At 40.9% G+C, this 115,343-nt stretch carries 96 protein-coding genes, 1 tRNA gene and 2 pseudogenes; 59 read left to right on the top strand and 40 right to left on the bottom strand.

Features of this window, described 5'->3' with window-relative positions:
• Positions 1-39 precede the first annotated feature (39 nt).
• The 9 genes from IEY48_RS00490 to IEY48_RS00450 all read left to right on the top strand — a co-directional run bounded on the left by IEY48_RS00490 (position 40) and on the right by IEY48_RS00450 (position 7,625).
• Entirely contained in the window at positions 40-672 is a 633-nt protein-coding gene (locus IEY48_RS00490) for a YchE family NAAT transporter (RefSeq protein ID WP_188916380.1), read from the top strand.
• 239 nt (positions 673-911) lie between these two features.
• A tRNA-Ser gene (locus IEY48_RS00485) sits at positions 912-1,001 on the top strand.
• Between the two features lie 133 nt (positions 1,002-1,134).
• Complete coding sequence (locus IEY48_RS00480) at positions 1,135-2,451, top strand: DEAD/DEAH box helicase (protein WP_188916379.1); 1,317 nt, start codon at positions 1,135-1,137, stop codon at positions 2,449-2,451.
• A gap of 12 nt (positions 2,452-2,463) precedes the next feature.
• Positions 2,464-2,637: a hypothetical protein gene (locus tag IEY48_RS00475; RefSeq protein WP_188916378.1), complete on the top strand. Its 174-nt coding sequence runs from the start codon at positions 2,464-2,466 to the stop codon at positions 2,635-2,637.
• 326 nt (positions 2,638-2,963) lie between these two features.
• Positions 2,964-4,763: a DUF885 domain-containing protein gene (locus tag IEY48_RS00470; RefSeq protein WP_188916377.1), complete on the top strand. Its 1,800-nt coding sequence runs from the start codon at positions 2,964-2,966 to the stop codon at positions 4,761-4,763.
• Positions 4,764-4,917: 154 nt separating this feature from the next.
• The gene (locus tag IEY48_RS00465) at positions 4,918-5,577 is read left to right on the top strand and encodes a response regulator transcription factor (protein ID WP_188916376.1); all 660 of its coding nucleotides are present in this window, start codon (positions 4,918-4,920) and stop codon (positions 5,575-5,577) included.
• A gap of 297 nt (positions 5,578-5,874) precedes the next feature.
• Positions 5,875-6,999, top strand: coding sequence for a M14 family metallopeptidase (locus IEY48_RS00460; RefSeq protein WP_188916375.1), 1,125 nt, complete (start codon positions 5,875-5,877; stop codon positions 6,997-6,999).
• Positions 7,000-7,029: 30 nt separating this feature from the next.
• On the top strand, positions 7,030-7,347 hold the full coding sequence (locus tag IEY48_RS00455) for a zinc ribbon domain-containing protein (protein WP_188916374.1): 318 nt from the start codon (positions 7,030-7,032) through the stop codon (positions 7,345-7,347).
• Positions 7,344-7,625 (top strand): YeaC family protein, encoded by a 282-nt coding sequence (locus IEY48_RS00450; RefSeq protein WP_188916373.1) that lies wholly within the window; start codon positions 7,344-7,346, stop codon positions 7,623-7,625. The genes IEY48_RS00455 and IEY48_RS00450 overlap by 4 nt, the downstream gene beginning before the upstream one ends.
• Before the next feature lie 90 nt (positions 7,626-7,715).
• On the opposite strand, the gene ansA is transcribed toward IEY48_RS00450, so the two are convergent.
• Together ansA and sppA are read right to left on the bottom strand one after the other, a co-directional pair.
• Positions 7,716-8,729 carry an asparaginase gene (gene ansA, locus IEY48_RS00445; protein ID WP_188916372.1) on the bottom strand — a complete coding sequence of 338 codons (1,014 nt, stop codon included), beginning with the start codon at positions 8,727-8,729 and terminating at the stop codon, positions 7,716-7,718.
• A gap of 167 nt (positions 8,730-8,896) precedes the next feature.
• Entirely contained in the window at positions 8,897-10,741 is a 1,845-nt protein-coding gene (sppA, locus tag IEY48_RS00440) for a signal peptide peptidase SppA (protein WP_188916371.1), read from the bottom strand.
• Between the two features lie 163 nt (positions 10,742-10,904).
• On the opposite strand from sppA, the gene IEY48_RS00435 reads away from it, so the two are divergent.
• The gene (locus tag IEY48_RS00435) at positions 10,905-12,920 is read left to right on the top strand and encodes an NADPH-dependent 2,4-dienoyl-CoA reductase (RefSeq protein WP_188916370.1); all 2,016 of its coding nucleotides are present in this window, start codon (positions 10,905-10,907) and stop codon (positions 12,918-12,920) included.
• A gap of 67 nt (positions 12,921-12,987) precedes the next feature.
• On the opposite strand, the gene yghU is transcribed toward IEY48_RS00435, so the two are convergent.
• Entirely contained in the window at positions 12,988-13,839 is an 852-nt protein-coding gene (gene yghU / locus IEY48_RS00430) for a glutathione-dependent disulfide-bond oxidoreductase (RefSeq protein ID WP_188916369.1), read from the bottom strand.
• Positions 13,840-13,978: 139 nt separating this feature from the next.
• Positions 13,979-14,650, bottom strand: coding sequence for a haloacid dehalogenase type II (locus IEY48_RS00425; RefSeq protein WP_188916368.1), 672 nt, complete (start codon positions 14,648-14,650; stop codon positions 13,979-13,981).
• Positions 14,651-14,890: 240 nt separating this feature from the next.
• Here IEY48_RS00425 and IEY48_RS00420 point away from each other — a divergent pair, with 240 nt between their 5' ends.
• Together IEY48_RS00420 and IEY48_RS00415 are read left to right on the top strand one after the other, a co-directional pair.
• Entirely contained in the window at positions 14,891-15,205 is a 315-nt protein-coding gene (locus IEY48_RS00420; protein ID WP_188916367.1) for a hypothetical protein, read from the top strand.
• The gene (locus IEY48_RS00415; protein ID WP_188916366.1) at positions 15,202-15,870 is read left to right on the top strand and encodes an SDR family oxidoreductase; all 669 of its coding nucleotides are present in this window, start codon (positions 15,202-15,204) and stop codon (positions 15,868-15,870) included. The genes IEY48_RS00420 and IEY48_RS00415 overlap by 4 nt, the downstream gene beginning before the upstream one ends.
• Before the next feature lie 86 nt (positions 15,871-15,956).
• Here the strand turns inward: IEY48_RS00415 and IEY48_RS00410 are convergent, their stop codons facing one another.
• The 6 genes from IEY48_RS00410 to betI form a co-directional block, all read right to left on the bottom strand.
• Positions 15,957-16,439: a MarR family winged helix-turn-helix transcriptional regulator gene (locus IEY48_RS00410; protein WP_188916601.1), complete on the bottom strand. Its 483-nt coding sequence runs from the start codon at positions 16,437-16,439 to the stop codon at positions 15,957-15,959.
• Positions 16,440-16,580: 141 nt separating this feature from the next.
• Positions 16,581-17,288 (bottom strand): TorF family putative porin, encoded by a 708-nt coding sequence (locus IEY48_RS00405; RefSeq protein WP_188916365.1) that lies wholly within the window; start codon positions 17,286-17,288, stop codon positions 16,581-16,583.
• 26 nt (positions 17,289-17,314) lie between these two features.
• Positions 17,315-18,532 carry a BCCT family transporter gene (locus tag IEY48_RS00400; protein ID WP_188916364.1) on the bottom strand — a complete coding sequence of 406 codons (1,218 nt, stop codon included), beginning with the start codon at positions 18,530-18,532 and terminating at the stop codon, positions 17,315-17,317.
• 213 nt (positions 18,533-18,745) lie between these two features.
• On the bottom strand, positions 18,746-20,428 hold the full coding sequence (gene betA, locus IEY48_RS00395) for a choline dehydrogenase (RefSeq protein ID WP_428847953.1): 1,683 nt from the start codon (positions 20,426-20,428) through the stop codon (positions 18,746-18,748).
• 26 nt (positions 20,429-20,454) lie between these two features.
• Positions 20,455-21,921 (bottom strand): betaine-aldehyde dehydrogenase, encoded by a 1,467-nt coding sequence (gene betB / locus IEY48_RS00390; protein ID WP_188916362.1) that lies wholly within the window; start codon positions 21,919-21,921, stop codon positions 20,455-20,457.
• Complete coding sequence (betI, locus tag IEY48_RS00385) at positions 21,909-22,517, bottom strand: transcriptional regulator BetI (RefSeq protein WP_188916361.1); 609 nt, start codon at positions 22,515-22,517, stop codon at positions 21,909-21,911. Before betI ends, betB begins: the two co-directional genes overlap by 13 nt.
• Positions 22,518-23,073: 556 nt before the next feature.
• Between betI and IEY48_RS00380 the strand changes: the two genes are divergently transcribed.
• Positions 23,074-23,598, top strand: coding sequence for a NifB/NifX family molybdenum-iron cluster-binding protein (locus IEY48_RS00380; protein WP_188916360.1), 525 nt, complete (start codon positions 23,074-23,076; stop codon positions 23,596-23,598).
• On the opposite strand, the gene IEY48_RS00375 is transcribed toward IEY48_RS00380, so the two are convergent.
• Positions 23,595-24,914: a sigma-54 interaction domain-containing protein gene (locus IEY48_RS00375; RefSeq protein WP_229786275.1), complete on the bottom strand. Its 1,320-nt coding sequence runs from the start codon at positions 24,912-24,914 to the stop codon at positions 23,595-23,597. The genes IEY48_RS00380 and IEY48_RS00375 overlap by 4 nt on opposite strands.
• Before the next feature lie 240 nt (positions 24,915-25,154).
• Here IEY48_RS00375 and IEY48_RS00370 point away from each other — a divergent pair, with 240 nt between their 5' ends.
• The 3 genes from IEY48_RS00370 (at position 25,155) to IEY48_RS00360 (ending at position 28,159) form a co-directional block, all read left to right on the top strand.
• Positions 25,155-26,441, top strand: coding sequence for an NAD(P)/FAD-dependent oxidoreductase (locus IEY48_RS00370; protein WP_188916359.1), 1,287 nt, complete (start codon positions 25,155-25,157; stop codon positions 26,439-26,441).
• Positions 26,438-27,070 (top strand): Tll0287-like domain-containing protein, encoded by a 633-nt coding sequence (locus tag IEY48_RS00365; RefSeq protein WP_229786274.1) that lies wholly within the window; start codon positions 26,438-26,440, stop codon positions 27,068-27,070. The genes IEY48_RS00370 and IEY48_RS00365 overlap by 4 nt, the downstream gene beginning before the upstream one ends.
• A 222-nt stretch (positions 27,071-27,292) precedes the next feature.
• Positions 27,293-28,159: an MBL fold metallo-hydrolase gene (locus IEY48_RS00360; protein WP_188916358.1), complete on the top strand. Its 867-nt coding sequence runs from the start codon at positions 27,293-27,295 to the stop codon at positions 28,157-28,159.
• A gap of 39 nt (positions 28,160-28,198) precedes the next feature.
• Here the strand turns inward: IEY48_RS00360 and IEY48_RS00355 are convergent, their stop codons facing one another.
• Genes IEY48_RS00355 through IEY48_RS00340 form a run of 4 tightly spaced genes read right to left on the bottom strand, consistent with a single transcriptional unit; the run spans position 28,199 to position 30,953 of the window.
• Complete coding sequence (locus IEY48_RS00355) at positions 28,199-28,603, bottom strand: rhodanese-like domain-containing protein (protein ID WP_188916357.1); 405 nt, start codon at positions 28,601-28,603, stop codon at positions 28,199-28,201.
• A gap of 15 nt (positions 28,604-28,618) precedes the next feature.
• On the bottom strand, positions 28,619-29,368 hold the full coding sequence (locus tag IEY48_RS00350) for a sulfite exporter TauE/SafE family protein (protein WP_188916356.1): 750 nt from the start codon (positions 29,366-29,368) through the stop codon (positions 28,619-28,621).
• Positions 29,369-29,384: 16 nt separating this feature from the next.
• A complete protein-coding gene (locus IEY48_RS00345; protein ID WP_188916355.1) occupies positions 29,385-30,254 on the bottom strand; it encodes an MBL fold metallo-hydrolase in 870 nt (289 codons plus the stop codon).
• Positions 30,255-30,311: 57 nt separating this feature from the next.
• The gene (locus IEY48_RS00340) at positions 30,312-30,953 is read right to left on the bottom strand and encodes a peroxiredoxin (RefSeq protein WP_188916354.1); all 642 of its coding nucleotides are present in this window, start codon (positions 30,951-30,953) and stop codon (positions 30,312-30,314) included.
• A 555-nt stretch (positions 30,954-31,508) separates the two neighbouring features.
• On the opposite strand from IEY48_RS00340, the gene IEY48_RS00335 reads away from it, so the two are divergent.
• Positions 31,509-31,802 (top strand): hypothetical protein, encoded by a 294-nt coding sequence (locus tag IEY48_RS00335; protein ID WP_188916353.1) that lies wholly within the window; start codon positions 31,509-31,511, stop codon positions 31,800-31,802.
• Between the two features lie 399 nt (positions 31,803-32,201).
• Positions 32,202-32,603: a hypothetical protein gene (locus IEY48_RS00330; protein ID WP_188916352.1), complete on the top strand. Its 402-nt coding sequence runs from the start codon at positions 32,202-32,204 to the stop codon at positions 32,601-32,603.
• Between the two features lie 109 nt (positions 32,604-32,712).
• Here the strand turns inward: IEY48_RS00330 and IEY48_RS00325 are convergent, their stop codons facing one another.
• The 3 genes from IEY48_RS00325 to IEY48_RS00315 form a co-directional block, all read right to left on the bottom strand.
• Positions 32,713-33,609, bottom strand: a complete 897-nt coding sequence (locus tag IEY48_RS00325) for a homocysteine S-methyltransferase family protein (protein WP_188916351.1) — start codon at positions 33,607-33,609, stop codon at positions 32,713-32,715.
• A 301-nt stretch (positions 33,610-33,910) separates the two neighbouring features.
• Entirely contained in the window at positions 33,911-35,986 is a 2,076-nt protein-coding gene (locus IEY48_RS00320; RefSeq protein WP_188916350.1) for a M13 family metallopeptidase, read from the bottom strand.
• Positions 35,987-36,221: 235 nt separating this feature from the next.
• Positions 36,222-36,818: a response regulator transcription factor gene (locus IEY48_RS00315; RefSeq protein WP_188916349.1), complete on the bottom strand. Its 597-nt coding sequence runs from the start codon at positions 36,816-36,818 to the stop codon at positions 36,222-36,224.
• A gap of 158 nt (positions 36,819-36,976) precedes the next feature.
• Between IEY48_RS00315 and IEY48_RS00310 the strand changes: the two genes are divergently transcribed.
• From IEY48_RS00310 to nrfD, 4 genes are all read left to right on the top strand, one after another.
• The gene (locus tag IEY48_RS00310; RefSeq protein WP_188916348.1) at positions 36,977-38,845 is read left to right on the top strand and encodes a sensor histidine kinase; all 1,869 of its coding nucleotides are present in this window, start codon (positions 36,977-36,979) and stop codon (positions 38,843-38,845) included.
• Positions 38,846-39,043: 198 nt separating this feature from the next.
• A complete protein-coding gene (phsA, locus tag IEY48_RS00305) occupies positions 39,044-41,326 on the top strand; it encodes a thiosulfate reductase PhsA (RefSeq protein ID WP_188916347.1) in 2,283 nt (760 codons plus the stop codon).
• A 28-nt stretch (positions 41,327-41,354) separates the two neighbouring features.
• Positions 41,355-41,927, top strand: coding sequence for a 4Fe-4S dicluster domain-containing protein (locus tag IEY48_RS00300; protein WP_188916346.1), 573 nt, complete (start codon positions 41,355-41,357; stop codon positions 41,925-41,927).
• Positions 41,924-42,865, top strand: coding sequence for an NrfD/PsrC family molybdoenzyme membrane anchor subunit (gene nrfD, locus IEY48_RS00295; RefSeq protein ID WP_188916345.1), 942 nt, complete (start codon positions 41,924-41,926; stop codon positions 42,863-42,865). Before IEY48_RS00300 ends, nrfD begins: the two co-directional genes overlap by 4 nt.
• A gap of 80 nt (positions 42,866-42,945) precedes the next feature.
• On the opposite strand, the gene IEY48_RS00290 is transcribed toward nrfD, so the two are convergent.
• From IEY48_RS00290 to IEY48_RS00275, 4 genes are all read right to left on the bottom strand, one after another.
• Entirely contained in the window at positions 42,946-44,718 is a 1,773-nt protein-coding gene (locus IEY48_RS00290; protein ID WP_188916344.1) for a sodium:solute symporter family protein, read from the bottom strand.
• Between the two features lie 86 nt (positions 44,719-44,804).
• A complete protein-coding gene (locus IEY48_RS00285) occupies positions 44,805-45,431 on the bottom strand; it encodes a bifunctional 4-hydroxy-2-oxoglutarate aldolase/2-dehydro-3-deoxy-phosphogluconate aldolase (protein ID WP_188916343.1) in 627 nt (208 codons plus the stop codon).
• Positions 45,432-45,447: 16 nt separating this feature from the next.
• A complete protein-coding gene (gene kdgK, locus IEY48_RS00280) occupies positions 45,448-46,380 on the bottom strand; it encodes a 2-dehydro-3-deoxygluconokinase (RefSeq protein ID WP_188916342.1) in 933 nt (310 codons plus the stop codon).
• A 26-nt stretch (positions 46,381-46,406) separates the two neighbouring features.
• On the bottom strand, positions 46,407-46,742 hold the full coding sequence (locus IEY48_RS00275) for a cupin domain-containing protein (protein WP_188916341.1): 336 nt from the start codon (positions 46,740-46,742) through the stop codon (positions 46,407-46,409).
• A gap of 306 nt (positions 46,743-47,048) precedes the next feature.
• Between IEY48_RS00275 and IEY48_RS00270 the strand changes: the two genes are divergently transcribed.
• From IEY48_RS00270 to IEY48_RS00255, 4 genes are all read left to right on the top strand, one after another.
• Positions 47,049-49,202 carry a heparinase II/III domain-containing protein gene (locus IEY48_RS00270; RefSeq protein ID WP_188916340.1) on the top strand — a complete coding sequence of 718 codons (2,154 nt, stop codon included), beginning with the start codon at positions 47,049-47,051 and terminating at the stop codon, positions 49,200-49,202.
• A 2-nt stretch (positions 49,203-49,204) separates the two neighbouring features.
• Positions 49,205-51,355, top strand: coding sequence for a heparinase II/III domain-containing protein (locus IEY48_RS00265; RefSeq protein ID WP_188916339.1), 2,151 nt, complete (start codon positions 49,205-49,207; stop codon positions 51,353-51,355).
• A 230-nt stretch (positions 51,356-51,585) separates the two neighbouring features.
• Positions 51,586-51,984, top strand: coding sequence for a DUF1801 domain-containing protein (locus tag IEY48_RS00260; protein WP_188916338.1), 399 nt, complete (start codon positions 51,586-51,588; stop codon positions 51,982-51,984).
• 40 nt (positions 51,985-52,024) lie between these two features.
• Complete coding sequence (locus IEY48_RS00255) at positions 52,025-52,414, top strand: hypothetical protein (RefSeq protein ID WP_188916337.1); 390 nt, start codon at positions 52,025-52,027, stop codon at positions 52,412-52,414.
• A gap of 91 nt (positions 52,415-52,505) precedes the next feature.
• Here IEY48_RS00255 and IEY48_RS00250 read toward each other — a convergent pair whose 3' ends face one another.
• From IEY48_RS00250 to IEY48_RS00240, 3 genes are all read right to left on the bottom strand, one after another.
• Positions 52,506-53,219 (bottom strand): 3'-5' exonuclease, encoded by a 714-nt coding sequence (locus IEY48_RS00250; protein ID WP_188916336.1) that lies wholly within the window; start codon positions 53,217-53,219, stop codon positions 52,506-52,508.
• On the bottom strand, positions 53,219-55,084 hold the full coding sequence (locus tag IEY48_RS00245; RefSeq protein WP_188916335.1) for a putative nucleotidyltransferase substrate binding domain-containing protein: 1,866 nt from the start codon (positions 55,082-55,084) through the stop codon (positions 53,219-53,221). Before IEY48_RS00245 ends, IEY48_RS00250 begins: the two co-directional genes overlap by 1 nt.
• Positions 55,085-55,269: 185 nt before the next feature.
• The gene (locus IEY48_RS00240) at positions 55,270-55,983 is read right to left on the bottom strand and encodes a FadR/GntR family transcriptional regulator (RefSeq protein WP_188916334.1); all 714 of its coding nucleotides are present in this window, start codon (positions 55,981-55,983) and stop codon (positions 55,270-55,272) included.
• A 594-nt stretch (positions 55,984-56,577) separates the two neighbouring features.
• Between IEY48_RS00240 and IEY48_RS00235 the strand changes: the two genes are divergently transcribed.
• The 27 genes from IEY48_RS00235 to IEY48_RS00105 all read left to right on the top strand — a co-directional run bounded on the left by IEY48_RS00235 (position 56,578) and on the right by IEY48_RS00105 (position 93,012).
• Positions 56,578-57,942 carry an MATE family efflux transporter gene (locus tag IEY48_RS00235; protein WP_229786273.1) on the top strand — a complete coding sequence of 455 codons (1,365 nt, stop codon included), beginning with the start codon at positions 56,578-56,580 and terminating at the stop codon, positions 57,940-57,942.
• A 140-nt stretch (positions 57,943-58,082) separates the two neighbouring features.
• Positions 58,083-59,492: a LysM peptidoglycan-binding domain-containing protein gene (locus IEY48_RS00230; protein WP_188916333.1), complete on the top strand. Its 1,410-nt coding sequence runs from the start codon at positions 58,083-58,085 to the stop codon at positions 59,490-59,492.
• A 199-nt stretch (positions 59,493-59,691) separates the two neighbouring features.
• The gene (locus IEY48_RS00225; protein WP_188916332.1) at positions 59,692-61,728 is read left to right on the top strand and encodes a TonB-dependent receptor plug domain-containing protein; all 2,037 of its coding nucleotides are present in this window, start codon (positions 59,692-59,694) and stop codon (positions 61,726-61,728) included.
• Between the two features lie 83 nt (positions 61,729-61,811).
• Positions 61,812-62,270, top strand: coding sequence for a YfiR family protein (locus tag IEY48_RS00220; RefSeq protein ID WP_229786272.1), 459 nt, complete (start codon positions 61,812-61,814; stop codon positions 62,268-62,270).
• Entirely contained in the window at positions 62,267-64,609 is a 2,343-nt protein-coding gene (locus IEY48_RS00215; RefSeq protein ID WP_188916330.1) for an ATP-binding protein, read from the top strand. Before IEY48_RS00220 ends, IEY48_RS00215 begins: the two co-directional genes overlap by 4 nt.
• Positions 64,609-66,708, top strand: coding sequence for an EAL domain-containing protein (locus IEY48_RS00210; RefSeq protein WP_188916329.1), 2,100 nt, complete (start codon positions 64,609-64,611; stop codon positions 66,706-66,708). Before IEY48_RS00215 ends, IEY48_RS00210 begins: the two co-directional genes overlap by 1 nt.
• A gap of 326 nt (positions 66,709-67,034) precedes the next feature.
• Positions 67,035-68,024 (top strand): response regulator, encoded by a 990-nt coding sequence (locus IEY48_RS00205; protein WP_229786271.1) that lies wholly within the window; start codon positions 67,035-67,037, stop codon positions 68,022-68,024.
• Positions 68,025-68,066: 42 nt separating this feature from the next.
• The gene (locus IEY48_RS00200; protein WP_188916328.1) at positions 68,067-68,657 is read left to right on the top strand and encodes a cysteine hydrolase family protein; all 591 of its coding nucleotides are present in this window, start codon (positions 68,067-68,069) and stop codon (positions 68,655-68,657) included.
• Positions 68,658-68,676: 19 nt separating this feature from the next.
• A complete protein-coding gene (locus tag IEY48_RS00195; RefSeq protein ID WP_188916327.1) occupies positions 68,677-71,118 on the top strand; it encodes a PAS domain-containing hybrid sensor histidine kinase/response regulator in 2,442 nt (813 codons plus the stop codon).
• Between the two features lie 37 nt (positions 71,119-71,155).
• Positions 71,156-73,486, top strand: coding sequence for a GAF domain-containing hybrid sensor histidine kinase/response regulator (locus tag IEY48_RS00190; protein WP_188916326.1), 2,331 nt, complete (start codon positions 71,156-71,158; stop codon positions 73,484-73,486).
• 208 nt (positions 73,487-73,694) lie between these two features.
• Complete coding sequence (locus tag IEY48_RS00185; RefSeq protein WP_229786270.1) at positions 73,695-74,504, top strand: putative bifunctional diguanylate cyclase/phosphodiesterase; 810 nt, start codon at positions 73,695-73,697, stop codon at positions 74,502-74,504.
• Between the two features lie 262 nt (positions 74,505-74,766).
• Positions 74,767-75,135 carry an Hpt domain-containing protein gene (locus tag IEY48_RS00180; RefSeq protein ID WP_188916325.1) on the top strand — a complete coding sequence of 123 codons (369 nt, stop codon included), beginning with the start codon at positions 74,767-74,769 and terminating at the stop codon, positions 75,133-75,135.
• 10 nt (positions 75,136-75,145) lie between these two features.
• A complete protein-coding gene (locus IEY48_RS00175) occupies positions 75,146-76,594 on the top strand; it encodes a sigma-54-dependent transcriptional regulator (RefSeq protein WP_188916324.1) in 1,449 nt (482 codons plus the stop codon).
• Positions 76,595-76,910: 316 nt separating this feature from the next.
• A complete protein-coding gene (locus IEY48_RS00170) occupies positions 76,911-78,842 on the top strand; it encodes a secretin GspD/PilQ domain-containing protein (RefSeq protein WP_188916323.1) in 1,932 nt (643 codons plus the stop codon).
• A gap of 20 nt (positions 78,843-78,862) precedes the next feature.
• Positions 78,863-79,588, top strand: coding sequence for a tetratricopeptide repeat protein (locus IEY48_RS00165; RefSeq protein WP_188916322.1), 726 nt, complete (start codon positions 78,863-78,865; stop codon positions 79,586-79,588).
• Between the two features lie 372 nt (positions 79,589-79,960).
• Positions 79,961-80,353, top strand: a complete 393-nt coding sequence (locus IEY48_RS00160; RefSeq protein ID WP_188916321.1) for a hypothetical protein — start codon at positions 79,961-79,963, stop codon at positions 80,351-80,353.
• Between the two features lie 80 nt (positions 80,354-80,433).
• Positions 80,434-81,198, top strand: a complete 765-nt coding sequence (locus IEY48_RS00155) for a hypothetical protein (RefSeq protein ID WP_188916320.1) — start codon at positions 80,434-80,436, stop codon at positions 81,196-81,198.
• Positions 81,199-81,230: 32 nt separating this feature from the next.
• Positions 81,231-82,574 (top strand): TadA family conjugal transfer-associated ATPase, encoded by a 1,344-nt coding sequence (locus IEY48_RS00150; protein ID WP_188916319.1) that lies wholly within the window; start codon positions 81,231-81,233, stop codon positions 82,572-82,574.
• A complete protein-coding gene (locus IEY48_RS00145) occupies positions 82,561-83,424 on the top strand; it encodes a type II secretion system F family protein (protein WP_188916318.1) in 864 nt (287 codons plus the stop codon). The genes IEY48_RS00150 and IEY48_RS00145 overlap by 14 nt, the downstream gene beginning before the upstream one ends.
• On the top strand, positions 83,421-84,245 hold the full coding sequence (locus tag IEY48_RS00140; RefSeq protein ID WP_188916317.1) for a type II secretion system F family protein: 825 nt from the start codon (positions 83,421-83,423) through the stop codon (positions 84,243-84,245). The genes IEY48_RS00145 and IEY48_RS00140 overlap by 4 nt, the downstream gene beginning before the upstream one ends.
• Positions 84,246-84,256: 11 nt before the next feature.
• Positions 84,257-85,465, top strand: a complete 1,209-nt coding sequence (locus tag IEY48_RS00135) for a hypothetical protein (RefSeq protein WP_188916316.1) — start codon at positions 84,257-84,259, stop codon at positions 85,463-85,465.
• 12 nt (positions 85,466-85,477) lie between these two features.
• Positions 85,478-85,816: a hypothetical protein gene (locus IEY48_RS00130; RefSeq protein WP_188916315.1), complete on the top strand. Its 339-nt coding sequence runs from the start codon at positions 85,478-85,480 to the stop codon at positions 85,814-85,816.
• A gap of 575 nt (positions 85,817-86,391) precedes the next feature.
• Positions 86,392-86,928 carry a Csu type fimbrial protein gene (locus IEY48_RS00125; RefSeq protein WP_188916314.1) on the top strand — a complete coding sequence of 179 codons (537 nt, stop codon included), beginning with the start codon at positions 86,392-86,394 and terminating at the stop codon, positions 86,926-86,928.
• Between the two features lie 68 nt (positions 86,929-86,996).
• Positions 86,997-87,506, top strand: a complete 510-nt coding sequence (locus IEY48_RS00120) for a Csu type fimbrial protein (protein WP_188916313.1) — start codon at positions 86,997-86,999, stop codon at positions 87,504-87,506.
• A gap of 12 nt (positions 87,507-87,518) precedes the next feature.
• The gene (locus tag IEY48_RS00115) at positions 87,519-88,256 is read left to right on the top strand and encodes a fimbrial biogenesis chaperone (RefSeq protein WP_188916312.1); all 738 of its coding nucleotides are present in this window, start codon (positions 87,519-87,521) and stop codon (positions 88,254-88,256) included.
• Positions 88,257-88,258: 2 nt separating this feature from the next.
• Positions 88,259-92,092, top strand: coding sequence for a FimD/PapC C-terminal domain-containing protein (locus IEY48_RS00110; protein ID WP_188916311.1), 3,834 nt, complete (start codon positions 88,259-88,261; stop codon positions 92,090-92,092).
• Complete coding sequence (locus tag IEY48_RS00105; protein ID WP_188916310.1) at positions 92,089-93,012, top strand: spore coat protein U domain-containing protein; 924 nt, start codon at positions 92,089-92,091, stop codon at positions 93,010-93,012. Before IEY48_RS00110 ends, IEY48_RS00105 begins: the two co-directional genes overlap by 4 nt.
• 180 nt (positions 93,013-93,192) lie before the next feature.
• Here IEY48_RS00105 and IEY48_RS00100 read toward each other — a convergent pair whose 3' ends face one another.
• The 15 genes and pseudogenes from IEY48_RS00100 to IEY48_RS00030 form a co-directional block, all read right to left on the bottom strand.
• Positions 93,193-95,427: an ATP-binding protein gene (locus IEY48_RS00100; RefSeq protein WP_188916309.1), complete on the bottom strand. Its 2,235-nt coding sequence runs from the start codon at positions 95,425-95,427 to the stop codon at positions 93,193-93,195.
• Positions 95,414-96,223 carry a phosphate/phosphite/phosphonate ABC transporter substrate-binding protein gene (locus tag IEY48_RS00095; RefSeq protein ID WP_188916308.1) on the bottom strand — a complete coding sequence of 270 codons (810 nt, stop codon included), beginning with the start codon at positions 96,221-96,223 and terminating at the stop codon, positions 95,414-95,416. Before IEY48_RS00095 ends, IEY48_RS00100 begins: the two co-directional genes overlap by 14 nt.
• A 429-nt stretch (positions 96,224-96,652) precedes the next feature.
• Positions 96,653-97,007 (bottom strand): annotated as a pseudogene (locus IEY48_RS00090) (IS3 family transposase); the annotation flags it as partial.
• 119 nt (positions 97,008-97,126) lie between these two features.
• Positions 97,127-98,326 (bottom strand): tetratricopeptide repeat protein, encoded by a 1,200-nt coding sequence (locus IEY48_RS00085; RefSeq protein WP_188916307.1) that lies wholly within the window; start codon positions 98,324-98,326, stop codon positions 97,127-97,129.
• Between the two features lie 6 nt (positions 98,327-98,332).
• Positions 98,333-98,821, bottom strand: coding sequence for an energy transducer TonB (locus IEY48_RS00080; protein ID WP_229786285.1), 489 nt, complete (start codon positions 98,819-98,821; stop codon positions 98,333-98,335).
• A 152-nt stretch (positions 98,822-98,973) separates the two neighbouring features.
• Positions 98,974-99,375, bottom strand: a complete 402-nt coding sequence (locus IEY48_RS00075) for an ExbD/TolR family protein (RefSeq protein WP_188916305.1) — start codon at positions 99,373-99,375, stop codon at positions 98,974-98,976.
• Positions 99,365-99,886, bottom strand: coding sequence for a MotA/TolQ/ExbB proton channel family protein (locus tag IEY48_RS00070; RefSeq protein ID WP_188916304.1), 522 nt, complete (start codon positions 99,884-99,886; stop codon positions 99,365-99,367). Before IEY48_RS00070 ends, IEY48_RS00075 begins: the two co-directional genes overlap by 11 nt.
• Positions 99,876-101,306, bottom strand: a complete 1,431-nt coding sequence (locus IEY48_RS00065) for a MotA/TolQ/ExbB proton channel family protein (RefSeq protein ID WP_188916303.1) — start codon at positions 101,304-101,306, stop codon at positions 99,876-99,878. The genes IEY48_RS00070 and IEY48_RS00065 overlap by 11 nt, the downstream gene beginning before the upstream one ends.
• Positions 101,306-102,106, bottom strand: coding sequence for a DUF3450 family protein (locus IEY48_RS00060; protein ID WP_229786269.1), 801 nt, complete (start codon positions 102,104-102,106; stop codon positions 101,306-101,308). Before IEY48_RS00060 ends, IEY48_RS00065 begins: the two co-directional genes overlap by 1 nt.
• Positions 102,103-102,924: a hypothetical protein gene (locus tag IEY48_RS00055; RefSeq protein WP_188916302.1), complete on the bottom strand. Its 822-nt coding sequence runs from the start codon at positions 102,922-102,924 to the stop codon at positions 102,103-102,105. Before IEY48_RS00055 ends, IEY48_RS00060 begins: the two co-directional genes overlap by 4 nt.
• Positions 102,921-103,613: a hypothetical protein gene (locus IEY48_RS00050; protein WP_188916301.1), complete on the bottom strand. Its 693-nt coding sequence runs from the start codon at positions 103,611-103,613 to the stop codon at positions 102,921-102,923. The genes IEY48_RS00055 and IEY48_RS00050 overlap by 4 nt, the downstream gene beginning before the upstream one ends.
• 25 nt (positions 103,614-103,638) lie before the next feature.
• The gene (locus IEY48_RS00045) at positions 103,639-104,964 is read right to left on the bottom strand and encodes an ATP-binding cassette domain-containing protein (protein WP_188916300.1); all 1,326 of its coding nucleotides are present in this window, start codon (positions 104,962-104,964) and stop codon (positions 103,639-103,641) included.
• Entirely contained in the window at positions 104,964-106,010 is a 1,047-nt protein-coding gene (locus IEY48_RS00040; protein ID WP_229786268.1) for a FecCD family ABC transporter permease, read from the bottom strand. Before IEY48_RS00040 ends, IEY48_RS00045 begins: the two co-directional genes overlap by 1 nt.
• Positions 106,001-106,999 carry an ABC transporter substrate-binding protein gene (locus tag IEY48_RS00035; protein WP_188916299.1) on the bottom strand — a complete coding sequence of 333 codons (999 nt, stop codon included), beginning with the start codon at positions 106,997-106,999 and terminating at the stop codon, positions 106,001-106,003. The genes IEY48_RS00040 and IEY48_RS00035 overlap by 10 nt, the downstream gene beginning before the upstream one ends.
• A 9-nt stretch (positions 107,000-107,008) precedes the next feature.
• On the bottom strand, positions 107,009-109,045 hold the full coding sequence (locus tag IEY48_RS00030) for a TonB-dependent receptor plug domain-containing protein (protein ID WP_188916298.1): 2,037 nt from the start codon (positions 109,043-109,045) through the stop codon (positions 107,009-107,011).
• A gap of 445 nt (positions 109,046-109,490) precedes the next feature.
• On the opposite strand from IEY48_RS00030, the gene IEY48_RS00025 reads away from it, so the two are divergent.
• The 6 genes and pseudogenes from IEY48_RS00025 (at position 109,491) to IEY48_RS00005 (ending at position 114,894) form a co-directional block, all read left to right on the top strand.
• Complete coding sequence (locus tag IEY48_RS00025; protein WP_188916297.1) at positions 109,491-110,648, top strand: PcfJ domain-containing protein; 1,158 nt, start codon at positions 109,491-109,493, stop codon at positions 110,646-110,648.
• Positions 110,649-110,700: 52 nt separating this feature from the next.
• Positions 110,701-110,939 (top strand): annotated as a pseudogene (locus IEY48_RS20375) (IS630 family transposase); the annotation flags it as partial.
• Positions 110,940-111,463: 524 nt separating this feature from the next.
• Complete coding sequence (locus tag IEY48_RS00020) at positions 111,464-111,784, top strand: HxsD-related protein (RefSeq protein ID WP_188916296.1); 321 nt, start codon at positions 111,464-111,466, stop codon at positions 111,782-111,784.
• Position 111,785: 1 nt separating this feature from the next.
• The gene (gene hxsB, locus IEY48_RS00015; RefSeq protein WP_229786267.1) at positions 111,786-113,258 is read left to right on the top strand and encodes a His-Xaa-Ser system radical SAM maturase HxsB; all 1,473 of its coding nucleotides are present in this window, start codon (positions 111,786-111,788) and stop codon (positions 113,256-113,258) included.
• A 1-nt stretch (position 113,259) separates the two neighbouring features.
• The gene (hxsC, locus tag IEY48_RS00010; protein WP_188916295.1) at positions 113,260-114,426 is read left to right on the top strand and encodes a His-Xaa-Ser system radical SAM maturase HxsC; all 1,167 of its coding nucleotides are present in this window, start codon (positions 113,260-113,262) and stop codon (positions 114,424-114,426) included.
• Positions 114,427-114,531: 105 nt separating this feature from the next.
• Positions 114,532-114,894, top strand: coding sequence for a hypothetical protein (locus IEY48_RS00005; protein WP_188916294.1), 363 nt, complete (start codon positions 114,532-114,534; stop codon positions 114,892-114,894).
• Positions 114,895-115,343 lie beyond the last annotated feature (449 nt).

Raw genomic sequence — 115,343 nt, 5'->3', positions numbered from 1 at the left:
TCGAGCGTCAAAACAGGTAATTTCAAGAGGGTTCAATTAGTGGATTTCATGCTTTATATCAAGTTCTTCTTAGGACTGTTAGCCATTATCAATCCGGTAGGGTTGTTGCCTGTTTTTGTCAGCTTGACGAGCCATCAAACCGAAGTTGAGCGCCAGCATACTAATCGGGTTGCTAACTTTGCTGTGGTGGTGATTTTATTGGTGACAATGATCGCCGGTCAGCATATTTTGAGTATGTTCAGTATTTCATTGTCAGCATTTCGGATTGCTGGCGGTAGCTTGATTTGTATTATTGCGATGTCGATGTTGCAAGGTAAAATCAGTGAAGTAAAACGTAACCAGGAAGAAGACCGTGAGTCTTCGGGTATGGAGTCTGTTGCGGTTGTACCTTTAGCGTTGCCTTTAATGGCAGGCCCAGGTGCAATTAGTTCGGTTATCGTATTTGCTGCAGAACATAACAAAATGGTTAACTTTATTGGGATGTTTTTAACCATTGTCACTTTAGGGTTAGTGAGCTGGGGGCTATTTCGTATGGCGCCAGTGTTGTTTAAATTTTTAGGTAAAACCGGCATTAACGTTATTACTCGTCTAATGGGCTTATTGATGTTGTCGTTAGGTATTGAAGTGATTTCAGCGGGTGTAAAAGGCTTGTTTCCAACCTTGATTGGATAGATTTTGCGTAAGTTGACGAGCAATTGTGCAAACGCTTGATCCTGGGGGTGATTTAGCTTGACCCGCTATCGGCATTTGCGTAAAGTACCGCACGATTGACATTACAGCTGCTATTGGGCGATAACGTTTACAACAATGTGATGCTTTATTAAATATGCAAGGTTAGATTAATAACGCGTATATTTAATGAAAACGAATAAATGGATTTGAATATGTTAGGTATTTGAATCTGCAAAATTGGTGAGCTGGCTGAGTGGCTGAAGGCGCACGCCTGGAAAGTGTGTTTAGGTTTATCCCTAACGAGAGTTCGAATCTCTCGCTCACCGCCAAATATGAAAAAAGACGTCTTCGGACGTCTTTTTTCATTTCTAATAAGATAACGTCACTCAAGTGTATTGACCTTTGAGTGAATGCTATACTGAGCCTACGCTATTTTCTGTTCTATTATTGAGTACTCATTTCATGCCATTTTCGACACTTGGATTACGCGACACTATTGTCAAAGCCTTAGCTGAAGTGGGTTACAGCAACCCAACGCCTATTCAACAACAAACTATTCCGGTCATTTTACAAGGTAAAAACCTACTTGCCGCAGCGCAAACCGGTACCGGTAAAACCGCCAGTTTTGTGTTGCCAATATTAGAGCGTTTAGCCGACACGCAAACTCAGCGCAAAAAACGTATTCGTGCGCTTATTTTAACGCCGACACGCGAGCTTGCTGTGCAGGTTCAAAGTAATATCGTTGCGTATGCCAAACATGTGGATGTGTCATCGTTTGTGATTTACGGTGGTGTTGATGAAAAGCCGCAAAAACAAGCGTTAATTGATGGCGTGGATATTTTGGTGGCAACCCCTGGTCGTTTACTTGATTTATACACCCAAAGAGCGGTGCACTTTGACGAGTTGGAAGTGTTAGTGCTTGATGAAGCTGACCGCATGTTAGACATGGGCTTTATTGAAGACATCAATAAAATCATTGATAAACTGCCATCAGAACGCCAAAGCTTGTTATTTTCGGCGACGCTATCAAATCAAGTCCGTGCTTTGGCAAAAACCGCCATTCATCGTCCAGTAGAAATCTCGGTAATTACTGATAAAAGCTCAGCACCTAAAATTTCGCAATGGTTAACCACGGTCGATAAAGACAAAAAATCAGCATTGTTGAGTCATTTGATCAAAACCCAAGCCTGGGATCAAGCGCTGATTTTCATTGAAACCAAGCAAGGCGCTGCCAAGTTAGTCAGTCAACTAGAAAAACGCGATATTGAGGCTGAATGCATACACAGTGGCCGTAGCCAGCCAGTGCGTGAACAAATTCTTGCTGATTTTAAATCCGGTAAAATTCAATACTTGGTCGCAACGGGTATTGCATCGCGTGGTATTGATATTGACGATCTTTCACGAGTCATAAACTACGATTTACCGTATCCAGCTGATGATTACATTCATCGTATTGGTCGTACCGGCCGTGCTGGTGCTGTCGGTGAGGCAATATCCTTTGTCTCTAAAGATGATTTTAAAAACCTCTGTATGATTGAAAGCCGTTTAGGTCATTTGCTAGAACGTAAAGTGATTGACGGCTTTGAGCCGAAAAAACCTGTACCTGAGTCAATCCTCAACTACATGCCTAAAAGTCGTCAAAATAAGCCCAAAACGCAGGATGAAAGACCGACCTTAAGTTTAGGTAAATCTAAAAGTGACAGCACAGACTTTAGAAAAGCCAAAACCCAGAAAGCACCAGTAAAAAAAGGCCCAAAGCCTAATCCGTGGAATCTATAAGCTTATTACTTTTTGGCGAAACCTTTACTCATAAAGCGCTTACACATTAAGCGCTTTATTGATGTTGCTGTAACTCGTGGGTTTGTTGATAGGCAAGGGCAGTTACCTGGCAATACCATTCGTAATGCGCGTGGTACAACTTCAAAGCGCATTTGTTTGTTTGTGTATGGCTTGCCACAAGCTTAAATGAAAGTTATCGCTAATGATTCAAAGGGCCGTTGACACTTGCAAAGTGATTTTGCATAGGTTGCTATAGCATCCAATCGCCACGATTTACCTCTCCACAGATATTCACTCAATAAAGATCAACTGCACCTAATCATTCGTTGACGGCATCAGTTATTTTTGTGTCACAAAAGATGTCTAGTTGCTGCAAAACACCAACGAACATGGTTAACTATATTAAGAGTAAAAATCATTTAAGGCTTTGGCCTTAACTGGATGGTTAACGTCATTAAACAACGATTACATCGCAATCAAAAATACAAAAACAATAAATTTAGGGATATAAAATGAACAAAGCATTATTGCCTTTAGCTGTGTCTTTGGCACTAACAAGTTTGCTAGGCTGTAGCGACAATCAAGCGAGTGTCGCGACAGAGCAAACGCCAGCAACAAAAGACGTTACCTCAGTTGTCGCCCCAAAAGCGGTAGACTTTAACCAATATTCACAACAGTTTATCGATGATTTATGGGCGTTGTCGCCAACATGGGCACTTTACAGTGGTAAACATGTTAACGATGGTTATCTTGATATTCCCAATAAACAAAGTCGTGCCAACACCATGGCTTTTGTTGACAAGCAACAAACTGGCCTTGCCCAATTTGATCCACTGACATTAACCCCTAATCAACAGATAGATTATAAATTGTTGGTTAATCTCGTAGAGTCGATGAAATGGGACGTTCAAAGCTTTAAGAGCTGGCAGTGGGATCCATCAAACTATAATGTGGCAGGTGGCTTTGCCCAAATTATTAACGAAGACTTTGCTCCGCTTGATGAACGCCTAGCGTCAGTGATTGCCCGCCTTGAAAATGTGCCTGCTTATTATGAAGCTGCCAGAGCCAATATTAGTGATCCTACCCTTGAGCATACACAATTAGCGATTATGCAAAACCAAGGTGCGTTTTCGGTATTGTCTGATGCACTAGCGAAACAAGTGGCAGATTCAGGCTTAGCAGCAGAGCAAAAGGCGCTATTTACTACACGCTTTGATGCGGCAACCGCGGCAATTACCCAACATATTGAGTGGTTAACTGAGCTTGAAGCAAAGCTCACCAAAGACGGTGCACGTGATTTTCGTATTGGTGAAACCCTCTATGAAGAAAAGTTTGCTTTTGATATTCAGTCAGGCATGACAGCAAAACAGCTATATGACAAAGCCGTAGCGGATAAAAATCACATCCAGCAAGAAATGGCTAAAATCACCTCAAAAATTTGGTCAAAATACATCGACACACCCAAACCTGCAGATGACAAAGTGGCGATTCGTCAGTTAATTGATGTGCTATCGGCAAAACATGTTAAGCGTGAAAACTTTGTTGAAGAAGTGCGTAAACAAATCCCTGAGCTGATCAAATTCGTCAACGACAAGCAACTCGTTACCCTTGACCCGAATAAACCATTAATAGTACGTGAAACACCTGAGTACATGCGCGGGTTTGCAGGAGCTTCAATCAGTGCTCCAGGACCATATGATCAAGGCGGTAATACCTACTATAACGTGTCGCCATTAGATAGCATGAGCGAAGAGTCAGCCGAAAGCTATTTACGTGAATATAACCACTGGATTTTACAGGTGCTGAATATTCACGAGGCGATCCCAGGCCATTACACTCAGCTTGTATACTCGAATCAATCTCCAAGTTTAGTCAAAAGCTTGTTTGGAAATGGTGCCATGATTGAAGGTTGGGCGGTGTACACAGAGCGCATGATGCTCGAAGAGGGCTATGGCGATTTTGAACCTGAAATGTGGTTAATGTATTACAAATGGAACCTGCGAGTCATATGTAACACCATCTTAGATTACAGCATTCAGGTTAAAGGCATGGGTGAACAAGAGGTGATTAACCTACTTGAAAACGAAGCCTTCCAACAACGTGCTGAGGCAGAAGGTAAATGGCGCCGTGCAACATTAAGCCAGGTGCAGCTTACTAGCTATTATGCGGGTTATCGTGAAATTTATGATTTCCGTGAGCAGCAAAAAACCAAGTTAGGCGATGATTTCGACTTAAAACAGTTTCATGAGCAGTTTTTAAGTTACGGCAGCGCCCCCGTTAAGTTTATTAAACAGTTAATGATTGAAAAATAATCACCTCATTAAGTAACGGAAACAAAATGGCCTGATACTTCAGGCCATTTTTATATCTGACTCAAAATTTGCTAATAATGTGATATTGCTACATGGTCTGATGTTAATAGTTGTGATAATCTAAATAGAAATCGTTATCATTAAGTGGTTTGCAATGAAACATATTCTATTAATTGATCTACATTCTGCGTCTCATGAGTTATTTCATCAACTTACAGCGCAAGGGTACTACGTCCATCAAGTCAATAATGCCTTCGATGCGTTGATCAAAATGGAAACCTTAACCCTAGAAGCCATTTTATTGGACTTTGCCGTACCCAAAATGGATTCCTTTTGGTTGTTAGTCACAAGACAAGCGCCAACACCTATAATCGTGATTGCTGATGCCAATAATGAGCTAGAGCGTATTAACGCACTCGAGTTGGGAGCCGACGACTACTTAAGTCAGCCAGTCAATGTACGAGAATTACAATTACGCCTTAATATCCTTAAACGCCGAACTCAAATGCCGCTCAATGATATCACTGAGCAGCAGATACGTTTTGATGATATTAATTACACTGTCTATCTCGAAGATAAACCATTAACACTCACCCAAACTGAGTATCGCTTGTTTAAATATTTATATGAGCGCCAGGGGGTTGTGGTGACAAAAGCTGAATTGCAGCAACGTGTTTTACATAAAGAACTCGGTCGATTTGATCGAAATTTAGACATGCACATCAGTAATACTCGTCGAAAATTAGCTAAAGGTAATTTACCTCGTGATTTAATCAATACCGTGAGGGGGCGAGGCTATAGCTTTAGCTTTTAAAGGTTCACAGCAATAGCCGCATTTGGTAAGCTATGGCGCATAAAATAAGGCATATAAATGCTTAAATAACCTGTACGAGGGATACTACACGCCTTTCAAACAGCCCTTTGCCCTGCTAACTGCGTTAAATAGACTCACAATAGACTTGCTGTTGATGCGTCAATTCGCCTTTTTAGCATAACAAGTGACAAGCTTGAAAGTTTTGTTGGTTAACATGCTGATGTTAAATAGCATAAGTTCATTCCTTATCCCAAGTACCGGTAAAATAAAAGCGCAAGCAAACTAAAGGAAATTCTAATGCGGATTACTGCAAACTTTGACGGTGGCAATATTAACGTCATCAATATCGACAAACACGATGATATTCAACTCGCTATTCGTCCTGACTTTGGCGATGAATTTTATCAGTGGTTCAATTTCCGTTTAGAAGGTGAGGTCGGTCAGACCTACACCATGAATATCCTTAATGCGGGCAGCGCATCTTATCCAGCAGGTTGGGAAGACTATCAAGCGGTGGCCAGTTATGACCGTGCAACATGGTTTAGACTGCCAACGCAATATGAGAATGGTGTATTGACCATTCAAGCTGAATTAGATTGTGAAGCTATTCAAATTGCTTACTTTGCCCCATACAGCTACGAGCGTCATTTAGATCTTATCAGTGAAGTACAGCTTCACCCAGCAGTGAGCTTAGAGCATTTAGGCTTAACCTTAGATGGCCGTGACATGAGTTTACTGAAAATCGGTGACGGTAATCCAGATAAGAAAAACATATGGATTACTGCACGCCAGCATCCAGGTGAAACCATGGCTGAATGGTTAGTCGAAGGCTTACTTAATCGTTTACTTGATGGCGATTGTCCAACGTCTAAAGCATTGTTAGACAAAGCTAACTTTTATATTGTACCTAACATGAACCCAGACGGAAGCGCACGTGGCCACTTACGTACTAATGCCGTGGGCACCAACTTAAACCGTGAATGGCAAACGCCAAGTTTAGAAAAAAGCCCAGAAGTGTATTACGTAGTGAACAAAATGCACCAAACAGGCGTAGATCTATTTTACGATGTGCATGGTGATGAAGGTTTACCTTATGTGTTTTTAGCCGGCTGTGAAGGTGTACCACACTTTACTGACAAAATGGCCGCATTGCAGCAGCAGTTTGTGAGTGCGTTAACCATTGCCAGTGCAGACTTTCAAACAGAGTTTGGCTATGACAAAGACGAGCCAGGTAAAGCGAATTTAACCGTGGGTTCCAACTGGGTTGCAAATACTTTCTCGTGCTTATCAAATACATTAGAAATGCCATTTAAAGATAATGCGAACTTAGCTGACCCATTTGTTGGTTGGTCTCCTGAGCGCAGCATTTATTTAGGTGAAGCGTCGTTAGTGGCCATGTTGGCCGTTGTCGACAGCTTATAATCATTCAGTTGATATAGCAGGTACAATCTCATGGCGTTAATTGCATGCCCTAAATGTCAAAAGCGTATTTCTAGTCAGGCTAAGCAATGCCCACATTGCAAAACAGACTTGACCGGAAACACCGAATCATTAGCTGTTATTAGCCACATAGAGCGCTCAAACAGTTTAATGAATCAGAGCTTTATCTATTTAACCTTGTTTATTGCAGGTGTGGTGGTGTGGTTCTGGGGCGGCGAGCCTGCTCAAGGCTTAACGTCCTATATTGCCATTGCAAGTTTTGTTGCAGGGTTTACAGGTTACTTGATCACTCGAGTCAGAATTGTGTTACATAAACGGAAGTCAGTATGAACGATATCAATAAAGTCATCGATGAAATGCCAGAGGAAGTGTACCAGCGCTTATTGTCTGCCACAGAACTTGGTAAATGGGATGACGGTACAGTGTTGACCGAGCAACAGCGTGAATCTACCTTACAAGTGGTAATGATGTATCAAGCGCGTAAATTGGATCAAACGGAGCACTTTACCATTGCAGCAGGCGGCAACATTAACGAATTGTCTAAGACTGAATTAAAAAAACAGTTTAAAGGCGAAGCCATTGCTGAATTTAAAGAAGCTGATTTATAAATTTGTGTGAAATTTTTTAATCAAAAACGCGAACCCTTTGGTTCGCGTTTTTTTGTTTTTTAAATCTATAAAAATCAGTGCTTTAATTTATTAACCTTCGGTAAGTTCACCCACAAGGTTTTGCTGCATACGTTGTTTTATTTGATTGGGTGTTAAACCAATTGATAGCAAATAATGCAGTTTAGCTAATGCTGCTTCAATGGTCATATCTGAACCGCTGATCACTCCAGCTTGCGCTAATGCATTACCGGTAGCGTAGCCACCCATATTCACTTTACCCTGGAAGCATTGTGTTAGGTTAACCAGCACAATTCCACGTTCATCAGCTTGTTTTAACGTGTCTAATAAGTTTTTATCTTGTGGAGCATTACCCACACCAAAAGTCAACATGATCAAGGCTTTTACGGGCTGCTGCAAAATATTCATAAAGATTTCAGTAGAAATACCAGGGTATAACGTCACCACACCAACAGGTTGTGGGCTAATGGTGACCACTTCTAACGGTTGTTCCGTCGGCACGGTAATCTTGCCTGCTTTGACATTAATCTTAATCCCAGCTTCTAATAATATCGGAAAGTTAGGCGAGGCAAATGCATCAAAACCATCGGCATGTGCTTTAGTTGAGCGGTTACCACGAAACAATTTATTATTAAAAAACAAGCATACTTCGGCCACAGGATAATTAGCGGCAATGTATAACGAGTTGAGTAAATTGGTTTGTCCGTCTGAGCGGAGTTGCGCTAATGGAATTTGCGAGCCCGTGACGATCACTGGCTTAGATAAACCTTGCAGCATAAACGACAATGCCGATGCAGTGTAAGCCATGGTGTCAGTGCCGTGCAAAATCACAAAGCCATCGTATTTGTCATAATTTGCATGAATATCATCAGCAATCATTTGCCAGTCTGTAGGGGCCATGTTTGACGAGTCAATCAGTGGGCTATACTCATGGATGACAAATGATGGCATTTCGTCATGGTAAAATTCAGGCATAGATTGAACACAATCCGTTAAAAAACCTGCGACAGGCACAAAGCCATTAGCTGTCTTTTGCATACCGATAGTACCGCCAGTATAGGCTACATAGATTGAACGTTTTGTCATGAAGTGTGCACTCGAAAGAGACTGTAAATGAAGATAATGCAAATTATACGAGTTTATTTGCAGATCCCCAATAAAAAAGCCTGCTTAGCAGGCCTTTTTTGAATAATCTTCATATTAGTAAAAATATGAATCGTTAACCGTGAGACATTGTCGCGTCAGCACATCGATTAATAACTGCAATCTTCACAATAAAGGTAAGCATTATTAGGGTCGTCAAATTTTGAAAATTCCTCATAAACGCTCGCCCATTGCTGAACCATCTTCTCAACGACAGTGCTTTGGCTAAAGCTGCTTGGCATATAAGACGCCGTCGCATTGAAGATTTCTTGCATCAGCTGCTGCTCTGCACTGAGTTCTTGCTCAATCAACTTAACATCATACTTATCCATGTTAGCCAGCTCTGCCGCTTTAGTCAGCGCAACGTCCATATCACCGAGTTCATCAACTAAACCTAAGGTGAGGGCGCGTTTACCGGTCCATACACGGCCTTGGGCAATATTATCAACTTGCTCAAGGGTCATATGACGTTCTTGTGCCACTAACGAAATAAACTCATGATATCCACGCTCAATATGACGTTGAATAACGGCAGCAACTTGTGGACTGAGTTCACGCGCTGGCGATAAACCTGCCCAATCTGAAGTCGCTACCCCATCAGATGTAACACCAATATGTGTCAATGCCTGTTCAAACGTGGCAAACATACCAAAAATACCGATAGAGCCAGTTAACGTTGTTGGTGTCGCAACAATGTAATCTGCGCTAGCTGAGATCCAATAACCACCTGATGCGGCTAAGCTGCCCATACTGACCACAACCGGTTTACCCGCCGCTTTTAATGCTAATACTTCTTGGCGAATTTGCTCTGATGCAAATGCACTGCCGCCAGGGCTGTCAACACGCAACACGACCGCTTTAACAACAGGATCAAAACGCGCTTTCATTAATAAGTCAGAGGTACTTTCGCCGCCAATCTGACCCGCTGGTTGCTTACCGTTTAAAATATTACCTTTGGCCACAATCACTGCAACTGAGTCACTTTCAACAAACTTAGGTAACGGTGCGGTGACACTGCGATAGTCGTTAAAGCTAATCTGTCTAAAGGTTTTGCCTTCTTTGTCGCTACCAACACGTTCCATCATGGCTAAACGAAATGCATCAGCTGTTACCAGCTCATCAACCCATTTCATGTTAATGGCCATTTGGGCGCTATCGCCATCCGCTTGTTCAAGTTGTTCTAGATATGCATCTGTGCTCAATACCAATTGATCAGGTGCTATCTGACGGTTATTGGCCACTATGGTTGAATAACTTTGCCAGATGTCACCTAGCAACACTTTGCTGGCTTCTTTGTCTGCTTGAGACATATCATCGCGAATAAAAGGTTCTATCGCTGACTTAAACGTACCTACACGGAAAACATGGGTGGTGATTTTGAGCTTTTCTAACGCCGCTTTGTAATAAAGGCGATAACGGCTTAAGCCATCAAGTGACACCATGCCTTTGTTGTTAAGGTAAATTTTGTCAGCAAAACTGGCTAAAAAGTATTGGTTTTGATCATAACCATTGGCCATGGCAATGACTGATTTGTTGGCGGCTTTAAATTGCGTTAGCGCTTCGCCAATGGCAGTCATTTTACTTATCCCTGCACTTTGCAGGTTGGCTAAGTCTAATACGATGCTGGTGATGCGCTTATCTTCAGTGGCGTTATTAATACTGTAAAGCACGTCAGATAATAAAATTTCACCATTAGGATCGTTTTCTTGGCCTTGGGTCAATGCCGCTTCAAAAGGGTCCACATAATGTTTTTGATCAACAATGCTACCAGAGAGGTTTAGTACTAATGCTGATTGGTCTTCGACGATGATTTCGTCATCACTGCTCAGTAACACCACACCGATGATGGCGAGGATACCAAAAAAAACGAAGTTAATAATAAGCTTGCGAATAGTGTTTACCGTGTTCCACAACAGTAAAAACATCCTTTTTAAAAACGAGGGTTTAGCGGACATTAGCCACTCCTTTATCAGTCTAATATAGTCATCCTAACTGAATATCAATTTAAATGTGAAACTGAATTGTAAAGGTTTTTAACAAACGACCGTTTAAATGATTGAGCAAACGGTAATGTCGTTGTATGCTGGTTTAAATCACTTGTTTAAAAAGGATGTTTGAATGTCGTTTCCACACTTATTAGAACCTTTAGATCTAGGCTTTACACAGCTGAAAAATCGCGTGTTAATGGGCTCAATGCACACAGGCTTAGAAGAAGAAAAAGGCGGATTTGAGAAACTGGCAGCGTTTTATAAAGAACGCGCTCAAGGCGGAGTTGGCTTAATTGTCACCGGTGGTATCGCCCCAAATTTACGCGGCCGCTTAGCCCCAAATGCTTGTCAGCTGAGTTTTTCATGGCAAGTGGGTAAGCATAAAATTGTTACCGACGCTGTACATGAAGCGGGCGGTAAAATTTGTATGCAAATCTTACATGCGGGTCGTTACAGCTACCATCCATTTAGTTTAGCGCCGAGCAAAATTAAATCGCCTATTACCCCGTTTACGCCTTCTGCGATGTCTGGTCGCCAGGTACGCAGCACCATTAAAGACTATGCAACCAGTGCAGCACTAGCTAAAAAAGCAGGCTATGACGGCGTTGAAGTGATGGGCTCCGAAGGTTACCTAATTAATCAATTTATCAGCTCACGTACTAACAAGCGTACTGATAAGTGGGGCGGCAGTTTCGATAACCGTGCACAATTTCCAGTAAAAATTGTTGAAGCCATTCGTGAAAAAGTGGGTAAAGATTTTATCATTGTGTTCCGTTTATCGATGCTCGATTTAGTTGATAACGGCTCAACATGGGATGAAGTGGTTAAGTTAGCTAAATGGTTAGAACAAGCGGGTGTCAGCATTATTAACACCGGTATTGGCTGGCATGAAGCGCGTGTACCGACTATTGCAACTAGCGTTCCGCGCGGCGCATTTGCATGGGTAACTGAAAAACTGAAAAAAGAAGTCAAGGTGCCATTAATTGCCACCAACCGAATTAACACGCCAGAAATTGGTGAGTCGATTATTGCCTCTGGTCAGGCTGATATGGTGTCAATGGCGCGTCCTTTCTTAGCCGATGCAGATTTTGTGAACAAAGCCGCGGCCAACACCCCTGAGCTCATTAACACCTGTATTGGCTGTAACCAAGCATGTTTAGACCATACGTTCTCAATGAAACGGGCAACCTGTTTAGTCAATCCTCGTGCCTGTTATGAAACCGAGATTAACTTTATCCCAACGACCAATAAAAAACGTATAGCAGTGATGGGCGCTGGCCCTGCTGGTATGGCGTTCTCTGTGTATGCAGCCACTCGTGGTCATGAAGTGGTATTGTTTGAAGCCAAATTTGAAGTGGGCGGCCAATTTAATCTGGCACGTAAAATCCCGGGTAAAGAAGAATTTAACGAAACGATTCGTTATTTTATTAACCAGATTAAGCGACATAACATCGATTTACGCTTAAACACTAAACTGGATGCGTCGGTACTGGCGACTGAAAAATTTGATGAAGTGGTTATTTCATCGGGTGTCGTACCGCGCGAACTGAAACTTCCGGGTTTTGATAATCCTAAAGTGGTTGATTACCAACAAGTACTTAATGGTCAGGTTGAAATTGGTCAAACCGTTGCACTTATAGGTGCAGGTGGTATTGGTTTTGATATTGCGCACTTCTTATGTGAACGTGAATCAACCAGTTTACAAACCGACAAGTGGTTAGAGCAGTGGGGCATTGATAAAACTTATCAACATGCTGGCGGCTTAACGGAAGAAGGTGAACATCACCCAAGTCGCGACGTGTATTTACTGCAACGTAAAACCACTAAAATGGGTAAAGGTTTAGGTAAAACCACCGGCTGGATCCACCGCAGCGTGCTTAAACAGCATGAAGTAAAAATGAAAACTGGCGTAAGTTACGAGAAATTTGATGAGCAAGGTTTACACATCAAAGTAGGTGAGCAAGCTGAAGTGCTCGCGGTTGATAATGTTGTCTTGTGTGCAGGTCAAGAGTCGAACACCACACTGGTTGACGAAATGAAAGCCACTGGATTGCCTGTGCATCTTATTGGCGGTGTTGATGTTGCCGCTGAACTTGATGCTAAACGCGCTATTCGTCAAGGTGCCGAGTTGGCCATGGTGATTTAAGCTCTGTTAAGCCGTTGTATAACAAAAAAACCTAGCAATCATTGCTAGGTTTTTTGTTTAGTAAACGCTATTTTTCACTGTTAAGTGCAGCGTCAATGTCTGCAGCACTGTGACGTTCAGCTAAGCTCACATCACCCCATGATGTATTGACAATTTTGCCACGTTGCACACCTGGGCGTTGTAATACAAGATTTGCCCAACGCATCACATTTTTATAACTGGCAACATCTAAAAACTCTGCCGCGCTGTATAAGTTGCCTAAAACTAAGTTGCCATACCAAGGCCAAATAGCCATATCGGCTACGGTAAATTCTTCACCAGCGATAAAGGTGTTGTTGGCGAGTTGTTTGTCGAGTACATCTAACTGACGCTTAGCTTCCATCGCAAAGCGATTAATTGGGTACTCTTGTTTTTCATCAGCATAAGCATAAAAGTGGCCAAATCCACCACCAAGAAATGGTGCAGAACCTTGTGCCCAAAATAACCAATTAAAGGTTTGAGTACGCGCCGGCCCAGATTGTGGTAAGAAGTGGCCAAATTTTTCAGCTAAATGCACAAGGATAGACGCTGACTCAAATACATTGACGGCCTCATCACCTGAGTTATCAACTAGGGCAGGGATTTTTGAGTTAGGGTTAACAGCAACAAAGCCTGAAGAGAACTGGTCAAGTTCGCTGATATTAATGAGGTACGCATCATATTCGGCTTCTTTTACACCAAGCGCTAAAAGCTCCTCAAGCATAATCGTCACTTTTTGGCCATTAGGCGTACCAAGTGAATACAACTGCAGTGCATGTTCACCTACAGGCAGTGTTTTTTCAAAACGAGCGCCAGAATCAGGGCTGTTTATGTTAGCCCACTTGTTGGCACTGCTTGGTTCATTAACCCACACTTTAGGTGGAACATATTGATTACTCATAAAAATCCTCTTACTTGATAAAGTTTTGTCGCCTGTCATTGCTGATGCCATGATGCTTACAATGTCTTGCGGTTAATTAAATGTCTGTTGTTATCGCCGTGTAATCTCTGTGGTCAACACGAGACGGTAAATTTGGCAATTAACTATTGAGAACTTCGGCTAATTCACACAAATCACTCACGATTAAATCAGGTTGAATTTCCCATGGGTCAAATAATTTACTTGGGCTTCTTTTTACCCATACTGCTTGTAAACCCGCCGATTTAGCCCCAATAACATCCCAAGGGTTGCTCGATACCATCATGCATGAGTTCATATCAGCGTGCATTCGTCTCATTAAATACTGATAAACGTCAGGATTGGGTTTATAAGTCTGTAAATCATCAACACTTATCACGTGTTGCAAGTGTGGCAAAACATGGGAATTAGTCATTAACTTTCGTACTGACAATTCAGGCCCATTAGAAAATGCTGCTAACTGATGCCCTTGCTGTACGAGCTTTTTAAGCCCTGGGATCACATCATCAAACGCGCTTAACTCAGCAAATCTTGCCATTAACTGTTGTTGGTCTGCAGTCGACAACGATAACTGATATACATTTAAACAATATTGCAGCGCCTGTTGAGTGCAAACGGTAAAGTCGGCATATTGCTGCATTAACCCACGTCTAAAGGCATATTCTACTTTTTTATCGTGCCACAACTGACCAAATTCCGAGGCTTTATCGCCAATAAGGTTTTCAAGATGCAGTCCCATATCAACTGGGTCGACAAGAGTGCCATACACATCAAAACCAATAGAGTAGTTCATACGTTTTTCATTCCTACATGATCAAAGCGGTTATCTGCGCGAGACATTCGCTTTAATCGTTAAATCTATTGCCAGACTATAAACCAACTGTATCAAGTGTTCAAATACTTATTTGAATGAACACTCAAAAATTGTAAGCGGATTTGATTATCGATATATCATATTTAACTGCATTGTAACTTTATCAGACAGTTAGGCCGCGTTATCATATTGGCATTGAGAGACGTGAGGTGTATTTAAATGGAATGTCCTAGCTGCAACAGTCAATTAGCAAGACGATCGTTAAAAGTGGTTCGTAAAGGTCAACATGGCGTTGAAGCGCAATGCCCTAAATGCGAAACCTGGTTGATGTTTGAGCCTAAAATGATGCAGATAAAAAATATCGGCATGCTGCTATTGCTCATATTCAGTGTTGCTAACTTTTTTATTGAAAACAGTGATTATCGCTTAATGTGCTCTTTTGCGGCATTTGCTGGTGCTTGTATTGCACTGTTGGGTGTATTTAAAGGCAAAATGATTGTGGCCGATACAACTGATAATAAGGATTTAACATGAAAACAATTGTGATTACCGGGGCAAACCGTGGCATCGGTCTGGCGTTTGCGACATTATATGCACAGCAAAACCACGTTGTTTATGCGCTTTGTCGACAATCGTCGGTAGAACTCGCCGCCTTAGGCAACAATGTTAAGGTGATTGAAGGTGTTGATGTGACAGAAGCTTCAGGTATTGAAACCATGCAACACAGTTTACATGGGGTGAAAATTGACCTGTTAATTTGTAATGCGGGTATTTTACGTGACGAAAAATTAGGGCACCTTAATCTCGACACCATACGCCAACAGTTTGAGGTTAATGCGTTAGCACCTTTGCATGTAGTGGCCAGTTTACAAACTAATTTAGTTAACGGAGCCAAAGTGGCGATGATCACCTCACGCATGGGATCGATTACCGATAACACTTCGGGTGGTCGTTATGGTTACCGCATGTCTAAGGCGGCGTTAAATGCAGCGTCAATGTCATTAGCTCATGACTTAGCTCCAAGAGAGATTGCTGTGGGTATTTATCATCCAGGCTATGTGCAAACTGAGATGGTGAATCACGGTGGTGATATTTCTGCCACTGACTCAGCCTCGCGGTTGATTGGCCTAATAGACCAGTTAACCATGGCAAATTCTGGTGTATTTAAACATTCTAATGGCCAAGAGTTACCTTGGTAATAAACAGAGAAACTAGATATAAAAAACGCGAGCTCATGCTCGCGTTTGTGTATCTGGTTGAATGCTTAACAATAAAGTAGGGCAGTTTACTGCGGCACTTCTGGCTGGATTTGACCCACCAATAATACTGGTGCTGCGTCTATTTCGTCTGCGTCCATCATTGAGGCGATGCGTTCCACTGCTGATAAAAGTTGGCTTTGCTCCCACTCTTCAAGATTTTGATAATGCTTAATAAAATGCTCTTGAAGTGGTTTTGGCGATCCACTGAGTAACTCTTCACCGGCTTCGCTTAACGACAAATGCACTTTGCGTTTATCTGTTTCACTGCGAGTACGAATCACCAGATTACGGCTTTCTAAGCGATCAATAATGGTGGTGACAGTGGCTGCGCTTAAATTAATTTCTTGAGCAATCTGCTTAGCTAACGGCGCATCCAACTCTTTGACTTTTTTCATCACCATAAGCTGAGGACCCGTGAGGCCAGACAGTTTGTTCAATTGGCGAGAATGAATATCGATAGCTCTAATCACTCTGCGCAATGAAATTAATAGTTGTTCGTACTTTTCCATCATGTCCTCTTACCAATCACTTGGTTAGTCTGAGAATAATTAAGCCTGCACCTTAACAGAAAATGGCCTATTACTCATGCGCAAAATTAAAAAAGCAGAATAACTGCATGCAGCTATTCTGCTTTTGACGATTAGATCAAATTATAGTGAGAATGTACGCGACACAGATAACACTGCACGAGTATCACTTAAGTCAGTGTCCATGCTGGTATCCTCAACGGCAACGTTAAAGTCAAAGCCTTCCCAGCTAGTCATGTACTCTGCACGATAATGGTTGTAAGACTTATCACCATCCCATGACCACTTGTCTTTATCGTTTGATGTTGAACGGTCAAAACTCACACGGATGTCATGCCCTTCAGCAACGCTAAAAGTATGGGCTACCATGGCAATGTAATGGCCAGCATCTAGGCCAAAGTAATCCCATGAGTACCAAAAGTTTAACTCACTTTGGCCTAACGACGAGGTATAGCCAAATTTACTGTAAACTTCTGGATAGTAATATTCATCAGACGCATCATCACCATGGTAAGTGTAATATGCGATACCGGCATCGAGTGACACTCGGTCGGTAAGCTCCATATATTTACCCACATAGAAATCGAGCTCCAGCCAAGTATCTTCACCGTCACCAAAATCAACATTCGACGCCCATGCACCCATGTACCAACCACTGTCTAATGCATAATCAAGGCTAGCTTGTAATGCAGGGTCGTTGTCAGTTTGGCTCACACCGTTAAAGGTGTAGTCAGATGTAGCATTAATTGTGGTACTTAATTCATCTGCCATAACTGTTGTTGGTAGTGCAAATAAGCTTAATAGCGCAAGTGTTTTTATTTTAGTGTTCATTTTCAATCCCTGTTTTGGTTATTGTATTAATCTAGTAGTTCGATTTTTGTAAAATCAATTTTGTTGGCTTTTGGCGAGCGCTCAATGTCTGCCACTTTTGATAAGTGACCTTTCAGAATATAAACAAAACATCCTAAAATGAGCGTGATAGCTAGTGCGCCAACCCATTGAATGGCTAAGAAATCTAATTTGAATAATAAAGTTAAGCCACTCAACACTACGATATTGCCAATGACGTAAGGCACTTTGCCTAAACGCTCAACAGTAAGGTTTAAGTTGTCAGTGTATAAGCGCACCAGTGAGTCTAATGAATTGATCACAAAGGTAATGCCGACAATCACCATCGCCAGGTTGTAAAACCCTGTAGTATCAATGCCATTTGCGCTGTAGTAATAAAGAACAGTAAACCAAATTGCAATGGGTATAGACGGGAAAATCATCATCGCTAATAACACTTGGTAGGTTTTCATGCCGCCCACAAAACGTGAGGTAAATTGACCAATCATGATGCTCCAAGCAAACCACCAGAATAGGTAAAACTCATGGTAATCATTCATCGGTAATACAAATTCATGCATATTTGAAAAATAGCCACCAATTAGCGCAAAGGTACTAAAGAACTCACCAACACTTGAATCTTCAGACAAAAATGCCCCAGACCACATAATGGCGATTAAGCCAAAGAATAACCAAGTACTACCTAAACTTAAGTAGCGCACATATTTAATGCTGGTACTTGAATAAACCGCTGCGGCAATCACCATAAATACAATTAAATAGAATGAGCTAACAATGGTTTCACCGTCGCCAAGGTTAGGTAAATACCAAGGTAAATTAGACAGTAATAAGTAAGCGGTAAACGCACAGGTGCCTATAATAACTAAGTTGTTGATAAACTTAATTAATGGGATTTCAAAGAACTTCACTCTTGGTTCTATTACACAAAAATAGAAACAAGTTAAAAAGTAAAAAGCCCATATTAAACAAGCCCAAAAGCCAAATTCAATGGCCAATGGATTAGTAAAACCGTATTCAGGACTGGCAGCTAAATCTGCGTAACCTGCAAATTCGGTCAGCGGGAACATAATCAGCCCCACATCTAATCCAGAGGTAAATAAGATCGCGATAAAGGTAAATTTACGTACCGGCGTCACCCCGATACATTGCATGTTACCCCAACGATAAATCACAAAGGCGATGGCGGCAAAAGTAAATAAAATGCCTATTGATAACCAGGTCGTCATTACTTAACTCCTGCTTTTATTGTGTGTGCAAACATAGTGTTAGCTCCTTGTTTTATGTTTTCATTTCGCCATAGAACAATGTTTAAAGACAATCATGCCCTCAAGCCTTAAATATCGCTGTCGATAGTTAAACCCTGATAGATTGAACTTGGCTTAATTGGCCATTTACAAAATTGTAGGTTGGCCAGGAACCCTTAAAACGAATGACATCAATTAACTTACCGATCTTTTCTGTGCTTGTTGGCGTTGTTGTTGCTGCCAATCATTAGCGACAGTCACTTTGGCCAAGCTTGGTGCTAATAACTTGTTACCCAAAATGATGTCGGCGGCACGTTCAGCAACCATAATGGTTGGCGAGTTTAAATTTCCGTTAGGAATGGTTGGGAATATTGACGAGTCAACAACGCGTAATCCCTTAATGCCGTGAACTTTAGTTTCAGAGTCCACTACCGCCATATCGTCTTCACCCATTTTGCATGAACAAGAAGGGTGGTAAGCACTCTCAACTGAACTGCGTACAAACACATCGATTTGCTCATCGGTTTGAACGGCTAAACCAGGCTGAATTTCTTCACCACGGTATTCATCCAGTGCCGGTTGGTTAATGATTTCACGGGTTAAGCGTACGCAAGCTCTAAAGCCTTCAATATCATCTTGATGTGATAAATAATTAAACTGAATTTGTGGTGCAACCTTGGCATCTTTTGATACCACTGTTACTGCACCACGGCTTTTAGGCTTGTTATGACCAATGTGAACCTGGAAACCATGGCCTGCAAAGGCTTCTTTACCGTCATAACGCATTGCTGCAGGCAAAAAGTGGTATTGCAGATCGGGCCATTCAAGCCCAGGTTTTGAGCGGATAAAGCCACAAGATTCAAAGTGATTTGTCGCGCCTAATCCTGATTTATTTAAAATCCAACGGGTACCAATGAATAATTTATTCAGTGGATCTAACTTACCGTTGAGTGAAATCGGCTTTAAGCATTTAAATTGAAAGTAAAATTCAAGGTGGTCTTGCAGGTTTTGCCCCACACCCGGTAAATGATGTACAGGCTCAATACCCGCATCTTCAAGGGTTTGCTTGTTGCCAATACCAGACAATTGCAAAATGTGCGGCGAACCAATAGAGCCTGCAGACAACACAACTTCTTTATTGCACATTACATCTTGCATTTGGCCTTTACGCTCGTAACGTACACCTACAGCGGTTTTGCCTTGCATAATGACGTTATGAACCAGCGCATGAGTCACCACGGTTAAATTGTCACGCTTCATTGCTGGGCGTAAATATGCATTTGCGGTTGACCAACGCACACCGTTTTTAACGGTCATGTGCATTGGGCCAAAGCCTTCTTGCTGTGATGCGTTATAGTCGGCAGTTGCTAAATACCCAGCATCAACACCTGCATCGATAAAGGCTTGATACAACGGGTTTTTCATCTCGTTACCGTTATTAACCCCTAACGGGCCACTATCACCACGGTAAACGTTGCCACCAAATGACCATGTTTCTGCTTTTTTGAAATACGGCAAGCAATGGGCGTAGTTCCAATCTTTCGCGCCATGTTGTTGCCATTCGTCAAAATCACGCGCATGACCACGCACATATACCATGCCGTTAATTGACGATGAACCGCCCAACACTTTACCGCGAGGGCAGTGCATACGGCGATTATCTAAATGTGGCTCTGCTTGGGTTTCAAACTGCCAAGCATACTTTTTGGTGTTCATTGGAATAGACAGTGCCGTCGGCATTTGGATAAAAATACTTTTATCGCTGCCACCGGTTTCTAAAATTAACACTTTATTGTCTGGGTTTTCAGTTAAACGGTTGGCTAATACACAACCTGCGCTACCGGCACCGACAATAATGTAATCATATTGATGAGACATTGGCTTAGACATTAATTGGGTCACTCCTAAAATGGGCTTTCAAGTGGCTGCATGCCAACGTAAACAGCTTTGATTTGAGTGTATGCCTTTAATGTTTCGCTGCCGTTTTCACGGCCGATGCCCGACATTTTATAACCACCTACTGGCATTTCTGCAGGCGATGCACCATAAGCATTAATCCAGCAAATGCCTGCTTCTAATTGATGTATTACGCGGTGAGCACGAGTAATGTCTTGGGTAAATACCCCAGCGGCAAGGCCTAAGTGAGTATTGTTAGCACGTTGAATGACTTCTTGTTCATCTTCAAAGGTAAACACTGACATCACAGGACCAAAAATTTCTTCTTTAGCAATGGTCATATCATCGGTGCAATCGGTGAAAATAGTCGGCGCAACAAAAAAACCATGGGGCGCGTTTTCTGGTTGCAACGCAGTGCCGCCAGTCAGTAAAGTTGCACCTTCTTTTTGGCCTATCGCAATGTACTCAAGGACTTTTTGTTGATGACCTCGTGAGATCAACGCACCAAAGTTGGTTTCAGCATCCATAGGATCGCCACACACAATATTATTTTCAGTGCGTTGCTTTAAACGCTCAATAAATTGTGGGTACATGTCTTTTTGCACAAATACGCGTGTGCCATTGGTACACACTTCACCTTGAGTATAAAAATTGGCCAGCATGGCTGCTGATACCGCATTGTCTACATCGGCATCATTGAAGATGATTAACGGTGATTTACCGCCAAGTTCCATGGTAACTTCTTTTAAGGTGCTAGACGCGGCAGCCATCACTTTTGTGCCAGTGCCAACTTCACCAGTAAATGACACTTTAGCGATATCATCATTCGTGGTTAACCACGCGCCAACACGACCGTCGCCTTGAACCACATTAAATACGCCATCAGGTACGCCAGCTTGGGTGAATATTTCGGCTAAACGCATTGCACCGCGTGGGGTTTCTTCAGAAGGCTTAAAAATCATCACATTACCGCATGCCAAAGCCGGAGCCGCTTTCCAACATGCAATTTGTAATGGGTAGTTCCAGGCGCCAATACCGGCGCAAATGCCTAATGGTTCGCGACGAGTGTAGTAAAAGTCTTCGCCAACCGGTTGTTGATTCCCTTCAATGCTTGGTGCCAGGCCCGCAAAGAATTCAATTGAATCTGCTCCAGTGACAATGTCGACCACTGAAGCTTCTTGCCAAGGTTTACCTGTGTCGAGTACTTCGCCTGCGGCAAGTTCATCATTGTGCTCGCGTAATAAAGCAACGGCTTTTAATAAAATACGGCTGCGTTCCATAGGGGTCATTTTTGACCACACAGCAAAGCCTGCTTTTGCACTGTCGATGGCGGCTTGCTTGACTGCATCGGTTGCGACTTCAACTAAATAACTCACACTGCCAGTAGCAGGGTTGATGACTTCGAAGGTTTCTCCGCTGCCATTTGAAATGTATTGACCATGCACATAATTTTGATAAGTGACTAACGCTGACATTCAATTTCTCCGTGTTGCACTAGTACAGACTCTATAAAGGCTTTCGATAGTGTCTGGGCTTGCTTAAATTCTTCAGAAGGGTTGGTGCTTAACGCACTTCGTAACCAAAAACCGTCAATGATTGCCGCAGTTTGCTTGGCGGCATTTACCGCGTCAGCCTTAGGCAATAATTGTTTAAATGAGTACAGCAGGTTGCTGTAAAGACGGTGGTTATTAATGTTTTGCAATCTTGCCAATCCAGGATCATGCATAGCTTGAGACCAAAAGCTTAGCCATGTTTTAGTAGCGGCATTTGAGCGTTGCAGCTCGGTAAAGTTGGCTTCGACTATGATCGACAAGCGTTGAGGAGCGGTTAACGATTTGCCTGACGTTTTTGCCAGTAAGGCTTGCTTTAACTCTTCTAATAAGAATTTTAGCGTGGCTTCGATTAACCCTTGTTTACCACCAAAATAATGACTGATGATCCCCGATGACATCCCCGCTAAACCACTAATCGTGTTGATGGTGGTGTGCTGTAATCCATGACGTTCGACAGACATTAACGTGGCATCGATGAGCTGTTGTTGTCTGACGTTTTTCATTGCAGGTCTTGGCATAAATAACTCCCTTTTTATCGCTTGAACGTTATTAATTGAACGTTCAATTAATAACGATCCTAATGATTAGGGGTCTAACTATCAAGTGTTTATTTGATCTAGATCATAAAAACTAACTAAGTAAAGTGAGTAAAAAATAGGTGGGATGTTAATAAATCATTGTTATTAAGTCATTTTATTATCTTTAACTTAACGAAATACTAAAGTAATTAATTTTTAAATCATTTTAGCTGTAATGATTTTTTACCACTGTTATTTAAGTCAATGTGTTACTGAAATGAGCTTAGTAACATGCTGCTTGTTGCTAAGTTGTGAGGCATTTAGTTGGCATAATCTGTTAAGTCACTCGTTAAATTATGCTTATTGAGTCAACAGGCATGGACAAAGATCACACTTAACAAAATATAATTGGCATATGCTAATTATGGGTGTATAAATAGCATATGCCAGTAACTTGGTGTAGCTAGTTAATAACCTGCTAATGAGCCAACGATCACTGACAAACTGAATAACACTTACTGAATATAGCAGTATCAATACTGCAAGAGAGATAAAAATGATTACAGCCATACCGATAAAAGACGACCATATTGCCAGCCATTTTAGCCGTGCAGATAGCATGCTTATTATTAATGAACAGGCCGAAGTGATAGCGCGTTTTGCTAACCCTGCTTTAGCTGCTGGCTGTGATGGTAAAAAACAATTATTGAATTTGATTGTGGCCCATGGCGCAGAGCGGGTTATTGTGCGAAATATTGGTCAACAATTACTGTCTAAAATACTGAATCACCAACTTAATGTATTTCATGTCAAAAATGGTCGTACAGCCATTGAAGAGTTAGCCAGTGAGCATTTACCGCAATGTGAGCAATTTAGCGAGGTGACACAAGGCAGGCCTTCAATGAAGCATTTAGCTAAACAAGCCAATGGAGGTTGTTGCAATCATGAACATGGTGAAGGTGGTTGCCATGGCGGACATTGCGACTCCCATGATCATGATGCAAGTGATATTGAGCTATCAGAGGGCATGCACATGAAACGTTGTTGCCAGAAAAAACATTCTTTATTACGTCACAACTAAGTGATGCTTAGTTTTAGACCATAACGTTGCAATTTTCGGTATAAGGTTCGTACGCTCACATTAAGCATGATGGCTAATTCAGCAGGCGAACCTTGATATTGTTGGCACACTTTGGATAAATATTCAGCTTCAACATCATCTAAACTGATCACTGCAGTGTCGACAGCCGGTGCCTGATTAACCGTAGTGGTTTTAGAATGGGTAATGCTTTCGGGCAGATCACTTCTGTGGATAATATCTTCGTTTGCTATTAGTGCAGATTGTTCAATAATATTTTTGAGTTCACGAATATTGCCTGGAAACGGATACTGGCTTAATAGCGTTAATGCATTGGCCGAAAATTTCTTATGTTTATATTCAGATAATCTTACAAAATGATTGGCGAGGACTGGAATATCTTCCTGACGCTCACGCAGTGAGGGCAGGTAAATAGGAAAACCGGCTATGCGATAATAAAGGTCGCGGCGAAATTCACCTTTTTCAACTAAATCGAGTAAGTTTTTATGGCTGGCACTGACTAATCTAAAATCAGAGCGTTTTTGCTTTAATCCACCCACGGCACGATAACATTGCGTTTCTAATAACCTGAGCAGTTTAACCTGCATATTCATTGGAATATCACCAATTTCATCAAAAAACACTGTACCGCCGTGTGCGATTTCAATTAAGCCTTTTTTAGTGGTTGTTGCCCCAGTAAAGGCACCTTTTTCATAACCAAATAGCTCGCTTTCAAATAAACTTTCGCTCAATCCGGTACATTCAATCACCACAAAAGGTTTGTCATTTCTATCGCTTGCGGCATGAACCGCTTTTGCTACAAGTTCCTTACCTGCACCAGTTTCACCCTGTAATAACACGGCAATATTAGACTGAGATGCCCGATTAATCTTATTGAGCATTTGTTTAAATGGTGCTGACTGGCCAATCATTGTGTCTTTTTTAGACTCGGTAGATGCATAGTCAATGGCATCTAAAATTTCAAGAAAGCCCATGATTATGCCGTTATCGTCTTTAATTGGCTTCATCAAAATATCGCAATATGATTTGCCATCCGTTGTATTGTGAATATGTACAGCATTGGCGGCTCGAGCAGTGTTTTGGCATTGCTGCAAGGGACATTGTTCTCCGTGTTTGTCGCAAGGCTCATTACTGTGGTGCGATATTTGATGGCAACGGCTTTGTCCTAATGTCACTTCAGTGTCATAGGTTTCGAGGTAGGCTTGATTTACCGCATGTATAACATAATCAGGCGTGATAAATATGGCAGGTTTATCAATTGCATTGATCATCGACTGAACTACGGTGGTGTTTTTCATAAGAATAGGATCTTTTTTACATAAGGAATGTCATATTTATCATCAAAAATGGCATTGAGTGTCATTTTTGTCAATCGGTTTCCCTAGCAGATTTAGATTAATTTTTGCAACACTTTTTAACTTGTTGTAAATGTTAGTATTAATATTACTTTGTGACGTGGCACAAGCTTTGTATAGCAATAGCTTACATATCTCTGCAAACAATCGCGTTTACAGAGAAGGTCAATGGAGCTTAATGCAATGGCAAAAATTGTAGTGCTAGGTGCTGGTACAGGTGGAATGCCTGCAGCTTATGAAATTAAACACCTGCTGGGTCAAGAGCATCAAGTGTTGATGGTAAATGAACGAGACCATTTTCGCATTATTCCTTCTAACCCTTGGGTGGCCGTTGGTTGGCGTGAGCCTGATGCGATAAGCATTCCTATCGCTAAATATTTAGCCAAAAAACACATTGATTTTATCTGCGCTTTTGTCACTAAAATTGATGCAGATAACAACCAATTGATCACCGCTGAACATGACGTTATCGATTACGATTTTTTGGTGATTGCCTCTGGGCCAAAATTGGCATTTGATGCAATTCCTGGGGCAGGGCCAGAGCACTATACTCAGTCGGTGTGCTCTCTTGAACATGCATTGTCTTGTAAAGAAAATGTCGATGAACTCATTGCCAATCCAGGGCCCGTATTAGTGGGGGCATTTCAAGGTGCCAGCTGTTTTGGCCCTGCTTATGAGTATGTGTTTATCCTCGATAAGGTATTACGTGATGCCGGCATACGAAAGCACGTACCCATTCAATTTATTACCAGTGAACCGTATATCGGTCATTTGGGGCTTGATGGTATAGGAGACTCTAAATCGATGTTGGAGTCGGCACTACGTCAACGAGATATCAAATGGATATGCAACGCCAGTGTTGATTACATCGAAAAAGACATCATGCATATTGACGAGTTAAATCGTAAAGGAAATATCGACTTTAATTATTCACTCCCTTTTAATCATGCAATGTTTATCCCTCCATTTGTGGGTATTGATGCTGTGGCAAATGTAGAGGGGCTGTGTAATAAAAAAGGGTTTGTGATTACCGATGAGCATCAGCGCTCAACAAAATACAGTAACATTTTTGCGGGCGGCGTTTGTGTTGCTATTCCTCCTGCTCAAAGTACACCAGTACCTACGGGCATGCCTAAAACAGGCTATATGATTGAGTCGATGATGACCGCGGTCGCACAGAATTTACACAGTATTATCGTTAATAACGTTGAACCTGCATATAAAGGCACCTGGAATGCCATTTGTATCGCCGACATGGGCGACACCGGTGCAGTGTTTATTGCCACGCCACAAATTGCCCCTCGCAATGTGTCCTGGTTTGCAACAGGCAAATGGGCACACTTAGCCAAAATAGGTTTTGAAAAATATTTTCTATTGAAAATGAAGAGTGGAAGTAGCGAACCGCTGTATGAAAAATACGCCCTAAAACTAATGGGAATAACACGTCTAGAAGAGGATAAAGAGTCATGAAAAATACACATAATGCTAAGCGTCAACGGGTTAAGTTAATCACCATAGGCACGATGACATTATTGGCAAGCTTAAGCGCCAATGCTCAATCATTGTCAGAGCAACAACAACTTGAGCTAGAGGCTAACCAAAAAATTGCTGAGTTTAGCCAAGCGTTAAAAGGGCAATTACAAGCGGCAATAAAACAAGGTGGACTCCCTGCTGGCGTGTCAGTTTGTCAATCTGTTGCCCCCTCTATTGCAGCACAAAACTCGACTGATGGTTGGATGCTAAAGCGTACGAGCTTAAAAGTGCGAAATAGCAATAACAGCCCAGATGCTTGGGAGTTAGCGCAATTAAATCAGTTTGAACAAATAAAAGCTGCCAGTGATCCGCAAACACCCATTGTGATTCGCGAATATGTTGCTAAGGGTGAGACCACAACGTTTAGGTATATGAAAGCCATACCAACACAAGAGCTGTGCTTAGGTTGCCATGGTAGCAATATTACTCCCGAGCTAAGTACATTGATTAAACAAGCTTATCCAGATGATAAGGCGATAAATTTCGAAGTAGGTGATATACGCGGAGCATTTTCATTGCAAAAAGTCATGGGTAGTCAACTGCACACGACAAACGGAAAACCTTAACAAGGCTTACGATATATTGCTGGTTTGGTATTAGGACCATAGGCAATTATCAATATTTTGCGGTTATGCAGGCTCTTTGTTGCGAGGTTAGCCGCAGTTTATTGATGTAATTTCAATTATTATTTTACTGACGTTAGTATCACCTCAATAGGTTCAACAAATCGGCCACATGAGGATTAATCTAGCAAAATCATAGTGTATTTTGTTGCGAGTGTATAAGACATGAGTAAAATCCGTATTGATCCATTTTATCATCAAGACAGCCAGTCAATTAGTTATGTGGTGACCGATCTTGCCTCACGACAAAGCGCGGTTATTGACCCTGTTTTAGATTTTGATATTTCGTCAGGTAAAATTACTACTGAGTTTGCCGACAGTATCATCGAGCATCTTGATAAAAATGGTTATGAGCTTGAATGGATTTTAGAAACACATGCTCATTGCGACCATATCTCTGCTGCTTGTTATATTAAACAACAACGAGGTGGTAATACTGGTATAGGTGAGCATATTGTTAAAGTTCAGCATATGTTTAAACGTATTCTCAACCTCGGTGACAACTTTCATTGTAATGGTGAGCAGTTTGATCAATTGTTTGCCGATGAAGAACTGATTAAACTCGGTCATTTAGATGTTCAAGTGATGCACACTCCTGGACATACTCCAGCATGTGTAAGCTATTTAATTGAAGATGCAATATTTGTCGGCGACGTGATAGCGTCACCTGACGTCGGTACCGTTAACCTAGATTTTCCCAATTGCAGTGTGACAACCTTATATCAATCGATTCAAAAAATATTGGCATTGCCCAATAGCACTCGTGTATTTGTGGGTCATAACCCGCATTTAACTCATGCTCAGAACCCGATGTATGAAACGTCAATCATTGCTCAAAAACGCACCAACAAAGTGGTTGGCGGTAAGGTTGATTTACAAGAGTTTGTTAAGTTACATCAACAGCAACATAACGATGCCACCATGCCGCAATTACTCTTGCCAGCGATACAACTCAATATTAGAGCGGGTCATTTACCGCCGCCTGAAGGCGAAGATAATTATTTTCTCAAAATTCCAGTCAATCAATGGTAAAAAAATGAGCCTATTAAGGCTCATTTTTATCAATTCATTTTATGCTTTATGCGGTATCACTGGAAAACCATCCTGTTGCCACTGCACCATACCACCGGCAACAGATAAAGGCTGGGTAAAGCCCATATTTTGTAGCGAGGCGGCTGCCAATGCTGAACGACCACCAGTACGGCAAATTAGGTAAATCTCTTTGTCGGATAACTCATTCAATGCAAACTCCCATTCGCAGTGATGACTGACGGATGGATGCTCATGAATTTTCATTTCTAACACACCGCGAGGTAGATTGACTGCCCCTTCAATATGACCTGCTAAAAACTCTTCATGCTCACGTACATCAATAATAATCACTTCTGGGTTTAACATTGCAGAGAGTAATTGCTGAGTCGAGACTTCAATAATGTTGTTTTTTACTTCACTAATATATTCTTGTGCAGTTTTCATGTGTACCTCGTGAAACTAAATTATGGATTGAGTGGTAATAAATGTCGCCATTACCACTAAAAATATGGCGAATACTTTTTGTAAAATGGCTTTAGGGAGATATTGAGTTATCTTTCCTCCCGCTAAGCTGCCAATAAAGCCACCGCCAATCATGATGGCGATAACCGGCCAATCAAATTGCACGCCCTGGGCTGAAAATAAGCTGTAATATTTAATAAACCCGATAGAAGAGTTCATGGTGATAATTAATAAACTGGTGCCCACTGCTAATGTCATTTCAATACCGCCTAATAACACCAAGGCAGGGATAATTAAAAAGCCACCACCAACACCAACAAAGCCTGTGACTACACCCACTAATAAGCCTTGCAGTAATACATTTATGAGAACTAATTTCCCTTGAGTGAGGCTGTTACTTTGTTTACGCCACATCATTACAGCGCCAATTAGCATTAAACCAACAAATACACAGAGTTGAATTTGGCTTGTGGCAAAAGTGCTCATCCAAGCACCGAGGTATGTTCCTGCCATTCCAGGAAGGCCAAACATCAACACATGCGGCCACGAAACCATTTTTTGTTTAATGAAACTGATACTACTAAAACAGCTGATGGCGGCAACGATACAAAGTGACGATGCAATAGCAACTTCTGGTTGCATACCCACAAGATATAACAACACTGGCACCGTGAGTATTGAGCCACCAGAACCCAGCATACTCAGCACTAAGCCAATGACTAACGCACCTAAAACAGCTTGTATCATATTGACAACCTTAGCTTTAAAGTAAGTTAATCGGCACTTTTAAGTACACTGTGCCATTGTCTTCTGCTGCGGGCATTTTACCGGCACGAATGTTGACTTGAATTGATGGCAATATCAGCCTTGGCATGGGTAAGGTGGCATCGCGCGTTTGGCGAAGTTCGACAAAATCAGCTTTACTTATGCCATTTTTGACATGAATATTGTGTTCCTTCTGTTGGCCTACTTGAGTCTTAAATTGATGATCACGTCCCTCTGTAGGGTAATCATGGCAAACATAAATATCGGTTGATTCAGGTAAGCTAAACAATGATTGAATCGAGTCATATAAGGTATTGGCGTCACCACCAGGGAAGTCACATCGTGCCGTGCCGACATCTGGCATAAATATAGTGTCACCCACAAAAGCAGCTTGCTCATTAATGACATAAGCTAGATCAGCTGGCGTGTGGCCCGGGGTATGCATAATGCGAATGGCCATATTGCCGACTTGCAATAATTCGTTATGTTTGAATAATCGGTCAAACTGACTGCCATTGGGCAAAAAATCACGTTCTAAGTTAAAGACTTTTTGAAATGTTTGTTGTACTTGAGTGATATGTTCTCCAATACCAATTTGCCCACCAATTTGTTCGCGAATATAGCTGGCTGCAGACAAATGATCGGCATGAGCATGTGTCTCAAGTATCCATTTCACACTTAACTCTTGGCGTTTAACCCAATGTATCACTCGTTGAGCACTGCGAGTGTCTGTTCGGCCAGACTTATAATCAAAGTCTAAAACCGGATCGATAATGACAGCAAAACGGGTCGCATTATCTGCAACCACATAAGTGAATGTTTCGCTGTCGTCATCTAAAAATTCATGGACGCTAAATGTTGAGTTCATTACAAACCTCCTATAAATGATGCACAGGGGGCGGGGGCTCCACTGTGCAATAACGGATTAAAGAGACTTCTTGCTGAAGTACCAATCAACGTAATCAAAACCTTGCTCTAAACGTGCTTTAGCATCGGCAGTCGTTGCTGGTGGTGGAACAATCACGTCGTCACCTGGTTGCCAGTTTTCTGGAGTAGCGACAGCATTAGAATCACTAGTTTGAAGTGCTTTAACGAGGCGTACAAACTCATCAACTGAACGGCCGTTACTCATTGGGTAGTACACCATCGCACGTAGTACACCTTCTGGGTCGATAATAAAGGTTGCTCTAACTGCTGCAGTGTCGCTGGCACCAGGCTGGATCATGCCGTATGCTTTGGCCACTTCCATTGATAAGTCAGAAATGATTGGGAACGTAATTTCAACACCAAAGTTTTCTTCAATGTTACGTACCCAAGCAATGTGAGAATGGATACTGTCGATTGATAGGCCTAGTAGTTCAGTATTTAATTGCGCAAATTCTTCAGCTCGTTGCGCAAACCCCATAAACTCAGTAGTACATACTGGAGTAAAGTCAGCAGGGTGAGAGAATAAAACTAACCACTTACCTTTATAATCATTTAACGAGCGCATACCGTGCGTTGTTTTAGTATTGAACGCTGGTGCAGGGCGGTTAAGTTGTGGAAACGATACGATTGATTCAGTCATGTTATTACTCCAAATGGTTTAAATTAAGGATGTTTAAATCTGAAAACTAGATTACAAACATGCTTTGTAATAGCAATGGCTGGGCCAAGTTTAGTTTTAATACCCAAAAATATTTAAATAAAATTATAAGACTCTGTTTATATTGATTATATTTAATTTATTATATTTTCATCCACAGGCTATTTTACTTATATTTGTAAATTCTAAACTAAAGTCGTGTGACACTTGTGTCGCCACAGTCAATAAGGGCTGCCATTTTTGTCATTGACTTGCCTGTTTATAAGGATTAGGTCGGTGATAGTGACGAGATAAAATGTGTCAAAGCGAACAATGGTTGCCTTTTATCGTTCTTAGGCGGAGGTATGAGAGTGATAGAAAAGAGGCTGCGATAATGTGAACATACAAAAGTTATGCAGTGCATTGCCTAATGTGTAAACTGCTCAGCGGTGTTTTATAAAACTCGTATTGAATTTTTATCTTTTAGTGGTCAAAAAATCTCGGGGCCGATCTCATCGGGAGAGTCCGATAAAAGCGTAAGCTAAGTAGGAAGGTGATATGGAAATCAAAGTCGATGTGTATTCTAATAAGATGGTGTTAAGTTTTGAAGGGCGCAGTATGACTTTTTACGCTAAAGAACCATTCACAACAACGAGACTGCTTATCGGTAAATTCTTTGTTGCAGAAAGTTTCCTTAAAAATGCACTTAAAGAATTTGGTGCAATCAGTTTTTTCAAACGTGCCCCCAAAATAACCATTCAACCACATGAGTTCCTTGAAGGTGGTTTATCAGACATTGAAGATCGTGTACTCAGGGAAATTGCCTTAGGTACGGGTGCTAGGGGCTGTTGATCTTTCAAGGTTGTTTTTGCAGCGAATTATTGACCATTACTCACATCTACAACTACGCGGCAGAGACTTCGAGGTTCAGTTATTCTACATAAATAGTCGATAACGCAGTAAAAAATGGCTCAAAATACGCTGCCCGAAGGGTTCGGCTAAAAACGTTTTACTCTTTGTTGAAAGGATTTTGCTTAGATGACTAGGCATCAATCCATTCGCCTCGATTAAAACGTTTTTAACTCGAATAAAATTCAACCAGCAAAGATCAACAGCCCCTATAGAAGCTCATGTCGTTGTGAAACAAACGTATAATCATATTTAAAAAATAGGTGGCAATGTGTGCAACACAAACAGTTGAACGCATAAAGTCGCTACTGTTTTTAATCATTTTATTGTAAGGAGTGTTTGGTGAAAAAAATTGAAATTGGCTTAGGGGCGTTATTAATATTGCTAATCAGTGCATGTTCATCTACCGACAAACCCGAACTAAAAGAAGTGATGAAAGTTGAACACGAAAACCCTTTGAAGGTAAAGGATGCGCTAATTGCCACTTTCGTTAACGCGCCAAAATCACAAGTCGGGGCGCTACAAGAAGATGTTAAAAATGCGATATCATCACATTCAGCTTTAATCCTTCAGCAAAGTAAAAACCTTATTGTTGCACGGTTTAATACCAAAGATTCACCAATAGAATCGATATACCAATATTGTGATTTAGAATATCATTTTTCGTCGCTAAAGTTTGTTCTTGGCCCCTATGTTACTGGGGATTGTAGTTCAATCGTGATTGAAGCAACTAAAGTGGATTAAATATAGGGTAGCTGGAGGTATTAGCGGTATAAGCCTCCAGCCACACTAACCCCTGCATGCTACTCTGCAAGTGGCGGTATACTCCTTATAAAGGTTCAGGTGAGATTCTTTATAATAGGCTATCTCGCCATGTGGCCAGCGCGTTAATGTGACTCGGGTAAATACCACAACAGCCACCAATAATGGTTGCTCCTAATTGATGCCAGCACTTGGCAAACTTAAGGTATTCGTCTTCAGAAACATGACGTAACGTTTGAAAGGTGCCATTGGCTTGATGCCCCGATTTGATTGGGGTAAAACTATTTGCAAAGACACCAATAGCAAGCGTTTTATTATGATGCGCTAATACCTGTACCACATCCTTAATGGCTTGCTCGATAACCTCTGGGATCGAACAGTTAAACAAGATCCCTGTTGCATTCGTTGCCAACAATGCCGCAACCGCATCGGTGAGCAACTCCCCAGAACGTAGCCGAATCGGCTGGTCAACTTCATCAATCAGAGTATAAGCGAAATAACAGGGCTTATCGGTATTGGCTAGCACCTTAGCTATCACTTGTGCTTCAGCAATACTGGCAATTGTCTCAGCAAGCCAGATATCGACCTGCTTATCCTGAGCATTAAACAAGGTAGAACAAATCTCGTATGCTCGCTCTGCCTCAAATAAGTCGGGACGATAGGAGCCTAAGGCGGGGGGAATTGAGCCAGCAACAAGCACCTGTTGTTGAGACTGAGTGACAACCTCACGCGCAATATCTGCCGCTTTTCCAGCAAGCATTGCACCTTGTTTTTCATACAATTCTTCACCTAAATGAAAAGGTACGCAGGCATAACTATTGACCGTAATAATCTGCGCTCCGGCTTCGATAAAGTGTTGATGAGCTTGCGCTACAAATTGTGGCGACTCAATCAGTGCTTGCGCACTCCACAGAGGTTGAGAAAAAGGTGCGCCGATACGTTTGAGCTCACGCCCCATACCGCCGTCTAAAATCGTCAGTGCTGTCATAATGGATTCCGTACTACTCAATATCTACTCGGCATATTCAAACATAATATCTTCTCACTCAAAACGAAATCTTCTCACCCTGGCTATGATAAAATTTCAATCGTGTGATTTCGTCGCGATTATACAATTCTACAGGTATTAGTGGACATTTAATCGCTGCATCGCGCTTTAATATCGGCGACATCTACACATTTTTAGATATCACTGTGCAAAACCTTACCGCTCTAAATGCAAAAAAAAACCAATCATTATCTGATTGGCTTTTTCGAGTATTAACGCAAATATCTATTTAGATAAGTGACTACCAGATACGAACGCGTTCCTCTTCTGGTAAATACAGCTTGTCACCCGGTTTGACATCAAACGCTTTGTACCAGGCATCGTGATTACGTGGTGCAAGTGCACGGTAACGACCAGGAGCATGAGTACCTGCGCGTAGCTGGCTTAGCATACTTTGCTCAGTGCGTTTTTCTTTCCATACCTGTGCCCATGCTAAAAAGAAACGTTGATCGCCAGTGGTGCCGTCAATAACGGGGGCTTCTTTGCCATTAAGGCTTAACTTGTAAGCGTGGTAAGCCATTGATAAACCACCCACATCGCCAATATTTTCGCCTAGGCTGTTACGGCCATTAACAAAGTTTTCTGGGATGGGTTCGTACTGACTGTATTGTTGGGCAAGCATATCGGCTTTCGCTTCAAACGCGGCTCGGTCTGCATCGGTCCACCAGTTACGCTGAATACCATTGGCATCGGACTTAGAACCTTGGTCATCAAAACCATGGCCCATTTCATGGCCAATTACCGCGCCAATGCTGCCGTAGTTGACTGCTGGGTCGGCATTTGGATCAAAAAATGGTGGTTGTAAAATGGCAGCTGGAAAGACAATTTCATTAAATGAGCTGTTGTAATACGCATTAACGTACTGTGGTGTCATACCCCAACGGTTGCGATCGGTTTTTTCAAGTTCTTTGGCAATACTGTCATTGCGGAAGAATTGACGAAGTTGCTTGATATTGCCTTGCAAATCATCCTTTTTAAGGTTTAAGCCATCGTATTCTTGCCATACATCTGGGTAACCAATTTTAGGGGTAAAAGCAGCAAGTTTAGCGTGAGCATTCACTTTAGTTTCTTCGCCCATCCAATCTAAACCATCAATACGTTGGCCTAATGCGGTACGAAGGTTTTCAACTAACTCAGCCATTTGATGCTTAGATGACTCAGGGAAATAACGCTTAACGTATACTTTACCAATCGCAAAGCCCAGTGATTGAGTGCCTGACATTTGCTCAACAGCACGTTTCCAACGAGGGCGAGGCTCTTCTTGGCCGTTTAAGGTTTTACCAAAAAACGCAAAGCTGGTGTTAAAGATGTCTTCAGACAACAATTCTGCGTTATTAGTGATGGTGTGGAAGGTGAGGTAATCTTTCCATACATCAAGCGAGCCGGTATTAACCAGGTTGATCATTGCTTTAACCGGTTCTGGTTGAGCAATGTTAAGTTGTGGAACTTTGTAGCCCATTTGCTCAAAGAAGATATCCCAGTTAAACCCAGGGTAGGTTTTAGCTAAATCGCCGCGGCTAATTTGGTTTAAAGTTAAGTCACGATTACGACGTTTTTCTCTTGGCCACTGACCTTCAGCAATTTGAGTTTCTAAGGCTAAAATCGCTTTAGCGCGTTGCTCACCATCTTGTATGCCGGCAAATTGCAGCATTTTCGCAATGTGATCGACATAAGCTTCGCGGATCGAAATAAAGCGCTCGGTGTCTTCTAAATAATATGAACGGTCTGGTAAGCCTAGTCCACCAGCGCCAATGGTTAATTCATATTGATCAGGGTCAATACGGTTAAACCACATGCCACCACCGATAGGTGATGATGCACCCGTGAGCCATGCTTGGCCAAATACGCCAGTTAACTCATCGGTATTGTTGATGGCTGAGATTTGATCGAGTGTCGGTTGAATCGCACTGATGCCTTGTTTGTTGATGGTGTCGGTGTCCATGTAGGCATGATAAAAATCAGCAATTAGCTGTTCATCAGCAGATAAATTTTTACGGCTGGCAATATCATCAATAATGGCTTTAACTTGTTCTTCGCTGCGCTCAGCTAACGCGGTAAATGCGCCATAGCGTGTTTTGTCTGCAGGCATTTCAAAATTGTCGTACCAATTACCACTTGAATACATAAAGAAGTCATCACCAGGTTTAACCGCTTCATTACGTGCAGTTAAGTCGACACCAAAACTACCTAATTCTGCTTTATCTGAGGCTGGCGACGCAATGGGGGCAGTCACTTCTGCTGTGGTATTGGGTTTGTCGTTGGCACACGCCGTTAATAATGCGCTGGTTAACGCGATAGAGATTAAGGACTTTTTCATTGTAATCGTTTTTCCTTTTTTATAATCCAATGGTTGTTTGCATTACCATAATCTAAGACTGACAAAAATTGTCAATGTTGAAATTGTGAGTAAATATAAGCAAAACTTTATGAATACAAGCTTAAATGCAGGATTTTGGGCGAGGTTTTTGGCTTATTGATACCCATAAAGACAAGCTTTTGGTGCATCAGATTTTAAAGACAAGTATAAAGAGCCGCGATAATGTGCGGCGTTATTATTGTGCGAGTAAAGGACTAAATTTAGCCAGTTCAGCAGCGTTATGTACTTGCAATTTTTTAATAATGTTAGCTCGATGAACTTCTATAGTGCGTAATGAAACAAAAAGGGTATCTGCCATCTGTTTGTTGGTTTTACCCTCTATCAATAAATGTAAAACTTGATTCTCTCTTTCTGTGAGCGTGTTATAACGTTTTTTTAATTGAATAGATTCAAATTCGTAAGCGCTGGTTGTCAGTGCTTTGTCTATTGCTTTAACCAGCTCGGTACCTTTGACCGGTTTTTGAAAAAAGTCACATGCACCTTGCCTAAAGGCATTTACGGCCATGGGCAGATCGCCATGACCTGTGAGAAATATTATGCCAATGGGGCTTTGGGCTGTAACCAGTTTTTGCTGCAATTGCTGCCCAGTAATATCAGGCATATTGCTGTCGACAATTAAACAAGCCGCAAGTGATATGTCTATTTTGTCTAAAAAGTCTTCAGCACTATCAAAAATGTTCAAATCATAGCCATACTGCAACAACATAAATTGCATTGAATCGAGGATGGCCAAGTCGTCGTCAACCATATAAACACGTTGAATATTCGGCATATCAGTCACTTAATTTTGTTTTTTATAGTTTAATGGTTAGTTTTTATTGAGCAAATAGTTACTTGGGTTTTGTGCGACATGCAACTTTATTGGCTTAAATAGTGCTTTAAAATACAGTTAACTGCTTCGTATGCCCTGTTAAGAGTGATGAGACATAAATGCGTCTAGTTATCCCATTACTATTGATTTTGTTAACTTCATTGACGCTGTTATCGACTGTTGTGGCAAAACCGACATTAAATCAGACTACCACCGCACAAGACAACGATGTTGTGCATTATCGTGTGGCGGTGCTGGCTAATTATGGCGTGGCCAAAAGTATAGCGCGTTGGCAACCGCTGATGGATTACCTTACCGCAATAGTGCCTTCTGCTAGTTTTGAAGTCGTTCCGCTTGATTTTACTAATATGAATCAACAGTTAATTAATGGCCAGGTGCAATTTGTGGTCACCAATCCTGGTCATTATTTTAATATGAGCGGTGATTTCCCCATTTCGTGGCTCGCCACTATGAAAAGTGATAAACATGGCGGTAATACCTTTGCCATTGGCGCCACCATTATTGTTAGGCAAGATAGTCCATTAAAGTCTATTGAAGACTTAGCCGGTCATACTGCTGTAGCCAGCGATCCTAATGCTCTTGGTGGTTATCAAGCCGCGATGGGGTTGATTCAATCTATGAATTATCCTACCGATAACTTTTTCGACAAAGTCACTTTTTTGGGGTTTCCTTTAGAGCCGTTAATTTATCAGGTGCGCGATAACACGGCAGATATTGCGATTACGCCATTTTGTACCTTTGAGCAAATGGTCGAACAAGGTTATATCAAAGCTGAGAATTATCGAGTCATCAATGATATCACTCCAGACGGTTATGATTGTGCAGTCAGTACACCGTTATACCCTAATTGGTCTTTTGCCTCATCTGACGACGTTCCGTTAAAAGTCAGAACCAACATTACTCGAGCTTTGTTTGCCATTAGTGAATCGGATCCCATTTCTGTTATCAGTCAAAACCGAGGTTGGGCTGCACCTATTAGCCAATTTCAAGTGATGAAACTCTATAAAGCATTAGATCTGCACTTGGAAAAAGAGCCTTTGTATTTACAGATTTGGCAGTGGATAAAATTAAATCAGAAATGGGGTTTTGGTTTCATCGGATTGTTTATGTTAGCAACTATGTATCATGTGTGGCTTGAATACCGCTTTATGAAAAAAAGTGAGAATTTACTTGCTACTGAGCGTCAGTTAAAAACCAAAGCATTACAGTTAGAACGCTTACAAAGCGCGGCTATTTTAGGTGAAATTGGAGCAGGTTTAGCCCATGAGCTTAATCAGCCCATTGCTGCGATAACCCAATACAGTGAAGGTGGCATGCTTGAACAGGCGAAACACTATGGTGAAGACTCTGTGCAATACAAATTACTCGGTAAAATATTACGCCAATCAAACCGAGCAGGTGAAATTGTCCATCGAATAAGAACGTTACTGCAACGAAAAGACACACAAAGCACTGATTTTGATGTGTGTGAACAAATATCATTGTGCATAGAATTATTAGCTCACGAGTTTGAAACGCATAAGATTGAAGTGACAAGCAAACTCCACTGCAGTGAACTGATGTTAAAAGGCGATAAAGTAGGTTTTTGTCAGGTCTTAATCAACATATTAAAAAATGCCATTGATGCACTGACTGACACAAGCAGTGCACAGCTAAGCGCTAAGCAAATTTTAATTGACCTAAGGGTGGTAAATGGTCATTTACAGTTAAAAATTTATGACAATGGCATCGGTTTGAGCTGTGCCAATGAAGATTATAAAACCACGTTTTTTACAACTAAACAAAATGGCTTAGGCCTTGGTCTTGCTATTTGCAAAGATGTCATTATGCAATTTGGCGGTGACCTCGACTTATCAACTTGTGCCGAAGACCCTGACGCGCCGACAGTATCGGGCTGTCGGGTATTAATCGATATCCCTGTTAACATTCCTGAAAAATCCTATCTTAGCGATCCTAAATTCATTTAACTTTGTGTTTTGAGCACTTAAACCGTGATGTCTATCAAATGATTCCCCTCATTGTGGTTTACCACAATACCCATGATTTCAATAAGGTTTAACAATGCGCTTAGGGATGGCGCTTAGTGTGATGTTGACTCATTAAACGCCATTAAATCTACGTTAACCGTAATAGCGTTATGTTTCGCCAAGGTGAAGGGGGCAATCATGATCCAGTTAAATCGGCGTCATTTTTTACAAGGTGCAGGTGCCAGTGGTGCGACTTGTGCGCTTGCGAGTATTTTACCAGGTTCACTTGCTGCAATTGAAAAACAACCTCTAAAAGGGGTGTCTTCTGAAGTGGCCAGTATTTGTGAAATGTGTTCCACCCGTTGCCCGATCAAGGCACGTATTGTAGATGGTAAAAATGTGTTTATTAGCGGCAATAAAGAAGCTAAATCATTTGGCGGCAAAGTGTGTGCTCGCGGTGGTGCAGGTCACAGCTTGCTTTATGACCCACAGCGTTTAGTTAAGCCATTAAAACGCGTTGGAGAACGCGGTGAGGGTAAATGGGCTGAAATTAGTTGGGATGAAGCGTATCAATTTATTGCCCAAAAACTGACAGCAATTAAACAACAACACGGCGCAGAATCAATCGCATTTTCATCTAAATCAGGCTCTTTAGACGGCCATGTATTCCACCTAGCTAATGCCTTAGGTACACCAAATACATTTACACATGCATCAACCTGTCCTGGCGCTTATGTAATCGCGGCAAAAGCCATGTTCGGCACCAAAATGAAGCGAGATTTAGGTAACTCTAAATACATTATTAACTTTGGTCATAATATTTATGAAGGCATTAACATGTCTGAAACCAGAGGCATGATGCAAGCACAGATGGATAAAGGGGCTAAGTTAGTGGTATTTGAGCCTCGCTTTTCTGTTGTTGCAGATAAAGCCGATGAATGGCATGCCATCCGCCCTGGTACTGATGTGTCTGTCGCATTGGCTATTTGTCATGTACTGATTAATGACAACCTCTATGACAAGCTGTTTATTGAACAGTTTGTAGTCGGTTTTGATGAGTTCGCTGCAGAGGTGAAACAATATACCCCTGAGTGGGCAGAGTCAGTTTCTGATGTTTCAGCTTCTGCCATTCGCCGTATCGCTCATGAGTATGCAAGTCATGCGCCTCATGCCGTGGTCGATTTTGGTCATCGAGCGACGTTCACCCCAGAAGAATTTGATATGCGCCGTGCTATTTATGCCGCCAATATTTTAATAGGAAATATTGAGCGCAAAGGTGGCATTTACATGGGCAAGAAGGCGTCAAGCTATAACAAGTTAGCTGGCGAGCAAGTGGCACCAGAATTAGCGAAACCGGGTGTTAAAGATATGCCCGAAATTACCGCTAAACGCATTGATCAAGTAGACGAGCAATTTAAATTAATGTGGTCTTCAGGTGGGATATATCAAAGTATTATCGACGCCTCTTTAGACGCTAAACCCTATCAATTAAAAGCATGGATAATGAGCCGTACCAATCCTATGCAGACGCTGACGGATCGAGCCAAAGTGGAGCAATCTCTTAAGGCGCTTGAGTTAGTGGTTTGTTGTGATTTGTATATTAGTGAAACCGCCGCCTATGCCGACATCATTTTGCCAGAGTCTACCTACCTTGAACGTGATGAAGAAATTTTTGATAAATCAGGAAAAAACCCGGCTTATTATGTGCGTCAACGTGCAGTAGAAACGATTGGTGATTCACGTCCAAGTTGGCAAATTTTTAAAGATATCGGGGAGGCATTAGGCTTAGAACAATATTACCCATGGGAAAACATTGAAACCTTACAACTGATGCAGGTTAATCGTGACCATAGTTTATTAAAGCACATCAAAAAGCTAGGCTACGTCAGTTATGGTAAACCGTTAATGCTACGTGAACCGAGTATGGTTAAAGAGTTTGTTAATACCTATGCCAATGCAAGACACGTGGATCATGACGGCACTTTTGCTACCGCAATGAAGTTTAAAACCCCAAGCGGAAAAATCGAACTTACCTCAGCGCAAGTTGAAGACATGGCGCCGGGCAGAGGTGTAATTAAGCATCGTCCTGTGCAACTTAAACAAGCTGACGAGCTGTACTTTATTCAAGGTAAAGTGGCGGTCCATACCAACGGGGCTACCCACAACATTCCATTACTGTCTAACTTAATGTCGAGTAATGCTATTTGGATCCATCCCATAACTGCAGGTCGTTTAAATATTCACAGTGGTGATGCCATTCAATTAACCAGCAGTGTCGGCAGCGAAGAGGGCACAGCACTAGTCACGCCGGGTATTCGTCAAGACACCGTATTTGCCTACATGGGTTTTGGTTCAAAAAACAAAGAGCTGGTGCGTGCAACGGGTAAGGGTATCCATTGTGGCAACCTGTTACCTAATGTTGTCGCGCCCATTTGTGGCATGAACTTACACACAACAGGCGTTAAGTTGGCAAAAATTTAGCCGGTAATTAATTGATTTGGAGTCTCCTATGAATAAACGATATGTCATGGTGCATGACGAAAACAAATGCATCGGCTGCCAAGCGTGCAATGTAGCCTGCCGTAGTGAAAATGATGTGCCTGAAGGGGTAACTCGCATACAAGTACGAGTAGAAGGGCCTTTTGGTGAAGCACCCGATTTACACTTTAAATACCATCGAGTGTCTTGTCAGCAATGTGAAGATGCGCCCTGTGTCACGGTGTGCCCAACAGGTGCAGCCTACATAGATGAAAATGGCTTAGTGTCTATCCATAACGATAAGTGCATCGGTTGTATGTATTGTGTGGCGGCATGTCCTTATAAAGTCCGCTTTATTAACCCAATAACCAAAGCGGCTGATAAGTGTAATTTCTGTAAAGACACCCGTTTAGCAAGAGGTGAGCAACCCGCTTGTGTGACTGTGTGTCCTACCGATGCATTGTATTTTGGCGATGCTAACGACAGTAACAGCGACGTGGCCAAGTTACTCAATACCAAAATAACCTATCAAGATAAAACCCATTTAGGCACCAAACCTAGGGTTTACCGTGTTCCGACTAAACGTGGAGGGATTCAATCATGAACAATATCTGGGGCGATATGGCGCAATACGATCCTGTAGTGTGGAACTGGATAATTGCGGTTTACTTATTTATGGCGGGGTTATCGGCTGGTAGCGTACTGATTGGTATTGGTATGCGTTGGTATAGCAAAGATAAACAGATTGAAAGTGCGATATTAAAAGCCTCGGCCATTATTGGGCCTGTGGCGATAACGCTAGGTTTAGCCTGTTTAGTATTTGATTTAACCAAACCTTTTCATTTTTGGTTGATTTTAATTAATTACAATTTTGATTCTGTTATGGCGATTGGTGTGGCTGCGTTACTGGCTTATTCACCTTTAGGCATTGCCTATTCAATGATTGTATTACGTGATGAGCTGCCTAAGTGGAAATTAGGCTTTTTAGTGCCAATAAGTCACATGCTAATGCCATTTAGAACAATGATTGAAATTCTATTGTTTGTATTGGCAGTGGGCGTGGGCGCGTATACTGGTTTCTTAATTTCAGCGATGAATGCGTATCCAATGTTAAATACGGCTATTTTACCAGCCTTGTTTTTAGCATCGGGTTTGTCTGCTGGTGCTGCAGGTAACTTAATTGTGGCGTTAACCTGCTTTAACAGCACATCACATGACGATGATGTGAGTAAATTACATGGCCTAGATTTACCGGTCATTATTACTGAAATGATGTTTTTGGTGATGTTATTTACCTCACTGTATTTTACCGGCGGTGCAGCGGCACAAGCATTAGCATCGTTAACACAGGATATTTGGGCGAGTGTATTTTGGTATGGTGTGGTAGGTATTGGTTTTTGTATTCCAATCCTATCAATGTTCCTGCCATCAAAGGCTCGTCATACAAAAGCGATGATGTTAACCGTTGCGTGTTGCAGCTTAACCGGTGTGTTAGCGCTACGACATTTCATTATTTACGCGGGTCAAACTTATATTAGTTAACCTCTGAAAATTATGTCATCCAAATGTAAAGGCCTTATATTTCTATAAGGCCTTTTTTAGGACGCTATAACTGATAACGATTACGCGTTTTGTACCACAGCTTTTTTAACGCTTCCATTGCCTGAGCGCGCAGCATAAACCAGTAATACGCCTACAATCAGTACGATCGAACCGCAAAGTAAGAACATTAAACGGCCTGTTGGTTCGTTAGGAATTAACGCCATAATCAACACACCAAAACCTGCAACGGTAATGAGATTACCGAGCATTGAACGCTGTTTAGTGTCTAGGGTTTGCTGATCTTCACTGTCTGCTATTACTGGGGTGTTCCAGTTAATAAACAGTTGGTCGACTTCTTTTTCACGTTCAGGGGTTAAGCCTTTGTAGAACAGCATGGTCATAAAGAAGAAACCACCGGTAAAGATAACGTGCGCCGCTAAGCTCAAGCCAATCTTTAAGTCAGACCATTCACGATCTGTAAGTGGCGTTTCTAAACCTAATATCGCTTCAAATTGTCCAGCTGTCAGTGCAATACCAAAGAAGTAAGACACAAAACCGCCCACAATTAAGGTTGTCCAGCCAGACCAGTCTGGTGTTTTACGGATCCACATGCCCAGTAATACCGGAATTAACATTGGGAAACCGATTAATGCACCTACGTTTAATACAATATCGAACAAGCTTAAGTGGCTAAGAGAGTTAATAAACAAGCCAATCAAAATCATGATAACGCCCATGACAACCGTGGTGATTTTACTCACGGTGACTAACTCTTTTTGTGAGGCATGTTCGCGTAATATCGGTGAGTAGAAGTTACAGACAAAAATCCCTGCATTACGGTTTAGCCCTGAATCCATTGACGACATGGTGGCAGCAAACATGGCCGACATTAACAAGCCGACCATACCGGCTGGCATCACTTCTTGCACAAAGGCTAAATAGGCTGCATCGCCAGCTTTGTCGCCCATTGACGCATATTGTAGGGCAAAGTCAGGCATAAATGCGCTTACATACCAAGGTGGTAAGAACCAAATCAACGGGCCAACAACCATTAAAATGCAGGCGAGGGCAGCCGCCTTTTTGGCATTTTCACTGTCTTTGGCACATAAATAACGATAGGCATTAATGCTGTTGTTCATTACGCCAAATTGCTTAACGAAGATAAACACCACCCAGAGTACAAATATGCTGACGTAATTTAAGTCATTACCCAACATAAAGTTACCGTGGAATTTGTCGATGATATTGCCGATCCCGCCGCCATAAAAATAAGCTGCAATGGCACAGGTAATAGTCACGGCCATAATCACAATCATTTGCATAAAATCAGAGGCGACAACCGCCCAAGAACCACCCGTGACTGACATAATAACCAGTACTGCACCTGTCACTATGATGGTGGTTTCCATTGGGATATCAAACACAGCCGACACAAATATCGCTAAACCATTAAGCCAAATACCTGCAGAGATTAATGAGTCAGGCATGCCCGCCCAGGTGAAAAACTGCTCAGAAGTCTTACCAAAACGTTGGCGGATCGCTTCAATAGCAGTGACCACTCTAAGTTGTCTAAACCTAGGTGCGAAGTAGAGGTAATTCATTAAATAGCCAAAGGCATTGGCTAGAAACAACACAACAACGACAAACCCGTCAGAAAAAGCCCGACCCGCAGCACCAGTAAATGTCCATGCGCTGAATTGAGTCATGAATGCAGTGGCCCCAACCATCCACCACAACATTTTTCCGCCACCTCTAAAGTAATCACTGGTAGATGTAGTAAATTTTCTAAACATCCACCCAATGGCGATTAAGAAGAAAAAATAGGCAAGTACGACAAGCATATCAATAGTCATGATTTAGCCTCGATAATAATAACTCTATGTTTGTGTTAACAATGTTAACCGCGAAAAATGACCTTCTATGGGTCATATAATGTATTTTATTTATTAATATTTGCGACTGCGACACTGACTAAACGGCCTATTTCATCCCATTGTCCTGAATCTATCAATGAAGTGGGAACCATCCAGGTACCACCACAGGCAAGTACAGCAGGTATATTGAGATAAGTGTCAATATTGTCAGGGTTAACACCACCTGTAGGCATAAACTTTACGGGATATACGGCGGTCAATGCTTTGAGCATGTTAACGCCACCAGAGGGCTCAGCAGGAAAAAACTTTAATGTTTTTAATCCCATCTCCATGGCTTGTTCAACCAAACTTGGATTATTCACCCCAGGAATAATCGGCATACCTTTATCAAGACAATGCTGAACAACACGAGGGTTAAACCCTGGGCTAACGATAAAATCGACCCCTGCGTCAATTGCTTGATCGGCTTGTTCGGTAGTTAAGATGGTACCGGCACCAATAAACATATTCGGAAATGCTTCACGCATGGCTTTAATGGCATCGACTGCACATTCTGTTCTAAAAGTCACTTCAGCACTTGGCATACCATTGTCGATTAATACTTGTGCTAATGGCGCAGCATCGGCAGTCTTGTTTATGGCTATTACCGGGATTAATTTATGTTTAGCTAATAATTCGTTCATTGTGCTCATGTCGTTCCCAATGTCATTAAAGTTGAATATCTGGCATCGCGACGGCAGGGATAATTGCGCCGGGATATTGAATTACGGTACTGGCCATACAATGGCCTGCAGCAGCGGCTTGTGCCGCGGTGCCGCCGTGTAAACGTTTCGCTAAAAAGCCAGCATTAAAAGAGTCGCCAGCAGCGGTGGTGTCAATAATGTTTGAAACTGACGTAGCGGCAACATAATGAGTGTCATTGTTATCAATCACGATACAATCTTCTGCACCTCGTTTAATAATCAGTTCTTTTACGCCTGCTGCTTGTGTACGGCTAATGCATTGTTGAACCTCGGTATCACCGTACAATTGCATTTCATCGTCAAAGGTCAGTATGGCAATATCTGTTAAGGCCAATGCTTTGGCGTATTCATCCATTGTTTGCTGTGGGTTAGGCCATAATCTTGGGCGGTAATTATTATCAAAAATCACTTTACCGCCACGGCGCTTAAACTCACTGAGTAATGAAAATAATGTGCTTCTGCCTGACTCGGTTAATATTGCTAGGGTAATACCAGTAATTAGCAGGTAATCGTAACTGAGCAGGTGCTCACAAAGCGCGGCAGATTGAGGTTGGTTAAACAAATATTTAGCGGCTGAGTCGTTACGCCAATAATGAAAACTGCGCTCACCGGTGTTGTCGGTTTCGATGTAATACAAGCCAGGCATTTTGTGGTCTAACTGCAACACCAAACTCGTATCAATCCCTTCTGCTTGCCATGCTGCTAACATTTGCTCACTGAAAGGGTCACGACCTAGCGCAGTAACATAGCTTGTGGTGATGTTGGTGTTATGAGTTAAACGAGATAGATATAACGCCGTGTTTAGAGTATCGCCGCCAAACGACTGCTTCAATCCGCTCATCTTTTTTTGTAGCTCAACCATACATTCGCCAATAATTGCTATTTTCAATGGTTTCATGCTGTTACCTTATAATTATTCTGGTATTACTTTAAAAAGTCTTCACGAGCAGGAGAGAACATATCCAGTAAGATACTGTCTTGTTCTAATGCGACTGCGCCATGCATAAGGTGCTTGCGGGCAATGTAGGCGTCACCGGCTTTAAGCACTTGTTTTTGGCCATCAACTTCGGCTTCGAAACTGCCGCTAATCACATAGCCTATTTGATCATGGATTTCATGTGAGTGAGGATAACCAATCGCGCCTTTATCAAAGTTCAGATGTACGGCCATGAGCTCGTCGGTATAACCGACTATTTTACGTTTAATGCCATCGCCTAACTCTTCCCATGGGTGTTCATCAGCTTTAAAAAATGTGTTCATGCGCTTTCTCCTACAGCATTCGATATGGTCATTATTATACAAATAATAAACATTAAATACATATTGTAATACAATTAGATCTTACCAATGTTGTGAATATCGGTAATAACGCTTTTTATTTCTTATTAAACAATACGTTGCCGTATTATTTATTTTTATGAAAAGACAATTATTTTCAAATGATTGCCATTTTTGACTACAAATATATCAAAAAGCATTGTTAATGCGTCGATTTGTATGACAATATTGTAATACAGATTTTTGAGCGTTATTAGAAAGATTACGACTAGATATAGGGCAAAGATTATGACCAAAACTTCCCCCATTTTACTGACGCAAGTAGAAGTCACTGAGCTTGCTAAAGAGTTGGGACGAACTAGCTTGATGGGTAAAACCATTAATGCACACACCAAAGACCTAGAAGACTTTATGGCATTGACTATAGATGTCCCTGGTCACGGTGAAGCTGGTGGATACGAGCATAATCGTCATAAGCAAAACTACACTTATATGAATTTAGCGGGTCGCTTATTTCAAATTACTCGCCAACAGCACTATGCTGATTTTGTTATTTGTTTATTAGAAGAGTACGCAGATAAATATTTAACTTTCGATTTTCATGTGCAAAAAAACACGAATCCCACAGGACGTTTATTTCATCAAATTTTGAATGAACATTGCTGGTTACTCTATACCAGTCTGGCTTATTCATGTGTGGCCGAGGTGATGACTGACGCGCAGCAAGAGCGCATTAAAAACCGTATTTTCGAGCCAATGTTAGATATGTTTACGGTTAAATATGCCCACGACTTTGACCGTATCCATAATCACGGTATTTGGGCTGTTGCTGCGGTAGGCATTTGCGGTTTAGCCATCGGTAAACGTGAATACTTAGACATGGCAGTTTACGGCATCGAGCGTAATGACAGTGGTGGTTTTCTTGCACAAATTTCGCAATTGTTTGCACCATCTGGTTATTACATGGAAGGACCTTATTATCATCGCTATGCCATCCGCCCAACCTGTTTATTTGCTGAAGTATTGCATCGTCATATGCCTGAAGTCGATATTTACAACTACAAAGACAAAGTGATTGGTAATACGGTGAACGCGTTATTGTCGACAGCGTATCCTAATGGTGAATTTCCTGCACTAAATGATGCGTCACGGACCATGTCGATTACCGATATGGGCGTACAGGTGGCGGTCAGTGTGTATAGCAAACATTATGGCGTTGACGATAACCTATTAGGCATGGCTAAAATTCAAGATCGAGTTTGGATGCATTCATGTGGATTAGTCTTGTCGCGTGCACTTGAACAAGCAGAGCAAAAGGCCAGTGTTGGTATGCCATTTTGGCCAAGTGTAGAGTTAAACGAAGGTCCTGATGGAACCCATGGCGCACAAGGTTTTATCCGCATGCAGGATAAAAAAGGCGATGTGTCACAACTGGTGATGAATTACGGCCAGCACGGTATGGGTCATGGGAATTTTGACACTTTAGGGATCAGTTTCTTCAACCGTGGTCAGGAAGTATTGCGTGAATATGGTTTTGCCCGTTGGGTTAATGTAGAGCCTAAATTTGGCGGTCGTTACCTTGACGAAAATAAATCTTATGCACGGCAAACTATCGCCCATAATGCCGTTACCGTTGATGAAAAGTGCCAAAACAACTTCGACGTTGCCCGAGCAGACAGTGTACATGGCATGCCGCACTTTTTTAGTGCCGACAGTGATGTGATCAGCGGCATGAGTGCTTTTGCTAATCAACATTATGATGGTTTATCAATGCAGCGTAGCGTGTTTATGTTGGCGTTAGATGAACTTGAATCACCACTGTTAATCGATTTATACCGTTTAGCGGGTGAGGGTGAGCATCAATATGACTATTCGCATCAGTATGAAGGGCAAATTATTCGCACCAATTTTGATTATCAAAGCCATCAAGAATTGTCGACGTTAGGCGCTGACAATGGCTACCAACATTTGTGGAATATCGCCAGCGGTAAAACCAGTGATACTGCTTTAGTGAGCTGGTTACAGAACAATACTTACTACACCTGGCTTGGCACAAGCAGCAATGACTCTAGTGAGGTATTCTTTACACGCACAGGCGCTAATGACCCAAGCTTTAACTTGCGCAGTGAACCTGCTTTTATATACCGAACACACGGCAAAACCAGTTTGTTAGCATCAGTATTAGAAACTCACGGCTATTTTAATGAAGAGTTTGAGCAGTCGGTAAATGCTCGCGGTAAAGTGACTTCCATCAAGGTATTAGGTCACGATGATGTCGCTTCGGTGGTACAAATATTTACTGCTAATTCGCTTATTATCCTAATGGTTTGCAACCAATTAACTACAGCGACAAGTCAACACAGTGTGACTTTTAATCAAATAAACTATCAATGGACTGGCCCTTACGCTGTCGATATTACTGCCATTAAGCAGGAGAAATAAACATGAGTTACCAACCTTTACTATTAAATTTTGATGAAGCCGCGCAGCTCAGACAGTCGCTCAATACAAAGACACTATTAGGTAAAGCGTTAACCCGTGACATCGCTCAGACTGACGAATACATGACATCGGTTGGTATTGAAGTACCAGGCCACGGGGAAGGAGGGGGTTATGAGCATAATCGCCACAAGCAAAATTACATACATATGGATTTGGCTGGACGATTATTTTTAATCACCCAAGAAGATAAATACCGCAATTACATTGTGGATATGTTAACGGCTTATGCCACTGTTTACCCAACATTGGAAAGCAATGTCAGTCGTGACAGTAATCCACCGGGTAAGTTGTTTCATCAAACGTTAAACGAAAACATGTGGATGCTTTATGCATCGTGCGCGTATAGCTGTATTTATCACACCTTAGATGAATCACAAAAACGCCATATTGAAGACAATCTGCTTAAACAAATGATTGATATGTTTGTGGTCACCTATGCCCATGACTTTGATATTATTCATAATCATGGTCTATGGGCTGTGGCTGCTGTGGGTATTTGTGGTTATGCGATAAACGATCAAGCATCAGTAGATAAAGCACTGTATGGCCTTAAATTAGACAAAGTCAGTGGCGGATTTTTAGCGCAGCTAGATCAATTGTTTTCACCAGACGGTTATTACATGGAAGGTCCGTACTATCACCGTTTCTCGCTACGTCCAATTTATCTATTTGCCGAAGCCATTGAGCGTCGCCAACCTGAAATCGGCATTTACCAATTTAACGATTCAGTGATTAAAACCACTTCTTATGCCGTAATGTCGACTGCGTTTCCTGATGGCACATTGCCTGCGCTTAATGATTCATCTAAAACCATCAGTATTAATGATGAAGGTGTGATCATGGCCACCAGCGTGTGTTATCACCGTTATGAGCAAAACGATACCTTACTTAGCATGGCAAACCATCAACAAGATGTGTGGGTGCATATATCCGGATTAACCTTGTCTAACGCGGTTAATGATACTAAAGACATTAAACCCTTTAGTTGGGGCAGCTTGTTTGTAACCGATGGCCCAGAAGGTGAAAAAGGCGGCGTGGGCATTTTGCGTCATCGCGATGCAAAAAATGACGATACCATGGCACTGATTTGGTTTGGTCAACATGGTAGCGATCATCAATACCATTCTGCGCTCGACCATGGCCATTACGACGGCCTGCATTTAAGTGTGTTTAACCGTGGCCAGGAAGTATTACACGACTATGGCTTTGGCCGTTGGGTCAACGTTGAACCCAAATTTGGTGGTCGTTACATTCCTGAAAACAAGTCGTATTGTAAGCAAACCGTGGCTCACAATACGGTTACTGTTGACCAAAAGACCCAAAATAACTTTGATACCGCCCGAGCTGAATCTAAATTTGGTCAAAAGCACTTTTTCAAGGCTGATGACTCAAGCTTACAAGGTATGAGCGGCCGTATATCCGGTTATTACGATGGCACCGACATGCAGCGCAGCATTATTATTGCTGAGCTCGCTGAATTTGAAAAACCATTAGTGATTGATGTTTACCGTATTACGGCAGATCAACCACATCAATACGATTTACCTGTGCATTATTCTGGGCAAATAATCCGGACTGATTTTGACTATCAAACAGAGTCAAGGTTAAAACCACTGGGCGCCGACAACGGTTACCAACATTTATGGAATGTTGGCTCAGGTCATGTCAGCGGTAGCAGCTTACTCAGTTGGCTACATGGCAATAGCTATTACAGTTTAGTGTCGAGCGCGACATCAGACAGCAAAGTGATATTTGCACGCACTGGGGCAAACGATCCTGACTTTAACTTACGCAGCGAACCGGCGTTTATTTTACGTCAATCTGGGCAAAATCATGTGTTTGCCTCTGTGTTAGAAACTCACGGATACTTTAATGAATCGATTGAAGCTTCAGTCGGTGCACGCGGTTTAGTCAGCAAGGTTGACGTGGTTGGCCACAATGACAGCGCTACCGTGATTAACATCAACACCACGAGCGGTAATGGTTACACCGTCGTGATTTCAAACCTCAGTGGTGATGCCCTAGAAGGCCAGCATACTGTGGAGTTTAATGGTCAATCTTACCAATGGCAGGGCGCTTTTGCGGTAATTTAAAGCCAAATGCTTTGTTAGCTCATAAAAGGGTTGAACAACATGTTCAACCCTTTTTGTTGGCGTTTACAAGCTAATCAGCCATTTGCTGGCTATGCGAATTGTCTTCTACCCGTTGAATAGTGATACAGGTTCAAATATTTGCCGCTAAATCAAAAATCGGAAATCGTTACATGATTAACGAGATGTAGATTATTCTAGTTAAGTTGATTAAACGTAAAAGGATTTTGAAAATGGATGATATTCAACTCTTTATATCAAAGATAGACAATAAAGACCGCCAGCAAGATGCGCATAGCATGTTATCACTACTTGAAAGTGCATCGGGTTATCAGCCCTATTTAATGGGCAGTATTATTGGGTTTGGCCACTACCATTATCAATATGACAGTGGTCGAGAAGGTGACTCTGCGGTTATCGCTTTTTCGCCGCGCAAACAAAATACAGTCGTTTATATTATGCCAGGGTTTGATGAGTATCATGATTTACTTGCTAAGCTTGGCAAACACAAATTGGGTAAATCTTGTCTGTATATCAATAAACTATCTGATGTAAACCTGAGTGTATTAACGAAAATCGCTGAGTTATCGGTAAAACACATGCAACAAAAATATCAATGTACAGCGAGCTAAAATTACCAAAGCTAAACAGATAAATGGATAGGAGATCCTCATGGCCAATGATGACGTGTTACACATATTTGCTCAGTTTGAACTGGTGATAACCCATGAGTTTAACGCTAACAATTTAGCAAACGCAGATGGCGATAGGGTGTTGATGCAACATCATTTTGAACAAGAAATTCAAATGGCATTTGCTGAGTGGGACATCGACATTCAACTCGATAAAGATATTAAGCATACTAGTGCACAACACCACAGCTTTTTAGGCCGTTTACAGCGCGAATTTGATATACAAGCAGATGATATAAAAGCAGGTGAATCACCAAGCGATGATTTAATCACTAATGATTTGATGCTTAAGCAGATGAAGTCAGATGTGGAACAATGTTGCGATATGATCCCCTATGAGACAACACTAGTGTCGTTTAGGGTCTTGTAAATTATCGTTATTTTTATCACGGTGAATCGCCACAAAGAGCGATTAATCACATTACCTGCTTTTTTGTGCAAAGCCCACGTTCTGGTCATTGTTACTGACTCATTTTATACAATTGAGCAAAACGAATTTTATGATGAGGTTGCAACTTTTTTTGTTGGGCTAACAATAACTCAGCGGTCGATACCGCGTCAGCTAATGCATTGTGACTATTGTACTCTGGTAAATTATAGCGCTCACGAGTGCTGGCAAGTGTCAGGTCTAAATCAGGGTTATTAACCGCAACCGCCATGTGTTTTTCAATACTTAAGGTGTCAACCCACAGCAGTGGCAATGCCGAAAGATTAAAATTTCGCTCAAGGTATTTTTGTAGAAAATGCGCTTCAACCAAGCAGCCGTGCGCCACTAAGATTTTACCTTTAGAGGCGGTAAATAATGCTTTGATTGCCTCATGGATAGACTCGCCTTCATCAAGCATTTGCGGGGTAATGTGATTAATCACTGCCGTAACGGGCTTAATTTGTGATTTTGAATTGATGTAGTGATGTTTACATGATGCTAAATCAATGTGCGAGTTAATGATTTCAACCCAACCAATCGATAAGATTAAGTCATTATTAACATCTAGCCCTGTGGTTTCAAAGTCGAGCACCAAGTAGTCGAACGATTCTGCTGTATCATTTAGGGTTGGCAGTGTTTCCAGTAAATTGTCATTAATAAAGTCGGGAATGTTTTTTTTGAGCAAAAATTGCTGACGTTCGCGCATGATGCGCATTAACGGGTGAAAGTAATGAATAATTGATTTCATTAACGACTCCCAAACCTGACTTTTGCCGCTTCTTGCAAGTCAGCAATAATTCTAAACGCATCTTTTAGATGTTTACGCTCAAAGCTGCCAAAATGGTCAGGATTGATATTGTTATTGGGCTCTTCACCTTGTTTTAATGCCACTAATTGATGGTTAAACCTAAACGATAAAATGAATTTATACGCGCCGATGATATTTTTAAACGAGTCATCACTGAGTATGCCTTTTTCATTAGCGGCTTTAAAACGCTCATCGGTTGCTGATAAATCACATTCAACTGCTAGCCCGTAAATTCGGGCAAGGTCGATGATTAAGTTAATGGCGTATTTTTTCACATCGAGTGTTTTCTTGTTTTCTCCTGACTTTTCTAGCACGAGTTTATTAAAAATCCCCAATGGTGGGTTGGTATTCACTGCATCTTTAACCAGTGTGCTTAAAAATTCGCGATTATTTTTAATGTTGTTGTACAGTGCATTACGCAACTCTGTTTCGTAATCAGCATTGCCATAGATAGTGCGAATTTCAAGAAAAACACTGATATTAAGTAGGCATTCATACTCTGGATTGGCGACCCATTTTTTATAATACGCTTTCCAAATCGATACAGATTGGCACCATTTAGATGTAGATGCCATGTAGTTACCAGAGCACAGCGAGTAATGGCAACTGGCTAAGCCATGAGTGACCAGATTAGCTAAATGTTTAAAATAAATTTTATCGTTGTCGGTAGCATTGTCTGCTAACACAATAGCGTTATCTTGATCTGACAACATATGCACTTCGTTGCGTGCATGAGAGCCCGCGACTATCCAAGAGAACTCACAAGGCGGCGGACCTAATTTATCAATAGCAATTTGAATTAAGCGCCGATTATAAGCGTCCATAATCATGGTCATTACTTTACCAATGGTTTCAGGAGCAACTTTTCCTTCAACTAGGGCTTCAAAAATGGCTTGTCGCTCAGGAGTAAAGCTGGCTAAAACCGACGTGCTACCTGCATATTTGATCTTATCAATCAAAAATATGGCCTGCATTCGGTGGTTTTGAACCAGGTGTGTTGTAGTAAGTAACCCAATGACTTTATTGTCTTTTACAACGGGTAGGTTACGAATGTTATGCTGCATCATTAAAGACGCAGCATGTAACACTAAATCGTCTGGTTTGATAATGTATGGCGATAACGTCATCACATCTTCAATGGGGCTGTTTGCGTCAACGCCGTCGGCAATGACACGCTTGGTCATGTCTCTGTCGGTTATAAGACCCACAATGTGGTTGTCTTTATAAATCACCGCGCAGGAGGTTCTCAGTACATTACGCATTTCATGGGCGACTTGTTGGATGCTCATATCTGCGGTAACTATGGCGATTCGCCCTGTGGCAATATCACCCACACGGCGTAAAAAAAGGCCTTTTTCTTTATTGGACCAAACAACATCCAAGGCTGATTTCAAACGAACCTGTGCTTGTGAGGCAAAATGTTCTGCAATATGTGGCGATTGTTTAAACAAAGTTTGTAATGCTGAGTGCGGAATTAAATACAGTAGGGTATTTTCAATTGCAGTGGCGTAATAACCATCATCATCATCAACGGCGGCATTAAGAAAGGTAAACCCAAATAAATCTTCTGGCCCTAAACGCGCTCTTAATACACCGTTGGTTTTACGTTGCTCCATTGATCCTGTGCGAACAATGTATAACGAGGTTTCTTTTTCATTTTCAGCTAAATCGACTGTTTCGCCTTTTGCGAGATAGCTAATTTTTACATGAGTACAGAGCTCTCTCAATTTTTCAGTTTCAATTTTATCAAAAGGATCAATTTGGCTAATAAAAAGCGAAATATTAGGTAAAAGTGACTGTGGCATAAATCGTCTCTTAATAGGTTAGCTGTTTATCTATCATAAGGTTAACAGTGGCAATCACACGCTAATTTGTATGATTTATTAATAGGGTGATTTTACTGCTGAGATGCTCGCCGTGGGGTTAAATATATTATTGATAACATATCGACACAGATTGAGATTATGTCGATATGTTGTTGTAAGATTAATTATTTTGGTAATTTGCTTTTAACGGCTTGCAAATGAGTCGATGAAGCTAAACGTGCTTTGTCACTATTACCCGCCATAATGGCACTGTAAATTTGACGGTGCTCTTCAATACAGGTGCTGCCATCTGTTGATGAGTGATGTATAAAATTAGCAAACATGGTCGTTAAAATATTACCAAACGGCAGATAAAACACATTGCCTGTCGAGTTAAAAATCAAACTATGAAATTGGGTATCAACCGAGGTCCACTTTGCTTGATCAAATACATCTGCGTTTGCGATGTCACACATTTGTTCAAATATTTCAGACAGTTTCATTCGTTGTTCAACGGTAGCATTACGCGCGGCGAGGGCACAGGCTTCTGGTTCAATAGCATTACGCAAACCAAGAAATTGCGAACAAAATTCGTCATTGTCCGAAATGCCATCCATCCACTCAATCAATTGTGAATCTAAGAAATTCCAGTAAGCACGCTCAACCACTTTAGTACCCACTTTAGGTCGAGATTTTAATAAACCTTTAGACGTTAATAGTTTAACGGCTTCACGCAGTGCTGTGCGGCTGACACCAAACTGCTCACACAATTCAAGTTCGCTTGGAATGATTGAGTTTTGCGGTAATTGACCAGACAAGATCTTTCTTGCAATTTCACGAGCAACTTGCACATGTAAGCTACGTTTTGAACCTGCAATAGACTCGAAACCACCTTCCATAACTATCTCAACTTTGTATTAATACTATTTAAGTACAACTATACACTTAATCATGGGCATCACCAAACACAGGGATCATAGAAATGTGATTTTTGATTGTGCAGTCTATAACAATATAATTTATTAGTGATAGCAGTCATGACATCAGATGAACGAACTTTATATAAAACGGCATTCTAAGCAAGTTACAATTGCCTGGCTAAGCCTTTTTATGTGATGAAGGTGTAAAGTTAATGGGTTATTTTGCTACCAAAAAGTAGACTATTTTATCGACAGGTAAATCGTCATTTGATACGATTAATACATAGTATTGTATGATTTAATCCTTTATTGTTGATTCGCGTGTTCTAAAATCAGGCTATTGTGATAGATGTTCCCCGACATAACGTTAGCGAACTCTAAGTGCTCAATACCTCATCAGTAACATTTTCTATTCAAATTAAGGGTTTATAAAAGTTTTTGGGTTGCCGGCATTAGGTTATTCAGCTTAGGTTATTCACGTTAGGTCTGTTATTTATTGCTCTCCGATTGCCGTTACGCTTGTACTGAGTAAAAGCCATTTGGGTTTTTATATGATGTTATCCAGGATGCACAGTGTTATCTACATTCATATCAAATAATTATATCAGAAAAAACATTGCTTTAGGTTGGCCATTAGCCCTTAATGCGTTGTTGATGCAGTCAATGTTAATGATTGATACTTTACTGGTGAGCCCACTAGGTGAAGTGTCATTAGCCGCTATGGGGATTGCGACAACCATAGTGTCGTTTATTCTTGGGATTCAAATGGCGCTGGCTAATGGGACACAATTGGTCATGAGCCGCGCGGTGGGATCTGGTAGCCCATCTAAACTGTCTAATGCTTATTGGTCTGGCATGTTAATTAATCTCAGTGTCGCCATGGGCTTTTGGTTGCTACTGTCCTGGCTCGATCAAGATTTAATACGTTGGCTAACCGACAATAAAACCTTATATATTGAAATAGGCGCCTACCTAGATATTGCCAAATACCTTGTGTTATTCACTGCAATCACTCAAGTGATCACCGCCATGTTTAACGCGATAGGCTGCAGTAAAACACCATTTAAAAGCTATTTGATTGAGCTGCCCATCAATGCCATTGCGTCATATTTATTAATTCATGGATTTAACGAGTGGCAAGGCCTCGGAGTGATTGGCGCTGCGATTGGCAGTGTTATTGCCATTAGTTTACGAATGGTGTTTCTTACAGCCTGTTTAAAATATCAACCTGAATTAACCCTGAGTTTTACCAGTCAATTTAGTGTGTTTGTAAACAACATGAAATTGCACTTTATTGAGATTTTCCCTGTGGCGGCAAACGTGACGATGTTATCGATTGGCGCGACAATTTATCAATTATTGTATTCACAGCTTTCAATTAATGCCTATGCTGCAATCACTGTTTTAATGCCCTGGATAAGGGGCGGTACACAGTTTATTACGTCATGGGCCCATGCATCCGCCATCACTATTAGCCAGGCTATAGGGTCTAAAAAACTCGACAATTTAACTGCCGATGTAGATATCAGTATTATAATGGCGGTGGTTTTATCTGTGTGTTCTTGTGGATTATTTTGGGGGTTAAGTTTTGTTATTGCAGATATTTATCCAGGGTTAGATCCCGAAACCTATTTAGCCCTCACCACCATTGCACCGCTTTATATATTGTTGCCGTTTATTCGTGGCTATAACACAGTGCATGGGCATATATTACGTGCATTAGGCAAAACGACAGCGGTTTTCAAAATTAACTTCACTGGCCAATGGCTAATCTCTATTCCACTTTGTGGGGTGCTTATTTTATATTTTGACGCATCTATTTTTTGGGCTTTTGCCGTGATGCCATTTGAAGAAGCGGTTAAAGCATTACCGTTTAGATATTTGGCAAGAAAAACTTTAAAAGAGTTTGACCATACACAAGCTGATAAATTGATTTGATAAAGGTTTAATCACAGTTAATTAATTGACTTTATTTCAGGGTAAAACAAAGCAATGGAAAGCGTTTTACAACTCAATTACAATGCGAAATCTTGGTATATAAACTCTTTGCCTGTGCGATATTTAAAGGTTAACTTGAATTGAAATCAACCATCATTTTCATTGTTGTCAGTGCGATGTTGTTAACGGGGTGCCAAACTGCCTCTTTAAATGATGCCCAACCAACACAGTTAGTAAACAACAAGATCAACTCAAAACCGATTAAAGTCCCAAGAGCATTGGCCAGGCAACAAAGTAAACAAGCTGATGATGTATGGCAGCGGATCCGTATGCAAATGGACATGCCCATACCTGATGAGTTTTTAGTCAATAAATACCGCGACTGGTATATTAATCATCCTCAGCACCTGGAGCAAATATCACAGCGTGCTAGACCGTTTTTATACTTAATTGTTGAAGAGTTTGATCATCGAGATTTACCGATAGAAATCGCTTTGTTACCCATTGTTGAAAGTTCATTTAATCCATTAGCATATTCAAAAGCTGACGCTTCGGGTTTGTGGCAATTTACTTTACCTATGGCCAGCCATTTTGGTTTAAATATGAATTGGTGGTACGACGGCCGTAAAGATGTGCCCGCAGCAACATCTGCAGCATTAGACATGCTTGAGTATTTATATCAAAAAACCGACAACTGGCATTACGCTTTAGCGGCTTACAATGCCGGAGAAGGGCGGTTAAACCAAGCAATTAAATACAATCAAGAGCGCGGTTTAAGCACAGACTTTTGGGCATTAAATTTACCAACAGAAACTAAACAATATGTACCGCAATTACTGGCGATTGCTGATGTCATAAAAAATGCTGAAGCATACGGTATTAATCTTAAACCCATTCCCAATAAACCTTTTGTTGAGGTGATTGATGTAGGAAGCCAAATCGATTTAGCTGTCGCGGCAAAACTGGCTAAGATGCCCGTATCACGTCTGCAAAAGCTTAATCCGGGTTTTAATCGCTGGGCAACTTCTCCACATGGACCGCATCAACTTGTTGTACCGGTAAGCAAAGCGCATAAATTTAAGCAAGCCCTGGCCAATACCGACGTTGCGGATCGAATGCAGTGGTATAAATACATTATTCAGCCGGGTGACAATATTGGCAGTATTGCAAAGCGTCACCAGACTACCGTGGCCAAGATAAAACAAATGAATGAGATGGACGGCGATAAAATTATTGCGGGTGATTTTTTATATATGCCACATACATCTTCACAAGTCATTTTAGATGTTGAGCTTGCGGCCACACAATCCGCGCGCCCTATAATTAGCCAACCTAGCCCGGCTAAACCAATGTCTCTAGCCGTGGTAACGCCAACAGCAGATCACACAGTAAAATACGGTGACACACTGTGGAGTATCGCTAAAGTGTATAACGTCAGTGTTGAGCAAATTATTTACTGGAATAATATGACTCACAAAGACAAACTGAGCGTTGGCAAAAATCTCAAATTTTATCAAACCGTCAGCCATAAACCAGCGCAAGTTTTGTAACTTTGGCTCACTGTCCTATGTGTGTAATTTAATTCATTTGGTCATAAAGTGCGCGCTTGATCTCACCTAGGACTTATTAGTGTTAAAAAAACATACCCTACAGCATACTTTTCTAATATGTTGATGTAAGTTAAATAGATGAATGTATTTGTGTATAAATGTATACATCTAATGTTAAAATAGTGAGGGCATTGTAGAGATGTTGAAATTGCATGTTATACCTTTTTCTGTACTTGCTGGATTGCTCGTCAGCGCTTCGACTCATGCAGAAGAAGCCAATTCATTAGATCTCAGTTTACAAGAACTGATGAACGTAGAAGTCACATCGGTTTCAAAGCAAAAACAGCCTTTATCCAATTCTCCCGCCGCTATTTATGTTCTTACCAACGAAGCCATCCGTCATTCTGGTGCGACATCCATCCCTCAAGCTCTGCGTGATGTACCTGGCTTACATGTTGCCCAATTGGACTCACAAAAGTGGGCCGTGAGTAGTCGCGGCTTTAATGGTCGTTACAATAACAAACTCCTAGTGATGATAGACGGAAGAACCCTTTATTCTCCAGCCTTTTCAGGCGTGTATTGGGAAGTACAAGATGTATTGATGGCTGACGTTGAGCGCATTGAAGTGATTCGCGGTCCAAGCGCAGCCTTATGGGGAGCTAATGCGGTTAATGGTGTTATTAACATCATTACAAAACACAGTGCAGATACATTAGGAGGCTATGCAGAGCTTGGTGCGGGTGATTATGAACAAGGTTTTATCGGTGCACGATACGGCACCAAGCTGTCAGACAATACGACCTCGAGAATGTATATAAAAGGCAATACTCGTGACTCTTTAGACCATAACTCAGACGATCTCGACAGTTCACTCGTCGATGCGGCTGCGACCGTCGATACAAACAATGATTGGCACCATTTGCAATTAGGCGGCAGGGTAGATATTCAGCTTGAAAACGACACGAGCCTCACCTTAAGCAGTGATTTTTATACCAGCAAAATGCATCAAGCATCCAATATCGCATCAATGGATTCGCCGGTATACCGTGAGTTTTATTCTGAAGAAGTTGAGAGCGAAGGGTTTAATTTATTATCTCGTTACACTAAAGCGTTATCGGCAACCTCAGAATACACGCTGCAAACCTATTACGATTTTGCCGAAAGAGATGAAGAGCTTTATCGTTTACGCACCAATACTGTTGATATTGATTTTCAGCATCAGCTTATCGTTGGTCAAGATAATAATATCGTTTGGGGCTTAGGTTACCGATTTATAAACGATGACTTAAGTGCAAGTTCAATTTTGACCAGTTCAGAACCCGATTCAACACAAACGCATTTATGGAGTGCATTTGTCAGCGACGAAATTACCATTTTAGACGATGCACTGTGGTTAACGTTAGCATCACGATTTGAGCACAATGATTATACCGGGTTTGAAGTTCAGCCTAATATCCGGTTAATGTGGCAAGTTGATACCAAAAACAGTGTATGGACTTCAATTGCCCGAGCAGTAAGAACGCCGTCTCGTGTAGAAAATAATTTAATCGTCAATGCACTTAATATTGCGCCTTCGGATGTATCGCCACTGGTTAAAGTATTTGTTGTTGGCAATGATGATTATCAATCTGAAGAGATTGTCTCTTATGAAGTAGGTTACCGCTTTGTACCCGCTAAAAAATGGTCTTTTGACACAACATTTTTCTATAATGCTTATGATAAATTACGCAGTACCCCAGAGGGTACGACCGATTTTAGTGCTTATCCGAACTACCTTTCACAATACACTGCTTTTGAAAATCAATATGATGGTTACAACTATGGCGCCGAATTATCGTCAATGTGGGCTGTAACCGATTTACTGCAATTACGCATTAACTACAGTTATATTCAAAACGAATTTGGTGATATTTTAGGCCAGAACACTCAGGCGCCGCAAAATATGGTGTCAACCATGATTGATTGGAACATAACCGAAAACATTGATTTTAATATGGTATGGCGTTTCATTGATAACACAGAGTTACTCACCGGTAACGGTTCTAGCTTTAAAACTATTGATGGCTATAAAGGCGTTGATATTGGTATTCACTGGGCAGCAACTCCTGATTTGATGTTATCTGCTTTCGGTAAAAATCTATTTTATTCTTCACACCTTGAATATGAAGCCGAAAGCATTTTGTTGCCATACCAAGTCGGCCCAAGCTATTTTGTTAAAGCTAGCGTTAACTTTTAAGCTAATTGATGAAAAAAGTGACGATTTATAGGCAATTCATTTATGGATTAATGGTTATATTTGGCCTGTTTTCAGGCTCATCTATGGCAGAAGACGCTTTTGAGTTAAAGGCGGCTTTTACCTATAACTTCGCTAAATTTACACAATGGCCACAAGCACGGATTGATCAGCAGTCAACTTGGAAAATATGCTTTATTGGTAAGCAATACCGCGACAGCTTTATGGCACTTTCAACAAAGAAAATAGACAGTCAATCTATCTCACCTATAGAGTTAACAGAAACCAATCAAGTCGATCAATGTGATGCCATATTCATTGATAGCAATTACCGTGAATTAACCCGCCGTTTATTTTTAGCCGTTAAAGATAAGGCCATTTTAACGGTGTCTGATATATCAGGCTTTAGTGCACAAGGCGGCATGATTGAAATTATTGAACAAGACCAGCGTTTATATTTCAAAGTAAATCAGCAGGCATTAGAAAAGGCGGGCTTAACCATAAGCTCGCAAGTGTTGAAATTAGCTGTTGAGGTAAAACGATGAAAATGAATAACTTTTTTTCGATTAGGACAAAGCTGATATTTTCAATGTTGGCCATCGCACTCATTGTCATTACCATTATCTCCACATCGTTAATTAATCAACAGTATGAAATTACCCAGCAAAAAGCCCAACAAAATCTCACGGTATTAAGTGACATTGTCGCCAGTAATAGCCTTGCCGCAGTGATTTTTAATGATCCCACATCGGCACAAAAAACCTTGTCAGCATTGATAGCTCAGCCAGATATTATTAGTGCCGTGATTTACAATGCGACAGGAGAGGTTTTTGCGGCTTACCACGGGAAAAAGACCGCCGACAAATCGACATTGCAGGCAATGAATAGCGCCACGGAAATAAAACAAAAACAAATCCGTCTCGATTCTGTTGGCGTACATTCATATACCCCGTTGTTTTCTGAAGGGGAGTATTTAGGGGTGTTATATATCACCGACAACATGAATACCTTGTCAAAACAACTGGACGAATACTTACTATTGGTATTTACAACTGGCGTATCTGCTTTTTTTGCCAGTATATTGGTGATGCTATGGTTACAATCCTTGTTCACCAAACCACTCAATACCTTGTTGTCGGTAATTGAACAAATATCCAATAAAAAAGATTACTCCCAACGTGTTCATATTGACTCAAATGATGAGTTTTCAAAAATAGCCGACAGTTTTAATGTGATGATTGCCGAGGTTGATGCCCGAGGGCAGCAGCTCGAAACGATTAATCACGAATTAGAAAATAGGGTGATAGACCGTACATTCGAATTACAGCAAACCTTAGAAATTGCCAAAAACGCCAACCTAGCTAAGTCAGAGTTTTTAGCGGTAATGAGCCATGAAATCAGAACCCCACTAAATGGCATCATTGGTTTTTCTGATTTATTGAACTCGTTTGAACTTGATCAAGATGTATCCAATACCGTGCAATTGATTAATGAGTCTGCACATACTTTATTATTGCTGTTAAACGAAGTGTTAGATTTTTCTAAAATTGATGCTAATAAGGTAGATTTAGACATCCATGAGTTTAATTTATACGAATTAGTGAATTCAACATGTAAATCTCATCAGGCGGTTGCAGAAAAGAAGCACCTGATATTTGATGTCGATATTCAGCCATTATCTCAAGAGGCCTTTTTAGGTGACTCCGTAAGAATAAGGCAAATTCTTAATAACTTTCTATCAAATGCACTTAAATTTACTCGCCAGGGTGGGGTTATGATAAAAGTGCGCCAACATATTGAAGGCTCTGACACTTTTATAACGTTTACGGTGAAAGATACCGGAATGGGAATCGCCTCCAGCAAGTTAGAGTCCATTTTCACCCCTTTTACGCAAGCCGATAATTCAATCACTCGAGAGTACGGTGGCACCGGATTAGGCTTAGCCATTTGCCAACAACTAATCACATTAATGAATGGTCGCTATGGGGTCGATAGTACTCCAAATATTGGCAGTACTTTTTGGTTTAGCATACCGTTAGTGCCAAGCCGTAGTACTGTTCAAAATAAACATGAAGAAGCTGGCTCACTTGAACATCATGATGCAGAGTATCGTAAAGCGTCGGCATTAGTTGCAGAGGATAACGTTGTTAACCAATTAGTGGTTAAACGTTTATTAGAATCATTAGGACACTCCTGCGTTATAGTGTCAAATGGAATGGAAGCCATTGCTGCAGCGAGTGAGCAAAAATTTGATGTGATATTTATGGATTATCATATGCCAATTGTCGACGGTATTGATGCCACCGAAACCATCAGTAATTTGGGGCCAACTAACATTAATCATACCACCCCAATCATCGCGCTAACCGCAGATATTCAACCCAATGTTAAGCGTCGTTTTAGAGAGGCAGGCGCTAAAGATACCTTACTAAAACCCTTTACTCGTCAAAACCTCACTGAATGCTTTAATAAATGGGTATTTGATGAAAAACAATCACCAAGCAGCCTCAAAGACGATACTGATGAGTCACCAATATTCTCCGATGGTCCCTTAAATGACATTATTGAGATATCACCTGATGACTCAAAGGATCTTGTGCAAAATATTGTCGATATATATTTGCAAACGACGCCCGATCTAATAAATCAAATCATGACAGGCGTCACTCATAATGACACTGACAGAGTATTTAAAGCGGCCCATTCACTTAAATCTAGCTCAGCAAATTTAGGCACTATGAAAATGCAAAACCTGGCCAGTAAAATTGAACGATGTGCTAGAAATGAGCAATTAGATGATGTTGACGATATAGTTGATACATTAATGAGTGTATTTGAACAAAGTAAGCAAGCCTTATTGCTTAAGCTAGAGGAACTCTCTTAATGACATTATCTAAAGCACATGATGTTATTTTGTTAGTGGATGATGATCCCGTTATCCGTATTCTAATGCGTAAAGCATTAACATCGTCCGTTGAATTGATTATCGAAGCGAGCAATGGCGAAGAGGCCATTGAACTGTTTAAACGCTATTCTCCGGACCTTATATTGCTTGATGTATCAATGGACAATATGGATGGTTTTGAGTGTTGCTCAATCATTCGCGCGTTACCAGAAGGTGACAACGTGGCGATTATTATGGTCACAGCATTAGATCAACCGCAAGATATACAAAAAGCGTTTGATGTAGGTGCCACAGACTTTATGACCAAACCGGTAAAGTGGCCATTACTCAGTCATCGTATACAGTATGTTCTCAAAGCCAATAAAACCATTAAAGAACTCACCAATAGTAAAAACAAACTGGCCAAAGCACAAAGTATTGCTCACCTAGGCTCATGGGAATGGGACTTTAAAACCGAGTCGTTAGATTGTTCGGATGAAGTTTATCGTATGGTAGGCATTGCTCCACACCAAGCTCAAATGACACTGAGTTACCTCATAGAGGTTGTTCACCCTGAAGACAGAGAGTTTGTAAGATCAACTGTACTAAATGCCCTACAAACCAAACAACCTTACGATATTGAATACCGAGTGTTAAACACATCTGGAGAGGTGATAACCGTTCATGACGTCACCGATATCACATTTGATTTCGGTGAGCCTAAGCTTAACGGTACCTTACATGACATCACCACACGAAAAAAAACAGAACAAGAAATTAGCTATTACGCCTTTTATGACACATTAACTGACTTGCCAAATCGCCGTAAATTTTTAATGCAATTAGACCTAGCCATTGCAAATGCACAACGTCACACCACAAAATTGGCGCTTTTATTTATAGACTTAGACTATTTCAAGAAAATAAATGACACATTAGGTCATAAAGCTGGCGATGAGTTATTGTGCCAGGCAGCACAGCGGATAAAAGATTCAATCAGGGCATCAGACCCCTTAGCGGTAGGAGAGCGAGCGATGTTTAATGAACAACATATCGCTCGGCTTGGTGGTGACGAATTTACCCTGATTTTGTCAGATCTCTCTGATTTCGACAGTGTAGCCATCATTGCGCAGCGAATAATTGACTCACTGTCTAAACCATATTTTATTCAAGGACATAAAACCTTTATTTCCGCCAGTATTGGTATTTCATTCTACCCAGACGACGGCATAACGGCGGATATATTACTGCAGCATGCAGACACCGCCATGTATGAAGTTAAAAACAACGGTAAAAATAGTTACCAGTTGTTTTCACATGAAAAACATCAATCACTTATGGCACGACTTAAAACAGAAGCCGAGCTACGTGAAGCAATACAACAAGGCGGCCAATTAGAGTTGTATTATCAGCCTCAGTTTAATTCAGTTACCTCACAAACTGTTGGCTACGAAGCATTACTACGTTGGAATCACCCAACAAAAGGTATCTTGTCTCCAATTGATTTTATGGCCGTTGCTGAAAACAGTGGTTTAATTATTGAGATAGGTAAGTGGGTGTTAGTTGAAGCCTGTACACAAGCCAAAATGTTGCAAGATAAACACATTGATTTTAAGCGCATGGCGGTCAATCTATCTGCTTTACAATTTAACGATGAAAACATTTATGATTATGTAAAGTTTGCCATCGAACATACTCAAGTTTCACCACATTTACTTGAGTTAGAAATTACCGAATCTGCGATTATCCGAAATGTTGATGACGCGATCGCATTATTAATCAAATTAAAAGACTTAGGCGTTAAACTCGCCATTGATGATTTCGGTACCGGATATTCATCTTTAAATTATTTAAGAAACTTCCCAATAGATACCTTAAAAATAGATAAATCGTTTGTCGATGAGATTGTGACTAATCAAAAAGACGCCGCCATAGCGCGAACTATTATCCAATTAGCAATTAACTTAGAGCTGAGTACCATTGCTGAAGGGGTTGAACACACCGAACAGCTTGAAATACTCAAAAGCCTTGGTTGTAATGACATACAAGGGTACCTGTATAGCAAAGCATTGCCTGCTAAAAAGTTATGGGAAGAGTAATTACTCGATAACGACATCATATTTTACAAAATGAATTAAATATAAGTCCTATAAGATTCAACGCCATATTTGATATCTTTTGATTAAATGCAAAACCGTTTCGCTGCCTATTCCTGCATTGTTTAATACTGTTTATCTATTTTGAAATGCAATTTGATTTGCAAAATGCGAATCAAATTGCATTTTAAAATGCAATATCACTTTTACCCTTGTTCTTTCATGGTTTTTATAAAAAAATAGTCATTTCAAAACAGATGCTTAACTCATCTTGTTTAAATGGCGTATTAATTGCTGTTTATGTGTAAGTTATTGTACTTAAGGTCGCTATGAAGGTTAAAGTTGAATTACTTGAATTTATTCAATGTGTGCTAGCGAAGGTTCTGCAGCAACATGATAAAAAAATTACGCCTTGCCTGATCAACAAAACAGGTTTTTACAGCGCTGTTTATCAATGTAACCCATCGTACATGCATCAACAGTTAAATGAACTGATTCAACAAGCATTGAGCATTGCACAGCATCAACTTGTGGTGGTTGTTAATAATAAAAATAAATACCTTGAGTTGTCACTATTCGCTGATGATCGCAATCAGGTTACCGCAAAATGTACCACACCAGAAAAAGTGATTTACTCGCAAGTAATTAAGTTACCAGAACAAAGTATATCGATACAGGCAACATCGCCTCAAGTAAACACAATTTTGAACTCATTTATATCGCATTCAATGGTTCATTTTACATCCTTAATGGAGCAGGCCAGCCACTGCATATCTTTAATAGATGCTAACGATATTGTAAAAAATGAAACCGTTTCATCTGATGTAACCACAATTCAAATTTGTGAAATAAGCTATGCATTAAATCCTACAATTTTAGATGCTAGTACATTATTTTGGCCTTTTTATGATACGGACATTATCAACATGATAAATACTAAAACCACACCTGAACCACTGTGTATTCTTGTCGCTGATGACAGTATTCCCAGCTTAATTGCAACACAAGCAATGCTTGAGAAATTAGGCTGTAAAGTGGTCACAGCTAATGACGGAACGCGAGCACTCGCGCTTGCACAGCAACAACATTTCGACCTGCTATTACTTGACGAAAGGATGCCTGGTTTATATGGCAGTGATGTCGCTAAGCAACTGATAGAACAAGACGGCGTTAATAGATTAACACCGAAGGTATCGTTAACAGGATTGACTGAACCTGATGAAATTAAACAGCTTTTTAATAAAGGTATTACACATTATCTTGAAAAACCCGTGACAAAGTTAGCACTAGAGAACTTTTTAGTCCAATGGCAAAAATAAGTTATTTAACAATGGAATCCATCATAAAAAGGACAATTTAACATGACTAAACTAGCAAAAAAGGCCTTGGTATTAATTGGTTATCAAAATGATTATTTCTCAAAAGATGGCATTTTACACAGTGTTATTGAACAGTCTTCAAAAGTAACAGGTGTACTTGAAAACACTATCAGTCTATTACGTAACCACGGAAGAGATTTTGGAATTGTAGTGAATACGCCAATATTTTTTACACGTGATTACAGTGAACTGCGAAATCCGGTTGGAATATTAAAAGTGATCAGTGAAGTCGGGGCTTTTAAAGAAGGCTCATATGGCGCTGAGGTGATACCTGAATTTAACGAATTTGATAACTTTATTAAAGTGATACCAGGTAAGCGAGGTCTTAATGCATTTTCAAACACGGCTTTAACTGAAACATTAATTAATGCAGGTATTGAAGAAGTAGTATTAGCAGGTACGGTAACATCAATCTGTATTGACTCTACAGGACGTTCGGCTATTGACCTTGGATTTAGCACCACAATTTTAGATGATTGCACTTCAAGCAGAACGCCATTTGAACAAACATTTTATTGCAAAGAGGTATTTCCACTTTATGCAACGGTTTGTCGGTCGACTGATTTACGCTAACTAACGAGGAATCTTCCACATGGCAGCCGGTCCAAATGATGAACTGCAAACACAGATCCAGTATGCGTTAGTTGAAAAACTGTCCCTTGCACAAAAGCGCCAAACTAAGTTACTAGAATTATTAGATGAATGTATTTTCGAATGCAATGAACGTCTCCAATTTACGTTTACCAATCCTGCGTGGCAAGCTCGACTAGGCTACGACAATGATGCATTAGCTAGCATGAACCTATATAACCTTATTAGTTCATCAACTCAGCGATCATTGCTTGAAGTGAGTTTGAATAAGTTGGTCAATAGAAAACACACAAAACCCGCCATTATTGAAGTGCAGTTAGGCTTAAAAAGTGGCCAGCACCATTGGTTTGAATTACGGATAGTGCAGGATGGTAGCGGAGGTTACATTGGTTCTTTATTTGAAATCCAACAACATAAAGACATCCAAGCACAGTTATTGCACCAACAAAATTACGTAAAACGCTTATCTCTAGTCGCAAGCCATACTCAAAACTTAGTGGTTATAACCGATAGAGACGGGAGAATTGAATGGGTAAACAAAAGCTTTGAAGAAAGAACAGGTTATATACTTAAAAACATTATAGGCCAAAAACCTGGGCAACTACTGCAAGGTAAACAAAGTGATATAACAGCCATTAAAGCGATGTCAGAAGCATTGGAACAAGGGCGCTGTTTTCAAATTGATATTGTTAATTATACCCAAGCTGGAGAACCATATTGGGTAAATATCAATACAAGTCCTGTTATAGATAGTACCGGCAACATTAGTCACTTTATTGCCGTGCAAACTGATATTACTGAAAGCCGGGCTGCATTAACTGCGTTAAAAGAGGCAAAGTTACAAGCTGAACAGTTGTCCGAAGCTAAGAGTCGTTTTATGGCCAATATTAGCCATGAAATTCGTACCCCACTAAATGCTGTGATTGGTTCTGCGGACATATTATTAGACAGCGGACTCACGCGTGAGCAAACTCGTTTTACCGAAATGATCAGTACGAGTAGTGATGCGCTATTAAGCATTTTAGATGATGTACTAACGTATTCACGTTTCGAAGCGGGTAAAATTAATATTGCCAATGAGCCCTTTAAATTAGACCGATGTTTAGAGGAAGCCATCGATATTGTGTCAGGTACCGCGTTAGAAAAGAGCTTATCTGTGATACTAAATATTATGCCTAAAGTACCATTGTCAATTATTGGTGATAAGGCGCGTATTAGGCAAATATTGATTAATCTATTAGCGAATGCCGTTAAATTTACGCATCAAGGTGAAGTGGTTGTTAAAGTTGATTACTTTACACGTCACGATCAATTGACCTTGCAACTAGTGGTGCAAGATACCGGTATTGGTATCGCGGAAGATAAAATCGATAATATGTTTGAAGCTTTTATGCAGTCAGACACCTCTTCAACCCGTGAATACGGTGGCAGTGGTTTAGGTTTAGCTATTTGTCGTCAAATATGTGAGGCGATGGACGGAGAGATAAGCGTTGAATCAACGCTTGATGTTGGCAGCCAATTTATCGTTGAAATTCCTTTACGCGTTGAACCCAAGGTGTGTGACTCAAAAGCGAGGACCATTCAACATCGTCAACACTCACACTGTTGGGTTGTCGGGCAACATCAGAGTTTAAATCCTGCCGTTTATAATATGTTGCAACATTATGATCTGACTTATTCATGGTTTGAACATCATACCGATTTACCTGATCAAGTTGCCAATAACGTCGACATTATTTTACTCACCGACCCAAACCAATTAAGTCATTGTCGCGAATACTTATCTGTTTCGAACCAGCAACTTCAAAGAAAAGTGTGTCTGTTTACAATTGACTTACAAGGCAAAGAACGTGGGTTTAGTCATGACAATCAGAATGAGATTTTACTGAGCGGGCCTTTTAAATTATCGCACCTTAATTGGGCGCTAGAATTAATCGATGATCCGTCGGTTAACCAGGAGCTCATTAGCCAATGTCATGGTGGGTTAACGACAACGTTGTTTGAACAATACCAAGATAAACATGTATTGATCGTTGAAGACAATATGAATAATCAAGTGGTGCTTAGCCAATTACTTGCAGAAGTGGGCTGTCAAACTCATTGTGCAGCACATGGGCAAGCGGCAATTGAGTATTTAACAACACACAACACAGATTTAATACTCATGGATATTCAAATGCCAGTGATGGACGGTGTCACTGCAACAGAAACAATTCGTTCTAGTCGTCAACGATATAGTCAAACTCCGATTATTGCCGTCACGGCGAATGCCATTCATGGCGACAAAAAACGCTTTATTCAAGCAGGCATGAACGACTATCTCGCAAAGCCAATCAATCGTGACAAACTTTATCAATTGCTCGAACGTTATTTGAATCCCAATCATACAATTAAGCGCAGCAAATTAGACCGAATTCAACACACTTTACAGCAACTGTCTTAAAACAGTTTACCCATTAAAAGTATCCCTAGGGGCAAATATGGAACCGGCAACGCACACGGTTGATGAAGCCAACAGGCTAAAAGCGCTACAGCAGTTACACTTGCTTGATAGCGCCCCAGAAGAACAATTTGATCACATGACGCGGTTTGTACAGACCTATTTCAATGTGCCGATTTGTTTAGTGAGTTTGATTGATGATGATCGCCAATGGTTTAAATCTAAGCAAGGGCTAGATGTGTGCGAAACGGGCCGAGATGAATCATTTTGCGGCCATGCTATTCATTCAAGCGACGTTTTTGTGGTGGAAGACACCTTAAGCGATCCTCGCTTTGCCGATAATCCGTTGGTGACCGATAAACCGAACATTCGATTTTATGCCGGCTATCCATTACAAACTGCGGGTGGCCACCGTATTGGCACCTTATGTATTATCGATTCCACGCCCAGAACCTTCAGTTACCGAGATAAACAACATTTACAAGACTTTGGCAAAATTGTAGAAGGATTAATTGCGCAACAAAGTGCTGAGATTGAAATCGACAAACAAAACTCATTGATGCAAGGACTGATTAGTTTAATCACTAATAAAGCACCCCGTTGGGGACGTAAAACCGTTGCGTTAACACTCAGTTGTGCCGTGTTTGTCATCAGTTTGCTATTAGCGTACTACACAGACAATCAGCAAATTGTTGCACAAGCTGATGTAATTGCTGAGCTTAGCCAACGTGAAGCGACAATCGACTCTCGTTGGCATTATGCCGTATTTGTATTGGCTGGTGGGAGCTTAGCACTATTGATGTATTTCTTACTTCGGTTACCTGCCAATCTCAGCAAAATGCTGCATATTTTATCAGTTAATCAAATTCGTAATGAGAGACGATTTAGAGATGCTATTGAAGCACTCGGCGATGGTTTTATTATTTTTGATAAGCAACAAAACGTCGCGGTATACAATGAAAAGTTTATTTCTATGTATCCCAAGCTGAGTAAAATTTTGCGTAAGGGTACCAGTTATAAAGAATTAAGGCTCAATGATACGGTAAGAGGACTGGTTAAAGACCCACAGTTTTTAGATGTTGACGATATTCGCCATAACGAACCTGAGCGGATTATTGAGCTGACCGATGGCCGCTGGATTAAAATAGTCGAACGTCCCATGCGTGATGGTGGAATCGTTGGATTTCATATTGATATCACCGACATAAAACGCAATGAAATTGCATTAATCGAAGCGCGTCAAAAAGCGGAAACCGCCAATTTGGTCAAGTCTAAATTTCTGGCCAATGTCAGTCACGAAGTGCGCACTCCACTTAATGGCATTATGGGGTTGCTCGATGTGATGTTAGATGATGAATCTCTTAGCTCTGAGCAACAATTCTACCTTTCAACGATGCTCGAATCGTCTAACAGTTTGTTGAAGATTTTAAATGACATACTCGATGTCAGTAAAATAGAAGCGGGAAAATTAATTCTTATCTCAGAACCTTTTGAATTAAACGCTACTTTAGAGTCCGCTGGTCGTCTTATGTCGACCAATGCCAAATCAAGTGGCTTAGCACTTGATATCGCATTACCAAACTCAGAGTTAAGTTTACTTGGTGATAAGGGACGACTTCGTCAATTGGTGCTGAATATACTCTCTAATGCGATTAAGTTCACCAATCAAGGCAAAGTGAGCTTAACCGCGACCTATGAACACATTTCAGATCTTGAAGTTAACGTAATCATCCGCATTACCGACACTGGAATTGGTATTCCTAAATCGATGCTAAATCATGTTTTAGAGCCTTTTACTCAAGTCGATACTTCGGCAAGAAAGCAACATGCAGGTACAGGACTCGGTCTCGCCATCAGTAACAATCTAGTTAAATTAATGCATGGAACACTTAATATCGACAGTGAAGAACAATTGGGTACTCAAATATGCATCACTTTGCCATTTCCGTTGGCTAAGCCCATCAAAATGAGTTCACAGGCATTAATCGAGAATTTACATGTAAAAGCGAAAGATTTAAGCATTTTACTGGCCGATGATGACAAGACCAACCAGTTGGTAATGAAGGCTCTGTTTGCTAACGTAAATTACACTATTGATATCGTCAATGATGGAGTAGAAGCCGTATGTGCGGCGCAACAAAAACAATATGACATCATTTTAATGGATATTTACATGCCAAACATGGACGGAATGAGTGCATCAAAGCACATTCGAGCTAATTCGTTATCATCTGCGACACCCATTATTGCGTTTACGGCCAATGCGATGGAAGGCGACAAACAGCGATTTTTAGAAGCCGGCATGGACGACTACATCTCTAAGCCTATCAATAAAATAACTTTGCTTAACATCCTGTCTAAATTTGTATAGTTGCCCTCTGTTTGCTTTGTATTTTGATTGGCAAAATGCAAACAGAATGGCAACTTGCTAAACATGATTTTTCAACATCACCAATGTGAAATCATACTTCATTAAGTTGATTTAAATCAATAGCTTAGATTCAATGTGTTGCTGGCGTTTTTGGCTCAGGTCTTGCAATTTCTCTAATACACTTAGAATCATTGTTTTGGAGCAAGGTATGTATGCCAAAAAACACACAGTAGTCAACGAAGATGCAAGCAACTCAAATTGGAATGAGCTCACAGATGTAATAGAGGAGGCACTCAAGCAGCATTGTTTTAGTATGGTATATCAACCTCTCATATCAGTACAAAGCGGTAAAGTGGTAGGGTTTGAATCGCTAGTCCGTTGTGAGTCGCCCACCTTTGGGGTTATTTCTCCCTGTGATTTTATTCCTTGTGCAGAACAAAGTGGTCAAATTTTAGAATTGGGTAGTTGGATATTTCAACAAGCATTATTGGATTTAAAACGCATGCGCAATCAAGGCATGGAGAATATTTGTTTATCGTTAAATGTATCACCAGTGCAGTTATTACATACCAATGTCTACGAACAGCTTATGTCACTCATTATCGAACTCAACATCCCACCCTCAGCCATTAAATTGGAACTCACAGAAACTGCGCTAATACACGATCCTCAAACCATTTGTAAAGTGTTTAATGCCTTTAAACAAGAAGATGTACAAATATGGCTTGATGATTTTGGTACTGGTTTTGCCTCACTCAGTTTGTTGCGAAAATTTAATATCGATGGCCTTAAAATAGACCGAAGCTTTGTCAATGGAATCGCAGATAATAACGATGACTTCACTTTATGTAGCGCTGTTATTGCCATGGCTCAACGTTTGGGGTTGCACATTGTCGCAGAAGGCGTTGAAACCGAAAGTCAGTTGCAAATATTGAGTCAACTCGGTTGTGATGTGGTGCAAGGGTATTTACTGGGTAAACCTCAAACCTTAGAACAAAACTTAAGTCTGTGGAGTTAACTCATATTGCGATCTCCCAACAAGTAAACCCACATACTGAAGTCGCATATTGATTTGCAAATTGCAAATCAATATGCGACTTTACCTTATGCGCAGAGGCGATGAACGAATGTGTCAGTTATAAGCAATTGATATTTATGTTGAATAGTCGTATTGCATTTTGGCTTAACTTTTGCGATATCTAGGTTAGTAACATAGTTGGTATGACCAAGAAAAGTGCTCCAGTAAGCATGCATAAGCAATGATTAACATGAGGTGACGAATGTCCAACGCTACAGAAATTACCGCATGTCCTATCATGCAACTCAGCACGCTCAATACGTTAGAAACCGATTTAGGCTCAGATACTTATCAACATCTTTTGAGTCTGTTCGAACAAGAATTAACCGAACTACATGCTCAATTGCACATTGCCGCGGAGCAACATCAGTTTCAAGACATCAATAATGCCACTCATATCCTCAAAAATACGGCCGCGTTATATGGTGCCGATCGTTTATCTGCCTGTGCTGCATCGGTATATCAACTCAAATCCAATCAACCATACATTGCGCAAACTCAACAGTTAATAGGCATCATTAACGAGACATTAACTCAATATAAAGCACACATAAACTCGATAGCAGAGTAGGGAGTCGGGCATGAATACAACTCATAAACCGCTGGTATACGTAGTAGAAGACAGTTTATCAAGTGGTGCCTTGTATTGCAGTCAGCTGCAAAAAGCCGGCTTTGACACTCAACACTTTGTCGATGGTTATTCGGCTTTAGTAGCGATAAAAGCAAAAATGCCAGCGGTACTCGTACAAGATGTATGCTTACCTGACATTAGCGGATTAGAAGTGCTTAAATATGTCAATAAACAAGAGGTTGCTGCTAAAGTTATTATTATTACTTCTAACAGTTCAATTGATGTTGCCGTAGACGCTATGCGCCTTGGCGGTTACGACTTTATCGAAAAACCGTTTACGTCAGAGCGTCTTATTACCTCTGTTACCAATGCAATAAAACAACAAAATCAAGATTTAAAAACCGTTGAAGTTGAGCCAACAGCCACCTCGCTTGATAGAATCAATTTTATTGGTGAATCATTATCAATGCACACTGTGTTTCGTTTACTCGAAAGTGCGGCGCGCAGTAAAGCCAGTGTGTTTGTTACCGGCGAAAGTGGTACAGGTAAAGAGGTGTGTGCCCTTGGGCTTCATCAAGCCAGCGCGCGCGAGCAAGGTCCTTTTATTGCCATTAACTGTGCCGCTATTCCTGCAGAATTATTTGAGTCTGAGTTTTTTGGCCATGTAAAAGGTGCATTTAGTGGGGCATTAACCGATCGTAAAGGTGCTGTTGAAGTGGCTAATGGTGGCACGTTGTTTTTAGATGAAATTTGCGAAATGCAATTAAACCTACAAGCAAAATTATTACGTTTTTTACAAACGGGAACGTTTTGTAAAGTCGGCAGTAGCGAAGTATTACAAAGTGATGTGCGCATAGTGTGTGCAACCAACCGTAATCCTGCAGAAGAAGTCGGTGAAGGGCGCTTTCGTGAAGATTTATATTATCGACTTAATGTTATCCCTGTGGTCCTGCCAGCACTGCGTGAGCGCGGTGAGGATATCTTATTATTGGCGCACCATATTTTAAAGGCGAAAACGACTGAAAATAATAAACAATTTGAAAACTTTAGTGACGAAGTAAAGCAAACATTTATGCAATATGATTGGCCTGGTAACATCCGTGAATTGCAAAATGTGATTGAAAATATCGTGGTGATCTATGATGGTCAAAGCGTACAACCAGACATGTTGCCGAGTAATTTTGGCCACAATGTCGTTAATCAAGCTCAGTATTCACCGCACAATCAAATGGCCCAAACTAATATTTCCACAATGGCTAGCACGCCATTAAGATCCCAAGCGTCAACACCCGAACAAAGCTCTGCGCCTAACAACATTATTCAACTGTGGATAGTCGAAAAAAATGCCATTGAGGATGCCATAAGTCAGTGTGGCGGTAATATCCCTTTAGCTGCCGCATATCTTGGCATAAGTGCATCGACGATATACCGTAAAATGAAAAGCTGGGCTGAAAATTAACCTGAGAAATCATCTGCGCATAAAATCGCTATGTTTCTGTATTGATAAAATCACCTTAAGGTGATTTTTTTGCGAGTAATGAAAACTTAAATGTGAGTATTTATCAGTGAAATTATTTGAGCTATAAAGTTTACTTTCTCATTCCTAGATTGCTTTGCAAAATGCGAATCAACTTGTGCATTATTCTGTGGCAAATAGAAAAACAATCAAAAAATAAAGTTATATTACTGTTTTAAAAGGTTAATTATTTTTGGCTGGTTTCCTGCATTCATCATTGCACAGTCTTAAAAGACGCGTTAAATGACAGGAGCGAGCGATGAAAAAAATTCTTTGTGCAACCTCAATATGGTTATTGTTATTGAGTGGAACCGTATCAGCCGCGACCAATGGCCTGGATTTTATCGAAACGGCAGACGGTCGTCAATCTGATAAAATTCGCGAAATGGTACAGTGGACTCACTCCCGTTTAGTGTTTAAAAAAAGCATTTCAAGAGTCGCCATTGGTCAAGATGCCATAATGCAGGTTGAAGTGTTAGACAAAAATGAAGTGCTGGCACTGGCTAAAAAAGTCGGTCGAACCAGTCTCATTGTCTGGTATACCGATGATTCTTCTGAAACGTTTTTATTTAGTGTTACGGAAGATTTGAGCGTATTACGCCAGGCACTGCATGATATTCATCCCAAAGTGCGTTTAACCTTAGCGCCAGACAGAGCGGCACTGGTATTACGTGGCCGAGTCCCTACCGTTAGATACAAAATGGCAGCAGAATCAGCTGCACGTCATTATTTAGATGCAGGTAATAATCAGTCAATAGACAATAACTTAGTGGTTAAATCATCAAACGATCTACTCGCTGGGTTAAGCCAAAATATTCGTTTACCATCATTACAACAACGTAAATCCCCTGGGTTAACCAAAAGTAATGCGGCCATCATCAATTTAATCCAAGTAGATTTATTGCCGATGAACATTACTGAAAAAGTTAAAAAGGCGATTAATCAATTAGGGGGGCAATCAGTTAATGTCAGTCGCATTCAAAAAGGCGATTTGCCTAACGATCAGGCCGACACCTTATTGCTTAGCGGCCAAGTTGAAACCCAGGTGGATTTAGTCAGAGTGTTGAATCTAGCGGCACGATTATTTACTGGCGATAGAGTCAATACTGTGACAGGTAAATTAGATAGCGACAGTAATGACATTACTGTGGTTGCCAATGAATCAGGTGGACTGATTAACTCAGGGCAACAGGGCAACAGAGCAGGGTCGACAACCAGCAACTCTACGACAAGTTCAACTGGTAATAACGTTCAATCAAATATTGCCCGCGCGAAGTTATTGTCGATGGCCAACGGCAGATTACTCTCTACCATTGAGGTACGCGATTTACCGCAAGTACGTGTGGCCATTCAAATGTACGAAGTCAATCGCCGCAGCTTAACCCAATGGCGCCCTGACTTTTCATTAATCACCAATGGTTACAATAAGTCGGGAGGTAACTTTGGCCTCGAAGGTGCGACTAACCAGGCATTAGGCTCAGGTCAGGTTGAGAATGCACTGCAAGTATTAGGCGGCGCCTTAGTTAATAACTTTCAAGTTGGCGGCAGTGAGGTGGCATTTGATTTACTGTTTTCGTTGCTTGAAAAAGACGGGATATCTCGAACACTTTCGCGTCCTAATTTAACCGTATTAGCCGGCGAAAAAGCGGTATTTCGCGCTGGCGGTGAAGTGCCGGTACCGACATCATTTTCACCCAATGGCATCAGCAGTGGTGATACTGGCGGCAATAGCCAAGGGGTATTTAGCGGTACAGAGTTTAAGTCGTTTGGTATTGAACTTGGCGTGCGCGCCATGGTTGATGAAAACGATCTGATCACCCTGGATTTAAGCCCGAGTATTTCAACGCCCGATACCTTATTAACTCAGCAAATTTCATCGAGTACAGGGTCATCATTAACCACCAGTGCGTTTAATGTAAGAAACTTAACCACCAGTACCCGCTTGCGTGATGGACAACCCTTAATTATTGGGGGATTAGTCAGCCGTGATATCAGTGACTCACGTGACTTTGTGCCAGGTATTAACGATGTACCTTTATTAGGAAAATTAACAGAATCATCACAAGAGGCGGACACCGCCCGCGAACTGATTATTATTGTCACGCCAACGTTAGTACGTGAACCGCGACATGATGTGGCCTTATGGCAGTTCGAGTCTTCAACAGAAATGCTGCAAAGCATGCAATATTAATCACAATAGAGGATTAACTGATGAAAACATTATCTTATTTACATATTGGTGCTTTATGCGTTGTTGCGTTGGCTAGCAGTGCTTGTACCAACACCAATAACACTAAACAGGTTTATCAACCTGATGATCAATTAGAGACTTTATTGTCAAAATACAATGTGAAGGCATCATATGGTATTCATTGCCAAGGCTATCAAGGCGTGGTGAGTGATTGTGGACGACTGGCTAATGACTTAGGTGCGTTATCGATGAGCTACCCACAACATCAAAAAATCGGCTTTACGTCTGCCATTGTGTATCACCAGGTAGGCCAGAAAATAGACAGTCAAATGGTGTTAGACCGTCTATTGTCACAACAAAATCCGATGTCTGAAGTGGCGATTTTACGCAGTCAAATTGCCATGCAAGAAGGTAACATTAATCTCGCTAGAACCGTTTTAGAGCGCCAGGTGCAGTTACAACCTGATCATCCTGAGTTACACGCGACACTGGCAGCCACGTATTATTTAGAGGGCCGATATAAAAAGGCAGAAGCGGTGATTGCCACCGCCGACAGATTAGGCGCGCCAGTATGGCGAACCAATTATCACCTAGGGCTGATACACGAAGCTCAGTCTCATTGGGCCCAGGCTTGTCACTTTTATGCAGATACATTGGATTCCTTGCCCGATCATCGACAGAGTTTATCTCGCTTATTGTACTTAAGTGATCATCCAGAATGCCGAGTCGCTTACAGCCGAATTTAAGCGCAGTCTTACACCTTAAAGCTTCCATCTGGAAGCTTTTTTTATTGGCGATTAAGCATATTGCAAACTCACATCCCAGGTTTCGCATTTTGCAAATCATTGTGCTGTTCAAATTCACTATTACTTAATACTCATATTATCTCCTTACATCTTAATTCACTTTGCTTGTATCTAACATCTTGTTTTTAAAAGTTAATTTAATTTATTTTATGAGTTTTTGATAATGGCATGCCCTTCGCAACTATCTAAACAGAGGCAAAGATAAGTAATGGGACATGTCTCTTAGTCATAGAGAATTCGATTCTCTACTCCTAACACAATCAACCCATTCGTTGATGTGAATAAGACAGAAACTAACTTGAGGTACACATTATGAAATCAATTAAATCAATGATCAAAAACAGCAAAAAGCAGGGCGGTTTTGTTATGACTTCAGAGTTGATTTTATTATCAACTGTCATGGCAGCAGGTTTAGTTATCGGCCTGACCACAATGCGAGATTCTGTCACTGCAGAGCTTGAAGATGTCGCCGAAGCGATTGGCTCGTTAGATCAAAGTTATGCATTTGACGGCATGATTAACGCCGAAAATACGGCTGAGATCAGTGGTTCTGGCTTTATTGATGCCGTGGATGTTAACGCCGGTGACGGTGCAACATTTACTTTTGTTGCTAGCGACTTTAGTGAAGCGGCAGTATCAATTTCAAATACGCCTAGTGCAGCAGGCGCTTCTCCTTCAGTAGAAGACGGCAGTTTAGATAATTAATGGTTAGTCTTGGTCGGTTGTCTCAGTGAGAGGCAATCGGCGCCTTCAATTAGATTAACAACACATCGAAGAGGTGCAACATGAAACGCAAATTCACAGGTAGTACAACGATAGCTATCGCACTATTCGTGACCTCTGGCGTGTTGGCATCGGCATTAGGTATTCGTCACATCGATAGGTTAACGACCACAACCGCATTGGTATTAACCCAAAACTTACAGGCAGGAGATGTCATTACACCCGCGACATTAGTTCGTCAAAAAACCGAGCAACAAGGTATTGATCAGAGTATCCAAAATCCACAATTACTGTTGGGTAAAACCATCAATGTTGCTAAACAAAGCGGAGAAGCGATTTATGCCAACGAATTAGCGACCCCTAAGGTCAAATCCTTGTCATACGCAGTGCCAGAAGGCCGGGTGCTATTCACGCTGAGCCAGCCGCCATCAGGTTTACCTTTTTCTAAATTAAACCAGGGTGATAGGTTCGATATTTTGGTGAGAGGCCGTACTAATGTGCGAACCGTTGCGCGTAATGTGCAATTAATTGGCCTACTTAAACCGCAAAGCAAAAGTATCGCTAATAGCGGCAGTAAAATAGAAAGTCTTAATGCAACAAACACCAAAGCGACGACAGGTAAAACTGCACTCGTTATGGCCGTAAGACCAGCCGATGTGTATCCACTTGCCAGCATTGGGGTTAACGACATTGTCACTATTGTGCTTCATAGCGCTTACGATATTGCCAATGGTACCCAACCATTATTAGGGATGGCTAAAACCCATCGTGAGGTGATTATTCATAGCGGTAATCGTCGTAAAACTGTCAGCATAGCGCGTGAATAAAGCTTATTAATACAACACGTAGGAGGTGAGGTATGTTTCATTCAGCCCAAAACATTTTTACTCCAACAGTACACAATGTGATGTCGATGCCTAATGACGAAATGCGTCGTCTTAAGCAGCTGCTCCATAACAGCTTAATTGATGATATGGAAAACGATGACTCACTTCATTTAAAACAGCCCGCACAGCTTAAAACGCAATTACATGAGCTTATCGAGACTCTACCAGGTCAACAGCAACAACCCATGAACATGGCAGACAAAAGTTTGTTAATTCAACAAGTCATGGAAGAATTACAAGGCTTAGGCCCTATTTCAGAGCTCATGCTCGATAATGCCGTCACTGACATCTTAATTAACGGTCCTTTTTCCATTTGGGTTGAACGTCATGGTGTATTACAACAAACCCCGCATACCTTTGACAGTGAATCACACTTAAGACGCTTTCTCGAGCGCATCGTCAGTGCGCAAGGCCGTCAGTTAGATGCCAATAACCCTATGGTCGATGCCATGCTGGCTGACGGAAGTCGTTTACATGCGGTTATTCCGCCTTTATCAAGTATTGGTGCGGTGGTATCAATCCGCCGGTTTCATCACGAAACCATCAGTGCAGAAACACTCGTTAGTAGCCGCTTTATCAGTGATGACATTTTACAGTTTTTAGAAAAAGCTGTGATCGCGGGTGTTAATATCGTCATAGCCGGTAGCGCTGGTGCAGGTAAAACCAGCTTACTCAATGTCATCTCTAGCTTTATTCCTCGCCGTGAACGGGTAATTACCATTGAAGAAACGGCTGAATTGCAATTACAACATCCACACGTCATCCCACTTGAAAGCCGTAGCACCAATGGTGAAGGCAATGGTGAAGTGTCGTTACGCGCGTTAGTGAAAACCGCCCTAAGAATGCGTGCCGATCGCATTATTGTCGGTGAGGTAAGAGGCGGAGAGGTGTTTGACATGTTGCAGGCCATGAACTGTGGTCACGATGGCAGTTTAACCACAGTGCATGCCAATAATCCTAAAGATGTGATTAATCGATTGCGCTCACTTGCTCAAATGGAAGAGGCATCAATTAGCCGCGACACCATTGACCAAATGATCAACTCATCAATTCAGGTCATCGTGCAAGTGAGACGCTTTAACGACGGTAGTCGACGAGTGGTGAGTGTCTGTGAAGTGGTTCAAAGCGAAGAGAACACCCAGGTAAGACCGTTATTTGAGTTTAAGCACAACACAGAACATGCCAGTAACCGCATTGTAGGCGAACATGTATGTTGCGCTGAATATTGTCATTTAAGCGAAACTATTGCCGCTAAAGGATTTGATGTCACTGCCTTAAACCAACTGTTCACAGGAGTTGACTATGCCTTGGTATGAATGGCTTATTTTTATGGTGCTAATTATCGTGATGCTAATTTGTGCCAAAGAATGGTGGCAAGACAGTGAACTTAAAAACACCTGGTCTTCGACATCGACAAAAAGTGCATCCGGCTTTCAGCAAAAGTTACGCTTGTTAGATATTAATCTGGCACCCATTAGCGTGATATTAGGCATTATTAGCTTGTCTGTTTGCACCTATGTCGTCATCAATTATGCCTTTCCCAAGCAGCAAGGTATCGCGATTATAATGGCGCTTGCCATTATGCTGAGCAGCTATTTTTTACTTGATGACTTAGTGATCTGGCGTACTAAAAAAGTGGAAACCGAATTAGTCGATGCCATGGACACCATGCATTCATCATTACAAGCAGGCTTATCACCACTGCAAGCCATTTCAACGGCCGCCAATTTAGCCAAAGGGCCGTTAAAAACCGAATTAACCGAAGTCGTTACCCGTTTGTCGTCTGGTTACGATGCTAGCCAAGCTGTGCATCGATTAGTGAGTCGTTACAACACCGAGGGAACCCGTTTGTTTGCCCAAGCATTAGTCGCGAGACATCAAACCGGTAGCGATTTTAGTGCAATGCTCCAAGCTGTGAGTCAATTAATGCGCCAACGTATTGAGCAATATCAATATATTAATAGCCAAATGTCAGCCACGCGCTACGCCGCTATTTTTTGTGGGCTAATGCCTTATGCACTTATCCCGTTATTTATGTCGCAGGAACAGCAATGGTTTACTCCATTACTTGAGCATCCCAATGGTGCTAACTTTTTAAGCACAGCATTATTTCTCCAGATCGTTGGGTTCTTTTGGTTACGTAAAGTATTAAAGGCCAATGTATGAATATTTCACTGTATGCAGACATTATTTTAGGGTTGCTGTTAATCGCAACCACCTGGTTATTCTATCTTTTTCATAATACTCGAGTGGATGATAAAGACATCACCACGTTAAGTGAAATTGTGCCGTTAGAGCGAATTTATCCCGCCACGCTCATTCGTCAGGCGGGCTTGTCAGTGTTACGTAATCGCATGTTGTACTGGTCGATTAAAATCAGTTTAGTGTTTGTCACTATTATGATGTTGTTTGAGTTTATGTCTCAGGTCAGTCTATGGACAAAAGTGGGCATGACGATAAGCGCATTTTTAGGGCTCGATATTTGGTTGTTGTTGAAACGCCAGGTGAGAAAACAGCGCATTAATCATTCGTTAGAGTTTTTTATCAGCCTCCTCATCGTGTATTTAAAATCGGGTACCGCATTAAGCCAGGCATTTAGATTGTCTGCAGAGTATGGCTTAGCCAAAGATCATCCCTTGGCCGACGAACTATTATTGTTGTCGTTAGAAATCGAGTCTGGACGAGATCGTGAAAGGGCATTTGAAGATCTTGCTAGCCGAACGGGAGTGCAAAACTTAACAAAACTGGCCGCCATTATTCATATTGGCCTGCAAATAGGCTCACCACTGGTCAATTGTTTGCAGTCGCAATTAAGTTCAATACAGCAGCAACGCCAACAGATTGTGAATGCCAAAATTAACCGCAAATCGTTAGAGTTATTATTGCCAATGCTATTAGTGTGTTTTCCAATGTTTTTAGTCTTGGTCTTTTTCCCGGCAGCGATTCAATTCATCGACTTATTAACCGTATTAGGCGATCTAATATAAGGCAGACCAACATGAATCATGCAACGTTAACGGCTCATCATCGCCAAGCTGGGTTTGTATTAACCATAGAGCTGATTTTAATTACCACTATTTTAATTATTGGCAGTTTTGTTGGGATCTCCGCTTTAAGAAATGCACTCGTAAAACAACATGTTGCCCAGAAGGACCGCACTATCACGGTGTCAGACAGTAATGGCATTAAATTAGGTAAAATGTTCAGTTTAAATGAACATGAAACCCCGATTATTCCATTTATCGATAATAGCGTCGCGCCATTAGCGCCCGATCCAGCACATCAAAATTTTAGGGCTTTGTTAGGAGTAAGAGATGACCGATTTACCTCAAGAGAGCCAGTGTATTACGACGCGCCTAATTGTACAGGTAACCCATGCATTAAAGGCATCAGTGATGAAACCTCAGACAGTGTCGGAGTGGATGGCATTAATGGTACCGGGGCAGTGAGTTATTTTCATGCGCTTCAAGGTGGGCCTAATTATGCTATTGGCCGCGCAAACAATACTGTGACTGGGTATTTATTTCGTTCAACACCGCAGCAATGCCCGGTGAATATCAGCCAAATTGAGTCACGCTATTTATCGCAAAAAGTGGTCTCAGGTATGCCATGCGAGTCATTTAGTGTAGAGCAAGCCGAAGCCGATGTAAGTTGCCTGGTGGGGGTAGAGTCGGGGTCATCGATCATTAATATCGGTCCCACAATTGATAACCCTGTGTGCGATCAATGCCCTGCAGGTACCGAGGCACAAGGGGACACGTTAGACAGAAATCGCTCAGCGATAGGACCACTCATCAATACTGTTTTTAGTACGTTATCGTTAACCGGTTTAGTGCCCAATGTCGATGTCACGTTAGGCGAGGTATGTTGTCCTATTGGCACTCGATTAGACGAAAACAACGATCTCACCAGCTCTGTCACTTACATTGCATTAGCTACAGCCTTTGATCTGCTAAACGTTAACTTAATCGACAATCCTTTGGTCTCAAATTTACTTGCAAGTTTGGGCATACAACAAGGGACACTCAATTGTGTCGCCGATATTAATTTGCTCAGTGCAGAGCAAGTGGTTGATCCATTTAACGATAATCAAAATGTATTACAACGTTTTACTGCGCCATTTAAGGTTAATTTACCGAGTATCAATAACGAAGATAGCTGGATTTATGTCGCGCCAGATGGCGAAGGCGATAACAGCGGATTATAGGGGGAATAGGTTATGCCGCAATTACATGAGCAAACGTTGCAACAAATGTACTTAGCGTCGTTATCTGTCATTGCGGCGCATAATGAGGACAAATCAAATCAATTACTCACCCAGTTAAAGGGGGACACCCAATCATTATTAGCTTGTACATGTCGGCCATTAAAGGTGTCGGAGCTGCATATGCTTGAGTTTTGCCGCGACGTATTAACCTGTTTGTCTAAAGAATCAACACCGAGTCATGTGCAGCATAAAATTGATCATCTCGATATTGCAGACTGTTCTAACGATGATAATGCCGCGCCACTGGCTGACGAAGAACTTGCGTTTATTCAGCAGCAATTTAATGATTAGTTGAGTCATGATCACATATTGTCAAAGCCAGTAAATGGTATCCTACAAAACCTAACATCATGGTCATCTGTCGAATCATTCCATGCCAGCAACAGATTAAAATGAGTATTGCATGACTTTATGTTAGCCACACTTATCGTTCATCAAATTCCCCTTATGCCTTTTTTAAGTTTTACTTATATCTGCCAAACCCTCGACAATTCTATCCAACATTATCCAAATGCTATCGAAGCAAACGTCCATTCTTATGGCATAACCTTAGCTCATCTTAAATCTCTGAACTATGAACTCTGATATCCGATCATATTGCAGTGATGAGTGCACTGACGAAAATTGTGATGAATTCGTCGCTGTTTAACAATCAACTCTCGCAAATTGCTCATCATTTGCAAAATGCGAATACAGCGTTGCATTTTGCAAATCTACTACGGTGTTAAAACCCAAATCAAACCACTTGCTTAAATTAAATTATAAAAAACAATGGCTTAATTTTTTATTGAGAGTTGGCATCCTACCTGCAAAATCTTAATCGAGTTCCAAATAACTCTTAATTTAAAACAACACCGAGGTGACATATGAAAAAACTACATATCGCAATCGCAGCATTATTATCTTCTTCTGTAGCTATGAGCCCATCATTTGCAAGTGAAATACGTGGTGATGTTGATGTATCACTCGTTATTGGTGAAGGCTGTGCCGTAAACGGTACTGCAGATGCCGGTGCTGGTATTAATAAATTTGGGTCAGTCGATTTTGGCGAGCAAAGCAACTTAGACCTGTTTATTGATGCTGAATCGGCAGGTGCAGCAGGTGCAGGCAGTATTGAGCTGACGTGTAACACCAGCTTAGCGTACAGCGTCGCGCTTGATGATGGTTCAAACCCGCAGGCCGGTCAACGTCGCGTATCTCGCGGTGGTTTAGATTTTGTGAACTATGAACTTTATCAAGATGCAGCCCGTTCGGTGCGTTGGGGGGAAGGTCCACAGTCACAAGCCTTAACCGGAACCGGCGCAGTACAACCATTAACTATTTATGGTCGTGTATTAGCAGGACAAACCACACCGGCGGCAGGTAACTACTTAGATACAGTGCGCATGACTATCTCGTGGTAAGCAACCTGCAGGGCGTCATTTTAACTCAGTAAATGACGCCGCATTCTTCATCAAACGAGGATGAAACAATGATGACCAAGACATTAATCGCACTACTCAGTATGACCCCGCTGATTGTCATCGCTGAACAAGCTCAAGATATTAGCGAAATTAGCATACAGATTGAACAAGGCTGTGTGTTAGACAACGGCAGCGGTGTTACGGCGTTTGGTGCGATTAATTTTGGAGAACTGAGCAGTTTAACATATGGAGCACAAGCCACATCGACACCCGGAAGTGGTTCTATCGGCTTTAGATGCTCCCCTAATTTAAGTTACCGAATTGAACTCGGCAACGGGTTAAACGGCACCGACAGTAGCAACCGCTTGTTACTCAATAACGTGACCGGAGAAACCGTGCCATATCAATTATTTCAAGACCCTGGACGTGCGCAAATATGGGACAGCACTAATGCCGTCAGCGGTAACGCCAGTGGATTATTTGAATGGCTGCCGATATACGCCGCTATTTCGCCTCAAGCCGTGACTCCCTCAACCGGGAACTACCAAGACAGCGTAGAGGTTGTACTTATTTTTTAAGGAGAAACAAAAATGAAGCATTTAGCATCGATGATAGTCGCCAGCGCATTAGTCATGAATCCTCTCAACCTTACTGCCGCTGAGTTATTGATTTCACCTGTGAATATTGATATTGCCCCAGGCGAAAAGGCTGCCCTACTCAAATTGCAAAACAACAGTGATGCCGCAATGAAAATTCAAGTGCGTGTGCGTCAATGGGACGCCCACAACAGCATGTTAGATAAACCCAAAGTCGTTGTGAGTCCATCATCACTGAATATTTTACCGGGCAAACAGCAAGTGGTGAGAATTGTTAACACCGGCCCCGCAAGTGATATAAACAACGAACGTTTGTATCGGGTATTTTTAGATGAAATACCAGATATGCAAAACACTTCAGATCAAGGGTTATTATTGCAAGTTCGTTATGCTTTACCGTTGTTTATTGGCGGCCCAGACTTATCGGTCTCGCGTACTGATAATTTTGACCAATTAACCAGTATCTGGAACCGCGCGTTAACCTATTCGTACAACAAGCAATCCAATCAGTTGGCCTTTAATAACCAAGCAAACGGCCACGCCAGAATATCTAAAGTTCGTTACACCAACGGCAGCGACAAAGAGAGTGTTGTATTTGGTGGCTTACTTGGTTATGTCCAAGCCAACAGTGAGGCAGCGTTTAATGTGTCGCCCGTTGCGCTTACCTCTTCGTCGAAACTATTCGCAGAAATCAATGGTGTCGATGTGGAGATTAACCACGATGGGAGGTAACAATGAAAAAACTAACCAAAGTTATCTTAGTCGCTGCAAGCACCTACACTAGCGCAGTTTCTGCTGAAACCTTATATTTAGACGTGTACCTTAATGGCGTCCAGGTTAATCAACTTATTGAGTTTAATCATATCCAAAATCATTTTTGGAGCACCGAAGACGTACTAGGCGAATCATCATTAGCTGAGTATGCCAGTGGCTTAAGTGGTCGTGTAGACTACTGTAATCTACAAGCCGTATCGTGTGTATATAGCTACGAAACTCAACGCCTTTATCTTACCGCTGACATCGATTTATTTCCTGCCCAGGTGATTAACAGTAAAAAAAGAACCTCCATTCCTATTACACGCTCAAGCGGTGCCCTGGTGAATTACGATATGTATTATCGTGATTACCAATCTGGCACAACCACCGTTGATTTACTGCAACAATGGCGTGCATTTGGTGACTGGGGCGTATTCGAAACCACGGCAAATTACCGTAAAGAGCTCGGTGGAAGCGATAACAGCACCGTTGATGAAGGGATGATCCGCTACGACAGTTTTTGGCAATATAACGACGAAGAAAATATGCGTTACTGGCGTGTCGGTGACATGATCAGTGGCGGTAATCCTTGGGCTCGTCAAGTCAGAATGGGCGGGATTAAACTGTCGCGTCGTTTTGAGCTAGATCCACAATATGTAAGTTACCCATATCCTGAATTTATCGGGAGTGCTGTATTGCCGTCAGATGTTGAAGTGTTTGTTAATAATTACAAAATGTATTCAGGCAATGTAGAACCCGGTAACTTTATTTTAGACAGCGAACCCACGGTGAATGGTTTCGCCAGTGCTAGTATTGTCACCACTGACATTAATGGCCAGGCGGTTAGCCGAGATTTACAATTTTATGTTGCGCCAGAGCTGCTTAAGCAAGGCGTGTACGATTACGACCTTAACCTAGGGGTACTAAGACAAGGTTTTGGTCTTGACTCATTTGACTATGACTCAGATCTCACCGCCATTGCCGATGTACGTTACGGCTTAAGCGACAACATGTCGGTGTCTTCGCATGCCGAACTGAGCAAAGATGTGTACAACGTAGGTGTAGGCACCGATTTTACCCTGGGTAATCTGGGGGTATTTTCGTTTGCGGCCGCCCATGGTCAAGACAGTAACAACAGCGGTTGGTTAGGCCTCGCGGGTTATCGTTTTCAAGCTAATAACTGGGGTTTTTCTGCCCAAGTTAAGCAACAGCAACAAGGTTATCGTGACACAGGCTCAACCCAATTTGTGTCGCAAATCGAACGTGAAGTGCAAGCTAATGCCGCATACTCATTTGATAATGGCGTTTCTGTTGGTGTGGGTTATTTTGATATCACTAAGTTCGATGACGACAACCGTCGCCTGGTATCTGCTTTTTATAACCAGTCAATCGACACCGCTTCTATTTCAGCCAGTGTTAACTGGGATCCCGATCGCGACGATGTGAGCGTAGGGTTAAATTTTTCGATCCCATTTGGCACTCGTTCACGTGCTAGTGTCAGCCATGTCCGTGACAATAAAGGCGAAGACCGTACCGTAGCGTCAGCTTCATTTGCTCGTAATGGTAATCGTGGCTTTAGAGGCAACGTGAGTAATGTTGTCGGTACCAGCGACTTTTCAGCTAACGGTAGCTGGAGAGGTGACAAAGTTGAATTAACCGGCGGTTACTATAACCGTGGTGGTTCAAGTGGCCATTGGGGCCAGGCCTCGGGGTCGTTAATTTGGTCTAAAAGTCGTTTCTTGTTAGGTAATCGCGTCGCTGACACGTTTGCCGTGGTATCAACGGGCGGTATTGCAGATGTGCCGGTATTAATTGAAAACCAGGAAGTGGGTGAGTCAGACGATGACGGCATGTTACTGGTGACTGGGCTTGCATCATATAACCCCGTCAATATCAGTATTAATACCAAGTCATTACCGTTAGACACCAACGTGGTCAACGATCAAATACAAGTGATGGCTGCAGAAAGCCACGGTGTAGATGTCGACTTTGAACTGTATCAAACCAAAGCCGCCATTGTGATTGTAAACGACGAGCAAGGTCAGCCAATTCCCGTCGGGGCATTAGCGACCCTAAATGGTGAGCAAAATGGTGACTTTGTCGGCTGGGACGGTGAGTTATATCTTGAAAAGCTACAAGACAACAATACCTTAACCCTTATATGGGACGGTAAGCAGTGTGTACTTGAGTTTGCCTACAGCAAGCAACAAGATGACATTCCTGTTATTGGCCCATTGGTATGTGCACCTGAGATTGCTAATGCACTTGTCATGATTAATGATCAACAAGGCCAGCCTGTACCAGCAGGAACCTTGGCCATTATTAATGATCAACTTGAACCACAAGTTGTCGGTAAAAATGGTCAGTTGTCATTATCATCGCTCACAGCGCAAAACATCGTGACCCTTAACTGGGCTGACCAACAATGTTCTGCTGAATTTACTTATCGTAAAACAGATGAGCAAACACCGGTCATTGGCCCAATTACTTGTGAACCTAAACAGTTCATTGCAACTGTGATTGTTAACGACAGCAAAGGTAATCCAATTCCTGCTGGCGCAAGTGCCATCATTAACAGTGATGATCAACCACAAACAGTGGCGCATCACGGTGAAGTTTATCCGCAAGCACTACAAGCGGAAAATCAAATGGTATTGCAGTGGGATAATAAACAATGTTCAGTTGAATTTAGTTATACCCAAATCAATCATCAAAAAGCCATCATTGGGCCATTGGTATGCCGTCAATCAGACAGCATGGTTAATGTTACATCGCCAGAAGCCAATCCTGACTCAACGCCTAAAACACTGGAGGTCATCAACACGGTTGCGATTGATATTGAGCCAACTCATATCGACGAGCAAGTTCATGCAGACGGGCAAACTCATGTAGAAGAAAATGCAACACAAACCTCGGTTAACACTCAGGTGTCTGTCAGTGCTGAGGCAACCATTGAGACTCAAGCCGTTGTAGATACTCAAACTGCTGTGAGTATTCAAGCAACCGTTAGTACTCAAGCGAGTGTTAGTGCTCAAACAACCGTTAGTGTTCAAGCAACAGCAAGTGCTGAGGCTGCAGTAAGTACCCAGGCAGCTATTAGCACTCAAGCTAGCGTTAACGCCCAAGCTGTTATCAGCGAGCAACGTCAGCGCAGCATAGGCCAGAGGTTCATCACTACCACAGTGCAACACATAGCTTCACAGCTCACGTTAACCGCTCAAAAACGGGAGATAGCGTTAAGCGAAAATGGAGTTGCTAGCGTTGAGATGGACCAAACTGATAACGATGGCTTTATCGTAATGGCACAGCAATTTGTCACCAATACTGGCCAATGGCTTTATGAAAACAAACGGATTGATGAAAACACGTGGATTGAAGAGCAGCAAGTCATGCTTTATACCGCTATCGTAGATAGTCAAAACACGGCAGAGGTTAAAACGACGCCGCATAACATGATGGCTCCTAAATCAACAGTTCCACAATCATCTGCTTCAGCGGCCGCTAAGGTAACCGTAAACAACCAATGGCTTAATCAAGCAACGATTGCAGATATTGACATTAATCGCACAAACCAAGTGTTAATGGCAAAGAGCAACACGTATGCAGTTAACACTTTAAGTAAAAGCATTGCCTCCATGGTGTTCATGCCGAACGCGCCCAACCGGCACAAGCTGCAGCAGCGGTATTACGCCAATATTCATCGTTTGAAACATCATCACTCCAAGCTCAAACAAGCACCACCACAACGATATTTAATGCATAAACAACGCACAAGTGACATTACACAGCAAAGTAAAGGGGAAACAGTATGAACATAATAAGCAAACTGTGTTGTACAGCCGTCATGGTGTTCACAAGCCAACATGTTTACGCAGACTGTGTCGTGGGCGGTAACAGTAATCAAAACTTAGGCACGTTTAGTTCTGCCGCAATCTCAACCGGTATTGTACAAACGTCATTTAGCTCAGACTTTGGTTGCTCTGGGTTTGTTAATCTATTAGATTTTAACGAAATTGATGCCACGTTAGTGGGTGCCAATTTTCAGTTAACCGCTGCAAATGGTGATGCAGTGCCTTATACACTTTATACCGCGCCAGAACGTACCGACCCATTTACCCTTAACGAAACTGTCAGTTTTGGCTCTTTCAATCTATTGGATTTACTGGGCCTATTTGGCGACGATGGCACCATTCCTATTTACCTGTCTACAGGAACCGCGAATGTGGGTGTGGGTACCTATAACGACACCATCTCAGTGCTATGGCAATGGGATTATTGTTCAGGTATTGGTTTATTAGGTATCTGTTTAGGTCGCGACAATGGCAGTGCTACCGTGATGATTAATGTGCAACTTACCGTGACAGAAAGTTGCAGCGTACAAACTTCAGATGTCTCACTCGGCACTGTGTCTTACCTAGGTGTGGCTCACAGTGCCATATTGCCGTTAGACATCAATTGTACTAAGCAATTAAGCTATCAATATTATGTCGATGGCGGCGATAACTTTAATGCTGGCCAAAGGAACATGGCTTTCAATACCGACACCATCGCCTATAAAATCACTACAACCGACGGCAATACGTTAATCGGTCCAGACTTATCAGCCAGTGTTGCAGGCATTGGGATTGGTAATAACCAGGCATTTCAATTTTTGGTAGAAACATTGGTTGAAGATAGGTTCCCGCTACCTGGTGTTTATCGTGATCAAGTGAGGGTGATAGTCGAGTTTTAGACAGTATCCATTGATTTCGCCTTGTAGACTCATCTTCTGTGCCATGGATGGCACAATCAACACAGCATAATTAATCACACCCCCCTTTAATCTTCATTTATGGCAACCCGCAAATCCCTATGAACTACCACATTGGCTCATAAGACATGAGTAGCCTAATTATATGTAACTATTACATGATTAATTTGAAGGTGATTCGTGTTGCTGACAATAGTGGCTTAACTGAGTCATGACCTGCTCAAAGTTGAACGTGAGGTCTTTAATTAATTGCTCATCAACACTACTATCGTTTGCAAAATGTTCTATTTGTTGGCAAATCTCAGCTAACTTTATCGCAGCCACTGACTTTGATGCTGATTTCAATCCGTGTGATTGAAATGATAAATCAGCATAGTTTTGGCTATCTGCGTAGGCTTTTATCAGCTTAACTTGCTCGCCTGCAGTTTGGATAAATGCATTGAATACCATGCTATGTACGTCTGTGTCATCGCCAAGCATTGAAACTAATAATGACATATCAAGTTGATCATACATGGCAGTCGAAGGCTCAACTGAAGGGGTATGTTCAATATGTGCATTAATGGCTACTGACGAGTGTTCAATTAACAGTGTTTTAAGTTGAACTAACTCTACTGGTTTAGTTAAAAAACCATTCATGCCAACGGTATAACAGTCATCAATATTCTTTTTAATGATATTGGCTGTCACCGCAATGATAACTAAATCATTTAACCGTTTGTGTTCACGGATCCTTTTTGTTAACTCTAAACCGTCTAACAATGGCATTTGAATGTCGGTCAATAAAACATCAAAAGTATTATCTTGTAAGATTTGCCAGGCTTGCTCACCGTTACTCACAAAAGTTGATTGCACACCTAATAGGGTTAATTGCTGCTTTAATACTTGTTGATTAGTAACCTGATCTTCTGCAACCAACACTTTTAAAATAGGTAAAGCATCTGCATTAGTATGTTCTGAATTTTCTGTGGCGACCTGTTTATGTGAGGCTATAGTAGATTGTTCAAAGCTGTTAAATAACAAGTTAAAACAAGAACCTTGATTAACTTCACTTTGTACAGTTATCTTACCTTGCATGCGTTCTACTAATTCTCTGGTGATCACCAAACCAATGCCAGTACCATTAATTTTGCTGGTTTCAGCACCTAAACGGTCAAATGGTTTAAATAAACGAGACTCATCTTCTTCAGTAAAGCCATAGCCAGTATCAGCTACGCTAATACTGCATTGACGATTGTTTAACACATTACAACGAATGTAAATCTTACCTTGAGGTTTATTATATTTAATAGCATTGGACAATAGGTTTAACATCACCTGCTTAAAACGACGTTCATCGATATAAAAACACAGGCCATCAAGACTATTTAGTCCTTCAAGGTGGAGTGAAATTGATTGTGCGTTAATGAGTTCATTTACAAACTCTACAGATTCTTCAATAACACGTTTAATCGGCACATATTCAAAATTGAACTGCATATTGCCAGACTCTATGGCCGTCAAATCCAGGACATCATTGATGAGTAAAAGTAAGTGTTCTCCAGCGCCGTAGATTCTTTTGGCATTATTTTTTTGGATTTCGCTAGCACTTTGATCATAATCGTACAGCTGAGCCAAGCCTAAAATAGCATTAAGTGGCGTACGCAGTTCATGGCTCATACTGGCCATAAAATCTGACTTTGCTTTACTAGCAGATTCAGCCTGGATCCTTAAACTATTAAGTTTTTGCTGATTACCCGCAATGTCATTGACCATTTGGTTAAAGCCATGAATCACACTGCCAACCTCATTGTGTTGTTGCTTGTCGACATGACATTCAAAATCTCCTTTAGCTAAGCGAGTAAATGCATGTTCTAACGCACGTAGTGGGGAAGTGATCCGCAAGTCTACTAGCCATGCCAGGCCAATTAAAATGAGTAACAATATAGAAAATTGAATATAAATTAACGTGTAATGTAATTTTGATGACTCGTTAATTTCAGAAGTGAAATTAACCACTAAGGTAATTTTGGCGAGCGGTTTATCTAAAAACACTACATCTTGATTCAATAACTTATCACCGCGTTCAATAGCGCCATTCCATGAGTCAAGTGGATATAACTGATTACCTGTTTCAGCGTCAATTATTTTTATGGCTTTCCAATTTGGGTGTATTTCAAGTTGGTTATTGATTTCTTCATACAGCTCGGCATATTGTCGGGTCAGCAATGGCGTAGTAATTGAGGTTGATAGTTGTTGTAATGAACGCTGAGCCGTTTTAGATAGGCCATCATTAACCCAACGAGCTTGTTCGGGTAAGGTATAAAACACAAATAAACAAATTAGCATTATCCCGAACGAAAAAATCGCCAGATAACTTTGTGCCCGTAAACTTCTCCACCAATTAATTTTCGACATAAAATGAGCGTAACCCCCACTCTGTTAATTGTTGGTATTCATCCAACGTTGCTGTACTAGGTTGTATAATGGGGATGCCTGCAAGTAAATGTTTATACTTTTCACTTTGGCCAATGGCTAAAATAGCTTGTTGGACTTTGAGTTGAACAGCTGGATCGACTCGAGGATGAGCAACAATTGGATGACGACTAATTTCACGGGTGTGATACAAAATGGTTAACTTATCTTGTAAGTTTTGTGGCTGTTGCTTCAACGTACCTAACACACCACCGCCAGCTTTAGTGGTACCTAACGCCACGTTAAGGTAAACCGATGAATGGGTTTGTACATAAACTGGTTTTATCGATAAATCATATAATTGCGCCAAATCTGCACGCATCAATAATGAAGCTCCTAAGGCATTAGGGGCAGGGAAGGCAATCTCTTCATTTTGTAATTGGCTCAAGTCATCAATGCCACTGTCTTTTTTAACAACCAAAACGCCTTGAAGCTTACGTCCTGCATCTTTAATTAATGGAATATACCCTTGTTTTTCATTGGCGATCACACTGTGCCAAGGATTCATATAAGCAAAATCATAATCACCATTGGCAAATGCTTGCTCAAATACCGGGATTGACTCAACAGTGATAAGTTTAATTGTGACACCAGTTTGCTGACTCACTTCATCAAGTAAAGGCTGCCAAATGGCATTTAACTTTTGTGGCTCATACTGCGGTACAACGCCAAAAGTATATTCTTGCGCAAATAACCACGAGCTTTGAATTAAACAAAATATGATTAGTAAATACTTCATTGCCTCTCCCGTTAATCGCTTGTCATAACCATTATCTTAGTAAAGTTATACTTAAGTCACCATAAAATAATGATTTTTTGGTAAACTTTACCATTAAGCTACAGACATTATTTAATCATGATCAACTTTGTCTTGGTCAGCCAAACTGCAAAATATAAAATCAAAGTAATGAAATACCATGCATATAAAATGCCAGTTTGTATTTTTGGAGGTGTGTCAAGTTATTTATTTTTAGCGTGATTAGGAGAATATTGTTGAAATTATAATTATGATCAGCATTTGCTAAAGCAAACTTTACTTTCATAATTCGATGGTTTTTTATAGATTAAAATTATTTTTGTTTTCGCAATATGTCAAACCGTAAAGTCTTCAATAAAATCATTTCTTTGAATTTTGTACCAGACAATTAGACATTGTACTGGTTAACCCAAATACCAGCCCTCTGGCCGGTTTACGAAGGTTGTAGGTTTCATTAATGCCTTAGATATCAAATCCGTGTTCATACGTTTGTCTATGTGCCATCCAACAATCCGGCGATAACACTGCATCAGAGTGTTTTTGTTGTGTCGTTACCTTGTAAGCTCGTCACTGGGTAGCTTTGAGTCGAAGGTGGTGCATAATTTTACGAACGAGATAGCGACCAACCTGGTAGCCTTCCTTGCGCAATTTCTTCACCATTTCACGATTCCCTAAGCTGCCTCGACTTTGCTTAAATAGCTGGCAACAAGGCGATAAAGCTTCAGTGTTTAAAGCTTATCACGTTTACAGGGCGTTTAAGCCACTCTTAATTTATTGATCATACTGTCTCAAAATTAAGTGTCCGATGGAATTAGACCAGAACATAGAATATGACCAATGAAAAATTTTTAATGCTATCTCGAGTAAGATATAAAGCTATTTTACTTATAGACCAAATCCAATTAAGTTTTGAATATAAGCATTTGCGATAGGTTCAAACCCTGGCGTTTGTTCTAGCTTGCGATAACAGGCTTTGGCTTCTGGCCATTGCTGGGCTAACCAGTAATGTTGCCCCATTAATAATAAGGCTTGTCCTTGTTGTTGATTACGTTTTTGTCGGGCGTATTTGATTTCTGTTGCGGTGCCCATTGCTAATGCTTGTTGTCCTACTTTTTTCCATGCACTTATTGCTTTGTCGTTTTGTTTGAGTACCGCAAATAATTGTCCTTGAAGTAAATAAAAATCGTCGTATACGACGGTACTCAAATTGCTATCAATGACAAATGATTGCATAAAATCTAACGCCTGCTGATATTGACCAGAAAGCCACGCATACTGAGCACAAGTATAATCTTGTGTGGTAAAAACTTGTCGACTTTGTTGTGATTGAGATAAGCATTCACTGGCAAAGTTATAGGCTTTCAGATTACCTAATAAGTTAACATTTACGGGTGTTTTATCATCATTAACTAACCGAGCGATATCTATCGCGACAGCTGCTGCCATTGGATTATCTAATCCCATTTCACTCTGAGCTAAAATTTGCCAAGCGGCTAGATTATCTGGCGCACTTTTTAGCCACTGCTGTGCACTACTTTTAGCCCCTTGCCAATCCTCCAATGCTAATTGACTATAACTAATGAGTGGCCACCAATGTTGCTTTACTGGCGAGATTAATAGCACATCAATAACCGCTTGATATTGTGCTAACTGATAATGTGCATAACCGATAATGTAACGAGCTTGCACCAATAAAACTTGATCACTATTTGATACCAGTAACGGGGTTAGTACATCTATCACCATTTGATACTGATTAGATTTTAACAATGAATCAGCAAAGTTGATGGCTAAATTACTATCATTAGGATAAAGCTTGTATCCTCGAGTCCAACAGCTTAATGCTTCTGCTTGAGCTTCAGTATCACTCAAGATTTTACAGCCATACTTGAATACGGTTGGATGAGGTTTTTGTTGCTCAAGTAGTGGTTGAATTAAGCGGGAGGCGGCAGCATAATTTTCTTTTTCGTGTAATTGATTCACTTTATAAAGTTGATTCGACTCAAAATGGCTGAGCTCACGAGATTGAGCATTAACACCGACAAGTAAAAAGATAATCAATATGAAGGCTGTAAGATACTTCATCGTAAATTAATTGACCTTAAAGTTAATGGGAACATCAACAAAAACCTTAACGGCCTCACCTGATAATATTGCCGGTTTAAAGCGCCATTTTCGTGCAGCTTGAATAGCAGAATCATCAAATACTTTTGCAGGATTTGACTCTACTACATTCACTTGGCTTACCAAGCCATTAGCCTCAACTATTAATCGTAATAGTACTTTGCCGCCGTCTTTGTATTTTCGTCCTGCGATGGGCATTTGTGGTTGAATATATTTCAGTAATTCGGGTGGTTGATCGACATCTTTTATACCCATAGTCATCGGGCCTAGGCTGGGTAGGGGAGTGCTGTCCATTGAAGGTGCGGAAAAAACGGGTTGCTGTATTGGTGTGTCGGCGACATTAGCCATAATAGGTAAGTTCATTGTCAGTGGTGGCGCGACTTTTGCGGTGGTTTGGGTTAATTCCACCGTTTCTATTTTCGGTGATTTTGTTTTTTCGACTTCAGGTAAAGTCATTGCCAAAGTGGCAGGCTTACTATTAATTAATCGTTGTGAAGGTTTGTGATTTAAAGCGTTCGGCAGATAAAAACACAACAAAATGGTGAGTCCAATTGATAATAATAATCGGACGCTCACTATTGCTATTTTATAATGCGGCTTTTGTTTCATTAGTCACTCTCGGACGCAACAGAACTAAAGCTGATCCCGGCTTTTTTGGCTATATCGAGTACTTTTATGGTTACTCCAGTTGGGCAATTGGTATCCGCAACAATCAATAATTTTATTTTGGGTGTTTGGCTGACTATTTGCTGTAACTTACCGGGTAAATAATAGATATCGATTTCTTTAGACTCGAAGTACACCCTTCCAGTGGTATCTAAGGTCACTATGATGGGGCTGCCCTCTACTCGAGTAGCTGTGCTGGCATAGGGACGGTGTATTTCAACGGCAGATTGTTGCACAAAATTGGTCGATACAATAAAGAAAATAAGTAGAATGAATACCACATCAAGCATGGGAGTCATATTGATTTCAGGATCTTTATCTTGCCTAAAGCGATCACTCAGCATGGTAACCTCTTACAAGATCAATACGTTGAATTTTGTTCAGTTTTCTTTGCCAGAAAAATGCTAATAATGCCCCACTTAACCCAATAAAAAGTCCTGTTTGAGTGGTGACCATTGCCATGGATATTCCCGCAGAGATCACCGCTGGGTCATGAAAACCGTAGTCTGCACCCGCAGTAAACATGGCGATCATTCCGCTAACGGTGCCTAATAATCCTAATAGCGGCGCAATCATAGATAATAGTTTGACGCCTTGAAGATCAAAATAGTGTTGTTGATATGCTTGTCTTAATGCAATTGAGTCAAGTCGATGATTAAGCCAGTCAGGACAAGTCGGTGTCGTGGTGCGGATATAAGATAAATCATATGACTTAAATACGATTTGGCTTGCCAGCCATAACATCCACAAACAACAACCAAAAAGTGGCCACATGACAATTCCGCCAACGTCAATAAACGCGAGCAGTGAATGCTCAAATTGGCTAATTGAATAAATGATGCTATTAATTGTCATGTTTATCACCAGACTCAATAAACAGCGCAAGTAATAACGCTGCTTGTTGTTCCATATTTAAGCTAAGGGCTTGTGCTCGGCGTTTCAATGGGTAATGCAGTAATAATAACGGTAGTGCAACCAGTAAACCTGCTTGAGTGGTGATTAATGCTTTACTGATACCTTGTGATAATAATTTAGGATCGCTATTACCAAATTCGGTGAGCGATTGGAAGGTTTCAATCATACCCGATACCGTACCTAGCAACCCAAGCATAGGTGCCATTGCAGCCAGTAATGCGATAAAACCTAAACCTCGTTCAAACTTTGACATTTGTTTTAGCATGAGTTGTTTTAGTCTGAGATCCATCGATTCAACACTCGAATCTATGACCATAGCGTTTGCGAGTACCGATGCTGCGGGAGTACGCGAAGTCTTCAGCAATTGCTGTTTTATCAAGCTTAAATCAGTATTTTCTACTTTACTTTCATTGACTTGAATATCGTCATTGATTAACTGAGCTAATGGTCTCCATTTGAACAATACAACGGCTCGCCATAAAGCAATGATGACTCCAATCACGGCTAAAATGAGGATAGGCCATAGCACTTCGCCCCCTTTTTTTACCCAATCAATAAAGGTTTGTTTATCAGCCAAACTTGGCAACATCCGTCCTTGGCTTAAATCGAGCGGCAGTAATTGCGTTTGATTGGTTAACCACTGATTGATGTTGTGACTGATTGTCGAATTATTGGGAGTAATTGCCGTGGGTAATTTATCGGTAAACATAATGAATTTTGGTGTTTTAGTGTCACTAACCGCCATTAACCCACCAATAACACGAAGATTTTCGTCACTTACGTGGCCATCTTCAAAACTAATAGGCGTATTCGTTTTTGTGATTTCAGCGGTCATTTTCATATCATCAACAGCATAAGTGACTAATTCATTTAAACGGACTAAGTTAGGAAAGCCAAGATGGGATTGCGCTTTTTCCAATGATTGTCGTCTTTGTGGCTCTATTAATTGAGTCGGACTTTGTTGCCATTGTTGCGATAGGCTGCGGATCGTTTTTTGATATGCTCCTTGGACTAGCTTCATATCATCAACAATACTTTGATAATCATTGGTTAAAGTATTTTTATGCACGCTTAATGCGGCTATTTTTTGATTAATAGCCGCGAGCTTTTGTTTTTTATCACTTAAGCGCTGGTCTAAATCTTGTTGATTACTTTTTACGTCAGATATTTCCTGTTTAAGGCGACTACGCCATTGCTGATTTTGTTGATTGAGCGCTTTTGCATGAATGTCCACAGCTTGATCTATTTGGCTGTATTTATCACTTTGCGGTATGATTTCATCTTTTTCTAATGCCACAGCATTTGGCGCACAGGTTAAGGTTAAGAGGCAAAGGAGTAAAATAATCAATATTGCTTTCATTATCTTTGCACTCCTAATGGTACATTGACGATTTCAGCAATTTGCTTGTTCATGGTAATGGCCATTGCCAATCTTAAATCGCCTTGTTCATTAATTGGTATGCTATTCCACTGGCGAGTTTTTTGATCAAACCAGCCAAATTGTTGTTCATCTGGGGTCATGTAAAACCAAGCTAAGCGACCTAAACGTAACAAGTTAACTTGCATCGTTTTTTCATCTATTACGATCACATCTTGGTTTACTTGCTGGCCGTATCCGTAAGCCACTTCAATACTGATGACTTCCAATAAACGTCTAAAGCGTTCTGCTAATGGCAACTCGCTTTTATCCATTGCGCTACGTAAAAACGCTAAACGTCGTTTACGTTCAGCAAAATCAAATGGCAAATCAGAGAATACTTGTTGCTCTAACATGGCATACCAAACCTCTAGTTGAGGTTCAAGTTGTTGCTTTAGCACATTAATCGTATCAATATCTTGTTGTAACTGAGCGATTTCTAGTTGCAGCGATCGTAAATTATTTTGTTTTTTTTGCAGTTGGTATTCAGTCCAATATAGCTCGCCTAAGCTTTGTTGTTGCTCAGATAAAGCATGCATTTTTTGTTGTTGCCAATCAGCAGCTTCTTGTCCTAATTGAACCGATTGCTGTATGGGCTGTTGTATTTTTTCTGCCCATTGCTCGGCTAAAGCATCAACGGCAAGCTGTTCGTTTACCTGTTTAGTGTCACTCGCCATTGTTATATTGCTAAGTAATAATAAGCAGGGTAATACAGCATTTAATGTCATTCGACTTGTCATCATCGCGTTCCTTTTTTGTATGAGCGGCGCCAAAACACAAACCCTTGAATGAATAGGCTTAATAGCAATAATCCATAACAAGCAAAAAAGTAGTTTACTAACGGGTTATGAACGGCAACAACTTTGACATGGACACCAAGATTATCCTTTTGATAAGGGATACTAAAATCGGTCACAGTGAGGTATAAATCATCCACTCTAAATTGACGCATAAATTCGGCTTCACCACTGACTTTGTGATGGCCATCATCGACAATAAAATGTGCCTTATTTTTACGTGGATCAAATTGCTCTACGCTGCGGCGAGTAATTCTGCCTGCAGGGCTTTTGCCTGTTTCATCTTGTTTAATGAGTGAAACATCATCTTGATAATCTACATTGGTCAGTTGTATTTGATAATGTCCACTGGAGAAGCGCTGGCCTTGATGCAGTACCGCGCTATCGTGCCCATGAATGAACACCAAATCGATGCCATGAAATAAAAAGACCAATAGAGTGAGAACATGTATGGGCAACATCATTATCCGTGGGCTATGCCAACGTTTGCGGCGCCAAGTCGGCCATAAATCGCGCCAAGAACACAAAGCGGTATTTACACCTAATAACACCATTAATCCGACTAACCCAATAAGCCAAACAGCAACCACTGGGGCTGTTAATAAAGGGGCTAACCAATGAGACATAGGTAAATCATTTAATGACTTAAACACTTGTCTTGATGCTTCGTGTTCACTAATAGCCATGCCTGCAGCAAACCATAGAGAAACGAGGACTAATAAGACGAATGCTAAACGCATTGAAAATAACCAGTTCATCTTCATAGTAATCGATATCCCAACATCAATAGGCTAATAAAACCCAATACAACAGCCTTTCCCATGTACAGTGCGCTGGCATTGGAAAACCACGCTTTAGGGATGTGAAATACCAAAATAAACAACAGGTAAGTTAATGCCGATAAGAAAAAGTGACCACTCCAGCTCCAACTGCGTCCCCAGCCGATAAATGCCCAATAACTTCCCGCAATCTCACCGCCTAAATAGGCAGTTCCTGCAAATAAACTTAAAAGGTGACTATGGCTTTCTAAATTGGCCTCACTGCGTATTGCTTGTATTAAATAACCCAAACATCCGGCAATGGCTAAACCCAAGGCTAATGGCCGTGATAAGAAAAATAATTGTGCCCAAATAGAGGTTAGCATTGCGCTACTGTCTTTAGGCGGGGTAAGCATTTGACTGTACATCAGCATTGCAAGTGCTATCGCACATAAGATAAACACATAATTAATTTGTGCACGGTTTTGTAAGCTTAAGAAAACCACCGACAGCAAACATACCAAGGCTGTGGCGACTAAATAAACTATTTCACTGCTAGCAGGAAATAGCAGACTATTGGCATTAATGAGGGTTAATATCAATATGGCTAAACCAAACAAAGCCACATTAATAAATCGTATCGATAACCTTGTTTTACCGGCGGTTGCAATAGACCTTAAACTTGTATCATTCATGTCATTATGCTCTTATTAACGCTTGTCATTTGGTTTCGGTATAGTGCTGATTATGCTTCACAAATCGTATTAGTTTTTTCAGTACATCAGTGTCGGTAATATTGACAACTTGAGGGTTATGTAAAGACCAATGTCGGCAAACTTGGCTGACTAAATTGGGCCTAACGACCCAAATATGACGGCTTCCGGCCATGGCTAATAGAGGTGCTATTTGGTGACCAAATCCTTGTCCGTTTAGCTCCATTGGGCCTATTTCATCGATAATACAGACCGTTTTTATGTGAATGTCTTTTGGCGATAATGCCTTAATCCCTAACGCCATTCCCTGCTCAGTAAAACTAAATCGAGTCTTGGTTTTTTTATCCAGTACGCCTGTACGGTGGCCGAACAAACAGCGTTCATTTGTTGCAATATCGACAATGTCGCTACTGAACCTTTGGCCGTCTTTCATCTCGCCAGGGCAGAGTATTCCCGCCAGAGGAATGTCGTCTTTGTGACATTGCAGAATCAATTCTGTAAGCAGTGTTGTTTTGCCGCTGCCGCTTTCGCCAGTAATAATCATCACCTTGCTAGGGGCTTGCCCTAATACATTTTGGGGAATAAAAAACTCGGTCTGAGCGACTTGGTAGCTAGTGGCAGGGATGCCATAAAGGCGACTAATATTTCGACTGGTCATCACCACATCTCGCTCACCATAATTAAGCACTTTGCCATCTTCTAGCAGCAGCACTTTATCAGCGTAAAGTTGGGCCAAATTGGGATCATGTAAAATGGCGATAACGGCAGTGTTTAATTCAATACAACTGCGCTTAACTTGAGATAACACTTGATAACGATGACGAAAATCAAGGTGGTTTGTCGGTTCATCAAGTAGCAGTAAACGGTTACTTTGAAATAATGCTCTGGCTAATAAAACTAATTGGCGTTCGCCACCAGATAAGCGGTTGTAATCACTTTCAGCAAGCCTGCCAACATCTAATAATTGCATAATGCTTTTTGCATCAATCACATCTTGCTCTGATGGTGATTCAAAAGTGGAAATAAAAGGTGTTCGCCCCATCACCACCATTTCTAAAGCGGTAAAAGCAAATGCAGTTTCTTGTTGCTGAGGCACCAATGCCATTTGCATGGCGACGTCAGCACGAGACATATCACTTAATGGACGCTGATTTAACGATATAGAGCCATTACTTGGGCGAGTTAAACCACACAGGCAATTCATCAATGTGGTTTTACCTGCACCATTTGCGCCTAAAATAGCTAAAAACTCACCGGGTTTTAACTCAAAACTGACATTGTCTAATAACAGCTTGTCGCCAATAGCAAAGCTAATATCAAATACCTTGAGCATTAGTAAGTGCCTCCTTGGCGGAACCGGAATAATAAGAAAGCAAACAAAGGCGCGCCAACTAAAGAGGTGACAATCCCAATCGGAATTTCCATGGTGAAACTTGATCTTGCAACACTGTCAGCTAGCAGTAGAAAAATAGCGCCAATTGCGGTGGAAAGGGGGATGACACGCATATTATTCGCCCCAGCAAAGGTGCGCACCATATGCGGAACCACCAAACCAATCCATGCAACTTGTCCGACGGTTGCCACGCAAGATGCCACGATAAAGGAGCTAATAATAATTAATACTAAGCGTAATTTTGCTGGTTCTATGCCTAAACTGCGGCTTTGTTGATCACCCAAACAGAGAACATTCAAACGATAACGCAGCGAGTGAATTAGCCCATATCCAATAACGACCGGTACAGCCAGTTGCGCTACAGTACTCCAGCTACTGGCAGACAAGGAACCCATTAACCAAAAGACAATTGCGGGTAATTCTCCATAAGGATCGGCGAGTGCTTTTAGCATGGTTAAGCCTGAACCAAATATTGACCCGATAATAATACCGGTCATTAACATCAACAATATGCTATTGCTGCCAAATTTTCTGGCCATAAACATCGCAACGCAAGCGGCTGATAATCCACAAACAAAAGCGAGTAACTGTACGGTGAACCAACTACTTCCAGGCAGAATTAGGCCCATAGCGGCACCAAACATACAACCCGAAGCCACCCCTAGAATATCAGGTGACACTAACGGGTTTCGAAATACGCCTTGATAGACAGCACCAGAAACCGCAAGGCCGGCACCCACTATTAATGCGGTGAGTAACCGTGGCAAACGAATCAGTAAAATAATCCGTTCTTGTTGGGTTAACTCTTCAGACACTTGCCCCGTCATCATTAAATCAATGAGTACCGAAGGCAACTTTTGCATGGCGCTTAACAAATCACTTGGATTAATGGCAAATCGCCCAGCATACAACCCAACTAAAAGGATGATGATTGCCATCGCCGCCCATTGAATAGGCAATAAATGGGGTTTTGTCATTACTGGCATTTAGGCTGACTTTGTAAAGGCGATAAGCATTCATCGCCAAAAGCAACGTGATAAAAACGGGCTATTTCAGCTTCAGCGTCGACCTCTTTAAATTGTTCTGGATATGCGTTTACGGCAATGTAAAGCGCGCCAGCCATTGCCATTGGCGATGGCATATTCCAAAAGCTCTTATTAGGTAACATGATTTGTGGTAATTTAATGAGTGGTGTTACCAGTGATTGCGCCAGTTGGTCATCGACCTTGGTTGAATCATTAGATTCTCTAATTAATATTTGGGGCTGCCAAAGTAATAATTGCTCTACATTCACTTTAGGGTAGAACCCCGGTATATTTTTAGCGACATTATCCACACCGGCTATAGCCATTAATTGGTGCTGGAACATTTTCTCACTTGCGGTGCGATATAAGTCTGAGCTATTGACATAATAAGCGCGTAAAGCTTGTTCTTTCGATAAACCAGCCAAACCCGTGTTGATAATGTTTTTTAACCTCAGGTTTTCAGCGGCAATTTGCGCAGCTTTATCTTGAGTACCTGTAGCTTTAGCCAGCAAGTCAAGCACCTGTTGAGCTTCTAAGAACGTTTCTGGTTGGATGATTAAACAGGCAATACCTAATGAGGTTAATCGGTCTGCTAATCGATAACCGTCTTTTTTTCCAAAGACTAAAACTAAGTCAGGATTTAAAGCAATGATGGTTTCTAAACTGGTGCCAGCTGAACGACTACCAACAACCGAAAGTTCACGATTGCCTAGTTGCTTTTTGATAAACGGTGAGTTTTTAGTCATGCCACCAATTCCTACTAATTTATCTGCAAGTCCTAAACTTAAGGAAAATAAATTAGCTGGGGTAAAGGTTGAGACTATTCGCTCTGCAGGTTTTTGTAATACCACTTCACGGCCTTGTTGATCAATCAAGTGTATCGGCGCTGCCGATACACTTGAAAGACCACAAAGTAGAATGGCTACAATACTTAATAGTATGTTAGGCATTCATTATCCTTAAAAACGATATTTAACGCCGACTTCATAAGAACGGCCTTCATTTGGTTGGCCATATCCTTCGTAGTGCGACTCGTCTAAAACGTTATTGAGGTTTACATATGCAGAAAATTGCGGTGTAAATGCTTTCTTAAAGCCCATATCGATGGTTAATGTATCGCTTTCCCATTCGTCTGAATCAACATCAATTAAAATATCCGTACGGTAACGAACACGTAAATTACTATTAATGTCTAACGTGGGTTGATGCCAATTTAACATTGCGGTAAATGAATCTTTAGGGATATCGCGGAAGTAATCAGATTCACGATCTTCACTTTCATTACGAGCATGGGTGTAACTGTAATCAAATGATAAGCTGATATTTTCTGATAACTGGCTTAACGTGCTGAATTCAATACCGTAGAATTTAGATGTGCCCACATTTTGATTAACTTCAAGCTTGTAGTCTGGATCGGTTGGATCTGTTAAGTATACTTCTACAATTTTATCGCTAATATCATGATAAAATAGACCAATATCGATGTTGTTTAACCAAGTATAAGCAAGATCATTTTTCCAACCTAATGTATAACTGGTATTGCGTTCTGGTTTAAGATCGTGACGAGCACCGGTATCATCATACATTTCCGAAAAAGTAGCGAAACGAGTTTTTTGTGCGATTGAACCATAAACAAGCCCTGCGTTATCAAAGGTGTAACTCATACCTAAGCTAGGATCAAATGTATCTGAATCATCATTATCTGTGTCTGCATCGATACCGCGGTCTTCACCAACAGTCTGTTTATGCCATGCAATCCCTGCAACAACATTGAGCGCCCCAAATGTCATGGTATCTTCGGCCGCAAAACTAATAGTATCTAATTGAGAGCGTTCATAACCGTGTGATTCGTCAGGGTCAACATAAGCGACATTTTTTTTCTTATGGACATCATTTTTATAGTTAACGGATACGCTTAAACGATTCCAATCGGTAAAGTTCATATCGGCAAAAACAGCTCCACCACCGGTATAATCACTATAACTACTTACCGCCAATTTTACGTATTGCTCTGGAGTATCATAAGAATCATAGCTGTCATCATGGATATGATAATAAGCTAATGCGCGAAGAGTGAGTGAATCATTAATACGGTGCTGACCACTTAAATCTATCCCTGTATCTTTATATTCTGAAATTTTTGCAAAACCACTGAAATCGCTGAAAACTTTGTTATAACGGGTGTTGTAAGGTAAGTCGCGTTCGGTATCTAGATTGAACACACTGGCAAAAATTTCGCTATTTTCGTTAGCATATCCGCCACGTACCCAGATATTAGTGGAGTCATAAGATGAATTTTCACGCTTGTCGCCATCTTCAATAACCATTTCAGAGGGTAAATCACCATACTTGTCTTTTACATCTGAAAGTACAGGTTCATAGTCATTAGACATTCTCATGGAGTCTCGACCACGGTGATTTACGGTTGCAAATAAACTAAATCCATTTTTACCGAGACTGATTGAGGCGGATTCATTATTTTGCCCATTTTGACCCAGCGACGCTTCAAGGTCGCCACTAATGCCATCTTGGCCTTTTTTGGTAATAATATTCACCACGCCACCCATTCCATTTGGGCCATACAGTACCGATGACGCACCTTTGGTCACTTCAATTTTGGCGATAATGCTTGCTGGAATTTGGTTTAAATCTAACTGACCGTAATTGGTTTCATAATAAGGTACACCATCAAGAAGGATTAAGATTTTATCTTGTTCAAATCCTTGAATGGTTATGAATTTTTCACCTTTGCTAGACTGAGCTGTATGCACGCCAGGAATATAATCTAATGCATCTGCAGCCGTTTTTGCGCCAACTAATTCAATTTGGTCTTCTGTCATAGTGTTATGAATAGCAATATCTTTAACACCAGTCTGTCCTGATACAACAATTTCACCTAAGGAAAATACATCACTTTCATCATTGGCGATTGCAGATTGGCACGCCAATAAGCTGCAAACAGCAATAGCAATGTTGGTTTTTTTAGTCATCGTCATTTTAATCTCCATCCATTTACTTTAATGACTACCTAACTTGTTATGATTTTGTTATTCATTTAGAAGTACTTAGGTAATCTATGTCTTTTTTGTCAACGTTGAAATCTAGTTGGACATAAATGTAGACATTGTTACGACAGCGTTGATTGAACTCAACTAAAACAAATTGAAATTACGACAAGTGCAGCAAAATTACATCTAAAGGGAAACGATTTAACAATGAGGGGACAATTTGTCCGTCAAAATTAATGAAGCTATTAATTGAGTAGAAAAAGAAACTCGACATCGGCTTAATGTGATGGGACGATTCATTTTTGAGTTAGAAAATATTTATTATTTAATAAACTAAGTTAAAGTTATATAGGAGTTATCACCAGGCTAGTTAGGTGTTTTGATGTTTTTACTATATATAAGGCCTTAGGCCACAACTACATTAAGCAGAAATATGGATTTTCAACTGACGATACAAACCACTCACCTGGGTTTTGACTATGATATAGAGCTGCATAGCTGGCATCAAAAGCTATGTGCTTATAGAGTCTTCGACACGAAACCTAAAGAATTATTAGAAGGTGGGCTAGGGTTAGGGCTTAACTTTATCACTCAGTTTGCATTAGGTGATGAATGGTTGGCGCAAATTCCTGAGCAATATATTTCAATCACGAATGCTTTTCCTGAGCATCAGTATCAGCTTTTATGGCTTGCTGCCAATAGTGAGCAAGCCACTCAATTGCTATTAATGCGCCCATTATTATTAGTGCTTATTTGTGAGCAGTACCCAATTGATAATGAAAAGGCATTAGCATTAAGCCAACTAGGACAACGTGACATTCTCAGTGAACTCGGATACGACAATTCGAAAGCGACACTTAAATTTATCGACAAGCTAACACTCAAGTTTGATAGAGATATAGAGTTAAAGTTTTTGAAAAAACTGTTAGATAAGAGAATGTGTCGCTATAAAGTTTTTAAACATCATCAGGTAATAAACTATTTGACCATAAGCCTGGATAACCGATACCCATTTTTAACCTGCACAAAATTAGGCCATGCGATAGCAAATGATAAAAGTATCAAAAGAGGGCCGTTACGAGCTTGTTTGGCTGACACCATAGCACTGGGTTTAGCGCTCGGTGTTAATGAGCCTGCTAACAGAATTGGCCAGCTTTCGTCATTTGATGAGCTTGAAAGATTGCATCAACAATGGATTGATCAACGTAATGATATTGAAAGATTGGAACACAGGCCAGTTGATGCTGATGCACCATATCCACAATTGATCGCGAGTGAGCCTAACTTTGTCGCAATAGATAATTATGATGCGCTGATTAATGAAGGTATGACTCAAAAGCATTGTATTGCTGTTTATCATAATCGGATAGTCGCAGGACACTATTATGCGTTTAAAATGGAGCACCCACAAAGAGTAACCATTGGAGTGAAAGTCAATAAACGCATTGGCATGCTTGAATTGGACCAAATCAAGGGAATACGCAATGCAATCGCAACCAATGAAACCCAAGAGTTAGTCTATGCATGGTTTGAGAGAGTGAAGAAAATCTATAAGCAAGGTTATGATCATCAGGTGGAGTTAAAAGCTTAGTTGTCTAGTTCATATATTCAGGCTTTGGCGATTGCAAAGATTCGATACGGATGAGGTAGCCAAAGACTTTAATAATTTATCAGTGCTCAAATTTACACCTTATTCTCCAGAGCAAACCCAACAGAGCAGGTATGGGAATGATTAAGACAGTACTGTTTGGAAAATAGGTGTTTTGAAGGCTATAACGATATAGATGAGCAGTGTTGTAAAGCCTGGAATATATTTATTCAGTGCAAGGACAGCGTAAAAAGTTTGTGTACACGAGACTGGCCTAATATAGGCAAAATCTAATACAGATTTGTATGTTTTTATTTCTTAAATTAAATCTTGTTTTTAAGCAAATTCTTTGATATCAATATGCATTATATAGTTTTAAATATAGCAATCATGGTATTGTAAATTATATTTTATTATTTATGGCATTGACAGGTAGAGGTGTAAAGTGAGTAAGAAAAAATTTTTGTTAGGCACATCAGTATTATTAGCAACATTAGCTACAGCTAATGCCTCAATCATAACTTCTCCACAGGCTGCCCACTCTGAGAGTTCTATTAAAGGCTCAATAGACAGTTCAGTAAAAGCTACAGAATTAGAGTTCCTGATTGAACCATCTTTAACTGCAGGGGCTGATGACCTTCATGCATCTCATGCGTCGCATAGTTCACACAGCTCGCATAGTTCACATAGTTCACATAGTTCACATAGTTCACATAGCTCGCATAGTTCACACAGTTCTTCAGCATATTGATTAGAACTTAAGTAAAGATTGAAAAAGGATTCTGTAAGAGTCCTTTTTTGTGTTTAAAGGAAAAACTATGATCGAAATACCTTCTATTGATTTGAATAATAAAGCCTTACTTGTTGTATCTAACACTACTTATACAATGCAGAATGTAGAGAGTGCATCATATAGGTTTACTGGATTTGCTAGTTTTAATTTTTTGGAAAAGGACACTGAAATTAAAATCGAAATCGAATGTTTACCTAACTCAGATCTGACAGCGAATGATATCTATCATTTACTTAAAAACCAATTGCTTAGTGAGTCGTTAAGACAGAAAATAGCTGACCAGACTGAAACAGAAAGAAACTTGATTCTAGCTTATGCCTTTTCTAACACTGCATTGGTGAAATAATATGGCATTAATGAAGCGTTTTAAAAGCTCTGACAATTTCCCTGTTAATTCTGAATATAAATTATTACCTATTCGGTTTACAGAATTGGATAATGAACGAGTGGTTATCACTAATATGGTAGGTGAACATATTGTTGTTAGCCAAGACAGCTTAAACTCACTCATAACTAGAAGTAAACCACTTGATGACAGTCTTTTAGCAGAGCTTTATTCAAAACACATCATTTATGATGGTGTTTCTCAACTTCCTTTAAAATTATCTGGACTAAAGTACCGAACAAAAATCGCCAGATTAAAGAATTTTACTGCTTTGCATATGGTTGTTACGACTCTTCGTTGTGATTACACTTGCCATTATTGCCAAGTTTCAAGGCAAAATCTGTCGTCAGACAATTCACAATTTGACATGACTGTTGAGACTGCGGATAAGGTTCTTAATTTAATCTTTAAAAGTCCAGCTAAAGCTTTGAAGATTGAGTTTCAAGGTGGGGAATCTCTTTTAAATTTTGATGTTATAAAGCATATTGTTTTAAATGCTGAAATTAGAGCAGAGACAGAAGGTCGAAACATGCAATATGTTATTGCGACCAACTTGTCGCCTTTGAATGATGAAATACTTGAGTTCTGTAAATTATATCGGATTTATATTAGTACATCGTTAGATGGACCTTTTAAATTACATAATAGAAATAGGCCTAGGCCAGGTAATAACGGACATCAACTAACCGTTGCAGCAATTGATAAGGTCAAAAGCCATATTGGGATAGACCATATTTCAGCCTTGATGACAACATCAGGAAGGTCTTTAGACTTTTCTAAAGAAATAATTGATGAATATATAAAAAATGGCTTACATGCTATTTTTTTAAGGCCTCTTAGTCCTTACGGTTTTGCTGTTACTAAAGGACATATTAATCGTTATGATACAGAGAAGTGGTTAGATTTTTTCAAGGAATCACTGTCTTATATCATCGAGGTGAACAAGCAAGGTTACCCTCTGATAGAGCAATATAGCTCACTCATTCTAACTAAAATTTTAACGGCTAGAGACTTAGGTTACGTAGACTTACAGTCGCCTGCTGGAGCTATGATAAGCGGCATTATTTATAATTATGATGGTGATGTATATGCTTCAGACGAAGCAAGAATGCAAGCTGAGATAGGACATACTGAATTCAGGTTAGGCAATGTAAATGAAAATACCTATGAAGAGATTATAGGTAATGAATTTATGCTGGATTCTATTGAAAAGTCTTTTGCAATCAGTAGTCCGCAATGTACAGATTGCGCATTTCTTCCGTATTGTGGTTCAGATCCTGTGTATCATCTAGCGACCCAAAATGATGTTGTCGGAAATAAGCAGTTGTCTGGATTTTGCAAGAAAAACATAGGGATTTTTAAGCTCCTCATAACATTACTTGAAGATAGCGACCTTCACACTAAAAGAATATTGAAGTCTTGGGCGAGGTATTAAAATGGCTCATACCATAAAACTAACTAACTATAATTCACGACTAATATCAGTGACAAATATAAAGGACACTACTTTTTATCGCATTACGGAAAACAATAGCTTTCCTGAGTCTCTAAGAGCTAATTATGCGCTTTTAATTAAAAGTCCTATTAAAGGTGAATTTCCTGAAGGTTTTGGCTCTTATTTGTATTTTGAATCATCGAAACCTGTTTTAGTTGAAGGGGTTAACTCTTTCGTCTTAGCAGATGATTTTGACTATTTAGCCACAGATGATGTAATTAGGTTTACTAGTAATTTAAACTTAAGAGTAATTTACAGAAGAAATGTTTCTCCAAACTACTTTATGGTTACAGAGCAATGCAATAGCTTTTGTTTAATGTGTTCGCAACCACCTAAAGTAGTAAATGATTTGCACTTAGTTGAAGAGTACCTTGATGTAATCCCGCTTCTCCATAGAGATACTCCTGAAATAGGAATTTCTGGTGGGGAGCCTACTATTTTAGGCCAAAAATTTGTTGAGCTTTTAGAGCGATTATATTCATACTTACCAAGGACTTCTTTACATGTATTGTCAAATGGAAAGTCTTTTGTTGATACAGGCTTTATAGCAGAAATAGCTAAAACCAAACATTCTGATTTAATGTTTGGTATACCGTTATATAGCCATATAGAGCAAAGACATGATTATATTGTTCAAGATAAAGGAGCCTTTAACAAAACAGTTGAAGGAATTTTAAATCTTAAACAATTTAATCAAAAGGTAGAGCTAAGGTGCGTTATACAAAAACCTAATTCTGGAGACCTTGTAAATTTAGCTAAATTTATTGCAAGAAATTTACAGTTTGTAGACCAAGTCGCATTTATGGGACTTGAAGCAACAGGCTTTGCCAAAAGTAATATTGAAGAACTTTGGGTTGAACCAGAAAATTATATGAAAGAGTTGGAAGAGGCTGTATGGCAACTTACTAAAGCTCATGTCAAAGTGAAAATCTTTAATCATCAACTATGCCTATTGCCTGAGTCTTTGTGGAGGTTTTCAGTACAAAGTATTTCAGATTGGAAAACGAGCTATGAGAATGAATGCAATATATGTAGTAAAAAGGCTGTTTGTGGAGGATTTTTTTCTACATCAGATGGAAAGATTCCTAATGGAATAAAAGCCTTATAATCTGAGCTTAATGTGAATAATAAAAGCTACCATAGCCCCCGGTGTCAGGACGGTAGTCTCCACATTTTTCATAAAATAAAATAGGGAGCGGTGAGTTAATTATGAGTGAAGCATTATCCAGAAGATCGGCTCACTACAAAATTCAATACTGATCAATATGATGCGCTTATTATAATGCGTGAGAAGATAGGAGAGTTGGCTGATGAAAATATTTACCGTTACTATTTCTGTGAACAATGGATTTATGGTTATTGGAAGTGCCGAGTTGATATAGCAGCTTGTGTTGCTCAAGGATGGAAACGCAATCAATATATAACTGGAAGGATGTTAACTCAAAAGGTATTCAATAAAATCATCTCACTAAAGTTTGTACCAGATAGTGAGCTTGAAGGTACCGTTATAGCGAATCAAAGATTCCAAGCTGAAGACCTGACGTTAAACCCGAAATTTTTTGTTCAAGGATTATAAATATTAAAAGGCCAGATCCACGAAGTGAGACAAAAACCATTTGGTTTGAGAAAGAACACACACAGGTTATTAACTCATAAACACAAACATCCTATTTAACATAATATACATTGTGCGCATACGCGGGTATATGTTCAATAGGCTATATTTCTCATTGCTGGTAAGACTGCCTTTATAGTTCTCACTATCTACCAAGCGTTTGTTTAAAGCATTTTAGTGGCAAATTGAGCATTTAAAATCGTGATTACATTGCATGCTTTTATTTTTTACCACTAATGCCAACCAATTATTCAATCTCAGCAAGATGATTTAAGGGTTTATTTGTAAGCGTCTAGCAAAAGGCACATACCTTTCACCAAGCGGCTGATTTATGTTGTTCCCCTATTTTATTGGGAGACACATAATGAAGACCTTTCGTGATCAACAGCAGTGGCAAGAGCTCATTCTCG

The sequence above is a fragment of the Shewanella saliphila genome, from assembly GCF_014648295.1.
Taxonomy (GTDB): Bacteria; Pseudomonadota; Gammaproteobacteria; order Enterobacterales; family Shewanellaceae; genus Shewanella; species Shewanella saliphila.
This window is presented reverse-complemented; position numbering and strand designations above follow the sequence as displayed.

What these genes read in the sequence shown, in the direction of transcription:
- IEY48_RS00465 (WP_188916376.1), top strand. Translation starts at nt 4,918, where the DNA reads ATGAAACATATTCTATTAATTGATCTACATTCTGCGTCTCATGAGTTA.
- IEY48_RS00030 (WP_188916298.1), bottom strand. Translation starts at nt 109,045, where the DNA reads ATGACGATGACTAAAAAAACCAACATTGCTATTGCTGTTTGCAGCTTA.
- IEY48_RS00075 (WP_188916305.1), bottom strand. Translation starts at nt 99,375, where the DNA reads ATGCTGAGTGATCGCTTTAGGCAAGATAAAGATCCTGAAATCAATATG.
- IEY48_RS00345 (WP_188916355.1), bottom strand. Translation starts at nt 30,254, where the DNA reads ATGAACTCAACATTTAGCGTCCATGAATTTTTAGATGACGACAGCGAA.
- IEY48_RS00170 (WP_188916323.1), top strand. Translation starts at nt 76,911, where the DNA reads ATGAAAAAAATTCTTTGTGCAACCTCAATATGGTTATTGTTATTGAGT.
- IEY48_RS00060 (WP_229786269.1), bottom strand. Translation starts at nt 102,106, where the DNA reads ATGATGACAAGTCGAATGACATTAAATGCTGTATTACCCTGCTTATTA.
- IEY48_RS00460 (WP_188916375.1), top strand. Translation starts at nt 5,875, where the DNA reads ATGCGGATTACTGCAAACTTTGACGGTGGCAATATTAACGTCATCAAT.
- IEY48_RS00360 (WP_188916358.1), top strand. Translation starts at nt 27,293, where the DNA reads ATGAGTAAAATCCGTATTGATCCATTTTATCATCAAGACAGCCAGTCA.
- IEY48_RS00245 (WP_188916335.1), bottom strand. Translation starts at nt 55,084, where the DNA reads ATGCCACAGTCACTTTTACCTAATATTTCGCTTTTTATTAGCCAAATT.
- IEY48_RS00085 (WP_188916307.1), bottom strand. Translation starts at nt 98,326, where the DNA reads ATGAAGTATCTTACAGCCTTCATATTGATTATCTTTTTACTTGTCGGT.
- IEY48_RS00040 (WP_229786268.1), bottom strand. Translation starts at nt 106,010, where the DNA reads ATGCCAGTAATGACAAAACCCCATTTATTGCCTATTCAATGGGCGGCG.
- IEY48_RS00220 (WP_229786272.1), top strand. Translation starts at nt 61,812, where the DNA reads ATGGCAGAAGACGCTTTTGAGTTAAAGGCGGCTTTTACCTATAACTTC.
- IEY48_RS00255 (WP_188916337.1), top strand. Translation starts at nt 52,025, where the DNA reads ATGGCCAATGATGACGTGTTACACATATTTGCTCAGTTTGAACTGGTG.
- IEY48_RS00115 (WP_188916312.1), top strand. Translation starts at nt 87,519, where the DNA reads ATGAAGCATTTAGCATCGATGATAGTCGCCAGCGCATTAGTCATGAAT.
- IEY48_RS00065 (WP_188916303.1), bottom strand. Translation starts at nt 101,306, where the DNA reads ATGAAAGCAATATTGATTATTTTACTCCTTTGCCTCTTAACCTTAACC.
- IEY48_RS00435 (WP_188916370.1), top strand. Translation starts at nt 10,905, where the DNA reads ATGTCGTTTCCACACTTATTAGAACCTTTAGATCTAGGCTTTACACAG.
- IEY48_RS00340 (WP_188916354.1), bottom strand. Translation starts at nt 30,953, where the DNA reads ATGACTGAATCAATCGTATCGTTTCCACAACTTAACCGCCCTGCACCA.
- IEY48_RS00380 (WP_188916360.1), top strand. Translation starts at nt 23,074, where the DNA reads ATGATTACAGCCATACCGATAAAAGACGACCATATTGCCAGCCATTTT.
- IEY48_RS00355 (WP_188916357.1), bottom strand. Translation starts at nt 28,603, where the DNA reads ATGAAAACTGCACAAGAATATATTAGTGAAGTAAAAAACAACATTATT.
- IEY48_RS00375 (WP_229786275.1), bottom strand. Translation starts at nt 24,914, where the DNA reads ATGAAAAACACCACCGTAGTTCAGTCGATGATCAATGCAATTGATAAA.
- IEY48_RS00215 (WP_188916330.1), top strand. Translation starts at nt 62,267, where the DNA reads ATGAAAATGAATAACTTTTTTTCGATTAGGACAAAGCTGATATTTTCA.
- IEY48_RS00320 (WP_188916350.1), bottom strand. Translation starts at nt 35,986, where the DNA reads ATGAAAAAGTCCTTAATCTCTATCGCGTTAACCAGCGCATTATTAACG.
- phsA (WP_188916347.1), top strand. Translation starts at nt 39,044, where the DNA reads ATGATCCAGTTAAATCGGCGTCATTTTTTACAAGGTGCAGGTGCCAGT.
- IEY48_RS00450 (WP_188916373.1), top strand. Translation starts at nt 7,344, where the DNA reads ATGAACGATATCAATAAAGTCATCGATGAAATGCCAGAGGAAGTGTAC.
- betA (WP_428847953.1), bottom strand. Translation starts at nt 20,428, where the DNA reads ATGTCTCATCAATATGATTACATTATTGTCGGTGCCGGTAGCGCAGGT.
- IEY48_RS00070 (WP_188916304.1), bottom strand. Translation starts at nt 99,886, where the DNA reads ATGACAATTAATAGCATCATTTATTCAATTAGCCAATTTGAGCATTCA.
- IEY48_RS00020 (WP_188916296.1), top strand. Translation starts at nt 111,464, where the DNA reads ATGATCGAAATACCTTCTATTGATTTGAATAATAAAGCCTTACTTGTT.
- IEY48_RS00415 (WP_188916366.1), top strand. Translation starts at nt 15,202, where the DNA reads ATGAAAACAATTGTGATTACCGGGGCAAACCGTGGCATCGGTCTGGCG.
- IEY48_RS00325 (WP_188916351.1), bottom strand. Translation starts at nt 33,609, where the DNA reads ATGACAGCACTGACGATTTTAGACGGCGGTATGGGGCGTGAGCTCAAA.
- IEY48_RS00140 (WP_188916317.1), top strand. Translation starts at nt 83,421, where the DNA reads ATGAATATTTCACTGTATGCAGACATTATTTTAGGGTTGCTGTTAATC.
- IEY48_RS00105 (WP_188916310.1), top strand. Translation starts at nt 92,089, where the DNA reads ATGAACATAATAAGCAAACTGTGTTGTACAGCCGTCATGGTGTTCACA.
- IEY48_RS00410 (WP_188916601.1), bottom strand. Translation starts at nt 16,439, where the DNA reads ATGGAAAAGTACGAACAACTATTAATTTCATTGCGCAGAGTGATTAGA.
- IEY48_RS00050 (WP_188916301.1), bottom strand. Translation starts at nt 103,613, where the DNA reads ATGAATGATACAAGTTTAAGGTCTATTGCAACCGCCGGTAAAACAAGG.
- IEY48_RS00310 (WP_188916348.1), top strand. Translation starts at nt 36,977, where the DNA reads ATGCGTCTAGTTATCCCATTACTATTGATTTTGTTAACTTCATTGACG.
- betB (WP_188916362.1), bottom strand. Translation starts at nt 21,921, where the DNA reads ATGTCAGCGTTAGTCACTTATCAAAATTATGTGCATGGTCAATACATT.
- IEY48_RS00265 (WP_188916339.1), top strand. Translation starts at nt 49,205, where the DNA reads ATGAGTTACCAACCTTTACTATTAAATTTTGATGAAGCCGCGCAGCTC.
- IEY48_RS00185 (WP_229786270.1), top strand. Translation starts at nt 73,695, where the DNA reads ATGTATGCCAAAAAACACACAGTAGTCAACGAAGATGCAAGCAACTCA.
- IEY48_RS00165 (WP_188916322.1), top strand. Translation starts at nt 78,863, where the DNA reads ATGAAAACATTATCTTATTTACATATTGGTGCTTTATGCGTTGTTGCG.
- IEY48_RS00155 (WP_188916320.1), top strand. Translation starts at nt 80,434, where the DNA reads ATGAAACGCAAATTCACAGGTAGTACAACGATAGCTATCGCACTATTC.
- IEY48_RS00370 (WP_188916359.1), top strand. Translation starts at nt 25,155, where the DNA reads ATGGCAAAAATTGTAGTGCTAGGTGCTGGTACAGGTGGAATGCCTGCA.
- IEY48_RS00110 (WP_188916311.1), top strand. Translation starts at nt 88,259, where the DNA reads ATGAAAAAACTAACCAAAGTTATCTTAGTCGCTGCAAGCACCTACACT.
- IEY48_RS00200 (WP_188916328.1), top strand. Translation starts at nt 68,067, where the DNA reads ATGACTAAACTAGCAAAAAAGGCCTTGGTATTAATTGGTTATCAAAAT.
- IEY48_RS00095 (WP_188916308.1), bottom strand. Translation starts at nt 96,223, where the DNA reads ATGAAGTATTTACTAATCATATTTTGTTTAATTCAAAGCTCGTGGTTA.
- IEY48_RS00210 (WP_188916329.1), top strand. Translation starts at nt 64,609, where the DNA reads ATGACATTATCTAAAGCACATGATGTTATTTTGTTAGTGGATGATGAT.
- IEY48_RS00125 (WP_188916314.1), top strand. Translation starts at nt 86,392, where the DNA reads ATGAAAAAACTACATATCGCAATCGCAGCATTATTATCTTCTTCTGTA.
- IEY48_RS00400 (WP_188916364.1), bottom strand. Translation starts at nt 18,532, where the DNA reads ATGACGACCTGGTTATCAATAGGCATTTTATTTACTTTTGCCGCCATC.
- IEY48_RS00145 (WP_188916318.1), top strand. Translation starts at nt 82,561, where the DNA reads ATGCCTTGGTATGAATGGCTTATTTTTATGGTGCTAATTATCGTGATG.
- IEY48_RS00480 (WP_188916379.1), top strand. Translation starts at nt 1,135, where the DNA reads ATGCCATTTTCGACACTTGGATTACGCGACACTATTGTCAAAGCCTTA.
- nrfD (WP_188916345.1), top strand. Translation starts at nt 41,924, where the DNA reads ATGAACAATATCTGGGGCGATATGGCGCAATACGATCCTGTAGTGTGG.
- IEY48_RS00405 (WP_188916365.1), bottom strand. Translation starts at nt 17,288, where the DNA reads ATGAACACTAAAATAAAAACACTTGCGCTATTAAGCTTATTTGCACTA.
- IEY48_RS00250 (WP_188916336.1), bottom strand. Translation starts at nt 53,219, where the DNA reads ATGAAATCAATTATTCATTACTTTCACCCGTTAATGCGCATCATGCGC.
- IEY48_RS00270 (WP_188916340.1), top strand. Translation starts at nt 47,049, where the DNA reads ATGACCAAAACTTCCCCCATTTTACTGACGCAAGTAGAAGTCACTGAG.
- IEY48_RS00300 (WP_188916346.1), top strand. Translation starts at nt 41,355, where the DNA reads ATGAATAAACGATATGTCATGGTGCATGACGAAAACAAATGCATCGGC.
- IEY48_RS00425 (WP_188916368.1), bottom strand. Translation starts at nt 14,650, where the DNA reads ATGAACTACTCTATTGGTTTTGATGTGTATGGCACTCTTGTCGACCCA.
- IEY48_RS00365 (WP_229786274.1), top strand. Translation starts at nt 26,438, where the DNA reads ATGAAAAATACACATAATGCTAAGCGTCAACGGGTTAAGTTAATCACC.
- hxsC (WP_188916295.1), top strand. Translation starts at nt 113,260, where the DNA reads ATGGCTCATACCATAAAACTAACTAACTATAATTCACGACTAATATCA.
- IEY48_RS00225 (WP_188916332.1), top strand. Translation starts at nt 59,692, where the DNA reads ATGTTGAAATTGCATGTTATACCTTTTTCTGTACTTGCTGGATTGCTC.
- IEY48_RS00260 (WP_188916338.1), top strand. Translation starts at nt 51,586, where the DNA reads ATGGATGATATTCAACTCTTTATATCAAAGATAGACAATAAAGACCGC.
- IEY48_RS00195 (WP_188916327.1), top strand. Translation starts at nt 68,677, where the DNA reads ATGGCAGCCGGTCCAAATGATGAACTGCAAACACAGATCCAGTATGCG.
- yghU (WP_188916369.1), bottom strand. Translation starts at nt 13,839, where the DNA reads ATGAGTAATCAATATGTTCCACCTAAAGTGTGGGTTAATGAACCAAGC.
- IEY48_RS00180 (WP_188916325.1), top strand. Translation starts at nt 74,767, where the DNA reads ATGTCCAACGCTACAGAAATTACCGCATGTCCTATCATGCAACTCAGC.
- IEY48_RS00100 (WP_188916309.1), bottom strand. Translation starts at nt 95,427, where the DNA reads ATGTCGAAAATTAATTGGTGGAGAAGTTTACGGGCACAAAGTTATCTG.
- IEY48_RS00080 (WP_229786285.1), bottom strand. Translation starts at nt 98,821, where the DNA reads ATGACTTTACCTGAAGTCGAAAAAACAAAATCACCGAAAATAGAAACG.
- IEY48_RS00290 (WP_188916344.1), bottom strand. Translation starts at nt 44,718, where the DNA reads ATGACTATTGATATGCTTGTCGTACTTGCCTATTTTTTCTTCTTAATC.
- IEY48_RS00175 (WP_188916324.1), top strand. Translation starts at nt 75,146, where the DNA reads ATGAATACAACTCATAAACCGCTGGTATACGTAGTAGAAGACAGTTTA.
- IEY48_RS00240 (WP_188916334.1), bottom strand. Translation starts at nt 55,983, where the DNA reads ATGGAAGGTGGTTTCGAGTCTATTGCAGGTTCAAAACGTAGCTTACAT.
- IEY48_RS00150 (WP_188916319.1), top strand. Translation starts at nt 81,231, where the DNA reads ATGTTTCATTCAGCCCAAAACATTTTTACTCCAACAGTACACAATGTG.
- IEY48_RS00160 (WP_188916321.1), top strand. Translation starts at nt 79,961, where the DNA reads ATGAAATCAATTAAATCAATGATCAAAAACAGCAAAAAGCAGGGCGGT.
- IEY48_RS00035 (WP_188916299.1), bottom strand. Translation starts at nt 106,999, where the DNA reads ATGCCTAACATACTATTAAGTATTGTAGCCATTCTACTTTGTGGTCTT.
- IEY48_RS00205 (WP_229786271.1), top strand. Translation starts at nt 67,035, where the DNA reads ATGAAGGTTAAAGTTGAATTACTTGAATTTATTCAATGTGTGCTAGCG.
- kdgK (WP_188916342.1), bottom strand. Translation starts at nt 46,380, where the DNA reads ATGAAACCATTGAAAATAGCAATTATTGGCGAATGTATGGTTGAGCTA.
- IEY48_RS00135 (WP_188916316.1), top strand. Translation starts at nt 84,257, where the DNA reads ATGAATCATGCAACGTTAACGGCTCATCATCGCCAAGCTGGGTTTGTA.
- IEY48_RS00420 (WP_188916367.1), top strand. Translation starts at nt 14,891, where the DNA reads ATGGAATGTCCTAGCTGCAACAGTCAATTAGCAAGACGATCGTTAAAA.
- IEY48_RS00285 (WP_188916343.1), bottom strand. Translation starts at nt 45,431, where the DNA reads ATGAGCACAATGAACGAATTATTAGCTAAACATAAATTAATCCCGGTA.
- IEY48_RS00190 (WP_188916326.1), top strand. Translation starts at nt 71,156, where the DNA reads ATGGAACCGGCAACGCACACGGTTGATGAAGCCAACAGGCTAAAAGCG.
- betI (WP_188916361.1), bottom strand. Translation starts at nt 22,517, where the DNA reads ATGCCAAGACCTGCAATGAAAAACGTCAGACAACAACAGCTCATCGAT.
- IEY48_RS00045 (WP_188916300.1), bottom strand. Translation starts at nt 104,964, where the DNA reads ATGCTCAAGGTATTTGATATTAGCTTTGCTATTGGCGACAAGCTGTTA.
- IEY48_RS00055 (WP_188916302.1), bottom strand. Translation starts at nt 102,924, where the DNA reads ATGAAGATGAACTGGTTATTTTCAATGCGTTTAGCATTCGTCTTATTA.
- IEY48_RS00275 (WP_188916341.1), bottom strand. Translation starts at nt 46,742, where the DNA reads ATGAACACATTTTTTAAAGCTGATGAACACCCATGGGAAGAGTTAGGC.
- IEY48_RS00470 (WP_188916377.1), top strand. Translation starts at nt 2,964, where the DNA reads ATGAACAAAGCATTATTGCCTTTAGCTGTGTCTTTGGCACTAACAAGT.
- IEY48_RS00350 (WP_188916356.1), bottom strand. Translation starts at nt 29,368, where the DNA reads ATGATACAAGCTGTTTTAGGTGCGTTAGTCATTGGCTTAGTGCTGAGT.
- IEY48_RS00130 (WP_188916315.1), top strand. Translation starts at nt 85,478, where the DNA reads ATGCCGCAATTACATGAGCAAACGTTGCAACAAATGTACTTAGCGTCG.
- ansA (WP_188916372.1), bottom strand. Translation starts at nt 8,729, where the DNA reads ATGACAAAACGTTCAATCTATGTAGCCTATACTGGCGGTACTATCGGT.
- sppA (WP_188916371.1), bottom strand. Translation starts at nt 10,741, where the DNA reads ATGTCCGCTAAACCCTCGTTTTTAAAAAGGATGTTTTTACTGTTGTGG.
- IEY48_RS00315 (WP_188916349.1), bottom strand. Translation starts at nt 36,818, where the DNA reads ATGCCGAATATTCAACGTGTTTATATGGTTGACGACGACTTGGCCATC.
- hxsB (WP_229786267.1), top strand. Translation starts at nt 111,786, where the DNA reads ATGGCATTAATGAAGCGTTTTAAAAGCTCTGACAATTTCCCTGTTAAT.
- IEY48_RS00455 (WP_188916374.1), top strand. Translation starts at nt 7,030, where the DNA reads ATGGCGTTAATTGCATGCCCTAAATGTCAAAAGCGTATTTCTAGTCAG.
- IEY48_RS00335 (WP_188916353.1), top strand. Translation starts at nt 31,509, where the DNA reads ATGGAAATCAAAGTCGATGTGTATTCTAATAAGATGGTGTTAAGTTTT.
- IEY48_RS00120 (WP_188916313.1), top strand. Translation starts at nt 86,997, where the DNA reads ATGATGACCAAGACATTAATCGCACTACTCAGTATGACCCCGCTGATT.
- IEY48_RS00025 (WP_188916297.1), top strand. Translation starts at nt 109,491, where the DNA reads ATGGATTTTCAACTGACGATACAAACCACTCACCTGGGTTTTGACTAT.